Genomic DNA, 115,343 nt, shown 5'->3' with positions numbered 1-115,343 from the left:
CGACATGTTAGAGGTTGTCAATAGCGCTATTGAATCAGGAGCGCATGGGATTATTGCGACTAACACCACGATTGATAAAAGCCTAGTGTTCACTCCTAAAGAAATGGGGGGCTTGAGCGGGAAATGCTTGACTAAAAAAAGCCGTGAAATCTTTAAAGAATTGGCTAAAGCTTTTTTTAATAAAAGCGTTCTTGTTTCTGTGGGGGGGATTAGCGATGCCAAAGATGCTTATGAAAGGATTAAAATGGGAGCGAGTCTGTTACAAATTTATAGCGCTTTTATTTACAATGGGCCAAATTTATGCCAAAATATTCTTAAAGATTTGGTAAAATTACTCCAAAAAGATGGATTTTTGAGCGTTAAAGAGGCTATAGGAGCGGATTTAAGATGAAATATTTTTCTGTTAAAAGACTTTTGAGGCTTAGTTCTGTCTTGTTAGTCACTTTAGGAGCGAGCATGCACGCACAATCTTACTTACCCAAACATGAGAGCGTTACCTTAAAAAACGGGTTGCAAGTCGTAAGCGTCCCCCTAGAAAATAAAACCGGGGTTATAGAAGTGGATGTGCTTTATAAAGTCGGCTCTAGAAACGAAGTCATGGGCAAGAGCGGGATCGCTCACATGTTAGAGCATTTGAATTTTAAAAGCACTAAAAACCTTAAAGCCGGCGAATTTGACAAGATCGTTAAGCGTTTTGGGGGCGTGAGTAACGCTTCTACGAGCTTTGATATTACACGCTATTTCATTAAAACCAGTCAGGCTAACTTAGACAAGTCTTTAGAATTGTTCGCTGAAACCATGGGTTCTTTGAATTTAAAAGAAGATGAGTTTTCGCCTGAGCGTCAAGTGGTCGCTGAAGAAAGGCGATGGCGCACCGATAATTCCCCTATCGGCATGCTTTATTTCCGCTTTTTCAACACCGCTTATGTCTATCACCCCTACCATTGGACGCCCATTGGTTTTATGGACGATATTCAAAACTGGACTTTAAAAGACATTAAAAAATTCCATTCGCTCTACTATCAGCCTAAAAACGCTATCATTTTGGTGGTAGGCGATGTCAATTCTCAAAAGGTTTTTGAATTGAGTAAAAAGCATTTTGAATCCTTAAAAAACCTTGATGGAAAATCTATCCCCACCCCCTACATGAAAGAGCCTAAACAAGATGGAGCCAGAACGGCAGTCGTGCATAAAGATGGGGTCCATTTAGAATGGGTAGCGTTAGGGTATAAAGTGCCTGCTTTCAAGCATAAAGATCAAGTCGCCCTAGATGCGCTAAGCAGGCTTTTAGGCGAAGGTAAAAGCTCATGGTTACAAAGCGAATTGGTGGATAAAAAACGCCTGGCTTCTCAAGCCTTCTCGCATAACATGCAATTACAAGATGAAAGCGTGTTTTTATTCATTGCGGGGGGTAATCCTAATGTCAAAGCCGAAGCCTTACAAAAAGAAATCGTAGCACTTTTAGAAAAGCTTAAAAAAGGCGAAATCACTCAAGCTGAGTTAGACAAGCTCAAAATCAATCAAAAAGCTGACTTTATTTCTAATTTAGAAAGTTCTAGCGATGTTGCGGGGCTTTTTGCGGACTATTTAGTGCAAAACGATATTCAAGGCTTGACGGATTATCAGCAACAATTTTTGGATTTAAAAGTGAGCGATTTGGTGCGTGTGGCCAATGAATATTTTAAAGACACCCAATCAACCACCGTGTATTTGAAACCTTAAAAGAGCCTTACAACATGCAATTCCATTCATCTAGTGCGTTAATTACGCCTTTTAAAAAAGATTTGAGCGTTGATGAGGCTACTTATGAAGCCTTGATCAAGCGCCAAATTTTTCAGGGCATGGACGCATGCGTGCCTGTTGGCACGACAGGAGAATCCGCCACGCTCACCCATAAAGAGCATATGCGTTGCATTGAAATCGCCGTAGAGACTTGCAAAAGCACTAAAACGCCCTCAAATTCGCGCATGAAAGTGTTAGCCGGCGTGGGCAGTAACGCCACGAGCGAGTCCCTTTCTTTGGCAAAGTTCGCTCAAAAAATCGGCACGGATGCGATTTTATGCGTAAGCCCCTATTATAACCGCCCCACCCAACAAGGCTTGTTTGAACATTATAAAACTATCGCTCAATCGGTGGAAATCCCTGTCATGCTTTATGATGTGCCAAGTAGAACAGGTGTGTCTATTGAAGTTTCAACCGCTCTCAAACTCTTTAGAGAAATCCCTAACATTAAAGCCATTAAAGAAGCGTCTGGCTCTTTGAAAAGAGTAACGGAATTGCATTATTATGAAAAAGATTTTAAAATTTTTAGCGGGGAAGATTCACTCAACCACTCTATCATGTTTTCAGGGGGGTGGGGCGTGATTTCAGTGACCGGTAATTTAATGCCTAATTTGATTTCACAAATGGTCAATTGCGCGCTCAAACTTGAATACCAACAAGCCCTAGAAATCCAAAATAAGCTTTTTCCTTTGCACCAAGCCCTTTTTGTAGAAACAAATCCTATCCCTATTAAAATGGCTATGCATTTAGCCGGCTTGATTGAAAACCCAAGCTACAGACTGCCTTTAGTGGCCCCAAGCAAAGAAACGATTCAACTTTTAGAAAAAACTTTACAACAATATGAGGTCATTGCATGAATCATTCCAATCACATGAAAAATAAAACCCTAGTGATCAGCGGCGCGACTAGAGGGATTGGCAAGGCGATATTGTATCGCTTCGCTCAAAGCGGCGTGAATATCGCTTTCACTTACAATAAAAATGTTGAAGAAGCCAACAAAATTATAGAAGATGTGGAGCAAAAATATTCCATTAAAGCCAAAGCCTACTCTCTCAATGTTTTAGAGCCTGAGCAATACACAGAGCTTTTTAAGCAAATTGACGCTGATTTTGACAGAGTGGATTTTTTTATTTCTAACGCTATTATTTACGGGCGTTCTGTCGTGGGCGGATTCGCGCCGTTTATGCGATTAAAACCTAAGGGGTTAAACAATATTTACACAGCCACTGTGTTAGCGTTTGTGGTTGGGGCTCAAGAAGCGGCAAAACGCATGCAAAAAATAGGCGGTGGGGCGATTGTGAGCTTAAGCTCTACCGGGAATTTGGTCTATATGCCTAATTACGCCGGGCATGGCAATTCTAAAAACGCCGTAGAAACCATGGTCAAATACGCTGCTGTTGATTTAGGCGAGTTTAACATTAGAGTGAATGCGGTGAGTGGCGGGCCTATTGATACGGACGCTTTGAAAGCCTTCCCTGATTATGTGGAGATTAAAGAAAAAGTAGAAGAGCAATCGCCCCTAAAACGCATGGGCAATCCTAACGATCTGGCTGGAGCGGCTTATTTTTTATGCGATGAAACCCAAAGCGGTTGGCTTACAGGGCAAACGATCGTTGTAGATGGCGGGACTACTTTTAAATAAAGATATTTCTTGCAAAACATTATCCACATCCACCAAAACAAAGAGTTGCAATTCATTAAAAAATGCTTGTTGTGTTATTTTTTCGCCCCTTTGTGTGGGGCTATCTTGTTGGTGTTTTTTCTTATTTCAAGCGGGGCAAAATCGTTTCAAGTTTCTAACCTCTTTAATAATCAACTAGCTTATATCGTTTTATTGTCTCTTTTTTTGTGCGCGCTTGGGTTTATTGCCGGAGCCATTGGTTTTTACAGGCTTTCTAAAATCACACGCCATCTGAGTTTTTTTGAAAATTTTGCTTTCAGTTTTTTGGCGGTAATTTTATGCGCCCTTTTAAGCTATCTTATCCCTAACGCTAGTAACGCTCTTTCGCTAATCGGTAATGGCGTTTCTATTTTTTATTTGCACAAACTCTATAGAGAATTGAGCCTTTATACGCAAGAAAGGTTTTTTTTAAGCGGGTTTAGGTTATTGCTTTTTAGTTTCATGCTGGCTCTTTTAGGGATTTTAGCGCAAGCGTTAGTGATCATTTTTTTAACGATCGCTGTGGTTTTAATGTGTGTAGCGCTGAGATTTTTAGGGCGCGCGTTTTTGAATTTTTCACAAGTCTTTTTGAAAGCATGAAAGTTTTAAAACTCCTGCCTAATTTTTTAACGATTTTACGCATTGTCTTATCCTTGTTTCTATTATTTTTATTGTTAAACACGCACACTTATTTTAGTTTTTTAACCCCCTTTCACATCAACATGATCTCTTCATTGGTTTTTTTGTTTGCCGCGCTCACGGATTTATTGGACGGCTACATCGCTAGAAGCTATAAAGCCAAATCGCGCTTTGGGGAAATCTTTGATCCTTTAGCGGATAAAATCCTTATTTTGAGCGCGTTTTTAGGGTTAGTCCATTTGGATCGTGTGAATGCGTGGATCCCGTTTGTGATTTTAGGGCGTGAATTTTTTATTTCAGGGATTAGAGTCTTAGCCGCTAATGAAAAAAAGGATATTCCTGTCAATGCACTAGGCAAGTATAAAACCGTTTCTCAAGTCGTGGCGATTGGCGCTTTATTGGCTGATGTAACTTACTCTTATGCGCTTGTGGCTATAGCGGTTTTTTTAACCCTTTATTCGGGGATAGATTACACTATTAAATATTATAAATCTTAATGTTTTAGAAGAAGTTTTTAGCGTTCTTTAAAAAATACCTTAAAACTCCGTTCTCATCCAATATTGATAAACATTAATCTTAATTCTTTCGTTTTTTTTAAATTTTATTTTCAATATTCAATTAAAAAAAATCATTTTATTTTATTTTTGTTATAATTCAAGCTATTTTTATTTTCAATCTAAGGAGGTGTCGCATGGACAATCAAGAGATAACGCATCAAAATATCGCACAAAAACAAGGCGAGCTTAAAAGAGACATGAAAATGCGCCATCTCTTAATGATTGCATTTGGGGGAGCGATTGGCACAGGGCTTTTTGTAGGCACTGGAGGTAATATTGCGAGTGCTGGCCCTTTAGGGACTTTGATCGCTTATTGTTTTGGAGGGCTTGTGGTCTATTGTATCATGCTCTCTTTAGGCGAATTGGCTAGCGTTTATCCCACTACGGGAAGTTTTGGGGATTATGCGGCTAAATTCATAGGTCCTGGCACGGGCTATATGGTTTTTTGGATGTATTGGCTTGGCTGGGTGATCACGGTAGCGTTAGAATACATCGCTATAGGCATGCTCATGCAACGCTGGTTTGCTGGTATTCCTATCCATTATTGGGTTATTTTATGCATTGCGTTGGTTTTTTTATTGAACTTCTTTTCGGTTAAAATTTTTGCTGAAGGCGAATTTTTCTTCAGCCTGATTAAAGTTTTAGCGGTGATCGCTTTTATAGGCATTGGTGCAATTGGGATCATCTATCAAATCTATTTGCATGGGTTTAGTTCTATTTTTGATAATTTCCATTTTGGCGATAAGGGGTTTTTCCCTAACGGGAGCGCAGCGGTTTTTAGCGCGATGCTTGCGGTGATTTTCGCTTTCACTGGCACAGAGGTGATTGGGGTAGCTGTGGGAGAGACTAAAAACGCTAGCGAAGTGATGCCTAAAGCGATTAAAGCGACTTTGTGGCGGATTGTCTTTTTCTTTTTAGGCTCTGTGTTTGTCATTTCTGTTTTTTTACCCATGAACGATTCTTCTATCACGCAAAGCCCTTTTGTAAGCGTTTTAGAACGCATCAACTTGCCCTTTATTGGCATGGGTATCCCTTATGTGGCTGATATAATGAACGCTGTTATCATTACGGCGATGTTTTCTACCGCTAATTCAGGGCTTTATGGAGCGAGCCGCATGATTTATGGGCTGTCCAAACAAAAGATGTTTTTTAAGGTTTTTTCCAAACTCAACCGACAAGGCACGCCCACTTATGCGATGTTTTTTTCCCTTTCTTTTTCTCTCATAGGGCTTTTAGTCCAAATTTATGCCAAAGAAAATGTCGTGGAAGCTTTGATTAATGTGATCAGTTTCACGGTGATTATTGTGTGGGTTAGCGTGTCTGTTTCGCAATATTCTTTCCGCAAGCAATACTTAAAAGCCGGGCATTCTTTAGCGGATTTGCCTTATAAAGCCCCCTTTCTACCCTTTTTGCAACTCATAGGGATCACTGGGTGTGTTATCGGCGTGATTGGTTCGGCTATGGATAAAGATCAACGCATTGGGATGATTTTAACGATTGTTTTTGCCATTGTGTGTTACATTGGATACTATTTTACACAAAAAGCTAATGAAAATAACAAAAAAGATTTGATATAATCTTTTTTTAATTTTGAAGTTTAGCAAATTTTAAGGAAGTAACCATGATGAAAAAAACCCTTTTTATCTCTTTGGCTTTAGCGTTAAGCTTGAATGCGGGCAGTATCCAAATCCAAAGCATGCCCAAAGTTAAAGAGCGAGTGAGTGTCCCCTCTAAAGACAATACGATCTATTCTTACCACGATTCTATTAAGGATTCGATTAAAGCGGTGGTGAATATCTCTACTGAGAAAAAGATTAAAAACAATTTTATAGGTGGCGGTGTGTTTAATGACCCCTTTTTCCAACAATTTTTTGGGGATTTGGGCGGCATGATCCCTAAAGAAAGAATGGAAAGGGCTTTAGGTAGCGGCGTAATCATTTCTAAAGACGGCTATATTGTAACTAATAACCATGTGATTGATGGCGCAGATAAGATTAAAGTTACCATTCCAGGGAGCAATAAAGAATATTCCGCTACTTTAGTAGGCACGGACTCTGAAAGCGATTTAGCGGTGATTCGCATCACTAAAGACAATCTGCCCACGATCAAATTCTCTGATTCTAATGATATTTTAGTGGGCGATTTGGTTTTTGCGATTGGTAACCCTTTTGGCGTGGGTGAAAGCGTTACGCAAGGCATTGTTTCAGCGCTCAATAAAAGCGGGATTGGGATCAACAGCTATGAGAATTTCATTCAAACAGACGCTTCCATTAATCCTGGAAATTCCGGCGGTGCTTTGATTGATAGCCGTGGAGGGTTAGTGGGGATTAATACCGCTATTATCTCTAAAACCGGAGGCAACCACGGCATTGGCTTTGCCATCCCTTCTAACATGGTTAAAGATATTGTAACCCAACTCATTAAAACCGGTAAGATTGAAAGAGGTTACTTGGGCGTGGGCTTGCAAGATTTGAGTGGCGATTTGCAAAATTCTTATGACAATAAAGAAGGAGCGGTAGTCATTAGCGTAGAAAAAGACTCTCCGGCTAAAAAAGTAGGGATTTTGGTGTGGGATTTGATCACTGAAGTCAACGGGAAAAAGGTTAAAAACACGAACGAATTGAGAAATCTAATCGGCTCTATGCTACCCAATCAAAGAGTAACCTTAAAAGTCATTAGAGACAAAAAAGAACGCACCTTCACCCTCACTCTTGCTGAAAGGAAAAACCCTAACAAAAAAGAAACAATTTCCGCTCAAAACGGCGCACAAGGCCAATTGAACGGGCTTCAAGTAGAAGATTTAACTCAAAAAACCAAAAGGTCTATGCGTTTGAGCGATGATGTTCAAGGGGTTTTAGTTTCTCAAGTGAATGAAAATTCCCCAGCAGAACAAGCCGGATTTAGGCAAGGCAACATTATCACAAAAATTGAAGAGGTTGAAGTTAAGAGCGTTGCGGATTTTAACCATGCTTTAGAAAAGTATAAAGGCAAACCCAAACGATTCTTAGTTTTAGATTTGAATCAAGGTTATAGGATCATTTTGGTGAAATGATAGAGATGGGTTGTTAGTCGCATGTCTTTGATTAGAGTGAATGGGGAAGCTTTTAAACTCTCTTTAGAAAGTTTGGAAGAAGACCCTTTTGAAACTAAAGAAACGCTAGAAACGCTTGTTAAACAAACGAGCGTTGTTTTATTGGCTGCTGGGGAATCGAAACGATTTTCTCAAACCATCAAAAAACAATGGCTACGCTCTAATCATACCCCCTTATGGCTCAGCGTTTATGAAAGCTTTAAAGAAGCCCTAGACTTTAAAGAAATCCTTTTAGTTGTAAGCAAATTGGATTATATTTATATCAAACGCCATTACCCTGAAATCAAGCTTGTAAAAGGTGGGGCATCAAGGCAAGAATCCGTTCGTAACGCTTTAAAAATAATTGATAGCGCTTACACACTCACCAGCGATGTGGCTAGGGGTTTGGCCAATATTGAAGCGCTCAAAAGTTTGTTTTTAACCCTCCAACAAACCAGCCATTATTGCATCGCTCCTTACTTGCCTTGCTATGACACAGCGATCTATTATAACGAGGCTTTAGACAGAGAAGCGATCAAACTCATTCAAACCCCGCAATTAAGCCACACCAAAACGCTCCAATCAGCCCTAAATCAAGGGGATTTTAAAGATGAAAGCAGCGCAATTTTACAAGCTTTCCCTAATTTGGTGAGCTATATTGAAGGCAGTAAGGATTTGCACAAGCTCACCACGAGCGACGATTTGAAGTATTTCGCACTCTTTTTTAACCCAGCAAAAGACACTTTTATAGGCATGGGCTTTGATACGCATGCGTTCATTAAAGATAAGCCTATGGTTTTAGGGGGAGTTGTTTTGGATTGCGAGTTTGGGTTAAAGGCCCATAGCGACGGCGATGCTTTGTTGCATGCGGTTATTGATGCGATTTTAGGAGCGATTAAAGGGGGGGATATTGGCGAATGGTTCCCTGATAATGACCCCAAATACAAAAACGCCTCTTCTAAAGAGCTTTTAAAAATCGTGTTGGATTTTTCTCAAAGCATTGGGTTTGAATTGCTTGAAATGGGAGCGACCATCTTTAGCGAAATTCCCAAAATCACTCCTTACAAACCGGCGATTTTAGAGAATTTGAGCCAACTTTTGGGTTTAGAAAAATCTCAAATCAGCTTGAAAGCCACCACAATGGAAAAAATGGGGTTCATTGGCAAACAAGAAGGGCTGTTAGTCCAAGCGCATGTGAGCATGCGTTATAAACAAAAACTTTAAAGGTAAGGAAGAATTGATGAAAATCTTAATCATTGAAGACGATTTAGCACTAGCCAGGAGTATTTCGCATAATTTGCATGATTTAGGGCATTTTTGCGAGATCATCTCTAGCATTTCAGAAGAAAATAAAGAGCCTTATGATGTGATTTTGGTTTCTTCTAAAGTTTGCACTCAAGGGCGTTGCGAACACTTTGTGCGTTACAATTCCAAGCAAATCATTATCATGATGGCTTCGCATGTCAATGAAGATGGCGTGAATAAACCCATTCAAGCGGGAGCGAGAGATTATATTCTAAAACCTTTTAAAATGGATGAATTGTTGCGTAAGATCCAATACCACAAAGCCTACCAAGAAATGACCGCTCGCTTGGGATTTTATGAAAATTACTTAGACTTTATCCATGCGGAATTGCCCTTGCCTAAAGATTTTTCTTACCGGCCACCCTTTATCATCCACACGCCCTCTCAAGAGCTTGCGAACGCTTATTTATTGCAATACGCTAAAGAAAGGCAAATGGATTTTTCTTTTTTCTCTCTAAAGGATACCACTTGGAAAGAGCTATACAAAATTAAAGACAAACTAGAACGCCCTTTTTACATCATGCATTTAGAAGAGCTTAAAAAAGATAAGCAATTGAAATTGTTAGAATTGGCCCGTTCATGCCCTATTGTTTTGTCCTATACCCATAAAGAACCCCTAGAATTTCCTAAAATTGTGAGCATTGAATGCGGCAACAAACCCCTATCTTTGTTTAACAACCACACGACTTTCCTTTCCATTCAAGAATATGAAAGAGAAGCGATCAGGTATTTTTCTTCTACTTGCACCGATACAGAATTGGCTAACAAGCTTGGCATTAGCCGCAAAAGCCTTTGGGAAAAACGCCGTAAGTATAACTTACCGCGCAAATAAAAGAAAACCCTTAAGCTCTGTTTTCATTGGGCGTTTGATCATAAAATGTAAAAATGCCAAAAGCGTTTTTACAATCAAAAGAGCTAAAACAAGCGGTGATCTCTTAAAATTTAGCGTATTTAATGAGAATAGAGCTAATTATTATTAAAATAACTTATTATTTGCTATATATTTACTATAATAGTTTAACTTTTGAAAAGAGAAATTCAACTTAAGGATTAACCATTAGACAAGCGTTTAACAAAACAAGATTCATGCATTCAAGAACTCTTTTACTAGACATTGATTGCGTTATCCCTAATATTGTTAGGCGTTTGCTCTCTAATAAAACGCTCCCTAAAAGATTCGCCGCTTATAGCTTGCAAAAAGTGGGCATTATCTTCCTTACCACTCAAATTTTATCTATCATGCGCAAAACCCGTTGCTCTAAAACGCTCTTTTTTATCACTAGGGGCAGAGAGAGTTTCCGCTACCAGCTGTGCGATTATTACAAACAAAGACGCCACCAATTTGATGAAGATTTTAAAGCCCTTCTAAGAACCCTAAAAATCGCCATCGTGGAAAAATACCCCCTAAAAAAAGGGGCTAAAATCCAGGGCGAACATTGTTTTGAATATGAAGCCGATGATATTATCTCTTTTTACAAAAAGAAAGACCCCAACAATTATGTGATAGCCAGCATGGATAAGGATATTTTGTATTCCAATAGAGGCTCTCATTTCAACCTCAAAACAAACGCTTTTTTAAATGTGAGTCAAAAAGAGGCTCATTTTTTTGCTTATTACCAGTGCGTTGTGGGGGATAAGGGGGATAATATTAAAGGGGTTAAAGGGATTGGCGGCTTCAACTATAAAGATTTTTTAAACGAAGACGCTAAAGAGCATGAATTGTGGGAGCAAATCATTCAAGCGTTCAAAATTAAAGAAGATTTGAGCGACAGCGAAGCTAAAGAAAAGGCTCTTTTAAACATGCGTTTAGTCAATATGCACCAGATGACCCACCATGGCGTGATCAAACTATGGGAGCCTGAATTTAAAAAAACTTTTTTCCCTAAAAAACCCCAAAGACCTGATTTTAAAAGAATTTCTTAAAACATTTTTATTTTTGATTTTTTAAAACAAAAACTTCCCAAAAAAGACAAAAGAGCTATCTCCAAGACTTTTTCTCGTGGCTTTAGAATTGTAAGCATACACATACCCCCCACCCATATCAAAAGACAAACCCCTATAAGTCCAAACCCTAAAACTGCTCATTAAAGAATATTCTTGGTAATCCCCAAAAGCCACCATCGCGTCTAAACGCACCCTTTTAGTCTTAAGCCCTAAAAAAACATAGCCTGAAATGCTAGAGTTAGCAAAATAAATCGCTGGCACGCCGGGTGCGTTGATCCCACGGCCATAGAATTTAGTCCTGTCATTAAAAGTCCATAGATAGCCCTTATTGTTTCTTGCCGGAACGATATAAAAACCCGTTCCAAAATTAAAAATTTTGTATTTAAAAGTTTGATCGATCAAAAACAAGCCGGCATTTTTAGCGTTGGTGGCAGCGTCAGTGTTGCCGTATTGATACATGCCATGCACTAGAGTGTGCGAAGTGAAACCCTTAGCTAAAGAAGCCTCATACTCCAACTTACCCCCCACTTGCACTAAAACATTTTGAGTGGGCAAAGGCAAGCGGGTGTCCGTTAAAATAAAAGGAATCACCTTAAGATTTTCATGCCTGTATTCTGCGCCTAAAACAAACACTTCCCCCCCCACATACAAGCGTTTAGACACAGGATCATAAGACGCTAGAGCGTTTAGGGAAGTAGCGATCCGATTCCCTTGCTCTTTGTTGATTTGATGCCCATTATAAAGCATGCTATCCATAAAAATCCCAAAATAACGCATGGAATTTTGCTTAAAAGCCACAGAAACCCCTTGAATATTGCCCCCTATCCAATCAAAATCCACAAAATCGGTATTGAAACGCCCTAAAGCTATTTTAAAACGCTGGTTAGTGTATTGAACATACGCATCAGAAACATCGCCAGCACTCAAATAAGGTTTAACATTGTTAGGGTTACCAAAAAAATTCCCCAGACTGATGTAAAGGTTGGCCAAACGCTGTTTGTTATAAATATTCCAAGCTCCAATCGCTCCAATGCCAAAGGACCACCCGTTGCTATAAGAAAAATCCACCCCAAGGCGTGCTAAAGCCCCCACATAGCTGTGAGGGTTTTTTTGCGCCCCTTGATTATACAATAGCCCCAGATAGCCAAAAGGTTTGACTGCGATTTCTAAAGCTTTCAAAGACAGACCACTTAAAAAAAGGATCCATAACGCTAAATAATAATATCTTTTCTTATTTTTCTTGTATTGCATTAAAAACTCATCGTGGATTTAAACTCGATATTTTAGTTAAAATTCCTTTTAATTGCGCTGAAACGGGTTTAAAATCTCTATTACCTAAAAGCATTATCAATAAACTTGATTGACTAACACTAAAGATTTATGATAGCATTCTAATAAAACTATTTTAAAGGTGATCCATGAGCAAGAGTTTATACCAAACTTTAAATGTGAGCGAAAACGCCAATCAAGATGAAATCAAAAAATCCTACCGCCGTTTAGCCAGACAATACCACCCGGATTTGAATAAAACCAAAGAAGCCGAAGAAAAATTCAAAGAAATCAACGCCGCTTATGAAATTTTAAGCGACGAAGAAAAACGCCGCCAATACGATCAGTTTGGCGATAACATGTTTGGCGGGCAGAATTTCAGCGATTTTGCCAGAAGCCGTAGCGCTAGTGAAGATTTAGACGATATTTTAAGCTCTATTTTTGGGAGAGGAGGCTTTTCGCAAAGATTTTCTCAAAATTCGCAAGGCTTTTCTGGCTTTAATTTTTCCAATTTCGCCCATGAAGATTTAGACATGACCACCACTTTAAATGTCTCTGTTTTAGACATCCTTTTAGGCAATAAAAAACAAGTGAGCATCAATAATGAGACTTTCAGCCTTAAAATCCCTATCGGCGTGGAAGAGGGCGAAAAAATCAGGGTTCGCAACAAGGGGAAAATGGGGCGAACGGGCAGGGGCGATTTGCTCTTGCAAATCCATATTGAAGAAGATGAAATTTATAAGCGCGAGAAAGACGATATTATCCAAATCTTTGATTTACCCTTAAAAACGGCTCTTTTTGGAGGGAAAATTGAAATCGCTACTTGGCATAAAACCTTAACCCTAACCATTCCTCCTAACACAAAAGCGATGCAAAAATTCCGCATTAAAGACAAAGGGATCAAAAACAGAAAAACTTCGCATGTGGGGGATTTGTATTTGCAAGCTCGTTTGATTTTGCCTAAAACTGAAACGCTTTCTAACGAGTTAAAAGCGTTATTAGAAAAAGAATTGTAAGGAGGAATCGTGTGCGATTATGATGAACCGCTTTATTTGATAAGCGTTGTAGCTAAAATCTTAGGCGTGCACCCTCAAACCTTGCGCCAATATGAAAAAGAGGGTTTGATAGAGCCTAGCAGGACTGATGGGAAAATGCGCTTGTATTCCCAACGAGATATGGATAAAATCAAAACGATTTTACGCCTTACAAGGGATATGGGGGTTAATCTAGCGGGCGTGGATATTATTTTGCGTTTAAAAGAAAAGCTTGATGAATTAGACAGCCTGAATAAAGAATTGCAAGACGCTCTGCACAAACACTCTAAAAACACCAAAACCCCAACGAAAAATTTAAACACCCCTACTAATTTTTATGAATTGATTTTATTTAAAAAATGAGCCTGACTTCGCTTTTAAACCCAAAAAGCCTAGAAGATTTTTTAGGCCAAGAGCATCTAATAGGCAAAGACGCCCCCTTATTTAAAGCCCTACAATCCAAACACTTCCCCCATGCCTTTTTCTATGGCCCTCCTGGCGTGGGTAAAACAAGCCTGGCTCAAATCATCGCTCACGCACTAGAGCGCCCCATTCTTTTATTCAATGCGACAGATTTCAAATTAGAGGATTTACGCCTCAAGCTTAAAAATTACCAAAACACCCTTTTAAAACCGGTTGTTTTTATTGATGAAACCCACAGATTGAATAAAACCCAACAAGAATTTTTACTCCCCATTATGGAAAAAGATCACGCTTTAATCTTAGGGGCTAGCACGCAAGATCCTAATTACAGCCTAAGCCATGCGATCCGCTCAAGAAGTTTTATTTTTGAATTAACCCCCCTAAACAAGAGCGATTTAGACAAGCTTTGCGCTAAAGCTTTAACATTACTCAAAAAACAAATAGAGCCTAGCGCTAAAACCTATCTTTTAAACAACAGCGCTGGCGATGCTAGAGCGTTATTAAACCTTTTAGATTTGAGCGCTAAGATAGAAGATCCTATCACTTTAGAAACGCTGCAATCCTTACGGCCTCATAGCCTAAATGACGGATCTTATAGCGATGATACGCATTATAATCTTACCAGCGCTCTAATCAAGTCTTTAAGGGGGAGCGATGAAAACGCTTCCATCTATTATCTATCGCGCTTGATTGCTGGCGGGGAAAACCCAGAATTTATCGCTAGAAGGCTGGTGGTTTTTGCGAGCGAAGATATTGGTAACGCTAACCCAAACGCCCTTAATTTAGCCGCTTCTTGCTTGTTTTCAGTCAAACAAATCGGCTACCCTGAAGCGCGCATCATTTTAAGCCAATGCGTGATTTATCTGGCTTGTTCGCCCAAGTCTAACACGGCTTATAGAGCGATCAACCAGGCTTTGGATTGTATTCAAAAAGGCTCACTCTACCCCATTCCTAAACACCTGCTGCCTAACGCTAAAGACTACCTTTACCCGCATGATTATAACGGCTATGTCAAACAAGATTATTTGGAAAAACCCCTAGATTTGGTTTCTTCTCAAGGCATAGGGTTTGAAAAAACCCTTTTAGAATGGCTTGATAAGATAAGAAATTGATTTTATAAATTACATTAAAATGCGACAATGGTAATAAAAAATCAATATTTTTTGATTAAATTAAAATAATAATGAGTTTTATCTATGTTTCATCGCATTATTATTGTATAATAATATTCTAGTTATAAAAATCATTTTACGGATAAGGAAAATATTAGCATGAAAAGATTAGAAACTTTAGAATCTATTTTAGAGCGCTTGAGAATGTCTATCAAAAAAAACGGACTCAAAAATTCAAAACAAAGAGAAGAAGTGGTGAGCGTTTTGTATCGCAGCGGCACACACCTAAGCCCTGAAGAGATCACGCATTCTATCCGCCAAAAGGACAAAAACACCAGCATTTCTTCAGTCTATCGCATTTTGAATTTCTTAGAAAAAGAAAATTTTATCTGTGTTTTAGAGACTTCAAAAAGCGGCCGGCGCTATGAAATTGCGGCTAAAGAGCACCATGATCACATCATTTGTTTGCATTGCGGTAAGATCATTGAATTTGCAGACCCTGAAATTGAACACCGCCAGAATGAAGTCGTTAAAAAATATCAAGCCAAGCTGATTAGCCATGACATGAAAATGTTTGTGTGGTGTAAAGAATGCCAAGAGAACGCGTATTAAAAGATTTTAAAAAAGAAGCTTAAATAGGGCTATCTTTAATGGTTTTAAGGACTTCATTCAAGTTAAAACGCTTGAGTTTTAGATTTTTGATTTCTTCATCGCTCAAGCGTTTCCAAGTGAAAGTCTTGCCGACATACCCCCATTTATCATAGCTTGAAGTGAATTCTAAATCCCCGTTTGAATTTTGAGTGACTCTCACATAGTAGGTCTTGCCGTCGTAAAAATTATACGCTTTACCGCCTTTATAGGATCGTTCTCCAACCTTAACCAAATCGCTTAAAAACACCACGCCTTTATCGCTGCGATCCCTTAATTTTGGGTTAGGGTTAAACTTGTCTTTTCTGGCTTTAGAGCCATCCGCATCAGAAATACCATAGGCGTAAAACTTCCCATTATGCTCAAAAAACTCCACAAAAGAGCTTTTCATGTATAAAAATTCTTGAGTTTGGTAAATTCCAGGCAACTCTACAGCCCCTAAAAAACAACAAAAAACTATAACAAGACTCACCAATTTCATAATTTTAATTTGATCAATCCCTTAGGCACTTTAACGACCGCTTTAAAAATCGGCTCTGCCTTATATTTTTCAAAAGACTCCCCATAGAACCTCAACGCATGCGCATCGTTTTCAAAAAAAATAGCCATCATGCCCGCATCCAAACGCAAAAAAGAAGCTTCACTGACCGGCTCATAAACGATCAAATCTCTTTTTTCATCATAAGGGGTTTTAACGACAGCTTGATTGATGCCCACCACTTTAGCCCCCTCAACACCTTTGATAATCAGTTGGAAATCCACATATTGTTTGTGGCTTTCAAAAAAACCTTTCTCACTTTCTCTAGCATGCTCTAAACAATAACTCTGCTCTATGCTAAAAATGCCATGCCCTAAAGGCGTTTGAAATTCTGTATTAGAAGCGAGATTCAAAACTCTTTGATTCGCTCCACTACCCTTTTGCATGACATCTTTTAAATACGCATGCAAAATTTCTAATTCTTGCGTTTTTTTAAACAAATGCCCAAGCGAGCTTAATTCCCCAAAAATAGCCATATCCCTTTCCTTTTTATGATAAAAAATTTTAATGTTTCAATTGCTCTAATCGTTCCTTTTTAGTGCCAATATCCGTGATCTGAATGCCAAAATTCCCATCCACGATCACCACTTCGCCCTTAGCGATCACCTTGTCATCTACAAGAATTTCCAAAGGGTCATTCACCAATTGATCCAACTCTACCACGCTCCCTATATCCATAGAGACCACATCTTTTAAAATCATCTTTTTTTGCCCGATACGCACCTTAACGTTCAATTTCACGTCTAAAAGCATGCTGATATTGCGGATTTCTATGTTTTCTAAAGACGCATCGTGGGTTTTAGTCTCTTCAGCAGCGCTCTGTGTCGCTTCTTCTTTTTCTTTTTTATGCGTTTTTTCAAATTGGCCCTCAAAAGCCGCCGTAGTCAATAAAATGATTTGGCTTTCTTTGATGGCTTCCATTTTAAAAGAAAATACCATCGCTTTAGTGTAATCTTCTTTTTTAGGAAGCTCTTTAGCGATCTCAGCGTTCGTGGTAGTGAAATTGAGTTTAGGGAGCAATTCTTGAGACTTCAAGCTCGTAGCGATCGCGCCAAAAATATTAGAAGCCATTTCCTTAAAAGCGTCTAAATCGTCATTATCCATTTCTTCCTTACTCGCCCCCTCACCTCCTAACATCAAATCGCTCAAAGCGGTAACTAAATCCACCGGAGCCAATAATTCAACAAGGCTCTCTTCTTTTTCAATCGCGCTAATCTTAACTCTTGCATAAGGCGCGCTGATTAAACTCGCTTCTTCATTGTTAGAAACTTCTTTTTTTAATCCCACGCTCGGAGCCTTACCCACTAACCCTTCTAAAGTAGAGACAACCTCTTGAATAAAAATTTTAATAAAATCTTGCATTTCTCACTCTTCTTCTATTTTCATGATATCGCCCACTTTGCCTCTGCGCTGCTCTTCTAGCATTTCTAAAATTTCTTTAGTGCGTTCTTTTTCGCTATAGATCACTTCTTTAATTTGAATGGTTTTCCTATACCCTTGAAACCCCACGCTCGCTAAATAACGCTTTTTTTTATGCACATACACGCTCACTTCATCATTAGCGATTTTGTTCAACCGGATAGTATCCCCCACATCTAAATCCAACATTTCTTTCAAACTCAATTCCACCGCGCCCAAAAACACGATCATATCCACGCTCACCCCGCTCAATAGCGCTTGCAATTCCTTATTACGGCTCTTTTTAGAGTTCGTTTCTGAAAGCATCAAATCCCTACTCCCCATTTTAGAAAGAATGCTCTCAATGGAAATCACCGGGTAACAAATATTCATCATCCCACGACTATGCCCAATAATAATCTCTAAAACCACCATGATAGAAATTTCATTTTGAGCGACGATCTGAACCACATTCGCACTGGATTCTTTAGCGTCAATGGTAGGAAACATCTCCACCACGGGCGACCACACTTCTTTTAAAATTTGCATCACTTGGCGTAAAATCGTATCCAATAAATTCAATTCAATATCGCTAAACTCCCTACTTTGATCATACGCGCTCCCCTTACCCCCTAATAGTCTGTCAATCATGGGGAAAGCGATGCTGGGATTGATTTCTAAAACCCCTGTTCCTCCCATAGGCTTCATGGAAAAGACATTAAAACTCGTAGGGCTAGGCAAACTCATCAAAAACTCGCCATAAGTCATTTGATCCACGCTATGGAGCTGAATTTCCACAATAGAACGCATGATAGAAGAAACTTGACTGGAAAGATTCCTAGCCATTTTATCATGGATACTCCTAAAAGAGCGCAGTTGCTCCTTGCTCACACGATTAGGGCGTTTGAAATCATAGAGGGTTACGCTGCGCTGCGGGATAATATCTTTTTTTTGGACATTTTGAATATCCACATTTTCATCAACGACTTCTAAAAGCGCATCAATTTCTTCTTGGCTTAAAATATCAGCCATGATCCACTCCTAAGGATTTACGCACCTTTTTAATCACTTCTTTAATGATTTGAGAAATGCGCGATTCAGTAATGCCTAAAATCTCTTTAATCTCGCTCAAATTCAACTCTTCAAAGTAATAAAGCTGGATAAGGATTTGCTCTCTTTCGCTCATTTGATTCAGCGCTTTTTGGACATGCTCTAACAACTCTTCTGCTTCAATTTTTTTAGTGATTTCATCTTGCTCAATCGCATTGAATTGTTCGTCTATTGGCACTAACGCATAAATATCTGAAGCCGTTTTGGCTTCTTTAATTTTTTCAATATTTTCGCCTAAAACTTCCGCTAAATACGCATCGCTAGGCTCTTTCCCATGCTCATTAAGGTGTTTGGTGATTTCAATATCAATGCTTTTAATCAGCTTTCTGTTGGAGCGAGAAATCACATCTAAAGAGCGCAAATAATCTAGCATCGCCCCATTGACACGAGTTTTAGCATACCCCCAAAAAGAATCGTTTAACGCGCTCTCATAACGCCTAGCTAATTTAATCAATTCTTCAGTGCCAATAGAAACCAGATCGTTAAAATCAATAGAGCTAGGCAAGCGCTCTTTTAAACGAAACGCCATAGCGCGCACGGCCGGTAAATACTGGATAGCGAGTGCGTCTTGATGGTGGTGTTGCTGCTTATCATAGGCGTTCAAAACCTTTTCTATATTTTTTTCGCTTGTTTCGCTTGTTTCGCTTGTTTGAGTTTTTTGAATTTCTTTGGGCATTCTATTTTCCATCATCAAAATCATAACTTCTAATGTATTCTAAAATACTAGCCACTTCTTTTTCTCTGTTCTTAAATTCATGGTTGAAACGAAGCAAGCTCTCTTCAGTGCCTTTTTTGTCAAAAAGACAAATATCTAAATCCGTGCAAGCGATAAAAATAGACGCGAACAACAACGCAACCAAGTATCCTCCAAGCGTGGATAACACCGTCCATAATAAAATGCTCTCTGGCTCATTGAATTTCAACACCGAAAACACTAACCCCAAAAAAAACCCTACCACAACAGAAAAATGGATAAAATTTTGCACTTTCATCAGCCTACCCCAAATAACTCAAAAGCCTTTTAAAAAAGCTTTTAAAACCTTCTTTTGGTATTTCTAAAGCGCCGGTTTCTATTTTAGAAACCAAAAGGCCCGCTATCTGATCAATGGATTGCGAAAACAAATCATTAGGGGCTATTTTTCTCAAAATTTTGCGCTCTCTCACATAGCGTTTCAATAAGGAGCTGTTTTCAATCGCTCCTAAGTAATGCAATTCTAATGAAGCGATATTGTTTTTAGCCACTTTCAACAGCCTTTCATAAGTCGCCCTGCCCTCTTTAGGTTGGGCTACCATGTTAGTAATAAGAAACAATTCATCTTTATTTTTGGAGTTGATTTTAATGCATGCATACGCATCGGTGATCGCTGAAGGATCGGGGGTGGTAACAATCACCACGCAATCACTCGCATTCAAAAACGCTTGCGTAGTGGCTCCAATCCCAGCGCCTGTATCAATCACAATATAATCCAAAGAGCTTAAAACCCCCTCTTCATCTACGAATTGATCTAAAGCTTCTGCACCGCTAATGTATTTTAATATTTCTTCGCCGCTATCCCCAGGAATGAGGCAAAGCCCGGGCTCAATCTCGCAAATGATTTCTTGCAATTTGGCTTCACCTTTTAAGGCGTGCAAGATATTTTTATGAGTTTTCACCCCAAAAATAACATCTAAATTCGCTAAACCAATATCCGCATCAAACACCCCTACCTTATAACCTTTCTTGTATAAAGCATAAGCTAAATTAGCGCTAATATTGGATTTCCCCACGCCTCCCTTACCGCTTGTGATAGCGATGAATTTGGTATTCCCTTTATTGTCAAAGAAACTTTTGGGGTTTTTAATATTTATCAAATTATCTAAGCGACTCGCTTGATTGTTCATGCTTGTTCCTTATTGGGGTTACTAAAGCCATCTAGCATGCAATCCACTAAATATTCATTAGTAGCCACTTTCAAATCCATAGGCACTTCTTGCCCAACAGAAAGATAGCTGATAGGCTTTTGGCTTTCATGCACTAAAGAAAACAAATTCCCTAACCCCCTACTCTCATCTAATTTCGTAAAGATTAAAGTGTCAATCCCTAACACCCCAAAAGAATCATAAATATCTTTCATGTCTTCATACTTAGTGGTAACCGAAAGGACTAAGGACACATCAATATTATAACCCCCATCTATAAATTCCTTCAAACCGGCAATTTTTTCTTTATCGTATTGCGAATGCCCTGTCGTATCCACTAAAATAAAATCGCAGTATTCCAAAGCTTCAATTTCTTTAGCAAAATCCTTAGCGTCAATCACCGCTTCTATACTCATTTTCATTTTATTAGCATACCAGCTCAATTGCTCCAAAGCCCCAATGCGATAATTGTCTAAAGTGATAATGCCCACCTTGTATTTTTTCGCTAGCATTCTAGAATAGCGCGCGGCTAATTTGGCTAGAGTCGTCGTTTTCCCCACGCCTGTTGGCCCTACAAGCATTAAGATGCGTTTTTGCCTTAAATTCAAATCTTCAGGGCGGCACAAAATCATTTTACGCAACACTTCTCTGAAATAGCGCTTGATCGTTACGGAATTTTCCCGCATGCGTAAAGGCATCAATTCCAGGCTTAATTGCATGATTTCATCTAAATGGCTGGGTTTCATCCCGCTTTGTTTGGCCAGTTTGTAAATTTCGGCAAATTCTTGAGGGATATTGATGGAATTGGGGTTTTTCTCATCCCAAAACATGTTTTGAATGAGTTTCAAGCTGTCTCTGATTTTACTTAGTTGCAGATTAATATCTTTAATCTCTTCTTCTTGTTTGACTTCTCTTTTTTCTCTTTCTTTTTTATGGTTAGCTTCATCTTTTAAGGCTTGCAATAAAGCGTCCTGCTTATTAGCCTCTAAAGGCGCATCCTCTAACGGAGCGTCTTTTTCTAAAAGGGTCTTATTTTTTGAAAAACTATAGTTGCGCTGATTAGATGAAACCCCGGCGAGTTTGCGCATTTCTTCTACAGTGCTTGAAAGCTGCATGACCACATCTTCTTCATTCAATTCTTCATCATACAAACTTTCTGGAATAAGGGGGGCTTTAGGGGGTTTGTTTTCTTCTTCTTCAACCGCCACAACGATTTCATAAAGTCCAGAAGAAGTGAGCGTTTTTTTACGGATTTCTTGTGTTTTAAACACCAGCGTATCCACCCCATGGTGGCTTTGAGCGATCTTTAAAGCTTCAGCAGCTGTCTCCCCACTATAGGTATAGAATTTCACCACTCCCCTTTTTTAAAAAGAATTTGTTGTAAAGTTAAAGGCACTAACACCGAATCCCTTTCACTCCATTTAGGGTGAGGTAAAGTCAAATCATTCTGCCTTAAAATGACTTGGTTGAAAGCGATAATGTCAATATCTAAAGTTCTTGGAGCATCTTTAAAATCGCGCTTCCTTTGGCGCCCAAAACGCCTTTCTATATAAAACACTAGAGCAAAAAAATGGCGCAAACTTAAAGATGTTTTAAGGATAATCGTAGCGTTATAAAAGTTAGGTTGATTAGTGTAACCAAAAGGCGGATTGACATAAATGGGCGAAGAAAAAATTTTCCCGATCTTACTATGATTTTTAAAATATAAAAAACAATTTTTTAATATTTTTAAAGGATTTTTAAGATTAGATCCCAACCCTAAAACCACCCTGTTAGAAAAATCAAGCCTTTTTTTAAAAAGGCTGGGGAAAAAGCGGCTAGTAAGGATCTCTCGCATCACAAAAGCTCAGCCCTAGAATTTTTAATCACCACTAAATCTTCAATGCGCACCCCAAAAAATCCAGGGATATAAATCCCAGGCTCTACAGAAAACACCATGCCCTCTTCTAAAATGGTTCCACTGCGCGATGAAATATAGGGAAGCTCATGGATGTCTAAGCCAATGCCATGCCCGGTGCTGTGAGTGAAATATTGCCCATAACCATAACCGCTAATCACTCCCCTAGCCAAGCTGTCCGCTTCTTTACCGGTCATGCCCGCTCTAATGCCTGAAATAGCCTTTTCTTGTGCTTCTTTCACAATGTCATAAATCTTTTGACGCTCTTTATCCTTGAAACTCTGCTCTCTTGTGAAGACAAAATCTTTAGGGTCAAAAAAGGCGGTGCGAGTCCGATCAGAGCAATAGCGTTCGTATTTGATTCCCATATCCAAAAGAATGCTATGCTCCGCTTTTAAAAAATCCTTCGCACTAGGCAAAGCATGGGGCTTGCTCGCGTTCGCATTCAAGGCTAAAATAGGCTCAAAACTCAGATCATAAACCCCCTCTCTAGTCAAAAAGTCCTTAACCTTATGCTGCAAATACCGCTCGCTCAATGACTCTTTTCCATCAAAAACCTTTTTCACATACTCAGCAAAATTTTTAAAAGCTTCAACATTCAGCGCTTGAGATTTTTTGAGGAGTTGGATTTCATGATCGTTTTTAATGATGCGTTTTTGGCGGTGGTAACTAGGCACGCCCTCTAAAGTAACCTTATCCCCAAGCGCTGAATTCAAACGCTTGTAGGTTTGTAAATTCACTTGATTGGGGTCAAAAAAGAGCTTTTTAAGCGAACTTTTAGCAATCAAATCAATCGCACTTTGCACTAAATCGCTAGATTCTACCACTTCCGCTAAAACGCCATTTTTAGGCTGAATGCCTTCTTTAGCTTCTTGAGTGTAGCGAGAATCAGTGATAAAAAACGAGCGATCCTCTAATTGCAAAAACAAAGCGTTATCGCAACTATAAGTGCATTCAAAAAACATCGCGTTCTCATTGAGCGTGAAATGCGATTCTCTTTCTAATCCTTTCATGGGTAGCCCCCTTTTATTTTTGATTGTTAATGGGGTTATTAGGGTTGTTTTTTTGGGCTTCTTGGAACGCTTTCATTTCGGCTAAAATATTGACCATCGCCATTAAAGCCATGTTGTAACCAAGCGGGCCAAATCCCATGATCACGCCTCCACAAGCCGCTCCAGTGTAAGAATTTTTCCTGAATTCCTCTCTGGCTTGAATGTTAGTGAGATGCACTTCAATAACAGGTTTGCCCGCTAGCATGATCGCATCCGCAATCGCAATAGAAGTGTGCGAAAACGCTCCAGGGTTAATGATAATCCCTTCATAATCGCTGCCCACGCTCTCTTGGATCTTGTCAATGATTTCGCCCTCAAAATTGGTTTGAAAAAACTCTAATTCCACATCTAAATTGCCTTGCTTCACGAAAGTTTGCATGATTTCATGGATTTGGTCTAAGGTTACCATGCCATAAAGTCTTGGGTCTCTGTGTCCTAACATGTTTAAATTAGGCCCTTGAATCACTAAAATTTTCATTGTTGATTTCTCCTTGTTTAATATGGAATGAGATCGCATTATAGCATAAGTTTTTATCTTACCCCTTAAATCCTCCTAAGAACGCATCACAAGAAACTACCGCTTGACTAACATTAAACCCTTTGATACTAAAAAGCGCTTTTATCCTTTTTTAAAAAAACAGCCATCATGACCATTCCTACAAAAAAACTTCCCGTAATGAAGAAATCAAAGGGGTCAAACCCAATACCAAAAATAAGGTAAAAAGTGAGAGTCGTTAATATGAAGAGTGAGATTAAAGAATTTTGCTTTATCCCGCTCCAAAAAATCTTTACAATGACTAATAAAAAAAAGAGCCAGATTAAAAAGCCTATGATCCCCCTAGTGGCTAGAACATGAATGATTTGGTTGTCGTATCTTTCATAACAAAGAATCAAATCTTTGGCTCTGTAAGAATGCGATAAAGACAAAATCTCTTCTAATCTCTGGCATTTCTCGCTAGCGGCCATACCAAAAAAGGGCCTTAAACGCAAAACCGTTAGGGCTTCTTTCCAGCGCTCCAAACGCCACCCGATACTGCTATCAGCGTCCTTTTTAGCGTAGCGTTTCAAATCTTCTTCAAAGCTTTGGTTTTGAACCCTAGATTGCTCTATTGCCCCCTTTTTTTCTAAAGCGTTACTCCCCATATACAAAGCGCTCAAAATAAGACTCACAACCACCATATAACCCAATGGTTTGAGCGATTTTTTGGCGTATAAAATAAAGCAAGAAAGGATTAAAAAAGTAATAACAAAAGCGATTGTCGCGCTCCTTGTAGCGCTTAAAATAACGACTAAAAACCCCACAAAAACAGAAAGCGTGAAAAAAAGTTTCTCTTTTTGATTGCGCGAATAAAGCGCATAAATATAACAGCCTAAAATGGAAACGCTCACTAAAACCACATACTCTTTAACTGTGCTAAACCCTTGCGCTCTGGGCATGTTAAAATAAATTTTTTGCACCAATGAAAGCAAGCCGTTGATGAAATTGGCAACAGCCATGCTGTAAAAAAGGATTTTTTGATTCAATTTGATTCTTAAACAACTGGCAAAAAGCAAGCATAACGCCCCACAAGCATAAGTTAAGGACATGTTTAGAGCGAATAAATTGTAGCGGAAAGTTTGGCTATCATGCATGTTAAACATGTTAGGGAAGATGCTTAAAAACACGCCCCAAAAAGCCAAAGTAAGCCATTTGAAAGGCATTGTTTTTAGATGATTAATTCTAAAAGTCTCTTTCAAAGACGCTTGGAAATAACACCTAAGAAACAAAAAAACCATTAAAACAATCAATAGAACTTGAGTTAAAGGTTTTTTAAACGAAGTGAGAAAGAAAAGGGCAAAAATTAAAGTGAAGACAGAATCCGCACTAAAAAAGGCTTTCAAACGCTCTTTCAACACAAACTCGCCATGCCCTAAAACCGATAAGAATTATCTGTCTTTAATGCCTAACTTTTCAATCAAAACCACATAACGCGCATGATCGGTGCGTTTGATGTATTTCAACAAGTTGCGTCTTTGAGCGACTAATTTTAAAAGCCCTAAACGACTAGAATGATCCTTGGGGTTAGCCTTTAAATGCTCGGTTAAAAGCTTGATCCTTTCATTCAACAACGCCACTTGCACCTCACAAGAACCCGTATCGTTTTGCTTAGTGGCAAACGCCTTAATGATTTCTTGTTTTTTCTCCAGATTCAAAGCCATAACGACCTCCTAATTGGTAATTTAATAGAGACCGCATTATAGCGTAAAATAAGCTTTTTTGTGTCATACTTTTAAACTTTATATTATAATAAGAGACAAACACACCTACCAAAATTAAGGCATTGATTTTAGATTATGGCAAACGAACGCTCCAAATTAGCTTTTAAAAAGACTTTCCCTGTCTTTAAACGCTTCTTACAATCCAAAGACTTAGCCCTTGTGGTCTTTGTGATAGCTATTTTAGCGATCATTATCGTGCCGTTACCGCCTTTTGTGTTAGATTTTTTACTCACGATTTCTATTGCGCTATCGGTGTTGATTATTTTAATCGGGCTTTATATTGACAAGCCTACTGATTTTAGCGCTTTCCCCACTTTATTACTCATTGTAACCTTATACCGCTTGGCTTTAAATGTCGCCACCACTAGAATGATTTTAACCCAAGGCTATAAAGGGCCTAGCGCGGTGAGCGATATTATCACGGCGTTTGGGGAATTTAGCGTGAGCGGGAATTATGTGATTGGGGCGATTATCTTTAGTATTTTAGTGCTAGTGAATTTATTGGTGGTTACTAATGGCTCTACTAGGGTTACTGAAGTTAGGGCGCGATTTGCCCTAGACGCTATGCCAGGAAAGCAAATGGCGATTGATGCGGATTTAAACTCAGGGCTTATTGATGATAAGGAAGCCAAAAAACGGCGCGCCGCTCTAAGCCAAGAAGCGGATTTTTATGGCGCGATGGATGGCGCGTCTAAATTTGTCAAAGGCGATGCGATCGCTTCTATTATCATCACGCTTATCAATATCATTGGAGGGTTTTTAGTGGGCGTGTTTCAAAGGGATATGAGCTTGAGCTTTAGCGCTAGCACTTTCACTATCCTAACCATTGGCGATGGGCTTGTAGGGCAAATCCCTGCCTTAATCATTGCGACAGCGACCGGTATTGTCGCCACCCGCACCACGCAAAACGAAGAAGAGGACTTTGCTTCCAAACTCATCACACAGCTCACCAATAAAAGCAAAACTTTAGTGATTGTGGGAGCGATTTTATTGCTTTTTGCAACCATTCCTGGACTCCCTACCTTTTCTTTAGCGTTTGTAGGGACACTCTTTTTGTTCATTGCATGGCTGATTAGCAGGGAGGGAAAAGATGGGTTGCTCACTAAATTAGAAAATTATTTGAGTCAAAAATTCGGCTTGGACTTGAGCGAAAAACCCCACAGCTCCAAAATCAAACCCCACACCCAAACCACAAGGGCTAAAACCCAAGAAGAGCTTAAAAGAGAAGAAGAACAAGCGATTGATGAAGTGTTAAAGATTGAATTTTTAGAATTGGCTTTAGGCTATCAGCTCATCAGTCTTGCGGACATGAAACAAGGGGGCGACTTGTTAGAAAGGATTAGAGGTATTAGAAAAAAGATAGCGAGCGATTATGGTTTTTTGATGCCTCAAATCCGGATCAGGGATGATTTGCAACTCCCTCCAACGCATTATGAAATCAAGCTTAAAGGCATTGTGATTGGTGAGGGCATGGTGATGCCAGATAAGTTTTTAGCCATGAATACCGGTTTTGTGAATAAAGAAATTGAAGGCATTCCTACTAAAGAGCCGGCTTTTGGAATGGACGCTTTATGGATTGAAACTAAAAATAAAGAAGAAGCCATTATTCAAGGCTATACCATTATTGATCCAAGCACCGTTATTGCGACGCACACCAGCGAATTAGTGAAAAAATACGCTGAAGATTTTATCACTAAAGATGAAGTGAAATCCCTTTTAGAGCGCTTGGCTAAAGACTATCCTACGATTGTAGAAGAGAGTAAAAAAATCCCCACCGGTGCGATCCGATCAGTCTTGCAAGCCTTGTTGCATGAAAAAATCCCCATTAAAGACATGCTCACTATTTTAGAAACGATTACCGATATTGCCCCATTGGTTCAAAACGATGTGAATATCTTGACCGAACAAGTGAGAGCGAGGCTTTCTAGGGTGATCACTAACGCTTTTAAATCTGAAGACGGGCGTTTGAAATTTTTAACCTTTTCCACCGATAGCGAACAATTTTTGCTTAATAAATTGCGAGAAAATGGCACTTCTAAAAGCCTATTGCTCAATGTGGGCGAATTGCAAAAACTCATTGAAGTGGTCTCTGAAGAGGCTATGAAAGTCTTGCAAAAAGGGATCGCTCCGGTGATTTTGATCGTAGAGCCTAATTTAAGAAAAGCCCTTTCTAATCAAATGGAGCAGGCTAGGATTGATGTGATCGTGCTAAGCCATGCTGAATTGGATCCTAATTCTAATTTTGAAGCCTTAGGCACGATCCATATTAACTTTTAATGGATAAATAATTGATAAAAAAGGAGAATGATGCAAGTTTATCACCTTTCACACATTGATTTAGACGGCTATGCATGCCAGCTTGTTTCAAAACAATTTTTTAAAAATATCCAATGCTATAACGCTAATTACGGGCGTGAAGTCTCAGCGAGGATTTATGAGATTTTAAACGCAATCGCTCAATCTAAAGAGAGTGAATTCCTTATTTTGATTAGCGATTTGAATTTGAATTTAAACGAAGCGCAGTATTTGCAAGACAAAATCCAAGAACACCGCTTGCAAAATAAAAACATTCAAATCCAGCTTTTAGATCACCATATCAGCGGTAAGGAAGTGGCTGAGAGTTTCCATTGGTATTTTTTAGACACGAACCGCTGCGCGACTAAAATCGTGTATGAGTTTTTGAAAAAGCATTACGCTATTTTAGAGCCAAAAAATACAGCATGGCTAGAGCCTTTAGTGGAAATGGTCAATTCTGTGGATATTTGGGACACGCAAGGTTATGGCTTTGAATTAGGCAAGGTGTGTATGCGCATGATTAACCAAAGCTCTGAATTGAATCGCTTCATGTTTGATGATGAGAACCGCGATTATAAATTAAAGCTTTTAGAAGAAGTTAAAAACTATTTGTTTTTAGAAAATGCCCCTGTAGCCTATGATAATGATTTGTTCAAACTTAAAAAAATCGCTCTTGGGGGTGATCCTGATACAGAAACGATGGACAATATCTCTTCAAGCACGCAAACGCATTTGCTCTCTTTAAAAAAGCATGATTGTAGCGTTTATTACCAGGATAAAAAAGGGTTTTTAAGTTATTCTATGGGGGGTATTAGCGTGTTGGCTAACCTTTTTTTAACGCAAAATCCGGATTTTGATTTTTATATAGATGTGAACGCTAAAGGGAATGTGAGCTTAAGAGCGAATGGGAATTGCGATGTGTGCGAACTCAGTCAAATGTGTTTTAATGGGGGCGGGCATAGGAATGCGAGCGGAGGCAAGATTGATGGCTTTAGGGAGAGTTTCAATTACAGGGATATTAAAGAACAAATTGAAGAAATCTTCAATAACGCTTAAAACTAAGCCGTTTGCAAAAAGCCAACAAAAACTAAAAAGAGTTTAAAAACTCTTTTTGATAAGGTTTAAAAATTTTCATCCCATCGTTTTATAGCAAAAACTCATTTCTTTAATGGAGTAAGAGATATTTTAAAATAATTCTCTCCCCCTATTAAACCCCAACTAAAACTCCCTAACCCCTAAAAGGTCGCTTAAAAATTCATCGTTTACTTTTCGCAAGCTCTCTTAATAATTTGATTGCAAAAAATGCTTTTTTAGTATTTTTAGGTTTTTTAATCCGTAATCACAGCCAATAGTGGTTTAAGTTATCCCTCTATTTTATTGTTTTTTGTTACGGGTATTTGGAGCATGTTAGAGAGTTTGGGGTAATAGTGAGCGGTTATCTTAAAAAGGAGATGACCAACTATGAAACCACTATTAGCAATCATAGTTTTAATGGTTCTCACAACGCCACTACACTAAAATTTTAGTGCAAGCTAGAGTTTAGCTAGCGTTTTCTTTGTGTATTTTTCTTGTATCCCATAAAAATCCCACAAAAATAAGACTTTTTCAATATCCAATGAAAACAGAGTAAAAGTTTGTATTTTGTGTTTTGATAGATATATTTAAATCCATGAATTGATACGAATTTATTTGAGTGTTTTTTAACCAAAACACCCTACTGATCGCAGATAAAATGATCATGCTCCTAGCTAAACACTAACATGATATGAGTGTCTCTATTATCGCTATTAAAATATTTGATTTTACCCGCTCCACACCCTCATTCTAATCTATTTTTTAGCAAACCACGGAATTTACTCTTCACACGCCGGTTTGGGGTAGCAAAAACGATAGCCTCTGCGTCTTACGGTTTCAACCGTGGAAATCCCCAAGGGTTTATCCATTTTTTGGCGGATTTGATTGATAGCCACTTCAATGACATTAGGGGTAACCATTTCAGGCTCTTCCCAAATAGCGTCTAAAAGCTGTTCTTTGGAGACGATTTGATCCCTATGTCTGGCAAGATGGGTAAGCACTTCAAAAGGCTTCCCTTTCACTTCAACTTCACGCCCCTTGTAAATAATTTTTTCTTCATCAGGGCTAATGGTCAAATCCCCAATTTCAATCACATTAGAGCCCCAAAACCTCAAACGAGCCTCAATCCTTGCGACTAAAGCTTTAATGCTGCGGTAAGGCTTAGCGATATAATCGTCCGCACCCTGCTCAAACGCATGGACTTCTTCTTCGCTTGTAGGGTTATCAGAAGAAACTAAAACAACAATGGAAGAATGCTTTTCCTTGATTCTAGAAACAAAACTTAAAGCGTTCTTATCGCTAACCATAACCAAGTCGTAATTCCTAATATCCATAAGATATTCCCCATCCTCTAAACTCTCTGTTACATCAGCCATAAAGCCTTTAACATTTAAGCCTTTTTCAATTTCTCCACCCAAAACAGAATTTTTTTCAATCAGTAGAACGCGCATGGTGTATGACTCCTGCATTTAAGAGTAATTCAAGCACTGATTATATCATAATTTTAAATTAGTTTAAGAAAATATTAATAAAAGTTATCGCTTGATTAAAATCAAGCCCTTGGTTATTGGTTGTAAAAATGCCTTTGAGCGTTTTTATGGATAATTTTTAAAATCATTTGCTAAAAATCACCATTTTATTGTATAATTACAAATCCAACCATTCCTTATGGTTTGGTTGGCACCGCTTAAGATTGAAGGGTCACCTCCCCCTCCTTTCCCTTTGTCTTGGCGGTTGTTTTTTAACTCCTTGTTTTAATCCCTATTTTTAACCGCTTGATTAAGATTTTGTTTAACTAAGCTTGATTTTTAGGTAAAAGCCTAAGGTATGCGATCTCGCTAGGGGCTAAAAACCTTAAAGGAATCCCCCAATACCCTGCCCCACTGCTCACATAAATTTGAGTGGTATCGCTGTGCTTGTATAAACCATATAAATAGGTTTGCGCCAGCTTGACTAAAAGGCTAAAAGGAAAGATTTGCCCCGCATGGGTATGCCCTGAAAGCACTAAATCTACAGAATGGCTTTCTTTGAGACTTCTAATTTGTTTGGGCTGGTGGGCTAAAAGGATTGTGGGCTTACTCTCATTGCGCTTTTTTAAAGCTTTGTCAATATCAGGGGCAAAATTTTGATGCTTTCGTGCGAAATAATCATACACGCCGCACAAATTGATCCCCCCTAGATGCACGCACTCATTCCCTAAAATCGTTAAATTAAGCGTGTCAAGAAACGATAAAATCGGCTCTATGCCATGATAATACTCATGATTTCCTGGCACATAAAAAGTGCCATGCGCGCTTTTAAGGTTGTTTAAAGGCAGTAAAAAAGATTTGACTTTTTCAATGTTTTCATCCACTAAATCCCCCCCAATCAGCACCATATCCACTTCTTTTTGATTGACTTCTTCTACAATGTAATCAACAAAATCTTTTTGCAACAAACTCCCCACATGCATGTCTGTGAGTAAAATAATCTTTAATTCTTTATCCAGCTTGTCTAAATAAATAGGGGTTTCTTTGATTTTAGGGCGGGCCAACCCTTCATAAAACCCGCGCCAAAAATACCCCAATAACGCCAGATAAAACCCCAATTTTAAAAAATTTTTTAAACTTTTACGCCTTGAATGCAAAAAATCTATCTTTTCTATGGAGTAGGAAAACCCGTAAAAACTTAAAGAAAAAATAAACACAATAAAAGATACAAACGAACACGCCGAAGTCAAAACAAACAAATGGCTAGGCATGGTATTTCTATAAAAAGCAAAAGCCACCTCTCCCGCGCTCAAAAGGATAAAAAACCCTAAATAAGCGCACTGAGAGATTTTCTTTAAGGTTAGAAACGATTTTAACATCTTAAAAGAACTATAATTCAAAAGACACAAAACCAATAAAAACGCTATGGAGATCAGCATATCACCCTTTTGTAGTCATAATGTTTTGGCTATATTAGCATATTAACACTAATACGCCCTTTAGGTTTCATCGTGCTATTGTTTCCTTTTTTATCAGTCTCAATCCCCACAGAAAGAGAAAAGTATCCCTCCCCATAAAAGAGTGTGAGTTTGGATACAATAATAAAAAATGTGCTTAAAGCCATAGAAAGGAGATGCGATGCAATCAGACGATGATTTAGAATTCGCTAAAAAAATCTTTAACCCTAACAGAATGTTTGCTAAGCAAGCTAGGATTAAAAACATGTGCGAATATAAAGATTTAGTGCATGAAGCCAATGAAGATTATGAATATTTTTGGGGCGAGTTAGCCAAGCAAAAACTCACATGGTTTAAGCCCTTTGATAAGGTTTTAAACAGCGATAACGCCCCTTTTTTCAAATGGTTTGAAAACGGCAAAATCAATGTTTCTTACAATTGCATAGACAGGCATTTAAAAGACAAAAAAAATAAAGTGGCGATCATTTTTGAAGGGGAAATGGGGGATTATAATGTCATCACTTACAGAAAACTCCACTCTGAAGTCAATAAAACAGCCAACCTTTTAAAAAACGAATTCAATGTCAAAAAAGGCGATAGAATCATTGTCTATATGCCTATGATTGTAGAAAGCGTTTATATGATGCTCGCATGCGCTAGGATTGGAGCGATCCATAGCATCGTTTTTGCTGGGTTTAGCCCTGAAGCCTTGAGGGATAGGATCAACGACACTCAAGCCAAATTAGTTATCACAGCGGATGGGACTTTTAGAAAAGGCAAACCCTATATGCTCAAGCCAGCCCTTGACAAGGCTCTAGAAAATAACGCCTGCCCTAGTGTGGAAAAAGCGCTCATTGTGATACGAAACGCCAAAGAGATTGACTATGTGAGAGGGCGCGATTTTGTCTATAATGAAATGGTCAATTACCAATCCGATAAATGCGAACCTGAAATGATGGACTCTGAAGATCCTTTATTCTTGCTCTATACAAGCGGATCAACCGGAAAACCTAAAGGCGTTCAACACAGCAGTGCAGGGTATTTGCTATGGGCACAAATGACGATGGAGTGGGTTTTTGATATTAGAGATAACGATAATTTTTGGTGCACCGCTGATATTGGCTGGATCACAGGGCACACTTATGTGGTTTATGGGCCTTTAGCTTGTGGGGCGACAACCTTGATACTAGAAGGCACGATGTCTTATCCGGATTATGGGAGATGGTGGAGGATGATAGAAGAATACCGAGTGGATAAATTCTACACTTCCCCCACCGCTATAAGAATGCTGCATGCTAAAGGCGAAAACGAACCCTTAAAGTATAATTTAGACTCACTCAAAGTTTTAGGAACAGTGGGAGAGCCCATTAACCCTACGGCATGGAAATGGTTTTATGAAAAAATCGGTAATTCAAAATGCAGTATCGTGGATACTTGGTGGCAGACAGAAACAGGCGGGCATATCATCAGCCCTTTACCGGGAGCTACGCCTATAAGGGCTAGTTGCGCGACTTTACCTTTACCTGGCATCCATGCAGAAGTTTTAAACGAAGACGGCACTAAAACAAAGCCCGGAGAGCAAGGGTTTTTATGCATCACTAAGCCATGGCCTTCTATGATAAGAAACATTTGGGGCGATGAACAACGATACATTGACAGCTATTTTTCTCAAATCAAGTTGAATGGGGAATATGTCTACCTCTCTGGAGATGGCGCCATCGTGGATGAAAACGGATATATTACTATTATTGGGCGCACCGATGATATTGTGAATGTGAGCGGGCATAGGATTGGCACGGCTGAAGTGGAGAGTGCTATTTCTAAACATGAAATGGTGGCTGAATGCGCGGTAGTGGGTATCCCTGATGCGATTAAAGGAGAGGGCTTGTTTGCGTTTGTGGTGCTGTGCGATGGGGCTAAATGCAATCTTGGCGAGAGTTTAGAATTATTAAAAGAAATGAATCATATCTTATCCATTGAGATTGGAAAGATCGCTAAATTAGACAATGTCATGTATGTGCCGGGTTTGCCTAAAACCAGGAGCGGGAAAATCATGAGAAGGCTTTTGAAATCTATCGCTAAAAAAGAGCCCATCACTCAAGATTTAAGCACGCTAGAAGATGTGAATGTGGTCAAAGAAATAATGAGTATCGTTCAAATGGAAGAGTGAAATCTAAAAAATGCTTTTTAGCGTTTTTTAGCCAAATAATGAAAGTCTAATTTCAATCAAGCAATAATCTCTGGAAAGATCGCTAAATTAGACAATGTCATGTATGTGCCGGGTTTGCCTAAAACCAGGAGCGGGAAAATCATGAGAAGGCTTTTGAAATCTATCGCTAAAAAAGAGCCCATCACTCAAGATTTAAGCACGCTAGAAGATGTGAATGTGGTCAAAGAAATAATGAGTATCGTTCAAATGGAAGAGTGAAATCTAAAAAATGCTTTTTAGCGTTTTTTAGCCAAATAATGAAAGTCTAATTTCAATCAAGCAATAATCTCTCATAAAGTGTAAGGACGCTACCGCTTTGCGTTATTTCACCACTCAAAAAGCGTTTTAACTTTCTTTAAATCTTTATACTCCACGCTTTTGATAGCATGATCTTCTAATTCAAAATCCGCGCTCAAATCGTTAGCGTCTTTAAGGACAGCTTGAAAGCTTTCTTTATTTGTGAGTTTGACTTCCACTTTTTCGCCTAAAGAAAGCTTGAAGTGTTTGGGGGTCTTAAGCGTTCTTTCTAACCCCATGGAGCTCACTTCCAAAATATAAGCGTCTTGAATAAAATCGCACACATCTAATAAGGGCGAAATGATCTCGCTCACTTGCTGGCAAATATCCAAACTAACCGCTCCATTAGGGTTTTTAAGGCTCACTCTTAAAACATGCTGCTCATTTTCTTTAATCAAACTCACATCATAAAGCAAATAGCCCAAACTTTCAATCACGCCCTCTATTTTCTCTTCTATTTTTTTAGTCATTATCTTTCCCTTTAGCGATTTCATTAAATATGGCGTCTAATCGGAGCTGTTTTTCTAGGGTATTGTCTAAAACAAAACTGAGTTTTGGGCATTTAAACCACCCGCTCGCCTGCAAAACAAACTGCCTGATCAAGCCCTCAGCTTTTTTTAATTTAGAAAGGATTTTACGATCTTGTGAAAGCACAAACACAAAAGCGTGGTGCTTCCCTTTAGAGCATTCCACTTTAGTAACGCTTAAAGAATTCAACTCGCTGTCGTTCAAACTCGCTAAAGCCTCTTGCAATAATTCTAAAAGATTGGATTCTAAGCGTTCTTTATGAGCGTTCATTAGAGGGTTCTTTTTTTATGGATTTCTTTATAGGTTTCAAACACATCGCCCACTTTAATCTCATTATAATTATCTAGCATGATCCCACACTCATAACCCTTAGAAACTTCTTTCACATCATCTTTAAAGCGTTTTAAAGAAAGGATTTCGCCGGTATGAATCACCACGCCATCCCTAATCAAACGCACCTTAATGCCACGAGCGATCACCCCATCGCTCACCACACACCCAGCTATCGTGCCAACTTTAGGGATATTAAAGGTTTCTCTCACTTCCGCTTGTCCGGTATGCTCTTCTTCAATGATAGGGCTCATCAAGCCTAATAACAGCGATCGCATTTCTTCAATCAAGGCATAAATCACCGTGTAAGTTTTAATGCTCACATTGTATTCTTTAGCCTTATTTTTCACATTGCCGGTGGGGCGGATATTAAAGCCTAAAATCACCGCATGCTCACTGCTAGAAACTAGGCTCAAATCATTCTCAGTAATGCCCCCCACCCCTGAGTGGATCACTTGAATCGCCACTTCTTCGTTATTAAGCTCTAACAAGCTGTTTTTAATGGCTTCTAAGCTTCCTTGCGTATCCGCTTTAATGACTACAGGAATATTTTTTAATTCCTTATTAGCGACCATTTCTGAAAGCTCATCAAAAGACACTTTAGTGCTTTTACTCAACGCTTTTTGGCGTAAATAAGTCGCCCTCTTTTGAGCTTGCAAGCGCGCGATGGAATCGTTTTCTACCCCTATTAAAACAGATCCTGCAGGAGGCACTTCGCTTAAGCCTGTGATGAGAGCCACCATAGAGGGTTTTAAATTTTGAATGCTCTTGCCTTGATCGTCAGTCATCGTTCTTACTTTACCAAACGCCGTTTCGGCAAAAAAACTATCCCCCACGCTCAAAGTCCCGCTTTGGACAATCACAGTGGCTACTGCCCCACGCCCTTTTTCCACGCTCCCTTCTAAAACAACCGCTCTAGCACTGCCCTCTTCTATGGCTTTTAATTCCATAATATCCGCTTGGATAAGAATGGTTTCTAATAAATTGTCAATACCATCGCCCGTTTTAGCTGAAACAGGGATAAACTCATGCTCTCCGCCCCAATCCACAGGGTTATAACCAAGCTCAGCGCATTCGGCTTTGAGTTTGTCCGGATTCACATTAGGCTTATCCATTTTATTCATCGCAAAAATCACAGGCACATTAGCCGCTTTTGCATGTTCTAAAGCTTCAATAGTCTGTTGCTTCACGCCATCATCAGCCGCTATCACAATCACTGCAATATCTGTTACTTGAGCCCCACGATTACGCATCTGGCTAAAGGCTTCATGCCCTGGGGTGTCAATGAAAGACACCCATTTGTTATTTTTTTCTACCATGTAAGCGCCAATGTGCTGAGTGATCCCTCCAGCTTCAGTGTGCGCGACTCTTTTATCACGGATTTTATCTAATAGTGAAGTTTTACCATGATCCACATGCCCCATGATAGTCACCACAGGCGGGCGCTCTTTTTTCACCCCTTCTAGCACTTCTTCTACTTCAAATTCTTCTAAGGTGTTTTGAACAGAAATTTCTAAATGAAACTCTTCGGCTAAAATTTCTATGCTATCCTTATCCAAAAAGTCGTTTTTAGTTACCATAAGCCCTAAATTAAAGAGGGTTTTAATCACATCGGCCAGATTCAAATTCGCTTTTTGCGCGAATTCATAGACGCGCACTTCTTCAGGGATTGCAATCGCGCTTTGGATCACTTTTTGGCTGTTATCGTTACGGAATGCGCGCTTTTTCTTGGATTGTCGTTTGATCCCGCTTTCATTCATCCAAGGGTTTTTCCTTTGGACGCGCACCCTGTCGTTGATATTTTGGCGCGCTTCTTTTTCTTCTTCTTCCTTATTGAAATTATCTTGTTCATGCAAATCAAACAATAAGATTTCATCGGTTTCATCATCATAAATATCATTGCCCTTAAAATCCCTCGCATCGCTAAAATCAATTTTATGGGATTTGTTGTTTTTGGCTGTGGGGGTGGCTTTGGGCTTACTGGGTTTTTTGGCTTTTTTAGCCTCTTGTTTGTCTTTTTCTTGCCATTCTTTTTTAATGTCTTCAAAAATAGCCGCTGCGCTTTGAGTGGGTTTTTTGCTTTCTGTTACGCTGTTTTCAATTTCATTTTCTGTTTCATCGTTGCGTTTAATCACCCTAAAACCGGTGCGTCTTTTAATGTTTTCATGGCGTTTAATCTCTTGCTCTTGCTTTTTAACTTCGCTGATTTCTTTTTTAGCGTTATTAGCGTTATTAGCGTTATTAGCGTTATTGGTGCTGTTAGCGTTGTTAGCGTTGCTTTGGGTAAGCTTGTTTAGGGCTTCTCGGCTTTTTTGGATTTCTTGGAGCTTTTGCTTGGCTTTTTCTATTTGAGAGTGGCTAACCACTTTAGGGGTGTTTTCTACAGGGGGCGTTTGGTTTTCAAAAGTGTTGACAATCTCTATCCCTCCCTTCTTTTTAGCAATGGGTGTAGGAGCTTCTTTTTTCTTTTCTTTAGTTTTCTTGAGCTTTGGCTGGCTTTTTGTTTCTTCTTTTTTGGGCGTTTTGGAAACCTTTTTGTTAAGAGGTTTAGACGCTACGGCTGTATTCAAATCGTCTTTATTGTCTTGTTCAGGATTTTTAGTGGGTTGATTGGCTTGTATTTGTTCTTTAATGCCATCCACAATGTATTTGTATAGCTTGCCTGCTTGCTCTGGGGTCATTTTAGAATTTGTCTTAAGCTCTAAACCAATGTCTTTGGCTTGCTCGATCACATTTTTAAGCTCTTTTTGGGTCTTACCAAGCTCGGCTAAAAATTCTTTTAAATCAACCATACCACTCATGCTATGCTTCTCTCCTTAATCCAATTAATGATATTTTTGGTATCTTTTGGGGCATTCTTTATTTTTGAAACCGCTTTCAACAACTTTTTTTCTCCATTTTTCAAACAATTTCCACACACATAAAAACTACGGCCTGTGCCATCAAATTCCATGATTTGATTGTCAAAGCTTTTCAAACGCAACAAATCCTTTTGAGGTTGGCGCATTCTGCACGCCACACACATGCGGATTTTAATTTCAGTCTTTCTCAATAAGGACTCCATCATTGTCAAAATCTAAAACCGCTACCCTAAATTTAGGGAATTTCTTGCTCAAAACCTGCTTTAATTTAGGGGCGTCCTCTTCATAACACATGTTAAAAAACGACGAACCGCTCCCTGAAAGCGTGCTCATTAAGGCGTTATTTTCTAAAGCGAGCTTTTGGATCGCAAATAACACGGGATAAGTTTGCATGCGCTTATATTGGTGCATCCTGTCTTTAGAGCAACAACGCAACAAGTCCCACTTCCCTTGCGCAATCGCCATCGTCATCAAGCTCGCATGCGAAAGGTTAAACACGCTTTCTTGCACGCTGTAACGCTTGGGCAAGAGATGGCGCGATTGCTTGGTAGAAATGGCCCTATTAGGGATCACCATCACCGCTTTTAAAAAAGAAGGGATTTTGGTTTTTAAACTTATCACTTTCTTTTTTTCCACAAACGCTGCATTATACCCCCCAAACACCGCCGGGGTGATATTATCCGGGTGGTTTTCATAAATTAAAGCGGTATTGACAATGCTTTCTCTATCAAAAGCAAACCCTAAAAACGCAAACGCTGAAGCGACCGCCCCCACAATCATCGCTGAGCTAGACCCCATGCCCCTTGTAATAGGGACTTTATTATGCAATAAAAATTTAAATGAGCCGTCATTCCCATGCTTTTTTAAAATCTCATAAAACACTTTAGTGAAAATATTGTTGGTTAAAAACTTAGGGATCCCTTCACCCTCCCCAACCAATTTCACCGCATGGAAGCTGCTAGGCTCAATAAAAAACCGATTGCGTAAATTCAAACTCAAACCCAAGCAATCAAAACCGGGACCTAAATTCGCACTCGTTGCAGGAACACTCACTACCAAATTTTAAACCCCTATTTTTGATACCCTTTCATTATTTAAAACTAGCATTATACACTAAATAGGAGGCAAAATGTAAAACGGCGTGTTCAATTGGGTGAATTTGTCTTTCTCTAAAAAAGAGGGCAGCATGAAATCTTTTGGCGCAATTTTCAAATCCTTAAAATCGGTTAAGCTTTCCCTTTCTTTTGAAACAAAGTATTTATTGGCATACGCCAAAATGGGCGTGTTGTCGTTAAAATCAAAGCCTGTGGTTGAATAGAGTTCAAAGTCATGGATTAAAGCCAAAGTGTGTAAGAAAACATGCGTGAGCTTTAGGCTAGTGAAACTCCCTGGCCCTTTAGCGTAATAAACCCCTTTAATCGCCGGTAAATTAGAGTGGATCGTGGGGTAAATGGTGGGGTTTTTAAAATCTTTGAATAATTGTGAAAAAACTTCCACTAAAGCTTCACTCGTTTTTGATTTGGAAGTGTAAGAAGCGCATAAAAAATTGTTTTGATACACCCCAAGCAAAACCCCCTCGCCTAAAGAGATAAGCACTAAATCCAATTCCAAAAAATAAACCCTAATTCAGGATTAAGCGAAAGCCTTTTGCAACGCAAATTCTTTAGCCGGATCCGTAGCGATCAAAACTTCGTAATTTTTAGCGTCCGCTAAAATGGCTTTAACCAACATGGAATTGAGCTTATGACTCCCTGAAAAAGAAGTGTATTTGCCCATCACAGGCATGCCTAAAACCATTAGATCCCCCATAGCGTCTAAAATCTTGTGGCACACGAATTCCTTTTCGCACCTCAAGCCCTCTTTATTCAAAATGCTGTTTTCGTCCAGCACGATGCAATTATTCAAGCTTCCCCCTTTAGCCAAACCAATGGATCGCAAGTAATTCACTTCTTGCAAAAACCCAAAGGTGCGGGCTTTAGCGACTTGCTCTTTGTAAGCGGTTTTACTAAAGACAAAATGATGGGCTTGCTTAGCGATAACCGGATGGCTAAAATCAATCGTGAAATTCAAAGAAAGTTGGCTGTCTGGCTCAATTTTAACGAATTTATCGCCCTCTCTAACCTCAACGACTTGCTTGATTTCCATCACCTTTTTAGGAGCGTCTAATTCTTTAATCCCTGCTTCATCTAAAAGCATGCAATAAGTCAAAGCACTCCCATCCATGATAGGGATCTCTTCGTTATCCACAGAGATTTTAAGATTATCAATACCATACGCATGGATAGCTGAAAGCAAATGCTCAATCGTAGAAATTCTAGCATTATCCTTACCCAACACGGTTGCCATTTTGGTATCCACGATGTTTTCAGGTTTTAAGGGGAGCTTCACGCCCAAATCAGAGCGGTAAAAAACAATGCCTTGATTTTCTCCTAAAGGCTCTAAAACAAGCTTCACAGGAACGCCCTTGTGCAAGCCTATCCCTACTAATTCCACAGAGTGGTTAATGGTTGTTTGCTTCATAATACTTCCTTTATGTCTAGTATATCGTCATTTTTAGTGATTATTTTAATATTTTTATTTACCAAAAGCCGTTCAACCTCTTTTAAAGAGAAAATTTTATTTTGAAAAACGATTTGAGCGCTCTTGACTTCTTTCAAAATCAAGCACTCTCCAAAGCACACAATCGCCCCTTCGCAAACCCCATAAACCGACACACAGCCCTCTGAAATAATCTTTGCCCCATTGTGGATATTACCCAAAAAAATAAGATGATTAGCGCTATAAATCTCTTCCCCACTCCTGATGTGGCACTCATAAATCGTTGTTTTAGGTTCTGTTTTAGAATGATTGGGTTTTGAATGATTGTTTTCTTCTTTTAAAGACATGGTTTTGATATGGCGTCCGTTTAAAGCGCGATTCGTTTCTAAAAATAAAAGCTGGTGTTTGCGCAAAATGGCTTTGACTTCTGGTTCAATATCATATTTAAATATAATAAGAAAATACTGCAAAAGGGCGTGGTTTTTTTCTAAAAATTCCATGACCGCTTCAGGCTCTTGCTTTTCAATTTCAAACGCATGCACATTTTTTTGATTGGTTTTTAACATGACTATCCTTTCATTAAAAGCTGTTTGGCTTGCTCTATGGGGGTGATGATATTGGTTTTTATCCATTGCTCATTAAGCCATTCATTGGGCCGGACAAAAACCCCTTGCAAAAGCATCCCTAAATGCAACCCGATCCCTAATTTCAAACCGCTACTCCCCACGCTTTCATCATCTTTTAAATGCGCTAAAAAAACGCACAAACCCAGCCCATAGCAATTAATTAAACTATTACCATAAAAACCCAACTCCCCCTTAAAAACCCTCTTCATAATTGGATCAAACGCTAAAGATAAATCCTTGCTAGGTATCAAATCCACCCCTAAATGCAAGAATTTAAACAACACCTGATTGTCCTTTAAGATACGCCGATTTTCTAAAAAATTGCTTACCATTTTAAAAGGCCCATTCAAGGGTTTTAGCGCTTGAAAATGGGAAAAATCCTTATAAAAATCCCCTTGCTCTAAAGCGATCTTTTGGGCTTTTTCTAAATCTTTTGGACGCGCGTTGGAAAATATTTCTAATAAAGTTTGCTCAGTGTGATTTTGAAATTTTTCTTGCTGTACAATCTTGTCTTTTAAGGCGCTTAAGTCTATATCTTTTTCCCTCAAACGATGGGTTTTTCGCTTGAATAATAAAGGGGTGGTATTAGAGTTATAGGCTTTATCTTTAGCAACAATGAACGCTTTAAAATCCTTATTTTTATAAGACCAAGGCACTAGAGCGATAAAGACATTACGCTGTTTGAATTCTAAAAGCCTGAAAGCTTTAAAATCCTTTTTTTTAACGCGAACAAACGCTTGAGACAAATTCTTATCCAAAGCTTCAAAGACCACTACCGCGCTCCCCCCATAAGCGATGCTTGGGGAACGAGATAAAATCGTGATTGAGGGTTTTATCGTATCAATGCACACTTCTTGTTTGAAAGACGCCTTATTGCCATTGAAAAAATTAGCATAGCTCCAATCATTAGCTTGAATTTCATACAAAAGGCACTTGTCTTCTAACCCCATGATTTCAGGCCTAATTAAAGGCACCTCTAAAAACTTGGGTTTATCCAATACCAGATTTTCTTTTTCATATAAGATCAAATTATCTTGCGTGGTTACTTTTAAATCATAGCGTTTGATACCCTTTGGGGCTGCTATTTTAATCTTAATGGGTTTTTTTAAATCCCAAAAAAGCGCTTCATTATTGTCATTGAGTGCATCCTCTTTGCTGTTTAAACTAAAACTTAAAGCTTTGGGTTTTGTGATTAAAGCGTTAAAAATCAAATAACCCCCTAAAATCAAAACGACTAACGCTAAAATTTTAAACCTCAACTCCAAAATCAAGCCTTAAAAAATGAACGCATAATTCACTAATAAAAAACTGGATCGCTTGAACTGGTTGTTAGCTGAAATCAACAATCGTTCATCGTCTTCTTTATTTTGATAGAGCGCTCCCTCTTCCACTCCCATTCTCAAATAGCTAATCGGTAATTTGGTGCCAATCTCTAAGCGGTGTTTCCTATAAAGCGTTAAACTCACGCCCACATTAAAAGTGTAATCCACTTCAATCAAAGATTTCCATAAAAAATTAGGGCTTGAATAGCCCCCCACCACCAAATTCCTCCCGTTTTGATTAGGCTTGTCTTGATAAAGCATAAGCCCTATCCCAAAACCTGCATAAACGCCTAAAAAATGCTTTTTAGTCTTAAAATCTAAAGGCATATCAAACAACAAATCGGTATTGACAGCCCCTAAAACATAAAAAAACGAGCCTACAGATTGCTTGCTTGCATCCTCTTTTAACGCCCCTCCCCCAAGCAATAAATCCCCATAAAATCGTGTTCCAAAATAAGGCACGAAGTATTTTTGATACCCGAATTTAACGCTAATCATAGAAACAGGAGCGTTAATCTTGATATTGTTTTTAAACGCGCTAGGGGCATTCGCGCCATATTTGTCTAACATCTCCCCTTGATAAGAAAGATTAAATCCCCCATAAGCATACCCACCCCCTAAAAAAACCCCGCTCTTATCATCGGCTATGGAAAAAGATTTGAGTAATTTTTTTCTTTTCTTTGAAGAAATCTTTGGGTAAGTTCGCTCTAAATATTCTTCTTCAAACTTATCCTTATCCATCTCTTTGGGCGAAACCCCTTTTTCGGTGAGCTGTTGCTTTAAATTGTTTATTTTTTCGTCTAATTGTTGGTTTTCTTCTTCTAAATTGTCATAATCTGTCGCTTGAAGTCCCAGTATGAGTGCGATATAAATCAAACAATATTTAAATTTCAACATTTTAGCCTTTACAATAAATAGTTGTAACTAATATAATAAATATTAGTGCTTTTAAAATAATATAAAAAAGTTTGCGAAGTTTCTTTTAAGGGAGGCATTTTTAAGGCTAATTCAAAACGGTGTTTGAGATTAAGCGTCATGCTCACCCCTAAATTTAACACTAGCCCAAAGGCGTTAGGCTGTGAATACCCTTTAACCTCTTTTAAATTTTGATACATCCCATTCCACCCCACTCCAACGCCTCCAAATATCCCTAACGCAAACCTTTTTTCTTTGTCAATAGGCTTATCCATCAACAAATCAATATTCAAGCTTGCGGTTTGATAAGAGGCTAAAGAATCGCTTTTAAACCCTTTCATCGCCCCCCCTAAATACTCCCCATAAAAGCGTAAGGCGCTAATCCCGTTAGCAAAATACTTTTGATACCCGCTCCTTAAGCCATACAACAAAGGAGAAGCTTGAATATTGCTTAAAAGTTCAAACTTCTCATAAGAATGAGCGCTAACCCCTATATCGCCAAGGATTACGCCTATAAAAAAACCGCTCTTATTTTTAGCCATTTGCTGGAATAAGATGGATTCATTTTTTTCATGCAATTCCCCTTTGAGCATGTAAAGCTGGCGTTTTTTCTTATGGATTTCTTCAAGCAGGCTTTTTTCATCAATCTTTTTTGCAATCCCCTTTTCTTTTTTAAACTCTAGCGTTTGGGCGCGTTTTTCTTCCAAAAAAATGGGAGCGTCTTTAGGGGTATTTTCTTTAATCATGTTTTCTTCAGTCGTATTCTCTTCAGCGTGCAAGCTTAAAATAAAACTAAAGCATAAAATGAGATTTCTTATTTTTTTAGAACACATATTGATACCCAATGCTTGCTATAGCTCCCCACCAAGTCTCTTTTGAAGAATTGGATTGTAAAAAAGGGAAATTATTTAAAATTTTAAATTCAAATTCAATGCGGTTTTTTTCTAATACCGTTAGAGCCAAGCCTGCGTTAAAAGACATCCCCCATTCCGCCGTATAATTCACCCCATGCGCTACAACCCCCAAGCCTAAACCCATATACCCCCCCATATAAAGGTATTTCCCCACAAAAGGCAAAGGAAAATCCAATAAAAAATCCCCATTCAGCATAACCGATTGAAACCCCACGCTCCCAAAGCCCGCTTTTTTAGGAGCCCCTCCATAATATTGGATATAAATACGCCTGCCAATGATATTTGGCTTGACCAAGCGTGCAAAAAACGACGGCCTGAAAGTTTGATAGCCAAAACGCAAGCCATAAGCGAACAAATAATTTAAAATATTTCCGGTGATGCTAGAGCTATTGGTTCTAACCATGATTTCATGGTTGTAAAAAAACCCGGTATTGATCCCTAAAATAAGCCCGCTTTTAGCGTTCGCCCTTTTTAAGTCTCTGATCAATTCTTCAACTTCTTTATCTTCATAAGCTTTATAATACTTGATATATTTGTAGTATTTTGGGTCTAGGGTGTCATAATCAAGCGCACTCAATCCCGCATAAAACCCCATTAAAGACCATAAAATAACATGTTTTTTAAGACCCAAAATCGCTAAATCCCTTGAATTGTTTGTTAAAAGTTTCTTTCAATTATACTAAAATAATTAAAATGACCGGTTAAAATGGAGTAAAATTTTCACCCACCCCAATAAAGTCATGCTACAATGCCACTATATTTAACACTTAGGATTTTTAATGAGCATGCAAACCGCCCCAATTAAAAAAATCACTCTCAACCACCTCCAAGCTAAAAAAAATCAAGAAAAGATCATCGCTATTACCGCTTATGACGCGCTGTTCGCTCAAATATTTGATCCGCTAGTGGATGTGATTTTAGTGGGCGATAGTTTGAATATGAGTTTTTTCAACCAAAACGACACTTTAAGCGCGAGTGTAAAAATGATGCTCTATCACACTAAAGCCGTGTGCGCGGGCGCTAAGACTCCTTTTATCATCACAGACATGCCCTTTGGAAGCTATAAAGATGAAAAAACAGCCCTAAAAAACGCCATTAGAGTTTATAAAGAAACCCAAGCGAGCGCGATCAAACTAGAGGGGGGGAAAGAAAAAGCGAAACTGGTTAAAACGCTCACTAATGAGGGCGTTATCGTGGTAGGACACATTGGCTTAATGCCTCAATTCGTGCGTCTTGATGGAGGCTATAAGGTTAAGGGCAAAAATGAAGAGCAACAAAAAAAGCTTTTAGAAGACGCCTTGAGTTTAGAAGAAGCCGGGGCGGGTTTGTTGGTTTTAGAGGGTATAACCACCCCTATCGCTCAAGAAATCACGCAAAAAATCAAAATCCCCACGATCGGCATAGGGAGCGGCAAGGATTGCGACGGGCAGATTTTAGTGTGGAGCGATATGTTAGGCTTTTTTGATAGCTTTAAGCCTAAATTCGTGCGAGAGTACCTTAAAGGGAAAGAATTGGTTCAAAACGCGATTCAACAATACGCTGATGATGTGAAAAAGGGAATCTTCCCTAACGAATTAGAAAGTTACCATTAAATGAAAGAACGGATAGTCAATTTAGAAACTTTGGATTTTGAAACTTCTCAAGAAGTGAGTTTGCGCCCCAATCTTTGGGAAGATTTTATCGGTCAAGAAAAGATTAAAAGCAACTTGCAAATTTCTATTTGCGCGGCTAAAAAACGCCAAGAAAGTTTGGATCACATGCTCTTTTTTGGCCCGCCCGGTTTGGGTAAAACTTCAATCAGCCATATCATCGCTAAAGAAATGGAAACCAATATCAAAATCACCGCCGCTCCCATGATAGAAAAAAGCGGTGATTTAGCCGCCATTTTGACTAATTTGCAAGCTAAAGACATTCTTTTTATTGATGAAATCCACCGGCTCAGCCCAGCGATTGAAGAGGTTTTATACCCGGCTATGGAAGATTTTAGACTGGATATTATCATAGGCTCAGGCCCAGCCGCTCAAACCATTAAGATTGATTTACCCCCTTTCACCCTCATCGGCGCTACCACTAGAGCCGGAATGCTCTCTAACCCCTTAAGAGACAGATTTGGCATGAGTTTTAGAATGCAATTTTATAGCTCTAGCGAACTAGCCCTTATCATCAAAAAAGCCGCCGTTAAACTCAACCAAGACATCAAGGAAGAAAGCGCTGATGAAATCGCTAAAAGGAGCAGAGGCACGCCAAGGATTGCTTTAAGGCTTTTGAAAAGGGTACGCGATTTTGCGCTAGTCAAAAATTCAAGCTTGATGGATTTAAACATCACTTTGCATGCTTTGAATGAATTAGGCGTGAATGAATTGGGCTTTGATGAAGCGGATTTAGCGTATTTATCTTTGTTGGCTAACGCTCAAGGAAAGCCGGTGGGTTTGAATACGATTGCAGCGTCTATGAGAGAAGATGAAGGCACGATTGAAGATGTGATTGAGCCTTTTTTACTCGCTAATGGTTATTTAGAGCGCACCGCTAAAGGCAGAATCGCCACGCCTAAAACCCATGCGCTTTTAAAAATCCCCACTTTAAAGTCTCAAACTTTATTTTAACCTTGTTTAGAAAGAAAATTACACTACAATAACGATAAAATTTTAAAGGGTGTGAAAGTAGATTATTATGTTTGGCATGGGCTTTTTTGAAATCCTTGTGGTGTTGATTGTAGCGATTATTTTTTTAGGGCCAGAAAAATTCCCCCAGGCTGTCGTGGATATAGTGAAATTTTTTCGTGCGGTTAAAAAAACGCTCAATGACGCTAAGGACACTTTAGATAAAGAAATCAATATTGAAGAAATCAAAAAAGAAACTCTAGAGTATCAAAAACTCTTTGAAAACAAAGTGGAGAGTCTTAAGGGCGTTAAGATTGAAGAATTAGAAGACGCTAAAATAACTGCAGAAAAGGAGATTAAAAGCATTCAGGATTTGATGCAAGATTACCAAAAAAGACTAGAAAACAACGCACCCCCTAACCACTCCAATGAAGAAGTTTCCAATGAAGAAGCCTTAAATGAAGAAGTTTCAAGCGATGAACCTCCTAAAGAAGTCCAATTAGCAACCGATAACAACACCAAAGAACACGACAAAGAAAAAGAGCATGTTTGAAGATTTAAAACCGCATTTACAGGAATTAAGAAAGCGTTTGATGGTTTCTGTAGGAACGATTTTAGTGGCGTTTTTGGGGTGCTTTCATTTTTGGAAAAATATTTTTGAATTTGTTAAAAATTCTTATAAAGGCACGCTCATTCAGCTCTCCCCTATTGAAGGGGTTATGGTAGCGGTGAAAATCAGTTTTTCAGCCGCTATCGTCATTTCCATGCCCATTATTTTTTGGCAATTGTGGCTCTTTATCGCTCCAGGGCTTTATAAGAATGAAAAAAAAGTGATTTTGCCTTTTGTGTTTTTTGGGAGCGGCATGTTTTTGATTGGGGCGGCGTTTTCTTATTATGTGGTGTTCCCTTTCATTATTGAATACTTGGCCACTTTTGGGAGCGATGTGTTTGCGGCCAATATTTCTGCGTCCAGTTACGTGAGCTTTTTCACACGCTTGATTTTAGGCTTTGGCGTGGCGTTTGAATTGCCTGTTTTGGCGTATTTTTTAGCTAAAGTGGGCTTGATCACCGATGCAAGTTTGAAAGCGTATTTTAAATACGCTATTGTAGTGATTTTTATTGTAGCAGCCATTATCACTCCCCCTGATGTGGTGAGTCAAATCTTTATGGCGTTGCCTTTAGTGGGGCTTTATGGGCTTTCTATTTTAATCGCCAAAATGGTCAATCCGGCTCCTAAAGATAACGAAAATAACAACGAAAATGACACCAAAGAAAATGAAAAGAGCGAGTCGTAGTTGAAAGAATTTGATTTAGAAAGCTATGATTATCATTTGCCTAAGGAATTGATCGCAAGCTATCCCGTTTTGCCCAAAGAAAAGGCTAAATTGCTCGTCTATGAAAGGCGTTCGCAAACAATCACGCACACCACTTTTGAGCATGTTTTAGATTTTTTCCCTAAAAACGCCCTTGTGGTGTTGAACGACACTAAAGTGATGAAGGCCAGGCTTTTTGGATCTAAGCATGCCTTTTTGCCATCAAAAACGACCGAAGTGTTTTTCCACCGCTTTTTTAAAGGCAATACCGCTTTAACTCAAATTAAGGGTAAGATCAAAGTGGGGGACAAAATCTTTTTTAATGAAAATTATTACGCTGAAGTTTTGGAATTACTCCATAACGGCCAACGCTTGATCGCTTTTTATGACCATAAAACCCCCTTAAATCAAGAAAATATCTTAAAGCTTTTAGAGCAATACGGGCATATGCCCTTACCCCCTTATATTAAAAGAGCCGATGAAAGTTTGGATGCGCATGAATACCAGAGCATGTTCGCTAAACACATCGGTGCGGTGGCTGCCCCTACGGCGTCATTGCATTTTTCTCAACACTGCTTAGAAAAATTATTGAAAGATTTCAAGCACGCTTTTTTAACCTTGCATGTGGGGGCTGGGACTTTTCTTGGCGTAGAAACTAAGGATATTAGAGAGCATCAAATCCATACAGAAGTTTTGCATATTCCTAAAAAGAGCCAAGAAATTTTGCAAGAATCCCAAGAGATTTTATGCATCGGCACGACCGCTTTAAGGAGCGTGGAATACTTCAAGCGTTTAAAAAACCCTAATCAAGAGGCGTTTGAATGCGATATATTCTTGCATCTTGCTAATCCTATTCGGCATGTTAATTATTTGCTCACTAATTTCCATTTGCCCAAATCTAGCCTTTTAATGCTTGTGAGCGCGATGATAGGCTTAGAAAAAACCAAAGAAATCTACAAAATAGCCATAGAAAAGAAGTATCGTTTTTATTCTTATGGCGATGGGATGCTGATTTTATGAACCCCTTATTGCAAGATTACGCGCGCATCCTTTTAGAATGGAATCAAACGCACAACTTGAGCGGCGCAAAAAATTTAAGCGAGTTAGAACCACAGATCACAGACGCTCTAAAGCCTTTAGAATTTGTCAAAGATTTTAAAAGCTGCTTGGATATTGGGAGCGGGGCGGGACTTCCTGCTATCCCTTTAGCCCTTGAAAAACCGGAAACAAAATTCATTCTTTTAGAGCCAAGAATAAAAAGAGCGGCTTTTTTAAACTACCTTAAAAGCGTTTTGCCTTTAAAAAACATTGAAATCATTAAAAAGCGTTTAGAAGATTATCAAGATCTTTTACAAGTGGATTTAATCACTTCTAGAGCGGTCGCTAGCTCTTCTTTTTTGATAGAAAAAAGCCGACGCTTCCTAAAAGATAAGGGGTATTTTTTATTCTATAAAGGCGAGCAGCTAAAAGATGAAATCGCTTGTAAAGACACTGAATGCTTTATGCATCAAAAGCGTGTTTATTTTTACAAATCAAAGGAAAGTTTATGTTAAGAATTTTAATCCCCCTACTCATTATCGTGTGGGTTTTATGGCGTTTGTTTTTGAGGCAAAAACCCCACAAAGACAACCACAAAGACAACCACTCTTATGCGCAACAAACCCCCAAAGAATTAGAAGATCACATGATTGTATGCTCTAAATGCCAAACCTATGTCTCTAGCAAAGACGCTATTTACAGCGGAGCGGTAGCCTATTGCAGTGAAACCTGTTTGAAGGATAAGAGATAAATATGCTTATTTTAGGACACCCTTTAATCCCTAGTGCTCGTTTTGTTTTCATTAAAAACACCGATGCTATTCATTCCAGCACCAATAACGATATAGTGTGTTTTGAAGCAAACCCAAAAAATTTGGAATTAGCTAAGTATTGCTGTGAAAATGGCGTCCATTTTAGCGTGATCTTTTTATCGCACAAGATAGAAACGGACGCCTTTTTTTTATTCAACGCTTTCAAACCGCTCTATTGTATTTTTAAGGATATTAAGCAAGCCATACTCGCCCAACAACACGCCACTAATTACTTATTAGATAGCAAAATCTTGTTTTCTATGGATTTAAACGATACAGAGTTGTGGGAAATTTGCACTAAAAATCAAATAGATGGCGTGATTTCTAAAGATTCACTCCTTTTAAAATAAGCCCTTTTTAAACAAATCTTAGTTATAATAAGCCCTTTTTAAGGGGAGATGTCCGAGTGGTTGAAGGAGCACGCCTGGAACGCGTGTAAGGTGCAAGCCTTCGAGGGTTCGAATCCCTCTCTCTCCGCCATTTTCTAAAAATGCCACGAATGCGAAACAAAAAACAAAAAGCTCCTTTCAAACAAGCTGCGCCTTTCAGGGGTTAGAAAGATTTTCATGCCAATTTCCACATCCACCTTATGATACAAAACGATCGTGCGAAACTGCACCCCAAATTTCCCGATAGCCCTGAAATAAGTGTTACGAAAATTGAAATCTTTTAATGAATCCCAAGTATTCACCACCAAATCTTTGACTTTATTATTGAGTATCCATGTGTTGGCGGCCAGTTGCAAGCCAAAGAAAAAAGCCCAACGGTTGATAGGGTTTTTAGCGTAGGCGACCATAAAATCCCCTCCCACCCCATAAGTGAACATGTTCGCTTGTAAAGTAGAGTCATTATTAAAAAGCACATTACCATAATCTATAAAGAAATAATACCTAGAATAAGCCCAATCGTTTTTAGGATTCACTTCATAGCCTTGAAGGATTGAAGCCCCTTGTAAAAGCTTGTTAGTGTTTAAAGGGCGCATAAACACCGTGCCTATTTGATAAGAAGAAGACATGTAACTCAAATTTTCAGCATTTAAAATATTTAAAAAACTTATAACCAGTATTAAAATTCTTAAATAACACACTTACTTGTAAAATCCTCATCTTTCTTTTTTCAAACCATCCAATACCCTTTATCGCACTCAAAAGTTATTTTATTACTTTTAAACTATTATGATAGCAAACAAACTGAATTTTTTTACAAATGAGAACGCTCATTAAACGCTCCATTTAGCCAATGATTATTGTTGGTCAAGGTAATTTTAATCAAAACATGCTATTATTTGGAATGATTTATTATTATAAGGCGTTAGAGACGCTTTGGCTGTTTAAAAAGAGCCTAATTTAAATGCAATCTTAAAAGGAGAAGTGCTTTGAAACTACTAGTAGTAGATGATAGCTCAACTATGAGAAGAATTATTAAAAATACACTTTCACGCTTAGGCTATGAAGATGTTTTAGAAGCTGAGCATGGGGTGGAAGCTTGGGAGAAACTAGACGCTAATGCGGACACTAAGGTGCTTATTACAGATTGGAACATGCCTGAAATGAACGGCTTGGATCTCGTTAAAAAGGTGCGCTCTGATAGCCGTTTTAAAGAAATCCCTATTATTATGATCACCACAGAGGGCGGTAAGGCCGAAGTCATTACCGCTTTGAAAGCGGGCGTGAACAACTACATTGTGAAACCTTTTACCCCCCAAGTTTTGAAAGAAAAATTAGAGGTTGTTTTAGGGACAAACGATTGAGTGTTAAAGCCAATGTATTATGAGTTTTTCTTTATCTTCCCTAAGAAGCGAGAACTTTTTGAGAGCTTTCTTTTAGACGCCACACACCTAGCCCTAGAAGAATCAAGCTTAGAGAATTTAAAAGCGTTTGACGATAAAGAAACCATTGAATTTATAAGCCAATCCAATTGGCATTATTTCGCCACTCATGACCCCCTAAAAAAAGATTTAAAAGAAAAACCCCCACATCTCAAAAATTTCGTTATTTTACGCTCTGAAGAGAATTTGAATAACTCGCTCATTCCAGCATTAGAAGCGTTTTGTTTGAATTTAAAACAAAACCTGCAAAACGAGTTTGATTTTTTCTATCTTTCACGCAATCTGGCTTCAAAAAACTGGCTAGAAGCCTACAAACAAGCTATTTTACCGGTGCAATGCGCCAAATTTTACATACACCCTAGTTGGCATCAAAAGCCAAGCCATGTTGCTGCAAATGATTGCATAATGATCGATCCGGCTTTGGCCTTTGGATCAGGCCATCATGAAAGCACTTCTATGTGTTTGGAACTGCTCTCTAATCTTGATTTAAAACGCAAAAACGCTTTAGATGTGGGCTGTGGGAGCGGGATTTTAAGCATCGCTTTAAAAAGACAAGGCGTTAGCGCTTTAGTAGCTTGCGATACAGATAGTTTAGCCGTTGAAGAAACCCTAAAAAATTTTAGCTTGAATCAAATACCCCTATTAGCGCAAGATAAAGTCGTTTATGGCTCTACGCAAAAAATTGAAGGGCGTTTTGATATTATTGTGGCGAACCTTGTCGCTGATGTGATTAAGAGTTTGTATAGTGAATTTGTGCGGCTTTGTAACCACACTCTTATTTTATCAGGGATTTTAGAAACCCATTTAAACTCTGTTTTACAGATCTATTATAATGGATTTGAGGTTTTAGAACAGCGACAGCGTAACGAATGGGTCGCTCTAAAATTGCTTAAAAAACAACCAATAAATTAAGGATTATAATGAAACCAACGAACGAACCTAAAAAACCTTTTTTTCAAAGTCCCATTATCCTTGCGGTTCTTGGAGGGATTTTACTCATTTTTTTTCTGCGTTCTTTCAATTCTGATGGCAGTTTTTCGGACAATTTCTTAGCTTCTAGCACTAAAAATGTGAGCTACCATGAAATCAAACAGCTCATCAGCAATAATGAAGTGGAAAATGTGAGCATCGGTCAAACTTTGATCAAAGCCAGCCATAAAGAGGGCAACAATCGTGTGATTTATATCGCTAAACGAGTGCCTGATTTGACCTTAGTGCCTTTGTTAGACGAGAAAAAAATCAATTATTCTGGTTTTAGCGAGTCTAACTTTTTTACCGACATGCTAGGGTGGCTCATGCCTATTTTAGTGATTTTAGGGCTATGGATGTTTATGGCAAACCGCATGCAAAAAAATATGGGTGGGGGTATTTTTGGTATGGGGAGCGCGAAAAAACTCATTAACGCTGAAAAACCCAATGTGCGTTTTAATGACATGGCGGGCAATGAAGAAGCCAAAGAAGAGGTGGTAGAAATCGTAGATTTCTTAAAATACCCTGATCGCTACGCTAATTTAGGGGCTAAAATCCCTAAAGGCGTGTTATTAGTAGGGCCTCCAGGAACCGGTAAAACCCTTTTAGCAAAAGCGGTGGCCGGCGAAGCACATGTGCCGTTTTTCTCTATGGGAGGGAGCAGTTTCATTGAAATGTTTGTGGGCTTAGGGGCAAGCAGGGTTAGAGATTTGTTTGAAACCGCTAAAAAACAAGCCCCTAGCATCATTTTTATTGATGAAATTGATGCCATAGGTAAAAGCAGAGCGGCTGGAGGCGTGGTGAGCGGAAACGATGAAAGAGAGCAAACCTTAAACCAACTCTTAGCCGAAATGGATGGTTTTGGGAGCGAGAACGCGCCTGTGATTGTCTTAGCCGCAACGAACCGCCCCGAAATCTTAGATCCGGCGTTAATGCGTCCAGGGCGCTTTGACAGGCAGGTTTTAGTGGATAAGCCTGATTTTAATGGCAGGGTAGAAATCTTAAAAGTGCATATTAAAGGCGTGAAACTCGCTAACGATGTGAATTTGCAAGAAGTCGCCAAACTCACCGCAGGGCTTGCAGGAGCGGATTTAGCGAATATCATCAATGAAGCCGCGCTTTTAGCAGGAAGAAACAACCAAAAAGAAGTCAGGCAACAGCATTTAAAAGAAGCGGTTGAAAGAGGGATTGCAGGGCTAGAAAAGAAAAGCAGGCGCATCAGTCCTAAGGAAAAGAAAATCGTCGCCTACCATGAAAGTGGGCATGCCGTGATTTCTGAAATGACTAAAGGGAGTGCTAGGGTGAATAAAGTCTCTATCATTCCAAGGGGAATGGCGGCTTTAGGCTACACCCTTAACACGCCTGAAGAAAACAAATACTTGATGCAAAAACACGAACTCATCGCTGAAATTGATGTGCTTTTAGGCGGGAGAGCGGCTGAAGAAGTCTTTTTGGAAGAAATTTCTACCGGTGCGAGCAACGATTTAGAAAGAGCGACTGATATTATTAAAGGCATGGTGAGTTACTACGGCATGAGCAGTGTCAGTGGGCTTATGGTGTTAGAAAAGCAACGGAACGCCTTTTTAGGAGGCGGTTATGGAAGCAGTAGGGAATTTAGCGAAAAAACCGCAGAAGAAATGGATCTTTTCATTAAAAACTTGCTAGAAGAGCGCTATGAGCATGTCAAACAAACCTTGAGCGACTACAGAGAAGCGATTGAAATCATGGTCAAAGAATTGTTTGACAAAGAAGTCATTACAGGCGAGAGAGTGCGTGAAATCATCAGCGAATACGAGACCGCCAATAATTTAGAAAGCCGTTTGATCCCTTTAGAAGAGCAAGCGAGTTAAAAGTGCGAGCTTACAAACAGATTTTTGATAAGGGTTTAAAGCCTTATGATAAACATTCTGTTTGTTTAAAGCTTTTTTTTAGATCTTGTTTTCTAAAAACCCGTGCTTATCAACAACGTTATAAAGCGTTTGCTTTAACGCTCTTTTCTTGTGAGTTTTTTAGCGCTTGTAAAATTTTTATTCCCATAATTGATTTTAAAATCGTTTTTATTCCCATTCTAAAAGCCAAGTTAAAAAGAATCTCTAATGCCTATTAACCCTCTCTACCTTTTCCCCAATCTTTTCACTGCTAGCAGTATTTTTTTAGGCATGATGAGTATTTTTTACGCTTCCAGTTACCAATTTGTCATGGCATGCTGGTTAGTGGTAGCGAGCCTTATTTTAGACGGACTTGATGGGCGTGTCGCAAGGCTTACCAACACCACTAGCAAGTTTGGTATTGAATTTGACTCCCTAGCTGATGTAGTCGCTTTTGGGGTGGCCCCAAGCTTAATCACTTACTTTTATGTGGGGTATAACTTTGGGCGCATAGGCATGGCGGTGAGCGCGTTGTTTGTGATTTTTGGAGCGATACGATTAGCGCGATTCAACATCAGCACGAACACAAGCGACCCCTATTCTTTCATCGGTATCCCCATTCCTGCGGCGGCGGTATTGGTGGTGCTTTGCGTGTTATTGGATAACAAATACCATTTTTTAGAAGGCAATACCGAAAAGTTATTTTTAAGCTTTATTGTCTTATTAGGGGTGCTTATGGTGAGCAATATCCGCTACCCTAATTTTAAAAAAGTCAAATGGAATCTCAAGCTTTTCATCTTAGTGTTGATTTTTTTATCGTTAGTGTTTGTGCGCCCTTTAGAGGCTTTAAGCGTGTTTATGGGGTTGTATTTGATTTATGGCATCATTCGGTGGCTCTTTTTAATGGTAAAAATTATTTTTAATAAAAATAAAAGCGCATGAAAGAATCTTTTTATATAGAGGGAATGACTTGCACGGCGTGTTCTAGTGGGATTGAACGCTCTTTAGGGCGTAAAAGTTTTGTGAAAAAAATAGAAGTGAACCTTTTGAATAAGAGCGCTAACATTGAATTTAACGAAAATGAAACCAATTTAGACGAAATTTTTAAACTCATTGAAAAACTGGGCTATAGCCCTAAAAAAACTCTAGCGGAAGAAAAAAAAGAATTTTTTAGCCCTAATGTTAAATTAGCGTTGGCGGTTATTTTCACGCTTTTTGTGGTGTATCTTTCTATGGGAGCGATGCTTAGCCCTAGTCTTTTACCTGAAAGCTTGCTTACGATTGACAATCATAGTAATTTTTTAAACGCTTGCTTACAGCTTATAGGCGCGCTCATTGTCATGCATTGGGGGAGGGATTTTTACATTCAAGGGTTTAAAGCTTTATGGCACAGACAGCCTAACATGAGTAGCCTTATCGCCATAGGCACAAGCGCTGCCTTAGCTTCAAGCCTGTGGCCATTGTATTTGGTTTATACAAACCAGTGGTCTTATGGGCATTATTATTTTGAGAGCGTGTGCGTGATTTTAATGTTTGTGATGGTGGGCAAACGCATTGAAAATGTTTCTAAAGACAAAGCTTTAGACGCTATGCAAGCCTTGATGAAAAACGCCCCCAAAACCGCCCTTAAAATGCACAATAACCAACAAATTGAAGTTTTAGTGGATAGCATTGTGGTGGGGGATATTTTGAAAGTCCTCCCTGGAAGCGCGATTGCGGTGGATGGTGAAATCATAGAGGGCGAAGGGGAATTAGATGAGAGCATGTTAAGCGGCGAAGCGTTACCGGTTTATAAAAAAGTCGGCGATAAAGTCTTTTCAGGGACGCTCAATAGCAACACGAGTTTTTTAATGAAAGCCACGCAAAATAACAAAAACAGCACCTTGTCTCAAATTGTAGAAATGATCCATAACGCTCAAAGCTCAAAGGCAGAGATTTCTCGCTTAGCGGATAAGGTTTCAAGCGTGTTTGTGCCAAGCGTGATCGCTATCGCTATTTTAGCGTTTGTGGTGTGGCTCATCATCGCGCCTAAGCCTGATTTTTGGTGGAATTTTGGAATCGCTTTAGAAGTGTTTGTATCGGTTTTAGTGATTTCTTGCCCTTGCGCTTTGGGGTTGGCTACGCCTATGAGTATTTTAGTGGCGAACCAAAAAGCGAGTTCTTTAGGCTTATTTTTTAAAGACGCTAAAAGTTTGGAAAAAGCAAGGCTAGTTAATACGATCGTTTTTGATAAAACCGGCACGCTCACTAACGGCAAGCCTGTCGTTAAAAGCGTTCATTCTAGCATAGAATTATTAGAGCTATTAAGTTTAGCGAGCAGCATTGAAAAGAGCAGCGAACATGTCATTGCTAAAGGGATTGTAGAATACGCCAAAGAGCATAACGCTCCCTTAAAAGAAATGAGTGAAGTTAAAGTGAAAACAGGCTTTGGCATCAGCGCTAAAACAGATTATCAAGGCGCTAAAGAGGTTATCAAAGTCGGTAATAGCGAGTTTTTTAACCCTATTAACACGCTAGAAATTCAAGAAAACGGGATTTTAGTGTTTGTGGGTAGAATGATTAATGAAAAAGAAGACGAACTTTTAGGGGCGTTTGTTTTAGAAGATTTGCCCAAAAAAGGCGTGAAAGAGCATATCGCTCAAATCAAAAAATTAGGCATTAACACCTTTCTTTTAAGCGGAGACAATAGAGAGAATGTCCAAAAATGCGCGCTTGAATTAGGGATTGATGGCTATATCAGTAACGCTAAACCACAAGACAAGCTCAATAAGATCAAAGAGCTTAAGGAAAAAGGGCAGATCGTTATGATGGTGGGCGATGGCTTGAATGACGCTCCTAGCCTTGCTATGAGCGATGTGGCGGTGGTGATGGCTAAAGGGAGCGATGTGAGCGTGCAAGCAGCGGATATTGTGAGCTTTAATAACGATATTAAATCGGTTTATAGCGCGATTAAATTAAGCCAGGCGACCATTAAAAATATCAAAGAAAATTTGTTTTGGGCTTTTTGTTATAATAGCGTGTTTATCCCTTTAGCTTGTGGGGTTCTTTATAAGGCTAATATCATGTTAAGCCCGGCGATTGCGGGTTTAGCGATGAGTTTAAGCTCTGTGAGTGTGGTTTTAAACTCCCAAAGGCTAAGGAATTTTAAAATTAAGGATCATTGAATGAAAGTAACTTTTCAAGTGCCAAGCATTACTTGCAACCATTGCGTGGATAAAATTGAAAAATTTGTGGGCGAAATTGAAGGCGTGAGCTTTATTGATGCGAGCGTGGAAAAAAAGAGCGTGGTTGTAGAATTTGACGCTCCAGCGACACAGGATTTGATTAAGGAAGCTTTATTGGATGCGGGGCAAGAAGTAATATAATAAAGGTAGTGCGATATAAGTAGCGGGTTAAAAACCGCAATATTCAAAAGGGTTGTTATCTTTTAGTGCTTGGGTTTGTTTGGGTGTTTTTACGCCCTTCAATGGTGATTTATCATAACAATAAGAGAAAAAAATTATCGTATTTCCCCCTTTTCTTACTCCAATTTTTTATACATTACGGATCTGCTTTTTCAAGCCGCTGATTACACCACCAATAAAAGAAAGAGAGCTGCGAGATAAATGGCTTTTGAATGATGAGTGAATAAGTTCAAAGATTTTAATAAACAATATGCATAGCTCGTCAGGTTTCATGTTGCCAACAAGGCTTAAGCCCCGTATGCATTCAATAGGGACAAGAATACGAGAATCATCATCTTTTAAGTCATTGTCTAATCGCTGTGTTAAGCCATCCATACCCTTTTGGATTATCTCATGCATTCTTTCTAAAATACGATGTTCCCTTGCTAAAAAAGAATAAGATGAACACATGGTATAAAGTCTTCTGCTTACACAGCCTCTCTGTTAAGTTAGGTAATGGTAAATAAAGATTTCTAATGTCTAACATAACTATCCTTTACTTGCGGTTATCATATTATATCAGGCGTTGCCTTAAAACGCTATGAACTCTTTTGGTAAGGTTTATCCATTCTACACAAATTTCACTAAGATCATGCCACTAAACGCGTTGTTTTTATAAAATTCTATGCGATAGATCCTTTCTTGCTTGTCCAGTGAAAAGCGTTTTTGAAAATCTTTAAATTTAATCGTATAACCCGCTTCATTAGGCTTGCTTTCATTAGAAACGCTAAAGCCAATCACATTCGCGCGGATATTATCCATGCCATGGATATAAAAACTCTCTTTCACTTCAACCACGCTCCCTATTTTAACCATTTGATCCTTATTGTCAATTTGCATTTTCACTTCTTCTAAAGAATGATCAAACTCTATGTAAAAGGGCGATAATCGTGTCATGAGCTTGTTGCCGTATTTTAAAAACACTTCTTGTTTATTTTTGACTAGCCCCACAATGTAAGCGTTGCTCTCTATGGGGATTTGTGGGATTTTAGTGTTGTGGGGTAAAGGGAAATGATTGAGTTTGGGGCGTAAGTTAAAAAGGAGCATTTTAGGCAGAGAGCTGATTTTTGCCCATAAATTTTTATCGTTGATTAGGGCATGCACGCTGTTAGGGTTAAGCTCAAAATCGCGCTTAAAAGGGATATTGAGTTGATTGAGTAAGCCCTCAATGGCTTGCAAATGGTAAAACACCCTTGATGCTAAAGGGAGTTCTTTGCTGGCTTCATTGGCAAAAGCGCTCTTTTTTTGGTTGATCGCATAAAAAGTTAGGGCTTTTTGCATTTCTGTATCGCCTTGTGCGGTGTGCGTGTTTTTTAAATGATACTCCTCAATGGGGTGCAATAAATGGGCGTTGATGCTCTCAATCGTATTGTTTGCAAAAGCAAGCAAATTAGGGAATTTCGCCCCTTTAACTTCATCTTGATCAATAATAAAGCAATTCCCCCAACGCTTAGGATTGAGCGTCGCATCAATATAAATAGGGCGATAATACCCACCACCATCATGCAAATGCAAGACAGCATCTATATTGGGTTTTGCAATCAAGGATTTGATTTCTTGGATAGTGGGGTATTCAGGGTCATTCTTGTCTAAAGCGGCAAATTTGCGGTTCATATCCCCATACAAGCCCCTATGATTTCTTAACATGGAAGGCTTATTCAATACAGGAACCACTTCAACTAAGCCTTTTAAAACGCTATAATGCATTAAAAACAAATTAGTCGCATTAAACCCTCCAGGCTCATCGCCTTGAATCCCTGCTAAAAGCAACAAATGGGGGGCTTTGTCCTTATCCTCTACATTTGTAGGGGCTTTTTCTATCGTTTCTATCGCATGCAAAAACACCCAAGAATACAAGCCCCACACCAAAAGCCATATTTTTTTCATCCAATCTCTCTACTATTTAAAACTAAAAGATCGCTAATTATACCTAAAAACCTTTTTAAGGGTGTTTTTTTTAAGGGTGTTTTTTAAAGTTTTCATAAAAAAGGAACGAAAAATGCTTGTGAATGATCAATTCTATTTAAAAGGTTTTTTATGGATATTTTAAAAACTCTTCAAAAGCATTTGGGCGATGTTGAAACAAGCGATTTTAAAACCAATGCGATAGAAAAATCCCAACAAATCGCTAAATTCAGTAGGGACATGAAAAATATAAACGAGAGCGTTGGGGCGTTACAAGTCTTGCAAATCGCTTGCAAAAAGCTTTTCAATAAGAGCATGGGCTTAGAAGATAAAGACGCTTTACAAGCTTCTATCGTTAAACAGGAATTGCGAGAAATTGTAGAAAATTGCCAGTTTTTAGCCTCCCCTTTGTTTGACACCCAGCTCAACATTGCCATTAACGATGAAGTTTTTTCCATGATTGTGGACAATCCTTTGAATTTATTGGAAAATGTGGGCGGGTTTCAAGCTTATTTGGAAGAAAAATTAAACGAAATTAAGGAATTATTAAGTTATTTGAGCGAAAGCCTTTCAAACCCTAAAGCCTTTATGCCAGGTTTTTCAAATAAAAGCCTTAAAGATTTGTTGAGCGATAACTTGAGAGCTTAAAATCTAGCCCTCTAATTTAGAAAATTTGATTTTCCATAAGAAGAACGAGCCTAAAAACGCTATTACGAATAAGCCCACCAAGTAATAGCCCAAGTCTGTAAATTCCAGGCTTTGTAGGGCGCTTAAAAGGCGGTTTTCAAATTTTAAATGGAGTTTCTCGCTAAACACTTGAAAAAGCTCAATCAACCCGATAAAAAGTGCGATGAACACGCTTAAGGCTGTAATAGAAATATTGTAATAGATTTTTCTTAAAGGGGTTTTGAACGCCCAGTCATACGCCTTGAGCATGAACGCCCCATCTAATGTGTCAAACAAACTCATGCCAGCGGCAAAAAGAATGGGTAAAGAAAGCATGCCCACCACACTCACTTTAATCGCGCTGCTAGAAAGGGCCAAAAGCGCGATTTCACTGGCGGTATCAAAGCCTAGCCCAAAAAGAAAACCCACAGGATAAATATGCCACGACTTGGAAACAAAATTAAACAAGGGCTTAAAAAAGCGGTTGAGTAAGCCCCTACTCGTTAAAAGCCGTTCAATCTCTTCATTTTGTTGCTGGCTCAAGCTTTCGTTAGAGTGCGATTTTTTGAATATTTTTAATAAATCCACTAAAATAATCGCATTCAATAGCCCTATAATGAGCAAAAAAAGCCCAGAAACTAAAGTCCCCACTACCCCCCCTATTTCTTCTAGCATCGGCGTATGCTCTTTAGCCCAAGCGATCGCAAACGCGCTGATGATAGTCATTAAAATCACCACGCTTGAATGCCCCATAGAAAAGTAAAATCCCACACCATAGGCGTTTTTGCCTTGTTGGGTGAGCTTTCTGATGGTGTTGTCTATGCAAGCGATGTGATCCGCATCAAACGCATGCTTTGCCCCTAACATGTAGGCCATAGACGCCGCCGCATAAAACGAAGCGTTATTAGCCATAAAAAGTAACGCTAAACCCAATGCATGCAAGAACACAATCGCTAAAAAATAAGGAAACCACAATTTCACAACGCGCCTTTTTGTAAAAATAATATTTTTTAGATAATTGTAATATATTTTGTTAAATTAGAAAATCTTAAAATTTGTTTTTTGATTATTTTCTGCGAATTGTCCTAGAAAATTTTTAAGGGGAATGAGAGATTTTGAGTTAAAATCAATCACTTCTTTTAGTTTTTCATATTCTTCTTTGTGTTTTTCCTTTATTTTACCTTTACTATCAATAATAATGTATTTTTCATTCTTGTTACTTGTATCCCACTTGTATTGGAAAAATTTCTGTAGTTCAAACACTTCTAAATAGGCATACAGCATATTTTTTCTTATGTTTTTAATCGGTTTATAATGTTCTTTACTTTTAATACATTCTAAGTATTCTTCAAAACATTTAAGAAATTCATCGTGTTTAGCAATTTCTAATAATAGGGTTTCTAAATCGCCATCATCTTGATTGTTAGGGAATAAAAAGATTTGTTCTTTTGGAAAATCAGTCCCTTTTTCTTTGAATTTTTCACGAATATGCTTAAGCTTGTTATCAAAACCTGCATCGCTTTCTTGGTTCTCTTTTTTTATGTCTGCATCAAAAATAATGCACACTTGTCTATATTCTTGGTTTTTATTCTTTAAAATATTCTCGATTCTTTTACAAAATTCATCTGAGAATAATTTATCTTTACCTTCTACATGGATTATATCAAAATGAGCTTGAACAAAATGATCTTCATTTTTCCAAACATCAAGACACCAACTTAGAAATTTTTTATCACTTTCTCCTTCTGTATAAATGAGTGTCTTTTTACTCATAATTATTTTCCTTAAACCTTTCTTTACCTCCAAAAAGATTGGCACCATTCTTGAAATAAAGAGATAAATTTTCTCCATAATAAGGCTCTGCAACGATTGAACCATTGTATTGTTCTAAGCAAAACAACTTAGTTTGATGCGCAAAATCCTTTTCTTTGATAACTTGATCTAAAATTTCTATAAATTCTTGGTTGTGGGTAGTCATAAACACTTGCAAATTACCATCTTTGTTGTCGTTGATAAAATCAATAACACACCTTAATAATAATTTCATGCGAGAAAAGTGTAAGCCATTCTCCACTTCATCAATATAAATCGTTTTTGCGTTATTGGCAATAAAAGTGCTTACAATATACAAATACTTAATCAAACCATCACCAAATACAGATAATGGGATTTTTTCTTTTATACCTTTCACTTTTAATTTGAGTTGGTTGTTGGCACTAAACCTGATGGCTTGAATACTTTTATCAAATTGATTAAGCCTTTCATTTAATTCTTTTTCTAATTGGTTTTCATCAAGAATCTTACGCATTGCTTGAATGATATTAGGATCCATAATATGGATAGCATTAGGGTTTATAATATCTCGCTTTCGTGCAACATCGCTAGGCGTTATGATAGCAGTGCTTTCAAAGGGTAGAAGTTCTTGCAATTGACTGGGTTCAAAATTCTTAAATTGCCTGTTGTAGCCTGACTGATTAGGAATTGGTGGAAAATTAGGAATTTTAGTAATATCCAAGTGATCGTTATAGATTTCTTCATTATTTTTTTTAAGAGTGAAATTGAGCTGAGAGGACATTTGAGTTTGTTCTGCTGTAGGTATTATTTGCGACTCTATTACCTTTTGGTTTTCACTGGCTATGAATTTTATTTGCAAGTCCAAGGTCTGATTGTTGTCTAAAGTTGTAACAATTTGTATTTCTTTCTCGGTGTCTAAACCATAAAACATTAAGTTTTTTGATTCTGATGTTAAAGGCTCTTTGCGTATATTGTCATAAATTTCTAATACATTAGTGCATGGGTGCATGGATTTTCCCACTAAACAATACAACGCTTCTAACAAATTAGATTTACCCACATTGTTCCCACCAGTAATAATGTTGAGTTTGGTAAAACCATCAATTTGAGTGTCCTTAAAAGTCTTAAAATTTTTAATGCGAACAGACTGGATCATTGAACCCCTTTATCCAAACAAAAATTGATGCTAAATTTTCATATTATAACGCATGCGATTACGAAAAAATTTAATAGGAAATAAATAAAAATCATAAGAATAAAAGCATTATATAAATTATCCTATTTGGATTAGTTTTTCCCACCCAAAAATTTGATCCATTCGTCTCTATCAATCAAAAGCACTCCGTTAGCTTGAGCCAGTTTTTGAGCGGCTTGCGTGAAGTAGCTGTTAGTGATCACGCAAGCTTTTTCGCAAGCGTAGTAAGCTTTAGAAGAGACCACCTCTTGAATGGCTTTGGGCGAAACTTTATGCGAGTAGCGTTTGGCCTGAACCGCCCACTTGATGCCGTCTTTTTCTATAATCAAATCCGCTCCATAATCGCCGCTTTTTTGCGTAATGCTCACTTCAAAACCCTTTGAAGTGAAAAAGATTTTGGCGTATTCTTCAAATTCAAAGCCGTTCATGGCGTCTATTTTTTGTAAAGCGCGTTTGAGTTGGCGCTTCTTATACGAAGAAATAACGCCTTGAAAAAGCACTAACATTGAAAAAACGCCAAGAATTGCTAACAATTTTAAAAGCAAATCATTAGCTGAGGTTACTAATTTCAATTCTAGGGCTTTTTCCAATAAAACATGCCACGCTAAATAAATCCCTACCGAAAACAAAATGACAAAAATAAAAAATACAATCTTTTTCATGCCTTAAAGCCATTTTGCATTTTCTATAGCGTTCAAACGCTTTTCTAAACCCTCCATAAGAGAATAGTAAGCCTTATTAAGGGCTTTGATTAAAGCGTTATGATAGGTTTTGTCTTCTTGGGAAAAAAGAGAGGGGTTATCGCCCAAACGATTAGCGTAATAAACAGGCACGCTGAAAGCGGTGGGGATTAAAAGGGTGTCAAACGGGCAAGCGGTTTGCGGGACGCATTCTAAAATCAAGCTCGCTTGAAGGTTTAAAAAACGCATGACACTTTTTGGGTCAGCGTTAGGCTCAATCGTCTTTTTAAGCCTTTCTTTAATGGCTTTTAAATCTTTAGGACTCTCTTCAAAAGAAAAAAAAACATTGCCTGAAACATTGAAAGTGAAAGCACTTTTATCTTTTAAAAAATAAGCGATTTGTTGGGCGATCGCTTTTTTAAATTCTTTTTGGTAAAAGGGCGGCACAAAATGGGCGTTAAAAAAGATTTTAGGGGGGGTTAAAGTGGAAGCGGTTTTTAAAGGGCTGTTTTTTGGGTAATCTTTATATTTTAAGTGGAGTGTGGTTTTGTTGAAAAACTGACACCCTAGTAAAATAAAAACAACACCAACGCTTAAAACCCTTAGCATTCTATCAAACGCCCATGCTCTAATTTCACATGCTTAGTGGCTAATTTAAGCGTGCTTGGGTTGTGCGAGATGAGAATGATCAAGCGGTTTTGTTTCAATTTTAAAATGCTTTGCTTAACGCTCTCTTCTGTGTGATTATCCAAAGCGGAAGTGGCTTCATCAAAGATTAAAACTTGAGCGTCTTTATACAAAGCTCTTGCAATGGCGATTCTTTGGCGTTGACCGCCGCTAAGGTTAGCGCCAAATTCATCTAAAACACTCTCTATCCCATGAGGCATTTTTTCTACAAAATCTAAGGCTTGAGCTTTTTTCAGGCATTCTTTGATTTTTATCTCATCAATTTCTAAACCATACGCCACATTTTCAGCCACGCTCCCATTAAAAATAAACACCCTTTGAGTGACAACGCTAATCTTTTCTCTTAAGGATTTTTGAGTGATGCTCTCTATTTTTTGATTGTTGATGAAAATTTCGCCCTTGCTTGGCTCATAAAGGCGTAAGATCAGATTCACTAATGAGCTTTTGCCGCTCCCGCTTTCGCCTTTTAAAGCGATGATTTCATTTTGTTGGAATTTCAAACTAATATCGCTTAAAACATAACACTCTTGATTATCTAGCACATAAGCCAGCCATACCTTTTTAAATTCTATGGTGTGTATAGCGTCATCTAGCGTTAATTCCCCATCAACAATAGCCGGCTCTCTTTCTAAAATCTCATGAATCCTGTCGCTAGCGACAAAGGCTTCTTGAAAATTAGAAACGATCCTAGTTAGGCGTTTGATCGGCGTATAGAGCATAAAAAGGGCCGTGATGAAAGAAAAAAACGCCCCCACGCTAATATGACCCCTAATCACTTCATTCCCCCCTAAATAAATCACTAGTGCTATAGCGATAGAGCCTAAAAACTCCATTAAAGGCGAAGAAATTTCAGCCACGGCGATGTTTTTGATACCGATTTTAAAAAACGCTTCATTTTCTTTCACAAAAGCCTTATGCTCTAATTTTTCGCCATTAGAGATTTTAATCGCTTCCACATTGTTAAAGACTTCACTCAAACGAGCGGTGATTTTGGCGTTACTCTCTTGATGGGATTTAGCGAGTTTTTTAACCTTACGAATGATTTTACTGATAGGAATGGCGGCTAACGGCATGATCACTAACCCCACTAACGCTAATTTAGGGCTTTGATAGATCACCACCCCCACTAACCCAACAATCGTTAGCCCCTCTCTTAGGCTCTCTGAAAGGTAATTGGACAAACTCGCTCTAATCAAACCTATATCATTAGTAATCCTTGCGATCAATTCGCCCTTTTTCGTCCTATTAAAAAAATCCATTTCCATTTTTAGAAGGCTTTCTAACATGGTGTTGCGTATTTTTTTGACAATATCAAGCCCGATAAAGTTAGTGAAATAAGTGCCTAAATACATGCCCCCACTCTTGCCCAAATACGCCAAAATCACTAAAAAAGGCAAGATTTTAAGCATTTGAGTGTCTTTATTAATAAAAATTTCATCTAAAGTGGGCTTGACTAAATAAGTCCCCCAAGCCGTGCTTAAAGCCACCACTAAAGAAGAAAATAAAACCACTATAAAACTTTTATAATGCTCTTTAAGATATTTAGAATAACGCCTGAAAAAGAGTTTCAAATGTTTAACCTTATGGATTTGATTAAACTTGTATTATAGTGTTTTTATTAAGGGATTTTTAACGCTTTAATAAACAGCTTAAAGCGATTAATTAGAATTTAGCACTAAGAGTTGTCATCAAATGACTCCTGTCTGAATAAAGCGCTTTAGAGCCGGGCGTGGGCCTGTAACTCCCTACCATAAAGCCTGCATGCGTCATCACGCCCAAATATTCTAATTTCACGCTCGCTGTCAAACTCTTACTGATCTTATAGCCCACATTAACAGCCGCACTCGCTTCATTGGCTAAAGTGCCGCTAGTCCAACGCCATAAAGTCCCCCACAGCCATTTTTTATGCACGCCCCCACCAAAAACCCAACCAGAGATGGCATCAGCGGTTACCACATGGCTTAAGGCTTGCCCTATATCATAAACGCTATTGGTCCAAAAATCAATGCCTAAAGGGTTTCCTGTCGTGCCGATGTAAGCGTTTGCGTTTTTCCATACTTTATAAAACGCTCCCCCAAAATTAAATTCATTGTAGTCAAATCGTTGCCTAATGAGCAAGCTTTGCCCGGCGGTGCCTGCTTTTATAGCGTAACGATAAGTATCCCTTTTTAAGGGGTCATGAACAGGGAGCAAAATATAAGCTTTTGTTTCGGATCTAAAGCCCACGCCATCAAAATTAGGGTTACTATCATAGCCTACAACTACCCCAGGGCTATAATAAGTCCCGGGCGAAAATTGGAAAAAAGGGCTGATACTAATCCCTTTTCTTTCATAAGTGTAATCCACTAAATGGATACCATAATTTAAAGTGCGCCCGTTTTTAATCACGGTTCTTGGAGAGTAAAAATCATAAATCCATTGCCCATAAGCGAACGCCCTACCCCATGAGCTAAACCACCATAATTTATGAATCCCTTCACTTTTATCCTTGAGCTTAACGCTGATTTCAAAACCTTGCGTGTAAGAGCTCATGTAAGGAGCGCTAGATTGGTAACGCCCTCCTTTAGCTAAAAAAATATCCTTATAGCGGTATTCTAAAAAAGCGTTATTCATCACATAATTACGGCGGATTTTATTAGCCCTAGCGTTCCCGCACGCTATAGAATCAATCACCTTGCCATCAGACCCAAGCGCGCACTCATGGATACTTGTGCCATCTAGCAAGGCTCTTTTACCCCCTAAATAGCCATCCCAATAACCGATATAGTTATAAATAACCGATCCGCCTTGATTGAATTTCGTGCTATCATAAGCGACCCCACCGATTGTTCCGCCAACCTTTCCCTCTAAAACATGCCCTTGATCTTTAAGACCTTTAGATAAAAAATCCGCATAGATATTGCCTTGCCCTACAGCGGTTACAAAAGTCTCTGTAGGATAAATCCCCCTAGAAATATCAATCTTTTTTTTATTAAAGCCAACTTTAGAAAAGGACTCCGCTAAAACTTCAATTTTATAATCAAACGCTTGCAAAGAAGCGCTCAAACTTAAAACATATAACCCACAAAAAACTTGATTCTTTAAAGGCACGCTATTTTTCATTTTTTTCCTTTTAATAGCAAATACATCTTAAAGATTATGACTTAAAGACTATACGATTCTTAACTGATCTAAAAATAAAGAAGCGTAATCAAGCTATTTATTTATTTTTAATTAACTCAACTATTTTAGATTATAACGAATTTTTTTAGTTTCATAATAAAATGAGATAAAGCAAATTAAAATTTAATCAAAGTGGGATTTCTGTGCTGTTTTATAACCAAACCCCTTTTCTTCATATAAAAATTCTCATATTGATTTTAAAAAATGCCAAAAAGCATTTTTTAAGTTTGACAATCAGTCTAATAGCAAAAACTCCAACACCGCCATGCGCATCGCCACGCCGTTTTTGACTTGCTCTAAAACTTTAGATCGCTTATCTTCTAACACCGCGCTTTCTATATCAATGTCCCTATGCACCGGGCCTGGGTGTAAAATAATGATCTCTTTATTTTTAGCATGAGCCTCTAGGCGTTTTTGGGTGATGCAATAAGCGTTGCCATAATCTTTCAAGCTCGCAAAAATGGGCGCGTTGTGCCGTTCGGTTTGAGTCCTCAAACTCATTAAAATGTCTGCAAATTCTATCGCTTCTTCAATGTTATGCGTCGTTTTTAAAGAAACGCTAGGGAGCATGGAACTTGGGGCGCACAGCATGATCTCAAGCCCTAGCCTTTGGAGTAATTTAATGTTGCTATTAGCCACTCTGGAATTTTTCACATCGCCTATGAAAGCGATTTTTTTCCCTTTTAAATTTTCTAAACTGCCAAAATGCTGATAAAGGGTGAGCAAGTCCAATAACGCTTGGGTAGGGTGAGCGCTCACGCCACTTCCTGCGTTAATCAAGGGGCATTGTGAAAATTCGGCTAATTTAAAAGGCGCGCTTGAAAAAGCATGCCGTGTGATGATAGCGTCAGGCTGCATGGCATGGATATTTTTAAAAGTGTCTGTTAGGGTTTCACCCTTTGAAGCGGAGCTTGTTTGCATGTTTAATTTCACGATTTTTGCCCCCAATCTCAAGCTTGCGATTTCAAAACTAGACACCGTTCTGGTGGAATTTTCAAAAAATAAAGCCACGATGATTTTATTTTGCATTTTTTCTTTTATTTCTAAAGATACGGCGTTAAAATCGTTCGCATAAACGCTCGCTTTTTTTAATAAAAGCTTGATTTCATCTAGGCTTAAATCGCTAGTTTGGAGCAAGTGTCGGCATTTTTTTGGCATAAAACCCCCTTTTAGTTATAATATAGGTTTTATTTTAGCTAAAAATGGCATGGGTTTTAGCAAGGAATGGGCTTGAAAAATCTCTCAACGCTTCTGGTGTTTTTATTCTTTTGTTTAGGGTGTGTGAGCAATTTTAATGAAGACACTTACACGCCGGATCTCATTTTAGAAAAAAAGATCCAAGCCAGCAGAAAAGGCGAAATCACCCAAAATAATGTGCCTATCATCACGGCTATCGCTACGCATTTAAACGATGTGGATAGCGGTGCTTACTATGACCATGAGTATTTTTTAGTGGAGATTTTCACGCAAAATAACGACTGGATTGATGATGGCTATATTTCGTATGAACTTTTTGGCACAAAACCTATAGGAAAAGAGCCTTTATGGGTGCGAGAAATCACAAAAGATGAATTTGATGGCATTTTAGAAACCACGAATCGCTGGAGCAGAGCCTTTTTACTCGCTTTTGACAAATTGGATTATTTAGCGGTGCAAGAAGCCAAACTAGAGCTTGATGCCTATAGTTTAGGCAAGATTGTTTTTAATTTCGCTTATCAAGTCCCCTTACCTCAATTTTAATGCGCTTAGATTACGCTTTATTCAACCAGCATTTAGCAAATAGCAGAGAAAAAGCTAAAGCGTTGGTTTTAAAAAATCAGGTTTTAGTCAATAAAATGGTGGTTTCTAAACCCTCTTTTATGGTGAGGGAGGGCGATAAGATTGAACTCATTGCTACAAATCTATTTGTTAGCAGGGCTGGGGAAAAATTAGCGGCTTTTTTAGAAGATCACTTTATAGATTTTAAAGAAAAAGTGGTTTTAGATGTGGGAGCGAGTAAGGGGGGCTTTAGTCAAGTGGCTCTTTTAAAAGGGGCTAAAAAGGTGCTTTGCGTGGATGTGGGGAAAATGCAATTAGATGAAAATTTAAGGAACGATACACGCATAGAATGTTATGAAAAATGCGATATTAGAGGGTTTAAAACGCCAGAAACAATTGATTTAGTGCTTTGCGATGTGAGCTTTATTTCTTTATATTGTATTTTAGAAGCGATTTTGCCTTTAAGCGGTGAATTTTTAGCGCTTTTCAAACCGCAATTTGAAGTGGGCAGAGCCACAAAACGCAATAAAAAGGGGGTGGTAATGGATAAAGAAGCCATTTTAAACGCTTTAGAAAACTTTAAAAACCATTTAAAAACAAAAGACTTTCAAATCTTAAAAATCCAAGAAAGCTTAGTGAAAGGGAAAAACGGGAATGTTGAATTTTTTATCCATTTCAAGCGAGCCTGAGATTAAAAGCCTAGCTATCGGTAAATTTGATGGCTTGCATCTAGGGCATCAAGCCCTTTTTAAGGAATTAAAAGACCCTAAAGCCCTTTTAATCATAGAAAAAAAATATTACACTAAAGGCTATTTAACCCCCCTAAAATACCGCGCTAAACTCGTGGGCATGCCTTTATTTTTTGTGTATTTAGAAGAAATTTCACAATTAAACGCCCTAGAATTTTTAGATCTTTTAAAAAAGAAATTCCCTAATTTAGAACGCCTAGTGGTGGGCTATGATTTCAGGTTTGGGCATGAAAGACAAAATGACGCTTTATTCTTAAAAGAGCGTTTTGAAAAAACCATCATTGTGCCTGAAGTGAAAATCCAAGAAATTAGCGTGCATTCTAAAATCATCAAACTAGCCCTAAGTCATGGCGACTTACTTTTAGCTAACAAGCTCTTAGGCAGGCCTTATGAAGTGTGCGGGGAAGTCATTAGCGATCAAGGCTTAGGGCATAAAGAATTAGTGCCTACTTTAAATATCAAAACTAAAGATTTTATCCTCCCTAGTTTTGGGGTGTATGCGAGTTTAGTGAAAATAAAAGATCAGGTTTATCAAAAAAGCGTGAGTTTTATAGGCAATCGCTTAAGTGCGGATCAACATTTCGCCATAGAATGCCATGTTCTTGATACTATCATAGAAAACCCGCCTAAAGAAATCGCTTTGCGTTGGGTTCAAAAAATACGAGACAACATGCGTTTTTCTTCTTTAAAAGAGCTTAAAAATCAGATCCAACAAGACATCTTAATGGCCAAAGAGATTTTGAGATAATTTGTGTTAAAATGGCTTCTAAAAACCTTAAAAATGGAAAAATTTGATGCGATTGAGTAACGCTGACTTAGAACGATTAAAAAGCATGGCCAACACGCTTCGCTTTTTGTGTGCGGATATGATAGATAAGGCTAATAGCGGGCATCCGGGCGTGTGCTTAGGGCTGGCTGATGTGATGGTGGTTTTAAGCTTGCACCTTAATCTAAACCCCATTAACCCTAAATGGCTCAATAGGGACAGGTTGGTTTTTAGCGGAGGGCATGCGAGCGCGTTAGCGTATAGTTTGTTGCATTTGTGGGGCTTTGATTTGAGTTTAGAAGATTTAAAGCGTTTCAGGCAATTACACTCTAAAACCCCAGGACACCCCGAATTGCACCACACCGAAGGCATTGAAATCACCACAGGCCCTTTAGGGCAAGGTTTTGCTAACGCTGTGGGCTTTAGCATGGCGAGCCAATACGCTCAAAATCTTTTAGATAAAGAAGCCATTTCTCATAAAGTCTATTGCTTGTGTGGGGATGGGGATTTGCAAGAAGGCATTAGCTATGAGAGCGCTTCTTTAGCCGGGCACCTTCGCCTTGATAACCTCATCGTGATTTATGATAGTAATCAGATAAGCATTGAAGGTGCTATTAATATTAGTTTTAGCGAACAGGTTAAAATGCGTTTTTTAGCACAAAATTGGGAAGTGCTAGAATGCGATGGGCATGACTATCAAGCGATTAATGATGCTTTAGAAGAAGCCAAAAAATCCCATAAACCCACGCTTGTAATCGCTCATACGATTATTGGTAAGGGGGCTATTGGCTTAGAGGGGAGTGAAAAAACGCATGGCTCGCCTTTAAATAAAGAAGTGTTAAAACAATCCAAAGAAAACGCTCAAATCAATCCTAATGAAAGCTTTATCATTAGCCCAAAAAACAAAATGCATTTTGAAGAAGTGAAAGTTAGGGGTATTAGTTTAGAAGCTTTATGGGAAAAATCCTTAAGCCCTAAAACAAAAGAAAAAATCCATGCGTTGAAGAATTTTGATTTTAACACCATCCATTACCCCACTTTTAAAAAAGGCGAATCTCTAGCCACGAGAGTGAGTAACGGCATGATTTTAAACGCTATCGCTAAAGAATGCGAAGGCTTTTTGGGAGGGAGCGCGGATTTAGCCCCGTCTAATAACACGCAGTTAAAACATTCTGGCGATTTTCCTTTAGGGCAAAACTTGCATTTTGGGATCAGAGAGCATGCCATGGGGGCTATCACTAACGCTTTAGCGGCGTATGGCTTGTTGGTGCCTTTTTGCGCGACCTTTTTTGTGTTTAGCGATTATTTAATGCCTAGCATTCGTTTGAGCGCTTTAATGAAATTAAAAGCCCTTTTTATATTCACGCATGACAGCATTGGCGTGGGCGAAGACGGGGCGACGCACCAGCCCATAGAGCAATTGAGCCATTTACGTGCTTTGCCTAATTTTTATGCTTTCAGGCCTAGCGATGCTTTTGAAAATAAGGCTTGCATGCAAATAGCGTTAAGTTTAAACGCTCCTAGTGCTCTTATTTTATCGCGCCAGAATTTGCCCGTGCTAGATGAAGTTTCTAAAGAGCAGGTTTTAAAAGGGGCATATGTTAAACACCACTCTAAAGATCCCATTATCACGCTTGTTGCGAGCGGGAGCGAGGTCTCTTTGGCTTTAGAGAGCGCTAAAATTTTAGAGCGAGAAAATATTCCCACTCAAGTGGTGAGCACGCCATGCTTTGATTTATTGATAGAGCAAGATGAAAGCTATCTTAAAGAACTCTTTAAGGGTAAAATCTTAGTGATTGAAGCGAGCCGTGCGATAGAGTGGTATCGTTTTGCGGATAAAATCATTGGCATGGATTCTTTTGGGAGCTCAGCAAAGGGCGATAAACTCTTTGAAAAATTTGGCTTTAGCGTTGAAAACATTACCATTCAAGCGAAAAGGTTACTCAACGCATGAACTTAGAAAAACTTTTTTTAGAAAAAACCCCCCTATTTGTTTTTAGCTCCACCAGGCGTTTAAAACATTTCTATTTAGAGCAAGGCGAAGGGTTTTTGCCTAGTACGATGAGCATGGGGAATTTTTTTGAACAGGCTTTTTACATCCCCAATAAAAAGAAAATCCCTAAAAACGCGCGCCAAATTTTAATGATAGACACCATTAAAGCCATCGCTAAAGAAAAAAAATCCATTCTTGAAGGGCTTTTGCTTTTTGAAAACAGCTTTTTAGGGTATTTGGAAAGCACCTCTTTTTTGTTTGATTTGTTTGATGAGTTAAGCTCTGCTTGTATCAAACTCAATGAACTTTCTTCTAAAGACATTTACTTGGATTATGAAAAGCATTTAGAAGTTTTAGAAATGATTTATAATCGTTACATTAAAAAGCTAGAAGAATTAGGCTTTTATGACAAAATCATGCAAGAAAAGCCCACGATTTTAAAAGAATTTTTTGAGCATTTTTCCTCCATTGAATGGTATTTAGACGGCTTTATGAGCGTTTTTGAAAGGCAATGCCTATTAGAAGTGGCGGAGTTAGTGCCTATCACTTTACATTTGTCATGCGATAAATACAACCAAAAATTCTTGGAATTTCTCAATCTCAAATTAGAAACAGATTGCGATTATTCCATTGATTTTAAAACCCAAAAGATCCTTTCTCAAACTTTTAATGATCAAAAAATAGAGCCAAAGCTTTATGCTAACTCCAGTTATTTAAAACAAGGCGCTTTAGTTTTACAAACCATAGAAGAATATTTGCAAAAAGATAACGACCCTAATAAAATGGCGATCATCACGCCTAATGCGGATTTTTTACCTTTTTTAAAACTCTTAGACAAAAACAACAATTTGAATTTTGCGATGGGATTAGGGGCTAAAAACAGCCCTTATTATACAGAGCTTGTAAAAATCTTAGAAGATTTACAAACAAGCGATTGTAATTCAAGTGAGTCTGCTCTATTGGATTTGGAAAGCCTTACGCTCCCGCTTTTAGAACAACAAAGCTCTAAAGAAAAAGCGCCCTTAAAAGAAGTGCATTCTCAAATCATGCACCAGTATCATCTTCTAAAAGACACGCTTAAAAACTACAGCCTTAAAGATTTATTGCATTTGTATTTGCAAGAATTTGAAGCCAACTTCCGCTTAGACGATTCTAGTGGGGGCAAAATACGAGTCATGGACACTTTAGAGACAAGGGGCATGCAATTTGATAAAATCGTTATTGTGGATTTCAATGAAACTTGTGTGCCAAGCCTTAAAGATTGCGATTTGTTTTTAAACTCTGCCTTAAGAAAATCGCTCAACCTCCCCACTTTATTGGATAAGAAAAATTTGCAAAAACACTATTACTACCAGCTCTTTAAAAACTCTAAAGAAATAACACTTTCTTATGTAGAGAGCGAAACTTCAAAAGCCTCTAACATGCTTTTGGAATTAAATTTGCACATAGAGCCTATCAAAGACGCTTACACGCTTTTTGCAACAGCCCCTTTAAAAGGCTACCAAGAAGAAGAAATCAAAGCCGCTATCCCTAAAGATTTTAGCTTTAGCGCTAGCTCATTAAACGCTTTTTTAACTTGCAAGCGCCGTTTTTACTACCACTACATGAAGCGCTTCAAAGAAAGCCCTAAAGACGAAAATAATAGCGCTGTGGGCAGTTTGCTCCATGAGTTATTGAAAGAAGCTTATGAAAAAGACAAAAACCCTTATGTATTAGAAGAGAGACTCATTCAGTTCTTAGAAACAAGAGAAAACATTACCCCTAAAGAGCGTTTAGACACTCTTGTAGCACTCAAAAAAATCCAGGCTTTTTATCTTAAAGAAAAAGAACGCTTTAATACAAAAATCAAAATCCTTGATCTTGAAAAAAGCTTTGAAACGGCCATTCAAGGCGTTATTTTTAAGGGGCGTATAGACAGGATTGACAAAACGGCTGACAATGAGATTATTTTATTGGATTACAAATTCAAAAACGATTTGAAATTAGACAACATGAGCGAAAAACAACGAAAAAGCTTAAGCCCCATAGAAATCGCTCAAATCAGCACCGATTACCAAATGGCTATCTATGCGTTTGCCCTTAAAAATCTGGGCTACAAAGGGCCTATAAAAGCCTTTTTTTATGATTTGAGAAAGGGCGAGTTACTAGAAGAAGACGAGCTTGTTTTACAGGCTAAAATGGATCATTTGGAATTTTCTCTTATCCCCAAACTCAAGCAAGAAATTGATTTTGAAAAAACTTTAGAGGTTAAAGATTGTGAATATTGCTCTTTTAAAGACATGTGCAACCGATGAAATCTAAAAAACTTTATTTGGCTTTAATCATAGGGGTTTTATTAGCGTTTTTAACCCTATCTTCATGGCTGGGTAATAGCGGTTTAGTGGGGCGTTTTGGGGTGTGGTTTGCCGCAATCAATAAAAAATATTTTGGGTATCTTTCATTCATTAATTTACCCTATTTAGCGTGGGTTTTATTCCTTTTATACAAGACTAAAAACCCTTTTACAGAAATCGTTTTAGAAAAAACTTTAGGGCATCTATTAGGCATTTTATCTTTGCTTTTTTTACAATCTAGCCTGTTGAATCAAGGGGAAATCGGCAACAGCGTGCGTTTGTTTTTACGCCCTTTTATAGGGGACTTTGGGCTTTATGCACTGATAACGCTCATGCTAGTCATCTCTTATTTGATTTTATTCAAACTACCCCCTAAAAGCGTTTTTTATCCTTATATGAACAAAACACAAAACCTTTTAAAAGAGATTTACAAACAATGCTTACAGGCTTTTAGCCCTAATTTTAGCCTGAAAAAAGAAGGTTTTGAAAACACCCCATCAGATTCTCAAAAAAAAGAAACTAAAAATGAGAAAGAAAAAGAAAACCTCAAAGAAAACCCCATTGATGAAAACCACAAAGCCCCCAACGAAGAATCGTTTTTAGCGATCCCTACCCCCTATCACACGACTTTAAATGATTCAGAACCGCAAGAAGGCTTGGTTCAAATTTCCCCACACCCCCCTACCCATTACACCATTTACCCTAAAAGAAACCGATTTGATGATTTGACTAACCCCACTAACCCCCCTTTAAAAGAACCTAAGCAAGAAACCAAAGAAAGAGAACCCACGCTTACAAAAGAAACTCTTACGCCCACCACGCCCAAACCTGCCACACTCAAACCTATCATGCCCACACCCATCATGCCCGCATCTGCACCCAACCTAGAAAATGATAACAAAACAGAAAACCACAACACCCCCAACCACCCTAAAAAAGAAGAAAGCCCACAAGAAAACGCGCAAGAAGAAATGATAGAAGAAACGATAAAAGAAAATCTCAAAGAAGAAGAAAAAGAAACGCAAAACGCTCCAAGCTTTAGCCCACTAACCCCCACAAGCACTAAAAAACCCGTTATGGTTAAAGAATTGAGCGAAAATAAAGAGATATTAGACGGATTGGATTATGGTGAAGTGCAAAAACCCAAAGATTATGAGCTTCCCACCACGCAATTATTGAATGCGGTTTGTTTGAAAGAAACTTCTTTAGACGAAAACGAGATTGATCAAAAAATTCAGGATTTATTGAGCAAACTGCGTACCTTTAAAATTGATGGCGATATTATCCGCACTTATTCAGGCCCTATTGTAACCACTTTTGAATTCCGCCCAGCTCCCAATGTTAAGGTGAGCCGTATTTTAGGCTTGAGCGATGATTTAGCGATGACTTTATGCGCTGAATCCATTCGCATTCAAGCCCCTATTAAAGGTAAAGATGTCGTTGGCATTGAAATCCCTAACAGCCAAAGCCAAATTATTTATTTAAGAGAAATTCTAGAAAGCGAATTGTTTCAAAAATCCAGCTCGCCTCTAACTCTAGCTTTAGGCAAAGACATTGTGGGTAACCCTTTCATCACGGATTTAAAAAAGCTCCCTCACTTGCTCATTGCCGGCACGACAGGAAGCGGTAAGAGCGTGGGCGTGAATGCGATGATTTTATCCTTACTTTATAAAAACCCCCCTGATCAACTCAAATTAGTGATGATCGATCCCAAAATGGTAGAATTTAGCATTTATGCGGACATCCCTCATTTACTCACGCCCATTATCACAGACCCTAAAAAAGCTATTGGGGCTTTACAAAGCGTGGCTAAAGAAATGGAGCGCCGGTATTCTTTAATGAGCGAATACAAGGTTAAAACCATTGATTCTTATAATGAACAAGCCCCAAATAACGGCGTTGAAGCGTTCCCTTATTTGATTGTGGTGATTGATGAATTAGCGGATTTGATGATGACAGGGGGCAAAGAAGCGGAGTTTCCTATCGCTAGAATCGCTCAAATGGGGCGAGCGAGCGGCTTGCACCTCATTGTAGCGACCCAACGCCCAAGCGTGGATGTCGTAACCGGCTTGATTAAAACCAACTTGCCTTCAAGGGTGAGTTTTAGGGTAGGCACTAAGATTGATTCTAAAGTGATTTTAGACACCGATGGGGCGCAAAGCTTGCTAGGAAGGGGCGATATGCTCTTTACCCCTCCAGGAACAAACGGGTTAGTGCGCTTGCATGCCCCCTTTGCCACTGAAGATGAAATCAAAAAAATCGTGGATTTTATTAAAGCCCAAAAAGAAGTGGAATATGATAAAGATTTCTTGCTAGAAGAATCGCGCATGCCTTTAGACACCCCTAACTATCAAGGCGATGACATTCTAGAAAGGGCTAAAGCGGTGATTTTAGAAAAAAAGATCACTTCTACGAGTTTTTTACAACGCCAATTAAAAATCGGCTACAACCAAGCCGCCACCATTACTGACGAATTAGAAGCTCAAGGCTTTTTATCCCCAAGAAACGCCAAAGGCAACAGAGAGATTTTGCAAAATTTTTAGGTTTTGTTTTCATTGAATATTGGCAATAAAAACATTATTTTTAATTTTTAAAATTCATTTTCTTTAAAAAACTTTTCTCAATGATACAAACGGCACCAACCTTTAACCTATTAATCAAATATTATCTGTGGTTTCCCTAACTCCTAGTAAAATTACCTAAAAATTTTATTCAAGGATAGCCATGAACCCCCAGATTCAACCCGCCACCAAAAAACCCTTAAAATCCCTTTTAGCCGCTAGTTCAGGTAATTTAGTGGAATGGTATGACTTTTACGCTTATGCGTTCCTTGCCCCTTATTTTGCTAAGGAATTTACCCACACCAATGACCCCACTCTAGCACTCATCTCAGCTTTTTTGGTTTTCATGCTAGGGTTTTTCATGCGCCCTTTGGGGAGTTTGTTTTTTGGTAAATTGGGGGATAAAAAGGGGCGTAAAACTTCTATGGTGTATTCTATTATCCTTATGGCGCTAGGCTCTTTCATGCTCGCATTGCTCCCCACTAAAGAAATCGTAGGGGAATGGGCGTTCTTGTTTTTATTATTAGCCAGGCTTTTACAGGGCTTTAGCGTGGGAGGAGAATATGGCGTGGTCGCTACTTACCTCTCTGAATTGGGCAAGAATGGCAAAAAAGGTTTTTATGGCTCTTTCCAATATGTAACTTTAGTTGGAGGGCAACTCTTAGCTATTTTTTCGCTCTTTATCGTTGAAAATATTTACACGCATGAGCAAATCAGTGCGTTTGCTTGGCGTTATTTGTTCGCTTTAGGGGGTATATTAGCCCTACTTTCGCTCTTTTTAAGAAATATCATGGAAGAAACTATGGATAGCAAAACAACTTCCAAAACCACTATTAAAGAAGAAACCCAAAGAGGCAGTTTAAAGGAATTGCTCAACCATAAAAAAGCCTTAATGATAGTCTTTGGGCTAACTATGGGAGGGAGTTTGTGTTTTTATACTTTTACGGTGTATTTAAAAATCTTTTTAACCAACAGCTCATCATTCAGCCCTAAAGAAAGCAGTTTCATCATGCTTTTAGCGCTCTCTTATTTCATCTTCTTACAGCCCTTATGCGGGATGCTTGCGGATAAAATCAAACGCACCCAAATGCTGATGGTTTTTGCTATCACAGGGCTTATTGTAACGCCTGTTGTCTTTTATGGTATCAAGCATGCCACTAGTGTGTATGAAGCCCTATTTTATGAAATACTCGCATTGAGCAGCATGAGTTTTTACACTTGCATTGCTGGGGTCATTAAGGCGGAATTATTCCCTGAACATGTGCGAGCGCTTGGCGTGGGTTTGGCTTATGCGATCGCCAATGCGCTTTTTGGAGGGAGCGCGAGTTATGTAGCGTTACAATTCAAACAGCATGGTTTTGAAGCGGGGTTTGTGGGCTATGTCATGTTGAGTATTATTATCTTTATGGTTATGGTTATCATATTCCCTAAAAAAACCTATTTAGAATAAATCATGGTTTTTATTTAATTTTTGCTATAATTTTTCCTTTTAAAAGGATGATTGCATGCAAAATGGGTATTATGCGGCCACAGGTGCTATGGCGACACAATTTAACCGCTTGGATTTGACCTCTAACAATTTAGCTAATTTAAACACCAACGGCTTTAAAAGAGACGATGCGATTACAAGCGATTTTTTAAGGCTTTACCAACAATACCGAGAGCAACTGCCTTTAGAAGATCAAACCAAAGCGAGCGCGAAATATCTAAACCGCAACCTCAATCGTGTGCCTATCCTATCAGAAATCTATACCGATAGGAGTCTTGGCGCGTTTGAAGGAACGCATAACCCCCTAGATTTTGCCCTAACAAGCCCTAACCTCTATTTTGCGATACAAACTAATGAGGGAGTCGCTTATACCAGAGACGGGCATTTTAGCGTGGATAAAGACGGCTTTTTAGTTACTCTTAATGGCTTTAGGGTGCTTTCACGCTCTGGCTTGAACGAAAAAGGAGGGATCATGCTCATGCCTGACGCTGAAATTGAAGTGGATCAAAATGGCGGAATCACTTTTAGGGATAATGAAGCCCAAATTCAAGCGGGCGCGTTAGCTTTAGTGAGTTTTAGCGAACCTAAAAACCTTAAAAAAATAGGGCAAAACCTTTACACTTATCATGGCGAAGGCGTCCATCAAGTCTCTGACTCTGGCGCGTTAAGACAATACATGCTAGAAAAAAGCAATGTCAATGCGGTGCGTGAGATGAGCGCTTTGATTGAAATCAACCGCTTTTTGGACATGTATTCTAAAGTGCTAAAAACCCATCAAGATGACATGAACGCTGAAGCGATCAACAAACTCGCTACAAAAACTTAAACTTTTGGCGATTTTAAAATTCATAGGAGGGTTTTTGCGATACCCTAACTCCCTAATAACGCTTTTTTAAAAGCCTTGTTAATCTTTTTTGTGTAGCATTAGTTTTAAAAGAGTTTAAAGAATTAAATGTCTTTTCTTTTGTAATCGCTTGCAAAGTAGACGGTAACGCAAGCTTCTCTTTATAGCCGCTAACTATTCAACAATGATTCAATTTTTAATTAATTTCGTTTGTTGTTTAAAACGCTCTTTATTGTAGTATTCTGTAAGCAAACACCCCCATTTTTCTTGTTATGGCTCTTGTGTTTTAAACTCGTTTGTGGTAGGATATTCCCATTAAGGTTTGAGACACTATAGTTGATGCCGTCTCTGTAATGATTAGAGAGTGTCCCATTGGTTTCTAATTCCCTTAATGTTTTTATCGCCCCAATCAAGCTTTTTGATTACCCACTTGATTATCAGTATCCATTTTAAGATAGAGCCATTCCAAAAGCTTGTAAAAATTTTCTTTAGTTTCTGTTTCCACTAAATTAGGGTTTAAGAGCAAGTCATTCTTTAAAGCGTTTGTATAGGCGGTGTGTGAGCGAGAGCTTTTATTTTTTAAGTCCAATTTGATTTTATCCTTTTGGCTGAAACAATCTTCAATGTTTTTGAAATTTTTAAAACTATCATCGCAATCATTGAGTTTTAGAATATTGAGCTTATTGCCTAATTCCTTATTCAACTCTTCGCATGCCTTACCCCTTGTATCCCCATCCACTAATAGCGTAGCGTTTGTCTCTTCTTCAGCCAAGGTTTCTAAAATTTGTTTCATTTGTGGCTTTTTTGATTCTTTTAAATCATCATTCCCTAGTCCGTTAACGGGTAAAAACACGATGTTTAAAAACGCCATGTCTAAGGAGACCTTTTTTTCTTGTTCATAGAGCAATTTAAACGCACTCAAATAATTGTAATCGCTAATGCCTTCTACAAACAAAAGGCGATCGTTTTCATTAAGAGTCTTATGGCTCACGCCTAAAGATTTTTTAATGGTTTTCAATGCCCCATTATCGCCCAAATCCACAGATGAAAAATGACGAATGCTAACGCTTTGCAAAGACTCTTCATCATGGCGTAAGACTCTCAATTCATTTAAATGATTCATATCCACCAAAAAGGGATCATGGGTTACCAAAACAAAAGTAACTCCCACTCTTTGCCCAAACTCTTTTAAAAATTTCCTACACTCTTTGCGAGTTGGCACAGAAAGGTTTGAACCCATTTCATCCATCAAAACAATGGCATCTTTTTTTAAGGAATTACCAAATAAAAGACCAAAAAATAAATTGAAAAACCATTTAAACCCATCGCTTTGATCGTCTAAATGCAACACTTCTTTTTGTTTGTTGGAATCTTTTTTAAAAAGCGATAGAGAAATATTGTGTAAGTCCAATCTAAAATCAAATAAATACGACCATTTTCTGTTTTGATCTTTTTGAAAATAAAGCCTGTTAAATCTATTGGTAATTTTAGAAATAACTTTTTCTTTGATCTCATCTTGCAATTGTGTCAAATAACCAATGTTTCCGCTCGCCTTTGAATAACTTTTCTTAACGCTTGATAAATTCACACCAATAGCTTTAAAAAACGCCCTAAAAAAGACACTTTTTTCCAATTCTTCTGGCTTGACAATCAAATCCTTATGTTTGAAACGCTTTTTGTTATCGTAGTAAATCACTTGAGGGAAGCGAGAGATTTTAGACACATCTATGGGTTCGCTATCCAATAAATCATCTACGCTTGTGTAAATTGCAGGTTGGTTATTAGAAACTTGTTCTAATTCATTGGTGGGTTCATCAGATTCTATTTTGAGAAAATCATCATCGTTGATAAAACGCCAGATAGTGATTTGAGAAAGTTTTAAATCAGACAAACTTCTGTGGTTGTGGTCGTCATTTTCAAACCACCCTTGAGCGAGTGGGAGCAATTTTTCTTTGAAATTTTTAAGGATTTCATTTTTATCTTCTAGGGTTGTCTTTGCAGTTAGATCTTGAATCATTTTTTCTAACCAAGCGCTTCTAAACTTGGTTTTAAGATTATCGCAAAAATCACTCCTAAAATTTTGCGTATTTTCTTCCCACAATGCCTCGCATAAATCTCTCATGTTAGAAATGACTTGAGAAGGCAATTCATTTTGAATGTTACTAGGGATGCAAGAGATGGTTTTATTATAGCTATTGTATAAGTCTAACAATTTGCTCTCCCTTCTGTATGGATCTAAACTTCGGCACTCTTCAATAGCCTTTTCATAAGATAACTTGTCTTCTTCGCTTAACAAATCATTGTTAAGGGCTTTATAGCAAACACCTTCAAGCAAATCAACCTTTGCAATACTCTCATTAAAAGTGATTTTTGAAGAACTATCTATGGTTAAGGTTATTTCATTTTGAGGTTTTTTATCTTTAAGGGTGCTTAATTTTAAAGAACTTATCGATTCTTCATAGCCCACATAATTAGGGGTGCAGTTTTTCTTAAATTCATTTACATGCTCGCTAAAACACCCTAAAGCTTTCAATAAATTGCTTTTACCGGTATTATTCTCACCAATAATGATGATCAATCCCCCTAACTTATCTGTGAAAGTGTGGTTTAAAAAAAGTTTGAACGCTTTAAACTCAATTTGTTGCTTAGGCTTATTGTCTAGATCAAAACTATCCAAATCTTCAACAAAAGCGTTTTTCTCTAAGCCAATATTTTTATAATTCTTAACCTCTAAATAGCGCGTGGTTACCTTTAAAGGCTCTGTAACTCCATCGTTACTATTATTGGGGGGGGGGGGGGTAGCTTGCACCTTGTTTGTATTCTCTTCTTTTTTGTTGTTATGATGATTGCTCATGTGGATTTTTCCTTTCTTGGCTCGTTTTTAAGATAATTCAAGCGGATTTTCTCATCCGTCTCTCAAGCTTGGTATAAAATTTCTTCATTATATCTAAATTTCCAACCACTGCTACTAATTAGATTAAATGAACCCCACTTTTAATATAGTTATTTTATTTTATTTGCCCTATTAAGTGGTATTCTAAAATGCTTTTTTGTTTTCTTTCGCATGCCTTAAACTCTAAATGCTTTAAGGGGTTAGCGACAGATAAAAGATAGGGTTTTTCACTCAAATTCAATACCACTACAAGCGCATAATCGTGGCTATAAGTTTGTGCTTGATCGTATTCTTTTTGGGTCAATCTCAATGCCCCTTGCTTTTCTCTAATGCCCTTAACTTCCACTAAAAACGCCTGCTTGTTGGTTTGAATATAGAAGTCATACCCATCGCCAAAAAGACGCATGTCTTTTAAATGCCCACAAGAGAATATTTTGATGTTTTTATAGTGGTTTAAAAAATACAATTCGGCTTCTAAACCCGTTTCTTGCATGCTTTTATAGCGGGTTTTAAGGTAAGCGTTAGGGGTAATGTCTAAATCTTTGATTCCGTATTGTTCTTGCAAAAACCATTTCACAATATGGCTAAAACCCTTAACGCTTTCATTTCCAAACAAACTATCAATCCATAATTTTCTATGGATATAGGCATCGCCTTTTTGCCACCAACCTTTGCGTTTGTTAGGAAAAAAATAATCAAATAAATCCATGCGATTTTTGATAACACCGATCGTGTCAGCCAAGCCGATTTGGACGCAATATTCAAAAAAGGCGTTTTTAGTAGAAAAACCAAATTCTTTAATAAAATCATTATCAAATTTCGCCAAAGCATAGCCTATGAGATTTAAAATTTCATAATTTCTATGTTTTGCCATAGAACCTAAACGCCCTAATCAATCTTTAATATCGCTAAAAACGCTTCTTGGGGAAGTTCCACCTTACCGATAGCTTTCATGCGTTTCTTACCCTCTTTTTGCTTTTCTAAGAGCTTTCTTTTTCGTGTAATATCGCCCCCATAGCACTTAGCCGTTACATTCTTACCGACAGATTTAATCGTCTCCCTGGCGATGATTTTATTCCCCACGCTCGCTTGGATAGCGACTTCAAAAAGCTGTCTTGGGATAAGCTCTTTCATCGTTTCCACCAAAGCACGCCCCTTTTCATACGCCTTATTTTTATCTATAATGATAGAAAGCGCATCCACCACATCGCCTGCCACCCTCACATCTAATTTCACCAAGTTAGCCTCTCTGTTTTCTATAGGCTCATAATCAAAGCTCGCATACCCTTTCGTGCAAGATTTGAGTTTGTCATAAAAATCCATCACAATTTCGTTGCTCGGCAAGGAATAAGTGAGCATGACACGAGATTGGTTCAAATATTCCATTTTTTCTTGAATGCCTCTTTTATTATTCAACAACTGCATTAAATTACCCAAAAATTCACTCGGCGTGATGATCGTCGCCCTCACAAAAGGCTCTTTGATGCAAACGATATGGTTTTCAGGGGGCAATTCGCTAGGGTTTTGGACATATTTGATGCTATTATCCGTCAAATGCACTTCATACACCACCGTGGGAGCGGTAGCGATGAGGTTAAGGCCAAATTCTCTCTCCAACCTTTCCTTAATCACTTCCATGTGCAATAGCCCTAAAAAGCCCACCCTAAAGCCAAAGCCAAGCGCCACAGAGCTTTCAGGCTCAAAATTTAAAGCGCAATCGTTAAGCTGGAGTTTCAATAACGCTTCCCTTAAATCTTCAAACTTGTCCGTTTCTATAGGGTAAAGCCCCGCAAAAACAAAGGGTTTAGCCGGCATAAAGCCTTCAATGGGTTTAGGGGTAGGGTTTTTAGCGTCTGTGAGCGTATCACCCACCGCAATATCCGTAACGCTTTTTAGCCCTAAACTCACAATGCCAATCTCACCGCATTCTAAACTTTTAGTAGGGATTTTTTTCAAAGGGTTAGGGTAGTATAGCCCTAAAACGCCATGTTTTTTACCCGTTCCCATCACTAAAATTTCTTGCTCTGTATTAATGCTCCCATCCATGATACGCACCAACGCTAGCGCCCCTAAATAATTGTCAAACCATGAATCATAAATGAGCGCTTTTAAGGGAGCGTTAAAATCACCGCTAGGGGCAGGAATAATCGTAATGATTTTTTCTAACAAATCTTTAATGCCAAGCCTGGCTTTAGCGCTCACTTCATTAGCACTAGAGCAGTCAATCCCTATCGTGTCTTCTATATCCTGTTTGACTTCTACAACATTCGCATTAGGCAAATCAATTTTATTGATCACCGGTAAAATTTCTAAATGGTTATCTAAAGCGATATAAGTGTTGGCGATGGTTTGCGCTTCCACGCCTTGAGTGGCATCTACTACCAATAACGCCCCTTCGCACGAACACAAAGAGCGCGACACTTCATAGCTGAAATCCACATGCCCTGGGGTGTCAATGAGGTTTAAAACATAATCTTCCCCCTTAAGCGTGTAATTTAAGCGCACGCTTTGAGCCTTAATCGTAATGCCCCTTTCTTTTTCAATATCCATAGTGTCCATCACTTGGCTGGTCATTTCTCTGTTACTGATAGCGTTGCATTCAGCGATCAAACAATCCGCTAAAGTGCTTTTACCATGGTCAATGTGAGCGATAATGGAAAAATTGCGGATATTTTTCATTGGCACTTTTGATTTCATCTCTCTTGTCCTAAATCTTTTAAAATAGCGTCAGTCAAACTCTCTGTGTCTAAGCCTAAGGATTTTTCCACTAAAGCGGTGTTCCCATGCATGATAAATTCATCAACGATTTCAAAGCTTTTAACAGGCTTTAAAATATTTTGTTCGCTCAAAAACTCTAAAATCGCGCTAGCCACCCCCCCAAGCTTGTAATTATCGCTAAAAACATAGAGCTTTTGATAAGGGGCAATAATGGCGCTTAAATTTTGATCTAAGGGCTTTAAAAACCTGAGATCCAACAGCGCACACTCTATGTTTTTTTCCTTTAAAGCCAGTTGGACCAAATGTGCCCGCCCCACGCCATTACCATATCCTATGAGTAAAATTTCGCCCTCTTTTTTTAACAATTCGCTTCGCCCCAAAACAAAACCGCTAGGCTCAAAAACCCCCTCTTTTAATACAAACGACCCCCTAGGGTAGCGGAACGCGCAAGGGCTTGAATCATGCCCATTAGCAAAACGCACGGCGTTTTTTAAAGTCTCATTGTCTCGTGGGGCAAAAATAACCATGTTAGGGATAGAGCGCAAATACGACACGTCTAAAAGCCCTTGGTGCGTCTCGCCATCTTCGCCCACAATCCCGGCCCTGTCAATGGCTAATTTAATCGGCAAACTAGAAATGCAAGCGTCATGCACGATGGAATCATAAGCCCTCTGCAAAAAAGTAGAATAGATGCTCACAAAAGGTTTAAACCCCTCTTTAGCCATAGCACTGCTAGAAGTTAAAGCGTGTTGTTCAGCGATAGCGACATCAAAAAAACGCAAAGGGTAAGCGTCAATGAGTTTGTCTAATCCTGTGCCGCTAGGCATCGCCGCGGTTACGCCTACGATTTTTTCATCTTTTTTAGCTAATTCTAAAAGGGTGTTAGAATACGCTTCAGTGGGCGACAAAATCGCGCTTTTGGATTTTTTAGACAAACCGGTATCCAAATCAAAAGGCCCCACCCCATGCCATTTTTCATAGCGCCCTTCAGCGATTTTATAGCCTTTGCCTTTTAAGGTTTGCGCATGGATTAGCACCGGTTCTTTAAGCTCTTTGGCTAATTTCAAGGTTTCAATAATCGCGCTCAAATCATGCCCGTTAATAGGCCCTATATAGTTAATGCCCAATTCTTCAAAAAACACGCCCGGGGTGATGAGTTTAAAAGATTCTTCAAAACGGCTCGCTAAGTAATTCACGCTTTCAGGTAAGGTGCTTAAGATTTTTTTAACTTTAGAGCGGAAAGACTGATAAAACGGGCCTTTCATCAGCTGGCTAAGGGCTTTAGACAAAGCTCCAATAGGCGTGCTGATACTCATTTCATTATCGTTCAAAATCATGATCATGGGGTATTTCCTATCGCCCAGTTCGTTTAAGGCTTCATAAAAAATCCCCGCGCTAATACTGCCATCGCCTAATAAAGCGATAGGCATGCCTAGCGCTTGTTTCAAACGAAAGGCTTTAGCCACCCCCACGCCTATGGACACAGAAGTGGAGCTATGCCCGGCGATGAAATAATCGTATGCGCTCTCGCTGGGTTTAGTAAAACCGCTCAAACCTTGAAATTGCCTTAAAGTGCTAAAGCTTTCAAAGCGCCCGGTTAAGAGCTTGTGAGCGTAAGCCTGGTGTGAAGTGTCAAAGATGAAAGGGTTTTTTTGGCAATCAAATAAGGCATGCATGCTTACAATCAACTCCACAGCCCCTAAAGAAGAGCTTAAATGCCCCCCATTAGCGCTCACCACTTCTAAAATGCGACTCCGCAGCGTTTGGCACACCAACTCCAAGCCTGCAATATCATTAGGGTTTAAATCAAAAGTTTTATTTTGCAAAATCACACCTTAAAATTTTCCAACACGCTTTCTTTGAGCGTTTTAAAGCGCTCCATTAAATTCCCATCAAGACTCCCGTTAGAGCTAGTGATCATAACGCCTCCCTTAGAAATAGCCTCATTGCTCTCTAATTTGATTTTAGAAGCGTTTTGCAAACGCTCGTTTAAATAAGGGTAATCCAAGGGATTGACTTTTAAATGAATATCCGTTGCGTCTAAAACATTTTTTAAAAGCTCTTCAGCCAAAGCAAGGGCTACTTTTTGGCTGTTGTCTTCCACTTCTTTAAGGATCACTTCTTTAGCTATATCTATCGCAATCGCGCTCAGTTCCTTTTCTAAAGCCATTAAATGATCTTCTGATTTTTTCATTTTTTCATCTAAAGCCGTGATCGCATGCAAAAGCTGGTTTTTTTCTTCATTCACGCTATGAGTGAGTTCGTTACGCATTTTTTCTTCGCCCTCTTTAAAACCGATTTTATAGCCATCGTTTTTAGCGTTTTCAATCAAAGCCTTGCTCTCTTCTTGGGCTTTTTCAAATTGCATTTGCAATTTCACTAAATGGCTTGAAAGCTCATCGGTTTTTTTCAATAAGCAATCAATCAAATCGTTTTCTATCGCTTTTTTTTCCAAAGGCTCTTCTGGGTTAGGCGTTTCTAAAGACGCGCCATTAGGATTAGTTTTAGGGGGCAAGTTTGCCATGCTCTTAAATTCGTATTTTTGAATGTCATGCTTATTTAGATGGTCTTTTTGGATCAAGTTTTTACGGCTATTCAATGACATCTTCCTCTTCACCGGTTTGGATCACGCCTTTTTCTTGCAAGCTCTGCACGATTTCAATGATTTTCCTTTGGGCCACATCCACATCTTTGATTTTGACTGCCCCAAGATATTGCATTTCTTCTACAAACTGCTCTGCTGCCCGACTGCTCATGTTGTTTAAGAATTTATCGGTTAAATCTTGGGTAGAAGTTTTTAAAGCTAAAGACAAGTCTTTTTTATCCGCTACTTTTAAAATCTCTCTGATAGCGAAATTGTCTAGTTTGGATATGTCTTCAAAAGTGAACATCATTTCTTTAATCGCACCGGCGAGCTTGTTATCCACGCTTTCAATGCGAGCGAGCGTGGTTTTAGCGCTCTTTTGGCCTAAGCGGTTAAAGATTTCAGCCACCGCTCTTAAACCACCCACTTCAATTTTATAGCTAGTGAGCGATTCTAGTTTGTTTTCTAACACCGTGGAAACCCTTTTAACCACTTGGGGCGATATTTCGCCTAAATTCGCCATTCTAATAGAAATCTCCGCTTTCATTTCATCAGGGAAATAGCTCAAAGTCTCAGCCGCATTAGGGGCTTCCATGTGGGCTAAAATCAAGGCAATGGTTTGAGGGTGTTCGTTAATGATGAAATCAGCGAGTTGTTGGGGCTTGATTTTGCCTAAATAAGCGAAGTTTTTTTGCGTTTGCAAGCTTTTAGTGAGTTTATCCATCACTTTTCTGGCTTCTTCGCTCCCTAAAGTCCTGGTTAAAAGCTCTCTGGCGTATTCTAAACCGCCGGTATTGATGTATTGGTTAGACTGAAAAATCGCAAAAAATTCCTCTAAAACCGCCGCGCCGATTTGCTTGTCTGTGCCGTTTAATTGCACGATTTGCTTAGAAATCTCTGTAATGGAGTCAATGTCTAAATGCCTTAAAATCTCGCCTGTGGCGTCTTCGCCCACTTGAATGAGTAAAATAGCGATTTTTTCACTCATGGAGAGTTCGTCTAATTGGGCCTTTTGTTTGGGGGTAAGCTTGGTCGCCATTTTTAACCTTTTATCTTTTTAGCCTTTCGCGCTGTCTGAAGAGATTTCATCTTTGATTAGGAGCTTAAAGAGCATTGCGATTTCATCAGGGCGCTCTTTAAGGGTCCCTCTAATCTTTTCTAAAACAATTTCATATCTTACTTCTTCTTCGCTAAAGGTTGCATTAAGCCCTAATTGATCTTCTACTTTTTTCCTCAAATCGCCGAGTTTGTTCAATTCATCTTCTTCTTCATCCATTTCTTCAAACATGGATTTCACTTCCTTATCTTCATCAGGCACCACTTCCAGCATGCGTTCGCTGAAAGGCACAATCACTTTTTTATAGAAAATAAATAGCACTATAAACACCAAAACATACTTGATTAAAGGCGTGAATGAGCCTAAGATTTTTTGAGTTTTGTGCATGATTTTTTCGCTCAAAGTAGCGTTATCAATCATGGGTGCCATAGGGTTAAACTCAAAATTACTCACCGCCACATCATCGCCTCTATTTTGATTATAGCCAATGGCTTGTTTCACTAGAGCGTTGATTTTTTTAAGCGATTCATCGCTCAAAGGCTCGTATTCTAAAGTATTCGCCCCATCTTTAAGCGCGATTTTATACTTGCCATCCACCACAACCGCCGCATTCAAACGCACTAAAGTGCCAAACTCGCCCTTGATCTCGCTAATGGTTTTACCCACTTCATAATTGGTCGTGTTTTGAGATTTTTCGTATTTTTCTGGCTCTTTATTGTCTTTCAATCCTTGCACAGGCCCGATATTGCTCACAACCCCAGGCACACCGCCGACTTGTTTTTTAGGAGCGCCTTCTTTTTTTTCTTCTAAATTCTGCTCGCTCCTTACGACATTATTGGGATCAAAAGTCTCTTTAGTGCTTTTCTTTTGGCTGAAATCAAACTCCGCATTAACCCTTGCGACCACCTTGTTTTTACCCCCCACAATAGGGGCTAAGATATTGACAATCTTATTTTCTAAAATGTTTTCAAAATTTTGTTTGTAACGCAATTGCTCTAGGGCTAATTCTTTGGAGTTTTCTAATATATCGCCTTCGCCTATTGATTCGCCGTTTTCATTCACGATTTTCACATTTTCTGTCGTGAGTTTAGGCACAGCTGCAGCGATTAAATTTTTAATCCCTAAAATTTGAGTGGGTGAAAGCTTCATGTCAGGCTTGAGTTTGAGCATCACTGAAGCACTAGGAGGCACTTCTTTAGCCACAAACACGCTGTCTTTAGGGATTGCAATATGCACATTGGCTTTCAAAATGGGGTTTAAACTTTCAATCGTGCGCGACAATTCCCCCTCAATGGCACGAATGAGTTTGATATTTTGATCAAAATCAGTCGCTCCAAAGTCTTTAGTGTCAAAGATTTCAAAGCCCACTTTACTCGTTTTAGGGATCCCTTGAGAAGCCAGCGTGATCCTTTCTTCATACACTTTATCTTTAGGGATGAGAATGGTGTCGTCTTTTAAGATTTTATAAGGGATTTGGTTTTGCTGGAGGTGCTGTAAGATTAAAGCGTTATCGCTAGAGTCCAATCTTTCAAATAAAACCCCATAGCCCCCTTGCGCGTAGTCTTTTTCTTTAAAAGGATAGAGCAACAAAAACACAAGCAAAGCGGTGATCAAAACCCCCGCTGCGATCAGGGCGATTTTTTGCTTTTTATTGAGCTTGATGAAAAAATCAACAATCCGTTGCAATAATACCTTTAAATCCAATATTAAAACCTTGATAAAATTTTCATTCTTTTAAGCCGTTCACTTAGATCTTTTGGAACACGCTCAAATAAATCCCTATGGAAAAACAAGCCCCCAACGCTCCTAAACAAAACCCTCCTAAAACACTGCTAAAAGACACCCCTAAAACAATCAGCGCTAAGCTTATTAAAAGAATCAAACCCAATAAGCCATAAACAAGAATATTTTGGAGCGTTTTATGAGCGATGAAATGGGGTATCAATAAAACAAGCAACCCATAAAAGAGCGTCAAAGAGAGTGCAGTAGCACTAGGGAAATTAGTGCTGTGCGAAAGCCATTGAACAAAATGCGTAAAAAGGTGTTTTAAAGATTCTAAAAGGGCTTCAAATATAACCACGCTTAACACAAACCACACCCCAAGCGCTAAATTTCTGCGATAAAGGCTTAAAAACACCCCCACTAACAAACTCAAAGGCAACACGAATTGAGAAGAGCCTAAAAAAACAATGCGTTGGAGCGTTTGATCTAAAATAGGGTTAGAAGAATTTGAACGCATCAAGTTAAAAATGGCGTTATCCATTGAATTAGCGTAATCAAAAAAAACTAAGCCAGCAATAAGGATAAAAAACGCACTAAAAACGCCTCCTAAAAGAAATAGGGTTTTAACTTGTAATAAGAAAAATATTTTGGGTTGTGTAGAAACATTTTTGAAAGAATTTTCAGCCATTATTTAAAACCCTTTTAGTTAGTTCATTAAAACTTGATACTATACGCCAACGAACTTTAAAATTGCTCTTAAAAGTTTTAAGACAATGAAGTTTAAACACATAAAAGCTTTTTATTCTAATCAAACCTAGCTAATAAGAAACTGAAATTGTTTTTTTTTTTTTTGAAATCGCTTTAATTTTTGCTCTCTTTTAAAGCTTTTTAACCCTTTTTAGACTACAATTTTAAGAAGTAAAAATCAAAGGAACGCAATAACTTATGGATAGAGCCAAATTTATATTCGTTACAGGGGGTGTGTTAAGCTCTCTAGGGAAAGGGATTTCATCTTCTTCAATCGCTACGCTTTTGCAGCATTGCAATTACCAGGTTTCTATTTTGAAGATTGATCCTTATATTAATATTGATCCAGGCACCATGAGCCCTTTAGAGCATGGGGAAGTGTTTGTAACTAGCGATGGCGCTGAAACGGATTTAGACATCGGGCATTATGAACGCTTTTTGAATAGGAATTTAACGAGGTTGAACAATTTCACTACCGGGCAGATTTTTTCAAGCGTGATAGAAAATGAAAGGAAAGGGGAATATTTAGGCAAAACCATTCAAATCGTCCCCCATGTAACCGATGAAATTAAAAGGCGCATTAAAAGCGCGGCTAAGGGGTTGGATTTTTTAATCGTGGAAGTGGGCGGAACCGTGGGCGATATGGAGGGCATGTTTTATTTGGAAGCGATCCGCCAGCTTAAATTGGAATTAGGGAATGAAAAAGTCATTAATGTGCATGTAACCTTGATCCCCTATATCCAAACCACTAACGAATTAAAAACCAAACCCACGCAACATTCCGTCCAGGAATTAAGGCGCCTTGGCGTAACCCCTCAAATCATTTTGGCCAGATCGCCTAAGCCTTTGGATAAAGAATTGAAAAAAAAGATCGCTTTGAGTTGCGATGTGGAGCAAGACAGCGTGATTGTGGCCACAGACACTAAAAGCATTTACGCATGCCCCATTCTTTTCTTGCAAGAAGGCATTTTGACCCCCATTGCCAGACGCTTTAATTTGAATAAATTACACCCCAAAATGGCGGCTTGGAACACTTTAGTAGAAAAGATTATCGCTCCTAAACACAAAGTCAAAATTGGTTTTGTGGGCAAGTATCTAAGCTTAAAAGAATCTTATAAATCCTTGATTGAAGCCCTAATCCACGCGGGGGTGCATTTGGATACGCAAGTCAATATTGAATGGCTAGATAGCGAGAATTTTAATGAAAAGACGGATTTAGAGGGCGTTGATGCGATTTTAGTGCCGGGGGGCTTTGGAGAAAGAGGGATTGAGGGCAAAATTTGCGCCATTCAAAGGGCTAGATTAGAAAAACTCCCCTTTTTAGGGATTTGTTTGGGCATGCAATTAGCGATCGTGGAGTTTTGCCGCAATGTTTTGGGTTTAAAAGGGGCTAACTCTACGGAATTTAACCAACGCTGCGAATACCCTGTGGTGTATTTGATTGAAGATTTTATGGATCAAAACCACCAAAAACAGGTGCGCACCTATAATTCGCCATTGGGTGGCACCATGCGATTAGGCGAATACGAATGCGAAATCATGCCTAACAGCTTGCTAGAAAAAGCTTATAAAAAGCCTAGCATTAAAGAAAGGCACCGCCATCGTTATGAAATCAACCCCAAATACCGCCAAGAGTGGGAAAATAAGGGCTTGAAAGTGGTGGGTCTTGGAGCGAATCATTTGATTGAAGCGATTGAATTAGAAGATCACCCATTCTTTGTGGGGGTGCAATTCCACCCGGAATTTACCTCCAGGTTGCAAAGCCCTAACCCTATTATTTTGGATTTCATTAAGAGCGCTCTTTCTAAATCCTAATCTAAAAGATGAAACAAAAGCTTAAAGCTCAAATCAAAGAGCGATTGGCTTCTATCGCTTATAATGAAAAAGGGTTTCCTAGCCCCTTTTTATTTAAAGACTTGAAAAAAGCCGCACTCAAGATTATAGAAGCGATGGAAAAGCGCACAGAGATTTTAGTGGTGGGCGATTATGACGCTGACGGCGTGATTAGCTCTACTATCATGGCAAAATTCTTTGAAAGCCTGAACTATAAGCATGTCCGCATTGCAATCCCTAATCGCTTCATGGATGGCTATGGGATTTCTAAAAAATTTTTAGAAAAACACCACGCCCCTTTGATTATCACCGTGGATAACGGAATTAGCGCCTTTGAAGCCGCGCGATTTTGTAAAGAAAAAAACTACACCCTAATCATCACCGATCACCATTGCTTAAATAATGATGAAGTCCCAGACGCTTATGCAATAATCAACCCCAAGCAACCGGATTGTGATTTTATCCAAAAGGAAGTGTGCGGGGCGTTAGTGGCGTTTTATTTGTGCTATGGAATCCACCAACTTTTAGGCAAAGAAAAAAGCCATTCTAGTGAGTTGTTGTGCTTAGCGGGCGTGGCGACTATTGCTGATATGATGCCTTTGACTTTTTTTAACCGCTTTTTAGTTTCTAAAGCCTTGTATTTTTTGCAAAAAGAATCCTTAGGGGCGATGGGGTTTTTGCGCCAAAGAGAAGTTTTTAGAAAACGCTCTTTGAAAGCGAGCGATATTTCTTTTAATATCGCCCCCTTAATCAACTCCGCAGGGCGCATGCAAGACGCAAAAATAGCCCTGGATTTTTTAAGCGCGAATAATTTTCAAGATGGCTATTCTTTGTATGAACGCTTGAAAGCATGCAATTTGAAGCGTAAAATGATCCAACAGCAGGTTTTTGAAGAAGCCTTTAAGCATGCGATGGTTGGAGAAAAAATCATCATCGCTTTTAAGGATAATTGGCATGAGGGCGTGCTTGGGATTGTGGCTTCAAAATTAGTGGAAGCCACTCAAAAGCCAAGCTTGGTTTTTACTTTTAAAGAAGGGGTGTATAAAGGGAGCGCTCGTAGCTCTCCAAATATTGACTTGATTGACGCTTTGAATGGGGTTTCTTCTTTATTACTCGGCTATGGAGGGCATAGGCAAGCGTGCGGTTTGAGCGTTGGAAAAAACAACATCGTCTCGCTCTTTGAAACTTTAGAAAATTTTGATTTTAAAGTCTTGCCTTTTTGTGAAGAAGAACCCCCTTTAACGCTCAAATTAAAAGACATTGACAGAGAGCTTTTAGAGATTATAGAGATGGGCGAACCTTATGGGCAAGAAAACCCTGAACCCCTATTCCAAGCAAAAAATTTAGAAGTCATAGAAGAAAAAATCATTAAAGAAAGCCACCAGGTTTTGCGTTTTAAAGATAAAGATTGCGTCAAAGAGGCGATTTATTTTAACGCTGAGCGGTTTGTGAAAGCGGGCGAAAAGGTGAGCGTGCTTTTTAGCGTGGAATTAGATGAGTGTTCTAATGAGCCTAAAATGTTTGTTAAAAGTTTGTTGTAGTGCCTTTTGTTGAAGAAGAATTTGAAATTTTAAAACCCACTAAAGCCTTGTTTTTGGTGCGCGACATTTTAAAATGCTCTTTAAAAGAAGCCCAACGGCACCTTGACAAACAACGCTTAAAACAAAACCAACAAGCCGTGCGTAAATCTCAAATCATTCAAGGGGCCGTTCGCTTGATTTATTTCAAGCCTAATGAAAAACAAGAAAAGCTTGTTTTTGAGGCTAAGGATTTTGGCGTGTTTGACAAACCCGCTCAAGTCTATACCCACCCTAAAGGCTATTTTTACCATGAAAGCTTATTGGATTGCATCCAATCGCATTTGGGCAAAAACGCCCACCCAGCCCACAGGCTAGACTATGAAACGAGCGGGTTAGTTTTAGCGGGTAAGACCTTACAGAGTGCTAAGGATTTAAAAGCGCTTTTCATGCAAAAAAAAGTAAAAAAAACTTATTTAGCGCTCGTGCATGGGTTGGTGGATAAAAGTATCATTATAGACAAACCCATTCTAACGCCACAAAACATTCAAAAAGATTTGCGCATTCGATCTCAAATTTCTCCTTTAGGCAAGCCCTCAATTACCCTTGTTGAGCCTTTAAGCTATAACCCTTTTTTGGATATAAGCTTGCTTAAAATAACCCCACTCACCGGTCGCACGCACCAGATCCGCTTGCATTTAAGCAGTATAAATCACAGGATCGTGGGCGAAGGGCTTTATGGGGTGGCCGATGAAAACGCTAGAGAATACCTTCAATTGAAGTGCGAAAATAACACCCCATCACTCATGCTCCATGCCACTAGTTTAGAGTTTGAATTTAAAGGGGCGATCTACAAAATCGCTTCCCCAATGCCTGAACGCTTCATGCCTTTTTTAAAAGATTGACCCCCTTTTTTATTGATTATCCCCTGATTGCTTTTATTGATTATTTTTTGATTATTTTTACTGGAGGGTTTTTTTGATTAAGGTTTTCTATACGCCTTTTTTTAATCCCCCTTATCCTTTCTAGTTTTCAATTCCTCTTGTTTTTTAAGAATCATTTCTTCAGTAATGTTAGAAAGCTTGTCTTTATGGTTTTCGCTATTAGAATCTTCTTTGTGGCGGGACTCTTCTTGTTTTTTTGAAATGATTTCTTCAGCGATATTAGAGAGTTTTTCCGCATTTTTGGTGTCTTTGTAGTTGGAGCGGTTTTTTAAATTCTCTCTGATTTGCCTTTTTCTTTGAATGAGTGCAAACATTTTTTGGCTGAATTGGTAGCATTTACGCACGCTTATGACAATCACGCCCCACTTGATTAATAAAGCGATCAAAAGCCAAATAAAAGAGCTAGAAGTGTCCAATAAAAACTGGCGCACATCGCTATAAACCCAAATATCCACTAAAATAATTAACAGAGTGATCAAAATAGAAAACGCAATGCTTTTAAACCTAAAAAGCCACGCCACTATCACAAACCCCCTCGTGTGCCTGTGGGCTAACAGCCAGCGTTCATTCTTTTCGCTAAAAAAATTCATCAAACCAGAAATTACGCTATTTTTCTTGCTCATTCTCGCCCTTTTCCCAAACTTCTTTAAAATGCTTGGTGGTTTTTTCTTGTTTTTCTTTCAATTCTTTAGCGTGGATTTGTTCTAACAACCTTTTTTCTTCAGCTTCAAACATGATTTTTAATTCTTCTTCATTAAAATCGCTCAGTTGCATGCTCTCTTTTATCAAGCGTTTTTCTACGATTTTAACCGCTTGCTCCCTGATTTTTTGAGATTTTTCTTTAAAAAGCACTCGTTTGGTTTTTTGAAACGCTTCATTAGAATTTTTGTGGATCGTTTGCTTGCAAAAATCTAAAAAATCCTTGACTTGATGCATAATTTTCATGGTTATCCGTTTTTAAAGAGTTTTTAAGACTAATGACCCCTAAAAGAATACCAAAAAAAGATTAAAACTCCCTAGTAAAAATATTTTCTTAAAAGAATAAGGGGCATTTTGGCGATGTTCTAACCCCCTAAAATAGGGCTTTTGCGGAATAGTTTCTAGGTGAGGCTATCGCATGCTTTTTGTCCCTTATTTTTCTTTGAGCACCTCGCATGCCTTTTGATCTCCTAACTTGCAAGCTTTAGAGATATATTGAGCGGCTTTTATTAAGTCTTTTTCCACTCCTTGACCATTATAATATAGAACCCCTAAAGCACCACACCCCCTACTAATATTCAAATCGCAAGATTTTTCAAACAGAGCGACAGCTTTTTTTGAGTCTTTTTCAAAATATAGCTCCCCTAAATTAAAACACCCCGAACCATCTTTTAAATCACACGCTTTAGTGTAAAAATAAGCGACTTTTATTAAGTCTTTTTCTACTCCCTGACCATTTTGATACAACGCCCCTAAATTAAAACACCCCTTATTATTATTCAGATCACACGCTTTAGAATAAAATTGAGCGGCTTTTTCAGAGTTATTCTCTACTCCCTGACCATATCCATAAGATATTCCTGCATTAAAACACCCCAAACCATTATTCAAATCGCAAGATTTTTCATACAGAGCGACAGCTTTTTTTGAGTCCTGTTTCACCCCCTCCCCACTTCCATATAAAAAACCTAAAGTACCACACCCACTACCATTATTCAAATCGCATGCTTTAGAGGCGTATTGAGCGGCTTTTATTAAGTTTTTTTCTACGCCTCGACCATAATAATATAATGACCATAATCTCTTACACCCCAAACCTTCTTTTAACTCACACGCTTTAGTGTAAAGTTGATCGGCTTTTATTAAGTTTTTTTCTACATTATCATACAGATCCCCTAAAGCACCACACCCCCCACCATATTTCAAATCGCATGCTTTTTCAAAATATTTTTTAGCTTGAATGTAATCTTTCGTTTCAATACTCTTTACACCCAAATTGAAAAGCTCCTCAGGGGTTGGCTCTGCCATTAACCCCCCCCCAATAAACCCAAGCACAAAACCCTAAAAATAGCTTTTTTGAAACTTTCTAGCATGACGCTCTCCCTTTTATTAAAAAATTTGGACTTTATTATAATCAAATATTGATAACTAAAACCTTTTAATTTCACAAATGGGGTTTTAGTTGTTTTGTTTTACAATAAAAATCATAAGGAGATAGGAATATTTTGCGTTTAATCCCCCTAACCCAAAAAGAGCGCTTGTAAAAAATACCTTTGAGTATTTTTTAATATTAGAACTTTATCCCTAATGATTTTTTAAAACCTGCTGGCAATAGCGCTCTAAAATCCTACAAGCGCTCAAAGAATCTAGCCGGCCGTCTTTGGTAGCGAGCCTCTTATTTTTCCTACCCAAATGCTCTAAATTTTCATAAGCTTCTATGCTGGAATTATCTTCATTAATAAAAACGATTTCGCCCTTAAAATCTACAAGCTTGATAAAATGCTCAATGCGGGCGTGGGTGTCCGCATAGCTTTCACTAGGCTTGCCCACCACCAGCACCTGAATGTTTTTTTCCCTCAATAAATCGCTCAAATCCCTAGAGGCCTGATTCCTGTTGTGGCGCAAAATCGCTTCTAAAGGCAAAATAACGCCGTTTAAAAGTGCAGCGATCCCAATGCGCTTCAGTCCCACATCGCATGCCAAAATCACGCTAACACCACGATATGATTGATGCGTTTAATCTTACCCAACAGCTCGTATTCTAAAAGCTTGTCCCCAAATTTGAGATACGCCTCTTCATAGCTCGGGTTTTTGGCGCAATATTCCAAAAATTCGTCTTTGATTTCAGGCATTTCTTTTAAATGGTGGTCTTTTAAAAGGGTGTTTATAAAATTTTGAATATTAAATATCCCTTGAGCCTGCCCTTTTTCTAAAAGCTCATTAGTGCCATCGCTCTCATTCAGGCGCTGGGGTAAAACAAATAAGGGTTTTTGGTATTTCTGGGCTAATCTCGCACTGCTCATAGAGCCGCTTTTCAAATCCGCTTGGGGGATAATTACCGCATCGCTTAAAGCGATCACCAGGCGGTTTCTCGCTAAAAAAGAGCCTTTAACGGGCATGAAATCCTTTTCATATTCGCTTAAAATCAAGCCCTTTTGCGCGATTTCTTGGATCACTTTATGGTTATTCGTAGGATAGATCAAATCCAAACTGCAAGGCGAAAGCATGATCGTTTTTGGTAAGGCGTTTTCTTGAGCGATAATATCCACGCCTAACGCTCCCCCGCTCACAATAACCGCACCATTTTTAGCAAGCTCTCTAGCTAGAGTGATCGTGTGTTGCTTGCTGTAAGGGGTGGGTCTTCTTGTGCCTATGATAGCCACTTTTAAAGGCGCTTCTAAAAGCTTGGTATCGCCCACACAATAGAGCTTTTTAGGGGGGTCTTTGAGAATGTCAAAGGCTTTAGGGGTATTTTCTAGTGCGCTGTATTGGAAATTACTTTTCATTTCAAACTATTTAGGCAGTATAATTTCCACTTCAATCGTTTCCACGCTCTGGTTGCTATCAAGGGTTTTGAAATGGATGTCTGAAGATTTAGTGTATTTTTGAATCACAGCAATGATTTCTTTACGCATTTCTTCCATGTAGGGTAAATTTAAGGTGCGCTCTTTGGCTAAGATCAATTTTAATCGGTCGGTTGCAGTAGCCGCACTCCCTTTGTTTTTAAAAAAATCAAACAAACTCATGAAAATATCCCTTTTAACGCGCTAAAAAAGCCTTTTTTAGCCTTAAATTCCACATATTCCACTTCTTCGCCTAAAATCCGTCTGGTGATGCGTTGGTAAGCTTTCGCGCTCTCGCAGTCTGTGCGGATCACCGGCTCGCCCTTGTTGGTCGCTGAAATAATATGGCTGTCTTCAGGAATGATCCCAATTAAAGGCAAGCACAAAATCTTAAGCACTTCTTCTATGGAAATCATTTCGCCATTTGCCACTAATTCAGGTTTTAAGCGATTGATTATCAAATGCTTGTGCACCTCCATGCCCTTTTTAGCCCGATTAGACTTCGCATCAATAATGCCAATCACTCTATCGCTATCTCTTAAAGAACTTACCTCCGGCGTTACCACCACTAACGCCATGTCCGCATGCAAAATCGCATGCTCAAAACCGCTTTCAATCCCAGCCGGTGAGTCAATCAAAATATAGTCAAAATCCGCCCTTAAAGCGTTGATTAAAATCGCTACTTTTTCCTTATCTAAAACATTTTTATCCTTGCTTTGTGAAGCCGCTAAAAAAGAAAGGTTTTTCGTCTTTTTATCCGTGATTAAAGCCTGCGAAAGGTTGCAATTTTTTTCCATCACATCCACCACATCATAAACAATGCGGTTTTCTAAGCCTAAAATCATATCCAAGTTCCTAAGGCCTATGTCAAAATCAACCGCTACGACTTTTTTACCGCTCTCAGCCAAGCCAATCGCTAAATTAGCCGTGGTGGTGCTTTTACCCACGCCCCCCTTACCTGAAGTGATAGTAATTACTATTGCCATATGATTCCTTTTAATTTAATGATTTATTTTTTATGATTGAATGGGGCACGTAAAATTTCTCCAATTTGTTCTATTTTAGTCTCTTTAAGGGCTTTTCTCTCTGTGTTTAACCTGGGGTAATTCAAGCTCTTTTCTAGTAAAAAATCTTTAGCGAATGCGCCGTTTTGAATCTTTTTTAAGATTTTTTGCATGCGTTTTTCTAACAGATTTCCCATAGGCTCTCTAGCTTTAATCGCCCCAAATTCAGCGGTGTTAGAAATGTGTTTCCTTAAGCCCTCTACCCCCTTATAGTGCAATAAATCCGCCACCAATTTCACTTCATGCACGCATTCAAAATAGGCTAATTCTTCAGGGTATCCTGCCTTGATCAAGGTTTCAAACCCCATTCTCACAATCGCTTCTAACCCCCCGCACAAAACCGCTTGCTCGCCGAATAAATCGCTCTCGCATTCTTCTTTAAAGCTCGTTTCTAAAACCCCCATTCTCCCCCCACCCATCGCTTTGGCATAGCTTAAAGCCACCGCTTTAGCGTTATTTTTTGAATTTTCTTGCTCTATGGCGATTAGATGGTATAAGCCCTTATTTTTAAGGTATTCTTCTCTTAAAGCACTCCCTGGCCCTTTTGGTGCGACTAAAATCGCGCCCACGCCTTTTGGAATAACAACCTGATTGAAATGCACGCTAAAACCATGAGCAAAGCCTATAATTTGCCCCTCTTTTAAAAAAGGGATCACTTCTTTTTCTAACACTTCCTTATGCAATTCATCCGGGAGTAATACCATGATCACATCAGATTGTTGGACTAATTCCTTGACTTCTAGCACCTCAAAGCCCTCTTTTTTTGCCTTTGAAACGCTCAAACTCCCTTGATACAAGCCAATACGCACCTTTACTTTAGAGTCCCTCAAATTGAGCGCTTGGGCCTCTCCTTGCGCGCCATAGCCAATAACGCCCACTTGTAAGGATTGGATAACGCCTAAATCAATGTCTTTATCATAATAAATGGGTAATGCCAAAATCAAATCTCCTAGCGTGTTTAAGCAAGTATTTATTTTACCATAATGGGAGCGATAATGTTTAAAAACATGCAGAATATTAAGAAATGGTGTGCTCGGAGGGATTCAAACCCCCGACCTACAGGACCGCAACCTGTTGCTCTATTCAGCTGAGCTACGAGCACTTTTAAAGAAGTGAAACGAGAATTATAGCAATAAAAGCTAATTTTTCACTTAAACGATGCGTTTTTTCTATTATAATTTAAAGCATGCAAAAAGATTACCAAAAACTCATCGCTTATTTATGCGATTTTTTAGAAAAAGAAGTTCAAAAAAAAGGCTTTAAAAAAGTCGTTTACGGGCTGAGCGGGGGGCTAGATAGCGCGGTCGTTGGGGTGCTGTGTCAAAAGGTTTTTAAAGAAAACGCCCATGCCCTTTTAATGCCATCTTCAGTCTCTATGCCAGAAAGTAAAACAGACGCTTTAAATTTGTGCGAAACCTTTTCTATCCCTTATACAGAATATTCTATCGCTCCCTATGATGCCATCTTTGGCTCTCATTTTAAAGACGCAAGCCTTACTAGAAAGGGGAATTTTTGTGCAAGATTGCGCATGGCTTTTTTATACGATTATTCTTTAAAAAGCGATTCTTTAGTCGTTGGCACGAGCAATAAAAGCGAAAGAATGCTAGGTTATGGCACTTTATTTGGGGATTTGGCGTGCGCGATCAACCCGATTGGGGAATTATTTAAAACCGAAGTTTATGAACTCGCTTATTATTTAAATATCCCTAAAAAGATTTTAAACAAGCCCCCTAGTGCGGATTTATTTGTAGGGCAAAGCGATGAAAAAGATTTAGGCTATCCTTATAGCATGATTGACCCTTTATTGAAGGATATTGAAGCGTTGTTTCAAACAAAGCCCATCCATTTAGAAACGCTCACCCAACTAGGCCATGATGAAATTTTAGTAAAAAACATCATAAGCCGTATCCAAAAAAACGCTTTTAAATTAGAATTACCCACCATCGCCAAACGATTTAACCCTGAATGAAAAGCGATAAACCCTTTTTAGAGCGCTATTTTTATGACCCCACTCTTTTGCAAAAGGGGTTGATTTTCGCACTCTATCCTTTTTCTTTAATCTATCAATTTATTGCCACAATTAAACGAAAAACCGCTAAAAAGCATGATTTTAAAATCCCCATTATCAGCATAGGCAACCTCATCGCTGGGGGAAGCGGTAAAACGCCCTTTATTTTAGAAACCGCTCCAAGATACCAAGAAGTGGCAGTTGTCTCTAGGGGGTACCAACGAGATTCTAAAGGCTTAGTGGTGGTAAGCGTTAAAGGAAACATTTTAGCTTCCCAACAAACAGCGGGCGATGAAGCCTATCTTTTAGCCTTAAATTTAAAACAAGCGAGCGTGATTGTGAGCGAAAAAAGAGAGCTAGGCATTTTGAAAGCCCTTGAATTAGGATCAAAGATCGTGTTTTTAGACGATGGTTTCAGGTTTAATTTCAACCAATTCAATTTGCTTTTAAAGCCTAAAGTCCCCCCCTACTACCCCTTTTGTTTGCCCAGCGGGTTGTATAGAGAAAGCATCAAAAGCTATAAAGAAGCCCATTTAGTCGTTACAGAAGATAGGGATTATAAAAGAATCACCTCAATTTCTCACCCCACCAAACGCATGCTTTTAGTAACGGCTATCGCTAATCCTAGCAGGCTTGATGAATTTTTACCTAAAGAAGTGGTTAAAAAATTGTATTTTAGAGATCATGCCCCTTTTGATTTGAAGCTTTTAGAAAAAGAGTTTTATCAAAATAACGCCACTTCCTTATTGGTTACTTCAAAAGATCTCGTCAAATTACAAGATTGCAACTTGCCTTTAAGCGTGCTGGATTTAAAACTAGAAATTTGCCCTAAAGTTTTAGAAGAGATTGATCGTTATATCCTTTCTTATCCTTATAATACAAAAGAACGTCTATAAACTCCTTATCTTTAAAAATAAAGCCTTTCAAACGCCCCTCTAACTCATAGTGGTTTTTTTCATAAAAAGCGATCGCTTTGAAATTGTTTTCCATCACTTCTAAGTGCAAAGAATTTAATTGGAACTCTTCAAAAGCGATGCGTTCTAAGGCTTTTAAAATAGTTTCTCCCCTATTTTTCAAAAAAGGGTTTTTATAAATCCCCAAATACCCATGCTTATGAAAAAAATTGATTTTAGTGATAGAGCCAACCCCTAAATAAACGCCCTCTTCTTTAAACAAAAAATAGCGGTGGTTTGGCGAGTTTTTTAAATCTTCTATGAATTGCAAATGCGTTTTTAAAGAAATAAAAGCGCTATACATCCATAAGGCAGTGTTTGGGTGGTTACGAAACTCTAAAACCAACAACTTTTCTTCATCGTTTAAATGCGCAAAATCAATCGCTTGGATATTTTTATAAGAATAATTTTTTTTCAAATCTCTAAAAACTCCCTTAATGCGCCCTCTAATTCACTCCCAAAGGTCAGGGTTTTTGCCCAGGCTTGATTTTTTTGAACTTGTAAATTTTCAAAATCTTTAGCTAGAGTTTTTAAACTCGTTTGTTTGAAAATGCCCAAGCTTTCAAACTCCTTGCTTTGAAGGATTTGATTAGAAGCGATGGGAATGATAAGAGAGGGCGTTTGAGAAAGGGCTAATTCATAGAGGGTTTGACCCGAAGCGCTAATAGCACAAGCGCAAGATTTCATCAAAGAACTGAACTCTAAGGGGTTTAAAGGGCTGTAATAATGCGTGTTTTTGGGAGGATTTTTAGGCGTATAAGGTGAAATGATATGCAAATTCACATTCTTATTTTCTAAAATTTTGACTATCTCTTTGAGCATTTTTTGCTCGCTCCCCCCTAGAGTGATCAGCACTTCTTTGTTTTCTGTATTGATAGGGCGCTCATAGACAAAACGCATATCAACAGGGTAAAACCCCACCCCCAAATAATACTGATAATCTTTTGATAAATAATGGTAGTGTTTTAAAGCATTCAGCGTGAAATTTAGGATCTTGGTGTTTTTAGGGTAAAACCCCTTAGCATGCTCTTTATCTTCTATGACCATAAGGCTTTTAGCTTTTTCTTTTAAAAGATAAAAATCCTTTGAATTTAAACAATAGCTATCTATAATCAAAAAATCATCATTGCCAACGCCCTCTAAAAACATGCTTATATTATTGTGCTTATATAAATAAAGATCCGTTTTAACCCCTAATTTTTCTATACAAGAAAGGATTTTTTCACAACGCCTCACATGCCCTAAACCGCTTGTTAAAAAGCAATCGCACAAAATTTTTACTGGCATGCGTTTTTCAAACGGCTGTATTTGAGCTTGGCTAATTCTAAATCTTCTAAAGTGTCAATATCTTGGACTTCTAAGGGCGATAATTCTAAAGCGATAGAATTTTGACTAAAAATAGGCCGCATTTCTTTAAAGGCTTGAGCCTTCCCCATATAAAGCAATCCTGCGTCATGATAGAGCGTTTTTAAATCTTGCGTGCACGTGTTTAAATGCTCTTTAAAAGCCATTTGAACGCCGTTTTCAAGGCTAAAAGAACGATAGGGCGAAGCGCTGAATGGAGAGCATGTGAAAACATAATCCGTATTTTCTTTTAACATTTCAAAAGCGTTTTTTAAATGTTTTTCTTGTAAAAGCGCTGAAGTGCCATACAAGCAACACGCAATATCTTCATCTTTTAATTCTAATTCTTTCATGTGATAGGCCATCACCTCTAAAGTCGTGGCTCTATCGTCTGCTAAAACTTTAGGGCGCAAATTCAAAAAACTCGCCCCATAATTTTTAGCTAAATGAACATACTCCATGCTATCGCTAGAGATAAACACCTTTTCAAAGAGCTTGGAATTTAGTGCCGTTTCAATAGGGTAAGCGAACATGGGTTTATTGAAAAAATCAATAATATTTTTATTTTTGATTCTTTTACTGGAACTTCTGGCTAAAACAATAGCGATCGCTCTCATGCTAGGCTTTGCTCTTTTTAATAAGGCATTTGGGTTTCCATCGCATCAGCAGCGAATTTCTTTTTATTGGAATCGCTCAAATGCCCTAAATTCGTGTATTCAATCTTAGCGTCAGCCAAAAACTTGGATTGGATGGTGTTATTCCTTTCAATATCATAAGGGCGGATCACCCCACTCACCTTAAGGATTTGCTTTTCCCCATCCACTAGCACTTCCTTATTCCCATAGATGAAATAATTCCCGTTTTCTAGCACTTTAATGATTCGAGCGCTCAACACGATCTCTAAATCTTCGCTCTTTTTTTGCGAGCCACCGCCTTTAAAATTCGTGTTATTGCTGGATTTGGTGAAATTATAATTATTCTTATCGTCTAAATACTGCACTTCTTGTTTCTTTCTTTCATCTAGCCCGTTATAAGTGAGTCTTGGGGGCGTGGAATTACCCCCTGAAGCGCTTTTATAATCTTTAGAGCTGGAATAATTCGCGCTCGCTTTTTCAGAAACAATGATTGTGATCAAATCGTTAGGCTTCATCGCCCTCCTGTCCGCAAATAAAGGACGCTCACCCTGCCCAAACAAACTCCCCAACTTGTTCAATTCAGGGATAAATTCTTTAGAGGGGGTTTCTTCTACATAATTAGGAGGGTTAAAATCAATTTTTGGCTCATTGGCTGATGCCATGCTGAATGCAACGCTAAACGCAACAGCCCCTAAATAAAGTGCTTTTTTCATCCATTAGCCTTACTTGAGTTATTTTAAGCCTTAAATTATACTCTCTTATAAAGAATAAATGCTTAATTTTGAGTAAGTTGTTGTAAAATTTAGATCTTTATAATGAAACTTAACTTGCAGGAGATAAAATTGAGAACCTTGTTAAAAATGTTAGTTGGTGTGAGCTTGCTGACACACGCCTTAGTAGCTAAAGAAGAAAGCGCAGCACCTTCTTGGACAAAAAATTTGTATATGGGAGTCAATTACCAAACAGGTTCTATCAATTTAATGACTAATATCCATGAAGTTAGAGAAATTACTAACTATCAAACCGGTTACACCAATATCATAACTAGCGTTAATAGCGTTAGAAAACTCACCAACATGGGATCTAATGGGATTGGATTAGTCATGGGCTATAACCACTTTTTCCATCCGGATAAAATCTTGGGCTTGCGCTATTTTGCTTTTTTAGACTGGCAAGGCTATGGCATGAGATACCCTAAAGGCTATTATGGCGGCAATAACATGATCACTTATGGCGTGGGCGTGGATGCGATGTGGAATTTCTTCCAAGGGAGTTTCTATCAAGATGATATTAGCGTGGATATTGGCGTTTTTGGGGGGATTGCGATTGCGGGGAATAGCTGGTATATTGGCAGTAAAGGGCAGGAATTATTAGGCATCACTAACAGCAGTGCGGTTGATAACACCTCTTTTCAATTCCTCTTTAACTTTGGTTTCAAGGCTTTATTTGTAGATGAACATGAATTTGAAATCGGTTTTAAATTCCCCACCATTAATAACAAATACTACACCACTGATGCACTCAAGGTTCAAATGCGTAGGGTCTTTGCCTTTTATGTGGGGTATAATTACCACTTCTAAAGGGCTTTAAAACCCAACGCAACTTCCTAACATCTTTTGGTAGTAACTCTTGGCTTTGAGGATTGTTTCTGTGTCATCGGTTTTTAAAAGCACTTCGTAATTGTTTTCAAAAGCGTTTTTGCTCCAATTCGCTGAGCCTAAAAACACGATCTTATCATCAATGATCGCTACTTTTTGGTGCATGATGCCATGATAATTCCCGTTTTTAGCCTTAAGCCCTTTTAATAAGCACACTTTCGTGTTAGGGTATTTGTCCAAATAGCCGATAGTGGATTGATTATTGCTATGATTGCTCCCGTAATCATAAATGATTTGCACCTTAATCCCCTTACTCGCTACGCTTTTAATCGCTCTTGCAATATCTCTGTGCGTGAAACTATAGATAGCGATTTTCACGCTCTCTCTGGCACTGCTAATCCCAGAAATTAAAGCGTTTAAAGCCTCTCTTTGCTCATAAGGTAAGACAAATAAGCTGTTTTTAGCTTGCAAAACCCCTAAACAGCCCACCAACACACCCACGCCAACGATTTTTTTAAATTTGTTTAACATCAAATGATCCTTAATTTTAAATTACACTCATGATAAAAACAACCAACCAAGTGGATTTTTGATTATAATAAAAGATCTAAAAAAAGCGATAAAAATTGATAGGCTTAAAGAAGCGTTTCTTAATAAAATAAGGAGTCCCTAAAATGAAAATGATTCTATTCAACCAAAACCCCATGATCGCAAAGCTGCTTGAGAGTGTCTCTAAGAAATTAGAATTGCCTATGGAAAATTTTAACCACTATCAAGAGCTATCCGCACGCCTTAAAAAAGATCCAGAATGGCTTTTGATAGCCGATGATGAATGTTTGGAAAAACTAGACCAAGTGGATTGGCTAGAATTAAAAGAAACCATCTCTCAAAATAAAAACAGCGTGTGCATGTATAAAAAGGGCAATGAAGCGCAACCCTTCTTAGAGGGCTTTGAGGTGAAAATGAAAAAACCTTTTTTACCCACTGAAGTTTTAAAAATCCTTCAAAAAAAGCTTGGCTCTAACATAAGCGAGCCAGAGCCTAGCCAGAATTTAGACCCAACTCAAGAAGTTTTAGAAACCAATTGGGACGAGTTAGAAAATTTAGGCGATTTAGAAGCCCTAGCCAAAGAAGAGCCTAACAATGAAGAGCAACTACTCCCCACTTTAGATGCGCAAGAAGAAAAAGAAGAGGTTAAAGAAACGCCCCAAGAAGAAAAAGAAGAGGTTAAAGAAACGCCCCAAGAAGAAAAGCCTAAAGATAATGAAACACAAGAGAGTGAAATCCCCAAAGATGAAGAAGTTTCTAAAGAGTTGGAAACGCAAGAAGAAGTTAAGGAAGAGATCAAAGAAAAAACGCAAGAACAAGAGCCAATCAAAGAAGAAACGCAAGAAAATAAGGAAGAAAAACAAGAAAAAACACAAGATTCCCCAAGCACGCAAGAATTAGAGGCCATGCAAGAATTAGTCAAAGAAATCCAAGAAAACTCTAACAAGGATAAAAAAGAAACGCAAGAAAACGCAGAAATTCCACAAGATAAAGAAATCCAAGAAGTTGTTACCGAAAAAACCCAAGCACAAGAATTAGAAGTTCCTAAAGAAAAAACGCAAGAAAGCACAGAAGCTCTCCAAGAAACCCAAGCGAACGAGTTAGAAAAACAAGAAATCGCAGAAACTCCGCAAGATGTAGAAATCCCCCAAGTGCAAGAAAAAGAAACCCCACAAGAAGAAACCCAAGAAATCGCAGAAACTCCGCAAGAAAAAGAAACGCCACAAACCCAAGATGAAAAACCCCAAGAAGACCATTACGAAAGCATTGAAGACATTCCTGAGCCGGTGATGGCTCAAGCGATGGGGGAAGAATTGCCCTTTTTAAATGAAGCCGTTGCAAAAACCCCTAATAATGAAAACGCCACAGAAACCCCTAAAGAGAGCGTTACAGAAACCCCACAAGAAAACGCAAAAAACCCCCAAAAAAGCGATAAAACTTCCAGCCCTTTAGAATTGCGCTTGAATTTGCAGGATTTATTAAAAAGCCTGAATCAAGAGTCCTTAAAAAGCCTTTTAGAAAACAAAACCTTAAGCATTAAAATCGCTTTAGAGGATAAAAAACCTGATGCATAATGATTTTAATTTACTCATCCTTTCAGGCCCTAGCGGAGCGGGTAAAAGCACCCTTACAAAGTATTTGCAAGAAAAAATCCCAAAAACCCATTTTTCCCTTTCCACCACCACACGAAAGCCCAGAGAGGGCGAAGTTGATGGCTTGCATTACAATTTTGTCAGCGAAGAAGAATTCAAACAAGGCATAGAAAAAGGGCAGTTTTTAGAATGGGCGATCGTGCATAACCACTACTATGGCACTTCTAAAATCCCTGTAGAAAAAGCCTTAAAAGAGGGCAAAATCGTCATTTTTGATATTGATGTGCAAGGGCATGAGATCCTTAAAAAGCATTACCCTAACGCATGCTCAGTCTTTATTAGCACCAAAAACCAAGAGATTTTAAAAGAGCGCTTGCTTTTAAGGGGGACGGATTCTAAAGAGACGATAGAAAAACGCTTGATCAACGCTTATAAAGAAATGCAGTGCTTGGAAAGCTTTGATTACCTCATCATCAATGAAGATTTAGAAAAATCCAAAGAAATCATCTTGAGCATCGCAAAAACTTTAGTCTATCGCTTAAAAGCGTTTAATTTTGAAAAAATATGCAAGGCTTGGAAAAACGAATCCTTATAAAACCTATCAATTATTTTTTAAAAAAGCTATAATTCAAACAAAAACCAACCAATAGATTAAGGAGTAAAATATGGGCGGATTCACAAGCATATGGCATTGGGTCATTGTTTTATTAGTGATTGTGTTGTTGTTTGGAGCTAAAAAGATCCCCGAATTGGCTAAAGGTTTAGGCAGTGGGATTAAGAATTTCAAAAAAGCCGTGAAAGACGATGAAGAAGAGGCTAAAAACGAGCCAAAAACCCTAGACGCTCAAGCAACGCAAACCAAAGCGCATGAAACTAGCGAGATTAAAAGCAAACAAGAAAGTTGAACATGCACACTCTCATTAAGGGCGTTTTAGAAGAGATTTTAGAAGCTGAAGTCATTATTGAATACCCTAAAGACAAAGAGCATGGGCATTACGCTACGCCCATTGCTTTCAATCTCGCCAAAGTTTTTAAAAAATCGCCCTTAGTTATCGCTGAAGAGTTAGCCCTTAAAATCAGCACGCACAAAAAAACTCAAGGGTTTTTTGACAGCGTAGTGGCTTGTAAGGGTTATATCAATTTGACGCTTTCTTTAGATTTTTTAGAGCGTTTCACCCAAAAGGCTTTGGAATTAAAAGAAAAATTTGGCTCTCAACCCAAAAGCGAGCGTTCTCAAAAAATCTTTTTAGAATTTGTGAGCGCTAACCCTACAGGGCCTTTACACATAGGGCATGCTAGAGGGGCGGTGTTTGGCGATAGTTTGGCTAAAATCGCTCGCTTTTTAGGGCATGAAGTTTTATGCGAATATTATGTCAATGACATGGGTTCTCAAATCCGCTTGTTAGGGCTTTCTGTATGGCTCGCTTACAGAGAGCATGTTTTACAAGAAAGCGTAACTTACCCAGAAGTCTTTTACAAAGGCGAATACATCATTGAAATCGCTAAAAAGGCGAACAACGATTTAAAGCCAAGCCTTTTTAAAGAAAACGAAGAGACTATTATTGAAGTTTTAAGCGGCTATGCTAAAGATTTAATGCTTTTAGAAATTAAAGATAATTTAGATGCTTTAGGCATTCATTTTGATTCTTATGCGAGCGAAAGAGAAACTTTTAAACATAAAGATGCGGTGTTTGAACGATTAGAAAAAGCGAACGCCCTTTATGAAAGGGATTCTAAAATCTGGCTCAAATCTTCACTCTACCAAGATGAAAGCGATCGGGTGCTCATTAAAGAAGATAAGAGCTACACTTATTTAGCCGGCGATATTGTCTATCATGATGAAAAATTCAAGCAAAATTACACCAAATATATCAACATTTGGGGGGCAGACCACCACGGCTATATCGCTAGAGTGAAAGCCAGCCTTGAGTTTTTGGGCTATGATTCCAACAATCTTGAAGTCTTGCTCGCTCAAATGGTGCGCTTGCTCAAAAATAACGAGCCTTACAAGATGAGTAAAAGAGCGGGTAATTTCATTTTGATTAAAGATGTGATTGATGATGTGGGTAAAGACGCTTTAAGGTTTATTTTTTTAAGCAAACGGCTTGACACGCATTTAGAATTTGATGTCAATACTTTAAAAAAGCAAGACAGCTCAAACCCTATTTACTATATCCATTACGCTAATTCGCGCATCCACACCATGCTAGAAAAATCGCCCTTTTCTAAAGAAGAAATTTTACAAACCCCTTTAACCAATTTAAATGCTGAAGAAAAATACCTGCTTTTTAGTGCTTTAAGCTTGCCTAAAATCATTGAATCTTCTTTTGAAGAATACGGCTTGCAAAAAATGTGCGAATACGCAAAAACTCTCGCCTCAGAATTCCACCGCTTCTATAACGCTGGCAAGATTTTAAACACCCCTAAAGCTAAAGAGCTTTTAAAGATTTGTTTAATGGTGAGCTTGAGTTTAAGCAACGCTTTCAAACTTTTAGGCATAGAGATAAAAACCAAAATCTCCGCTAAAGATTAAGCTAATATTTAATTTTTTGTTATAACATTCCCCTTATTTTTTGAAACTAAGGAGAATATTTTGCTTAATCGTATTATAGAGCACATGAACGCTCACCATGTAGAAGACATGAAAGGTTTGTTGAAAAAATTCGGGCAAGTCCATCACGCTGAAAATGTCGCCTTTAAAAGCGTGGATTCTCAAGGCGTTGTGATTGGTTATAACAACAATCAAACCTTAAGGATTGAATTTAACCACGAAGTCAAAGACCCTAAAGACTACAAAAACGCTATCATTGAATTGTGTCAAAGCGTAGAAAAAACCCATGATTTAAAAGGCGTGGAAGAAGAAGTTAAAGCCTTTAAAGAGAGCTTTGATTCTGTTTGTTTAGCGACCTTACACCCTAATGGGCATGTGGTATGCTCTTATGCGCCTTTAATGAGCGATGGCAAACAATACTACATTTATGTGAGCGAAGTGGCGGAGCATTTTGCTGGCCTTAAACACAACCCCCACAATGTGGAAGTGATGTTTTTAGAAGACGAGAGCAAGGCTAAATCAGCTATTTTGAGAAAACGCTTGCGTTATAAAACCAACGCTCGTTTTATTGAAAGAGGGGCAGAGTTTGACAAAGCGTTTGATTCTTTCATTGAAAAAACCGGCGGATCTGGGGGCATTAAAACCATTCGCACCATGCAAGATTTCCATTTGATCGCATTGGATTTCAAAGAAGGGCGTTTTGTGAAAGGCTTTGGCCAAGCTTATGACATTTTAGGCGACAAAATCGCTTATGTTGGGGGTAAAGGCAACCCACACGATTTCGCTCACAAGAAATAAACTTTCTCACTCATAAGGGGCGAACGCCCCAAAAAGACTGCTTTTTAGAGGGGTTATGGCAAAATCAAGCCCTTTACTATTTACTCTTAAAAAATGCTAAAAGCCTTTTTATTAGGCTAACACCAAACAAAAAGCACCACAAAAAGCACCAAAAAGTAAAAAAATGACAAAATTTTTAAGAAAATGACAAAAAAAAAAAAAACGCTTTTATGCTATAATGCTACAAATACATTCCAAATGTCCAATGAATGTATGAAATCCCTAATATCAAATTCAATCTAAAAAGGAGAAAACATGAAAAAACACATCCTTTCATTAGCTTTAGGCTCGCTTTTAGTTTCCACTTTGAGCGCTGAAGACGACGGCTTTTACACAAGCGTTGGCTATCAGATCGGTGAAGCCGCTCAAATGGTGAAAAACACCAAAGGCATTCAACAGCTTTCAGAAAACTACGAAAAATTGAACAACCTTTTAACTAAATACAGCACCTTAAACAACCTTATCCAATTATCCTCTAGCCCGAGCGCGATTAACGAAGTAAGGGATAATTTAGGCTCAAGTAGTAGGAATTTGCTGGATGTCAAAACCAACTCCCCCGCTTATCAAGCCGTGCTTTTAGCGTTGAATGCGGCGGTGGGGTTGTGGCAAGTTACAAGCTACGCTTTTACTGCTTGTGGTCCTGGCAGTAACGAGAGCGCGAATGGAGGGATTCAAACTTTTAATAATGTGCCAGGACAAAATACGACAACCATCACTTGCAATTCGTATTACCAGCCAGGACATGGCGGGCCTATATCCACTGAAAATTATGCGAAAATCAATCAAGCCTATCAAATCATTCAAAAGGCTTTGACAGCCAATGGATCTAATGGAGATGGGGTCCCCGTTTTAAGCAACACCACTACAAAACTTGATTTCACTATCAATGGAGACAAAAGAACGAATGCCACACCAAATGAAAAATTAGTATACTCATGGAGTCATGGGAAAGCTATTTCAACCTCGTGGAATGGAGGAACACAAACAAGCACCTCAGAAAGTATCAACACAGAAAATAACGCTCAAGAGCTTTTAAAACAAGCGAGCATCATTATCACTACCCTAAATGAGGCATGCCCAAACTTCCAGAATGGTGGTAGGGATTATTGGCAAGGGATAAGCGGCAATGGGACAATGTGCGGGATGTTTGCCAATGAAATCAGCGCTATCCAAGGCATGATCGCTAACGCGCAAGAAGCTGTCGCGCAAGCCAAAATCGTTAGTGAAAATGCGCAAAATCAGAGCAGCCTAGACACCACAAAACCATTCAACCCCTACACAAACGCTAGCTTTGCGCAAAGCATGCTCGCTAACGCTCAAGCTCAAGCGGAGATTTTAAACCGAGTCGAACAAGTGGTGAAAAACTTTGAAAAAATCCCTACAGCCTTTGTAAATGACTCTTTAGGGGTGTGTTATGAAATACAAGGGGGTGAGCGTAGGGGCACCAATCCAGGTCAGACAACTTCTAACACTTGGGGGGCAGGCTGTGCGTATGTAAAAGAAACCATAACAAATTTAAACAACTCCATCGCTCATTTTGGCACTCAAGAGCAACAAATAGAGCAAGCAGAAAATATCGCTGACACTCTGGTGCATTTCAAATCCCGATACAGCGAATTGGGCAACACTTATAACAGCATCACCACCGCGCTCTCCAAAGTCCCTAACGCGCAAAGCTTGCAAAATGTGGTGAGCAAAAAGAACAACCCCTATAGCCCGCAAGGCATAGAAACCAATTACTACCTAAATCCTAACTCTTATAACCAAATCCA

The 115,343-nt window shown here is 38.6% G+C and carries 113 protein-coding genes, 2 tRNA genes and 1 pseudogene (1 of these 116 running past the window's edge); 56 read left to right on the top strand and 60 right to left on the bottom strand.

Annotated features, from left to right (window positions below):
* The 11 genes from DBU79_RS04375 to DBU79_RS04320 all read left to right on the top strand — a co-directional run.
* Window positions 1–391, top strand: partial view of a quinone-dependent dihydroorotate dehydrogenase gene (locus DBU79_RS04375; protein ID WP_154411654.1) — the 3' end only. The gene continues 665 nt to the left of window position 1, outside the view; only the last 391 of its 1,056 coding nucleotides appear in the window; the start codon falls outside the window, past its left edge; the stop codon is at window positions 389–391.
* Complete coding sequence (gene pqqE / locus DBU79_RS04370; RefSeq protein WP_154411653.1) at window positions 388–1,722, top strand: zinc protease PqqE; 1,335 nt, start codon at window positions 388–390, stop codon at window positions 1,720–1,722. Before DBU79_RS04375 ends, pqqE begins: the two co-directional genes overlap by 4 nt.
* A gap of 14 nt (window positions 1,723–1,736) precedes the next feature.
* Entirely contained in the window at window positions 1,737–2,639 is a 903-nt protein-coding gene (gene dapA, locus DBU79_RS04365; protein WP_154411652.1) for a 4-hydroxy-tetrahydrodipicolinate synthase, read from the top strand.
* The gene (locus DBU79_RS04360) at window positions 2,636–3,424 is read left to right on the top strand and encodes an enoyl-ACP reductase (protein ID WP_120859074.1); all 789 of its coding nucleotides are present in this window, start codon (window positions 2,636–2,638) and stop codon (window positions 3,422–3,424) included. The genes dapA and DBU79_RS04360 overlap by 4 nt, the downstream gene beginning before the upstream one ends.
* A gap of 9 nt (window positions 3,425–3,433) precedes the next feature.
* On the top strand, window positions 3,434–4,042 hold the full coding sequence (locus tag DBU79_RS04355; protein WP_154411651.1) for a hypothetical protein: 609 nt from the start codon (window positions 3,434–3,436) through the stop codon (window positions 4,040–4,042).
* Window positions 4,039–4,578, top strand: a complete 540-nt coding sequence (gene pgsA / locus DBU79_RS04350) for a CDP-diacylglycerol--glycerol-3-phosphate 3-phosphatidyltransferase (protein WP_195834228.1) — start codon at window positions 4,039–4,041, stop codon at window positions 4,576–4,578. The genes DBU79_RS04355 and pgsA overlap by 4 nt, the downstream gene beginning before the upstream one ends.
* Window positions 4,579–4,772: 194 nt before the next feature.
* Window positions 4,773–6,215, top strand: coding sequence for an amino acid permease (locus DBU79_RS04345; RefSeq protein ID WP_154411649.1), 1,443 nt, complete (start codon window positions 4,773–4,775; stop codon window positions 6,213–6,215).
* A gap of 44 nt (window positions 6,216–6,259) precedes the next feature.
* Complete coding sequence (locus tag DBU79_RS04340) at window positions 6,260–7,690, top strand: Do family serine endopeptidase (protein WP_154411648.1); 1,431 nt, start codon at window positions 6,260–6,262, stop codon at window positions 7,688–7,690.
* 21 nt (window positions 7,691–7,711) lie between these two features.
* A complete protein-coding gene (locus DBU79_RS04335) occupies window positions 7,712–8,932 on the top strand; it encodes a bifunctional 2-C-methyl-D-erythritol 4-phosphate cytidylyltransferase/2-C-methyl-D-erythritol 2,4-cyclodiphosphate synthase (RefSeq protein WP_154411647.1) in 1,221 nt (406 codons plus the stop codon).
* Between the two features lie 16 nt (window positions 8,933–8,948).
* Window positions 8,949–9,845, top strand: coding sequence for an OriC activity response regulator (locus DBU79_RS04330; RefSeq protein WP_154411646.1), 897 nt, complete (start codon window positions 8,949–8,951; stop codon window positions 9,843–9,845).
* Window positions 9,846–10,099: 254 nt separating this feature from the next.
* The gene (locus DBU79_RS04320; protein WP_154411645.1) at window positions 10,100–10,936 is read left to right on the top strand and encodes a 5'-3' exonuclease; all 837 of its coding nucleotides are present in this window, start codon (window positions 10,100–10,102) and stop codon (window positions 10,934–10,936) included.
* A gap of 21 nt (window positions 10,937–10,957) precedes the next feature.
* Here DBU79_RS04320 and DBU79_RS04315 read toward each other — a convergent pair whose 3' ends face one another.
* Window positions 10,958–12,208 carry a hypothetical protein gene (locus DBU79_RS04315; RefSeq protein ID WP_154411644.1) on the bottom strand — a complete coding sequence of 417 codons (1,251 nt, stop codon included), beginning with the start codon at window positions 12,206–12,208 and terminating at the stop codon, window positions 10,958–10,960.
* A 167-nt stretch (window positions 12,209–12,375) separates the two neighbouring features.
* Here DBU79_RS04315 and DBU79_RS04310 point away from each other — a divergent pair, with 167 nt between their 5' ends.
* The 4 genes from DBU79_RS04310 (at window position 12,376) to fur (ending at window position 15,407) form a co-directional block, all read left to right on the top strand.
* A complete protein-coding gene (locus DBU79_RS04310; RefSeq protein ID WP_154411643.1) occupies window positions 12,376–13,242 on the top strand; it encodes a DnaJ C-terminal domain-containing protein in 867 nt (288 codons plus the stop codon).
* Window positions 13,243–13,251: 9 nt separating this feature from the next.
* Window positions 13,252–13,623 (top strand): heat shock protein transcriptional repressor HspR, encoded by a 372-nt coding sequence (locus DBU79_RS04305; RefSeq protein ID WP_000333001.1) that lies wholly within the window; start codon window positions 13,252–13,254, stop codon window positions 13,621–13,623.
* Entirely contained in the window at window positions 13,620–14,795 is a 1,176-nt protein-coding gene (locus DBU79_RS04300; protein WP_154411642.1) for a replication-associated recombination protein A, read from the top strand. Before DBU79_RS04305 ends, DBU79_RS04300 begins: the two co-directional genes overlap by 4 nt.
* 159 nt (window positions 14,796–14,954) lie before the next feature.
* Window positions 14,955–15,407: a ferric iron uptake transcriptional regulator gene (gene fur, locus DBU79_RS04295; RefSeq protein WP_000824985.1), complete on the top strand. Its 453-nt coding sequence runs from the start codon at window positions 14,955–14,957 to the stop codon at window positions 15,405–15,407.
* 19 nt (window positions 15,408–15,426) lie between these two features.
* On the opposite strand, the gene DBU79_RS04290 is transcribed toward fur, so the two are convergent.
* From DBU79_RS04290 to rpsO, 13 genes are all read right to left on the bottom strand, one after another.
* Complete coding sequence (locus DBU79_RS04290) at window positions 15,427–15,924, bottom strand: DUF2147 domain-containing protein (protein ID WP_000780273.1); 498 nt, start codon at window positions 15,922–15,924, stop codon at window positions 15,427–15,429.
* Complete coding sequence (locus DBU79_RS04285) at window positions 15,921–16,457, bottom strand: YhcH/YjgK/YiaL family protein (protein ID WP_154411641.1); 537 nt, start codon at window positions 16,455–16,457, stop codon at window positions 15,921–15,923. Before DBU79_RS04285 ends, DBU79_RS04290 begins: the two co-directional genes overlap by 4 nt.
* A gap of 28 nt (window positions 16,458–16,485) precedes the next feature.
* Window positions 16,486–17,343, bottom strand: coding sequence for a flagellar motor switch protein FliY (fliY, locus tag DBU79_RS04280; protein ID WP_154411640.1), 858 nt, complete (start codon window positions 17,341–17,343; stop codon window positions 16,486–16,488).
* A gap of 3 nt (window positions 17,344–17,346) precedes the next feature.
* Complete coding sequence (fliM, locus tag DBU79_RS04275) at window positions 17,347–18,411, bottom strand: flagellar motor switch protein FliM (protein ID WP_025275746.1); 1,065 nt, start codon at window positions 18,409–18,411, stop codon at window positions 17,347–17,349.
* The gene (locus DBU79_RS04270; protein WP_121025172.1) at window positions 18,404–19,189 is read right to left on the bottom strand and encodes an RNA polymerase sigma factor FliA; all 786 of its coding nucleotides are present in this window, start codon (window positions 19,187–19,189) and stop codon (window positions 18,404–18,406) included. The genes fliM and DBU79_RS04270 overlap by 8 nt, the downstream gene beginning before the upstream one ends.
* Window positions 19,167–19,481 carry a hypothetical protein gene (locus tag DBU79_RS04265; protein ID WP_154411639.1) on the bottom strand — a complete coding sequence of 105 codons (315 nt, stop codon included), beginning with the start codon at window positions 19,479–19,481 and terminating at the stop codon, window positions 19,167–19,169. Before DBU79_RS04265 ends, DBU79_RS04270 begins: the two co-directional genes overlap by 23 nt.
* 4 nt (window positions 19,482–19,485) lie before the next feature.
* A complete protein-coding gene (gene ylxH / locus DBU79_RS04260; protein ID WP_001064443.1) occupies window positions 19,486–20,370 on the bottom strand; it encodes a flagellum site-determining protein YlxH in 885 nt (294 codons plus the stop codon).
* Complete coding sequence (gene flhF / locus DBU79_RS04255) at window positions 20,367–21,740, bottom strand: flagellar biosynthesis protein FlhF (RefSeq protein WP_181370111.1); 1,374 nt, start codon at window positions 21,738–21,740, stop codon at window positions 20,367–20,369. Before flhF ends, ylxH begins: the two co-directional genes overlap by 4 nt.
* Window positions 21,737–22,225 carry a 2-amino-4-hydroxy-6-hydroxymethyldihydropteridine diphosphokinase gene (folK, locus tag DBU79_RS04250; RefSeq protein ID WP_180394995.1) on the bottom strand — a complete coding sequence of 163 codons (489 nt, stop codon included), beginning with the start codon at window positions 22,223–22,225 and terminating at the stop codon, window positions 21,737–21,739. Before folK ends, flhF begins: the two co-directional genes overlap by 4 nt.
* Window positions 22,225–23,298, bottom strand: coding sequence for an aminopeptidase (locus DBU79_RS04245; RefSeq protein WP_154411638.1), 1,074 nt, complete (start codon window positions 23,296–23,298; stop codon window positions 22,225–22,227). The genes folK and DBU79_RS04245 overlap by 1 nt, the downstream gene beginning before the upstream one ends.
* A 13-nt stretch (window positions 23,299–23,311) precedes the next feature.
* Entirely contained in the window at window positions 23,312–23,815 is a 504-nt protein-coding gene (gene aroQ, locus DBU79_RS04240) for a type II 3-dehydroquinate dehydratase (RefSeq protein ID WP_000699284.1), read from the bottom strand.
* A gap of 128 nt (window positions 23,816–23,943) precedes the next feature.
* The gene (locus tag DBU79_RS04235; RefSeq protein WP_154411637.1) at window positions 23,944–25,233 is read right to left on the bottom strand and encodes an O-antigen ligase family protein; all 1,290 of its coding nucleotides are present in this window, start codon (window positions 25,231–25,233) and stop codon (window positions 23,944–23,946) included.
* 30 nt (window positions 25,234–25,263) lie between these two features.
* On the bottom strand, window positions 25,264–25,536 hold the full coding sequence (gene rpsO, locus DBU79_RS04230; RefSeq protein ID WP_001207132.1) for a 30S ribosomal protein S15: 273 nt from the start codon (window positions 25,534–25,536) through the stop codon (window positions 25,264–25,266).
* Between the two features lie 135 nt (window positions 25,537–25,671).
* Here rpsO and flhA point away from each other — a divergent pair, with 135 nt between their 5' ends.
* Window positions 25,672–27,873 (top strand): flagellar biosynthesis protein FlhA, encoded by a 2,202-nt coding sequence (gene flhA / locus DBU79_RS04225; RefSeq protein ID WP_154411636.1) that lies wholly within the window; start codon window positions 25,672–25,674, stop codon window positions 27,871–27,873.
* A 30-nt stretch (window positions 27,874–27,903) separates the two neighbouring features.
* Window positions 27,904–28,947 carry a 3',5'-cyclic-nucleotide phosphodiesterase gene (locus DBU79_RS04220; protein WP_195834227.1) on the top strand — a complete coding sequence of 348 codons (1,044 nt, stop codon included), beginning with the start codon at window positions 27,904–27,906 and terminating at the stop codon, window positions 28,945–28,947.
* A 797-nt stretch (window positions 28,948–29,744) separates the two neighbouring features.
* On the opposite strand, the gene hsrA is transcribed toward DBU79_RS04220, so the two are convergent.
* On the bottom strand, window positions 29,745–30,416 hold the full coding sequence (gene hsrA / locus DBU79_RS04215; protein ID WP_001264984.1) for a response regulator-like transcription factor HsrA: 672 nt from the start codon (window positions 30,414–30,416) through the stop codon (window positions 29,745–29,747).
* Window positions 30,417–30,760: 344 nt separating this feature from the next.
* A complete protein-coding gene (locus DBU79_RS04210; RefSeq protein ID WP_154411634.1) occupies window positions 30,761–31,873 on the bottom strand; it encodes a metallophosphoesterase in 1,113 nt (370 codons plus the stop codon).
* Window positions 31,874–32,072: 199 nt separating this feature from the next.
* Between DBU79_RS04210 and acs the strand changes: the two genes are divergently transcribed.
* On the top strand, window positions 32,073–34,061 hold the full coding sequence (gene acs, locus DBU79_RS04205; RefSeq protein WP_154411633.1) for an acetate--CoA ligase: 1,989 nt from the start codon (window positions 32,073–32,075) through the stop codon (window positions 34,059–34,061).
* A 72-nt stretch (window positions 34,062–34,133) separates the two neighbouring features.
* A pseudogene (locus tag DBU79_RS04200) lies at window positions 34,134–34,319 on the top strand (hypothetical protein); the annotation flags it as partial.
* A 107-nt stretch (window positions 34,320–34,426) separates the two neighbouring features.
* On the opposite strand, the gene DBU79_RS04195 reads toward DBU79_RS04200, so the two are convergent.
* The 12 genes from DBU79_RS04195 to DBU79_RS04140 are packed head-to-tail and all read right to left on the bottom strand — an operon-like array spanning window position 34,427 to window position 45,062.
* Window positions 34,427–34,867 carry a ribosome maturation factor RimP gene (locus DBU79_RS04195; RefSeq protein ID WP_000162226.1) on the bottom strand — a complete coding sequence of 147 codons (441 nt, stop codon included), beginning with the start codon at window positions 34,865–34,867 and terminating at the stop codon, window positions 34,427–34,429.
* On the bottom strand, window positions 34,860–35,195 hold the full coding sequence (rbfA, locus tag DBU79_RS04190; RefSeq protein WP_154411631.1) for a 30S ribosome-binding factor RbfA: 336 nt from the start codon (window positions 35,193–35,195) through the stop codon (window positions 34,860–34,862). The genes DBU79_RS04195 and rbfA overlap by 8 nt, the downstream gene beginning before the upstream one ends.
* Complete coding sequence (infB, locus tag DBU79_RS04185; RefSeq protein WP_154411630.1) at window positions 35,195–38,056, bottom strand: translation initiation factor IF-2; 2,862 nt, start codon at window positions 38,054–38,056, stop codon at window positions 35,195–35,197. Before infB ends, rbfA begins: the two co-directional genes overlap by 1 nt.
* Entirely contained in the window at window positions 38,053–38,307 is a 255-nt protein-coding gene (locus DBU79_RS04180; protein WP_001232486.1) for a DUF448 domain-containing protein, read from the bottom strand. The genes infB and DBU79_RS04180 overlap by 4 nt, the downstream gene beginning before the upstream one ends.
* Window positions 38,294–39,175 (bottom strand): homoserine kinase, encoded by an 882-nt coding sequence (gene thrB / locus DBU79_RS04175; protein WP_154411629.1) that lies wholly within the window; start codon window positions 39,173–39,175, stop codon window positions 38,294–38,296. The genes DBU79_RS04180 and thrB overlap by 14 nt, the downstream gene beginning before the upstream one ends.
* A gap of 54 nt (window positions 39,176–39,229) precedes the next feature.
* Complete coding sequence (locus DBU79_RS04170; RefSeq protein WP_167599636.1) at window positions 39,230–39,727, bottom strand: tRNA (adenosine(37)-N6)-threonylcarbamoyltransferase complex dimerization subunit type 1 TsaB; 498 nt, start codon at window positions 39,725–39,727, stop codon at window positions 39,230–39,232.
* Between the two features lie 21 nt (window positions 39,728–39,748).
* Window positions 39,749–40,636 carry a UDP-3-O-acyl-N-acetylglucosamine deacetylase gene (gene lpxC / locus DBU79_RS04165; protein ID WP_134890541.1) on the bottom strand — a complete coding sequence of 296 codons (888 nt, stop codon included), beginning with the start codon at window positions 40,634–40,636 and terminating at the stop codon, window positions 39,749–39,751.
* Window positions 40,633–41,220, bottom strand: coding sequence for a septum site-determining protein MinC (gene minC, locus DBU79_RS04160; protein WP_195834226.1), 588 nt, complete (start codon window positions 41,218–41,220; stop codon window positions 40,633–40,635). The genes lpxC and minC overlap by 4 nt, the downstream gene beginning before the upstream one ends.
* Before the next feature lie 2 nt (window positions 41,221–41,222).
* On the bottom strand, window positions 41,223–42,545 hold the full coding sequence (locus tag DBU79_RS04155; protein ID WP_195834225.1) for a M23 family metallopeptidase: 1,323 nt from the start codon (window positions 42,543–42,545) through the stop codon (window positions 41,223–41,225).
* 9 nt (window positions 42,546–42,554) lie between these two features.
* Complete coding sequence (locus tag DBU79_RS04150) at window positions 42,555–43,499, bottom strand: outer membrane beta-barrel protein (protein WP_154411627.1); 945 nt, start codon at window positions 43,497–43,499, stop codon at window positions 42,555–42,557.
* Between the two features lie 8 nt (window positions 43,500–43,507).
* Window positions 43,508–44,350 (bottom strand): outer membrane beta-barrel protein, encoded by an 843-nt coding sequence (locus DBU79_RS04145; RefSeq protein WP_154411626.1) that lies wholly within the window; start codon window positions 44,348–44,350, stop codon window positions 43,508–43,510.
* Complete coding sequence (locus tag DBU79_RS04140) at window positions 44,340–45,062, bottom strand: hypothetical protein (protein WP_000523303.1); 723 nt, start codon at window positions 45,060–45,062, stop codon at window positions 44,340–44,342. Before DBU79_RS04140 ends, DBU79_RS04145 begins: the two co-directional genes overlap by 11 nt.
* 148 nt (window positions 45,063–45,210) lie before the next feature.
* Between DBU79_RS04140 and panB the strand changes: the two genes are divergently transcribed.
* The 9 genes from panB (at window position 45,211) to DBU79_RS04095 (ending at window position 50,673) form a co-directional block, all read left to right on the top strand.
* On the top strand, window positions 45,211–46,023 hold the full coding sequence (panB, locus tag DBU79_RS04135) for a 3-methyl-2-oxobutanoate hydroxymethyltransferase (RefSeq protein ID WP_154411625.1): 813 nt from the start codon (window positions 45,211–45,213) through the stop codon (window positions 46,021–46,023).
* On the top strand, window positions 46,024–47,034 hold the full coding sequence (gene ruvB, locus DBU79_RS04130; protein ID WP_154411624.1) for a Holliday junction branch migration DNA helicase RuvB: 1,011 nt from the start codon (window positions 46,024–46,026) through the stop codon (window positions 47,032–47,034).
* A 67-nt stretch (window positions 47,035–47,101) separates the two neighbouring features.
* Complete coding sequence (gene tatB, locus DBU79_RS04125; RefSeq protein WP_154411623.1) at window positions 47,102–47,584, top strand: Sec-independent protein translocase protein TatB; 483 nt, start codon at window positions 47,102–47,104, stop codon at window positions 47,582–47,584.
* Entirely contained in the window at window positions 47,577–48,326 is a 750-nt protein-coding gene (gene tatC / locus DBU79_RS04120) for a twin-arginine translocase subunit TatC (protein WP_154411622.1), read from the top strand. The genes tatB and tatC overlap by 8 nt, the downstream gene beginning before the upstream one ends.
* Window positions 48,327–49,364, top strand: a complete 1,038-nt coding sequence (gene queA / locus DBU79_RS04115; protein WP_154411621.1) for a tRNA preQ1(34) S-adenosylmethionine ribosyltransferase-isomerase QueA — start codon at window positions 48,327–48,329, stop codon at window positions 49,362–49,364. It abuts the gene before it with no gap.
* Window positions 49,361–49,897, top strand: a complete 537-nt coding sequence (gene rsmG / locus DBU79_RS04110; protein WP_154411620.1) for a 16S rRNA (guanine(527)-N(7))-methyltransferase RsmG — start codon at window positions 49,361–49,363, stop codon at window positions 49,895–49,897. Before queA ends, rsmG begins: the two co-directional genes overlap by 4 nt.
* Window positions 49,891–50,133, top strand: a complete 243-nt coding sequence (locus DBU79_RS04105; protein WP_180481504.1) for a PP0621 family protein — start codon at window positions 49,891–49,893, stop codon at window positions 50,131–50,133. Before rsmG ends, DBU79_RS04105 begins: the two co-directional genes overlap by 7 nt.
* A gap of 2 nt (window positions 50,134–50,135) precedes the next feature.
* A complete protein-coding gene (locus tag DBU79_RS04100) occupies window positions 50,136–50,543 on the top strand; it encodes a hypothetical protein (RefSeq protein ID WP_134890547.1) in 408 nt (135 codons plus the stop codon).
* A 42-nt stretch (window positions 50,544–50,585) separates the two neighbouring features.
* Window positions 50,586–50,673 (top strand) — tRNA-Ser (locus DBU79_RS04095).
* Window positions 50,674–50,677: 4 nt separating this feature from the next.
* Here the strand turns inward: DBU79_RS04095 and DBU79_RS04090 are convergent.
* Window positions 50,678–51,280, bottom strand: a complete 603-nt coding sequence (locus DBU79_RS04090; protein ID WP_154411618.1) for an outer membrane protein — start codon at window positions 51,278–51,280, stop codon at window positions 50,678–50,680.
* Between the two features lie 288 nt (window positions 51,281–51,568).
* Here DBU79_RS04090 and DBU79_RS04085 point away from each other — a divergent pair, with 288 nt between their 5' ends.
* Genes DBU79_RS04085 through copP form a run of 7 tightly spaced genes read left to right on the top strand, consistent with a single transcriptional unit; the run spans window position 51,569 to window position 58,223 of the window.
* On the top strand, window positions 51,569–51,943 hold the full coding sequence (locus tag DBU79_RS04085; RefSeq protein WP_000772151.1) for a chemotaxis response regulator CheY: 375 nt from the start codon (window positions 51,569–51,571) through the stop codon (window positions 51,941–51,943).
* A gap of 12 nt (window positions 51,944–51,955) precedes the next feature.
* The gene (gene prmA / locus DBU79_RS04080; protein WP_180395038.1) at window positions 51,956–52,933 is read left to right on the top strand and encodes a 50S ribosomal protein L11 methyltransferase; all 978 of its coding nucleotides are present in this window, start codon (window positions 51,956–51,958) and stop codon (window positions 52,931–52,933) included.
* An 8-nt stretch (window positions 52,934–52,941) separates the two neighbouring features.
* Window positions 52,942–54,840, top strand: coding sequence for an ATP-dependent zinc metalloprotease FtsH (gene ftsH / locus DBU79_RS04075; RefSeq protein WP_121288483.1), 1,899 nt, complete (start codon window positions 52,942–52,944; stop codon window positions 54,838–54,840).
* Window positions 54,841–54,842: 2 nt separating this feature from the next.
* A complete protein-coding gene (locus DBU79_RS04070) occupies window positions 54,843–55,097 on the top strand; it encodes a hypothetical protein (protein WP_154411616.1) in 255 nt (84 codons plus the stop codon).
* Entirely contained in the window at window positions 55,087–55,800 is a 714-nt protein-coding gene (gene pssA, locus DBU79_RS04065) for a CDP-diacylglycerol--serine O-phosphatidyltransferase (protein WP_001122219.1), read from the top strand. The genes DBU79_RS04070 and pssA overlap by 11 nt, the downstream gene beginning before the upstream one ends.
* On the top strand, window positions 55,797–58,022 hold the full coding sequence (gene copA / locus DBU79_RS04060; protein ID WP_154411615.1) for a copper-translocating P-type ATPase CopA: 2,226 nt from the start codon (window positions 55,797–55,799) through the stop codon (window positions 58,020–58,022). Before pssA ends, copA begins: the two co-directional genes overlap by 4 nt.
* Window positions 58,023–58,223 (top strand): copper-binding metallochaperone CopP, encoded by a 201-nt coding sequence (gene copP, locus DBU79_RS04055; RefSeq protein ID WP_000869068.1) that lies wholly within the window; start codon window positions 58,023–58,025, stop codon window positions 58,221–58,223. It begins immediately after the preceding gene.
* Window positions 58,224–58,871: 648 nt separating this feature from the next.
* Here the strand turns inward: copP and csd4 are convergent.
* Window positions 58,872–60,188, bottom strand: coding sequence for a DL-carboxypeptidase Csd4 (gene csd4, locus DBU79_RS04050; RefSeq protein ID WP_154411614.1), 1,317 nt, complete (start codon window positions 60,186–60,188; stop codon window positions 58,872–58,874).
* Window positions 60,189–60,338: 150 nt separating this feature from the next.
* Between csd4 and DBU79_RS04045 the strand changes: the two genes are divergently transcribed.
* A complete protein-coding gene (locus DBU79_RS04045) occupies window positions 60,339–60,854 on the top strand; it encodes a flagellar FLiS export co-chaperone (protein WP_154411613.1) in 516 nt (171 codons plus the stop codon).
* Window positions 60,855–60,857: 3 nt separating this feature from the next.
* Here the strand turns inward: DBU79_RS04045 and DBU79_RS04040 are convergent, their stop codons facing one another.
* From DBU79_RS04040 to pyrB, 8 genes are all read right to left on the bottom strand, one after another.
* Entirely contained in the window at window positions 60,858–61,853 is a 996-nt protein-coding gene (locus DBU79_RS04040; RefSeq protein WP_101019084.1) for a HoxN/HupN/NixA family nickel/cobalt transporter, read from the bottom strand.
* A gap of 57 nt (window positions 61,854–61,910) precedes the next feature.
* Window positions 61,911–62,645: a DUF3226 domain-containing protein gene (locus tag DBU79_RS04035; protein ID WP_154411612.1), complete on the bottom strand. Its 735-nt coding sequence runs from the start codon at window positions 62,643–62,645 to the stop codon at window positions 61,911–61,913.
* Window positions 62,638–63,822, bottom strand: a complete 1,185-nt coding sequence (locus DBU79_RS04030; protein ID WP_154411611.1) for an AAA family ATPase — start codon at window positions 63,820–63,822, stop codon at window positions 62,638–62,640. The genes DBU79_RS04035 and DBU79_RS04030 overlap by 8 nt, the downstream gene beginning before the upstream one ends.
* A gap of 131 nt (window positions 63,823–63,953) precedes the next feature.
* The gene (locus DBU79_RS04025) at window positions 63,954–64,523 is read right to left on the bottom strand and encodes a restriction endonuclease (protein ID WP_154411610.1); all 570 of its coding nucleotides are present in this window, start codon (window positions 64,521–64,523) and stop codon (window positions 63,954–63,956) included.
* Window positions 64,524–64,526: 3 nt separating this feature from the next.
* Window positions 64,527–65,150, bottom strand: a complete 624-nt coding sequence (locus DBU79_RS04020) for a neuraminyllactose-binding hemagglutinin family protein (protein ID WP_154411609.1) — start codon at window positions 65,148–65,150, stop codon at window positions 64,527–64,529.
* A complete protein-coding gene (locus tag DBU79_RS04015) occupies window positions 65,144–66,799 on the bottom strand; it encodes an ABC transporter ATP-binding protein (protein ID WP_154411608.1) in 1,656 nt (551 codons plus the stop codon). Before DBU79_RS04015 ends, DBU79_RS04020 begins: the two co-directional genes overlap by 7 nt.
* Window positions 66,800–66,890: 91 nt before the next feature.
* On the bottom strand, window positions 66,891–68,330 hold the full coding sequence (hofB, locus tag DBU79_RS04010; protein WP_154411607.1) for an outer membrane beta-barrel protein HofB: 1,440 nt from the start codon (window positions 68,328–68,330) through the stop codon (window positions 66,891–66,893).
* Between the two features lie 294 nt (window positions 68,331–68,624).
* Window positions 68,625–69,548, bottom strand: a complete 924-nt coding sequence (pyrB, locus tag DBU79_RS04005) for an aspartate carbamoyltransferase (RefSeq protein WP_001124571.1) — start codon at window positions 69,546–69,548, stop codon at window positions 68,625–68,627.
* Between the two features lie 66 nt (window positions 69,549–69,614).
* On the opposite strand from pyrB, the gene DBU79_RS04000 reads away from it, so the two are divergent.
* The 8 genes from DBU79_RS04000 to DBU79_RS03965 all read left to right on the top strand — a co-directional run bounded on the left by DBU79_RS04000 (window position 69,615) and on the right by DBU79_RS03965 (window position 80,865).
* Window positions 69,615–70,130, top strand: coding sequence for a hypothetical protein (locus tag DBU79_RS04000; protein WP_000523557.1), 516 nt, complete (start codon window positions 69,615–69,617; stop codon window positions 70,128–70,130).
* Entirely contained in the window at window positions 70,130–70,837 is a 708-nt protein-coding gene (gene tlyA, locus DBU79_RS03995; protein WP_154411606.1) for a 23S rRNA (cytidine-2'-O)-methyltransferase TlyA, read from the top strand. The genes DBU79_RS04000 and tlyA overlap by 1 nt, the downstream gene beginning before the upstream one ends.
* A complete protein-coding gene (locus tag DBU79_RS03990) occupies window positions 70,803–71,645 on the top strand; it encodes a bifunctional riboflavin kinase/FAD synthetase (RefSeq protein WP_154411605.1) in 843 nt (280 codons plus the stop codon). Before tlyA ends, DBU79_RS03990 begins: the two co-directional genes overlap by 35 nt.
* 46 nt (window positions 71,646–71,691) lie before the next feature.
* Window positions 71,692–73,617, top strand: a complete 1,926-nt coding sequence (gene tkt, locus DBU79_RS03985; RefSeq protein ID WP_154411604.1) for a transketolase — start codon at window positions 71,692–71,694, stop codon at window positions 73,615–73,617.
* On the top strand, window positions 73,614–75,950 hold the full coding sequence (gene addB / locus DBU79_RS03980; protein ID WP_154411603.1) for an ATP-dependent deoxyribonuclease AddB: 2,337 nt from the start codon (window positions 73,614–73,616) through the stop codon (window positions 75,948–75,950). Before tkt ends, addB begins: the two co-directional genes overlap by 4 nt.
* Entirely contained in the window at window positions 75,947–78,532 is a 2,586-nt protein-coding gene (locus DBU79_RS03975) for a DNA translocase FtsK (protein ID WP_195834224.1), read from the top strand. The genes addB and DBU79_RS03975 overlap by 4 nt, the downstream gene beginning before the upstream one ends.
* A gap of 181 nt (window positions 78,533–78,713) precedes the next feature.
* Window positions 78,714–80,000: an MFS transporter gene (locus DBU79_RS03970; RefSeq protein ID WP_128002079.1), complete on the top strand. Its 1,287-nt coding sequence runs from the start codon at window positions 78,714–78,716 to the stop codon at window positions 79,998–80,000.
* 55 nt (window positions 80,001–80,055) lie between these two features.
* Window positions 80,056–80,865 (top strand): flagellar hook-basal body protein, encoded by an 810-nt coding sequence (locus tag DBU79_RS03965; RefSeq protein WP_154411601.1) that lies wholly within the window; start codon window positions 80,056–80,058, stop codon window positions 80,863–80,865.
* A 427-nt stretch (window positions 80,866–81,292) separates the two neighbouring features.
* Here the strand turns inward: DBU79_RS03965 and DBU79_RS03960 are convergent, their stop codons facing one another.
* From DBU79_RS03960 to DBU79_RS03925, 8 genes are all read right to left on the bottom strand, one after another.
* Window positions 81,293–83,560 (bottom strand): AAA family ATPase, encoded by a 2,268-nt coding sequence (locus DBU79_RS03960; protein WP_154411677.1) that lies wholly within the window; start codon window positions 83,558–83,560, stop codon window positions 81,293–81,295.
* A 331-nt stretch (window positions 83,561–83,891) separates the two neighbouring features.
* Window positions 83,892–84,650, bottom strand: a complete 759-nt coding sequence (locus DBU79_RS03955; protein ID WP_134889680.1) for a protein NO VEIN domain-containing protein — start codon at window positions 84,648–84,650, stop codon at window positions 83,892–83,894.
* Between the two features lie 14 nt (window positions 84,651–84,664).
* Window positions 84,665–86,455 (bottom strand): translation elongation factor 4, encoded by a 1,791-nt coding sequence (lepA, locus tag DBU79_RS03950; protein WP_195834230.1) that lies wholly within the window; start codon window positions 86,453–86,455, stop codon window positions 84,665–84,667.
* 14 nt (window positions 86,456–86,469) lie between these two features.
* Complete coding sequence (dxs, locus tag DBU79_RS03945) at window positions 86,470–88,320, bottom strand: 1-deoxy-D-xylulose-5-phosphate synthase (protein ID WP_195834223.1); 1,851 nt, start codon at window positions 88,318–88,320, stop codon at window positions 86,470–86,472.
* 2 nt (window positions 88,321–88,322) lie between these two features.
* Window positions 88,323–89,099, bottom strand: coding sequence for a flagellar assembly protein FliH (gene fliH / locus DBU79_RS03940; RefSeq protein WP_000056250.1), 777 nt, complete (start codon window positions 89,097–89,099; stop codon window positions 88,323–88,325).
* Window positions 89,086–90,117 (bottom strand): flagellar motor switch protein FliG, encoded by a 1,032-nt coding sequence (fliG, locus tag DBU79_RS03935; protein WP_000201844.1) that lies wholly within the window; start codon window positions 90,115–90,117, stop codon window positions 89,086–89,088. Before fliG ends, fliH begins: the two co-directional genes overlap by 14 nt.
* 18 nt (window positions 90,118–90,135) lie before the next feature.
* A complete protein-coding gene (fliF, locus tag DBU79_RS03930) occupies window positions 90,136–91,839 on the bottom strand; it encodes a flagellar basal-body MS-ring/collar protein FliF (RefSeq protein ID WP_154411598.1) in 1,704 nt (567 codons plus the stop codon).
* A gap of 43 nt (window positions 91,840–91,882) precedes the next feature.
* Window positions 91,883–92,545: a phosphatase PAP2 family protein gene (locus DBU79_RS03925; protein ID WP_154411597.1), complete on the bottom strand. Its 663-nt coding sequence runs from the start codon at window positions 92,543–92,545 to the stop codon at window positions 91,883–91,885.
* A gap of 257 nt (window positions 92,546–92,802) precedes the next feature.
* On the opposite strand from DBU79_RS03925, the gene pyrG reads away from it, so the two are divergent.
* Genes pyrG through DBU79_RS03910 form a run of 3 tightly spaced genes read left to right on the top strand, consistent with a single transcriptional unit; the run spans window position 92,803 to window position 96,859 of the window.
* The gene (gene pyrG, locus DBU79_RS03920) at window positions 92,803–94,419 is read left to right on the top strand and encodes a glutamine hydrolyzing CTP synthase (RefSeq protein ID WP_154411596.1); all 1,617 of its coding nucleotides are present in this window, start codon (window positions 92,803–92,805) and stop codon (window positions 94,417–94,419) included.
* An 8-nt stretch (window positions 94,420–94,427) separates the two neighbouring features.
* The gene (gene recJ, locus DBU79_RS03915; protein ID WP_154411595.1) at window positions 94,428–95,978 is read left to right on the top strand and encodes a single-stranded-DNA-specific exonuclease RecJ; all 1,551 of its coding nucleotides are present in this window, start codon (window positions 94,428–94,430) and stop codon (window positions 95,976–95,978) included.
* Complete coding sequence (locus DBU79_RS03910; protein WP_154411594.1) at window positions 95,978–96,859, top strand: RluA family pseudouridine synthase; 882 nt, start codon at window positions 95,978–95,980, stop codon at window positions 96,857–96,859. Before recJ ends, DBU79_RS03910 begins: the two co-directional genes overlap by 1 nt.
* 101 nt (window positions 96,860–96,960) lie before the next feature.
* Here DBU79_RS03910 and DBU79_RS03905 read toward each other — a convergent pair whose 3' ends face one another.
* From DBU79_RS03905 to DBU79_RS03865, 9 genes are all read right to left on the bottom strand, one after another.
* A complete protein-coding gene (locus DBU79_RS03905) occupies window positions 96,961–97,521 on the bottom strand; it encodes a hypothetical protein (RefSeq protein WP_134890400.1) in 561 nt (186 codons plus the stop codon).
* Complete coding sequence (locus DBU79_RS03900) at window positions 97,505–97,843, bottom strand: hypothetical protein (protein WP_134890399.1); 339 nt, start codon at window positions 97,841–97,843, stop codon at window positions 97,505–97,507. The genes DBU79_RS03905 and DBU79_RS03900 overlap by 17 nt, the downstream gene beginning before the upstream one ends.
* 186 nt (window positions 97,844–98,029) lie before the next feature.
* Complete coding sequence (locus tag DBU79_RS03895; RefSeq protein WP_134890398.1) at window positions 98,030–98,905, bottom strand: tetratricopeptide repeat protein; 876 nt, start codon at window positions 98,903–98,905, stop codon at window positions 98,030–98,032.
* Window positions 98,906–99,181: 276 nt separating this feature from the next.
* The gene (gene ruvX / locus DBU79_RS03890; RefSeq protein WP_134890397.1) at window positions 99,182–99,586 is read right to left on the bottom strand and encodes a Holliday junction resolvase RuvX; all 405 of its coding nucleotides are present in this window, start codon (window positions 99,584–99,586) and stop codon (window positions 99,182–99,184) included.
* Complete coding sequence (gene dprA / locus DBU79_RS03885) at window positions 99,583–100,383, bottom strand: DNA-processing protein DprA (RefSeq protein ID WP_154411593.1); 801 nt, start codon at window positions 100,381–100,383, stop codon at window positions 99,583–99,585. The genes ruvX and dprA overlap by 4 nt, the downstream gene beginning before the upstream one ends.
* Before the next feature lie 6 nt (window positions 100,384–100,389).
* Window positions 100,390–100,623: a cell division topological specificity factor MinE gene (minE, locus tag DBU79_RS03880; RefSeq protein ID WP_000051414.1), complete on the bottom strand. Its 234-nt coding sequence runs from the start codon at window positions 100,621–100,623 to the stop codon at window positions 100,390–100,392.
* Window positions 100,620–101,426 (bottom strand): septum site-determining protein MinD, encoded by an 807-nt coding sequence (minD, locus tag DBU79_RS03875; RefSeq protein ID WP_154411592.1) that lies wholly within the window; start codon window positions 101,424–101,426, stop codon window positions 100,620–100,622. The genes minE and minD overlap by 4 nt, the downstream gene beginning before the upstream one ends.
* A 23-nt stretch (window positions 101,427–101,449) precedes the next feature.
* A complete protein-coding gene (gene ilvC / locus DBU79_RS03870; protein WP_134890395.1) occupies window positions 101,450–102,442 on the bottom strand; it encodes a ketol-acid reductoisomerase in 993 nt (330 codons plus the stop codon).
* Window positions 102,443–102,529: 87 nt separating this feature from the next.
* Window positions 102,530–102,606: transfer RNA gene (locus DBU79_RS03865), tRNA-Arg, on the bottom strand.
* Between the two features lie 84 nt (window positions 102,607–102,690).
* On the opposite strand from DBU79_RS03865, the gene DBU79_RS03860 reads away from it, so the two are divergent.
* Together DBU79_RS03860 and DBU79_RS03855 are read left to right on the top strand one after the other, a co-directional pair.
* Window positions 102,691–103,473: an NAD+ synthase gene (locus DBU79_RS03860; protein WP_134890394.1), complete on the top strand. Its 783-nt coding sequence runs from the start codon at window positions 102,691–102,693 to the stop codon at window positions 103,471–103,473.
* Window positions 103,470–104,408, top strand: a complete 939-nt coding sequence (locus tag DBU79_RS03855; protein ID WP_154411591.1) for a tetraacyldisaccharide 4'-kinase — start codon at window positions 103,470–103,472, stop codon at window positions 104,406–104,408. The genes DBU79_RS03860 and DBU79_RS03855 overlap by 4 nt, the downstream gene beginning before the upstream one ends.
* Here DBU79_RS03855 and pseH read toward each other — a convergent pair.
* From pseH to flgH, 4 genes are read right to left on the bottom strand one after another with little or no spacing between them, the layout of a single operon-like run.
* The gene (pseH, locus tag DBU79_RS03850; protein WP_154411590.1) at window positions 104,341–104,883 is read right to left on the bottom strand and encodes a UDP-4-amino-4,6-dideoxy-N-acetyl-beta-L-altrosamine N-acetyltransferase; all 543 of its coding nucleotides are present in this window, start codon (window positions 104,881–104,883) and stop codon (window positions 104,341–104,343) included. The genes DBU79_RS03855 and pseH overlap by 68 nt on opposite strands.
* A complete protein-coding gene (locus tag DBU79_RS08010; RefSeq protein ID WP_268221424.1) occupies window positions 104,880–105,752 on the bottom strand; it encodes a CMP-N-acetylneuraminic acid synthetase in 873 nt (290 codons plus the stop codon). Before DBU79_RS08010 ends, pseH begins: the two co-directional genes overlap by 4 nt.
* The gene (pseF, locus tag DBU79_RS08005; RefSeq protein ID WP_154411588.1) at window positions 105,743–106,426 is read right to left on the bottom strand and encodes a pseudaminic acid cytidylyltransferase; all 684 of its coding nucleotides are present in this window, start codon (window positions 106,424–106,426) and stop codon (window positions 105,743–105,745) included. The genes DBU79_RS08010 and pseF overlap by 10 nt, the downstream gene beginning before the upstream one ends.
* A gap of 17 nt (window positions 106,427–106,443) precedes the next feature.
* Window positions 106,444–107,157: a flagellar basal body L-ring protein FlgH gene (gene flgH, locus DBU79_RS03835; RefSeq protein WP_000709993.1), complete on the bottom strand. Its 714-nt coding sequence runs from the start codon at window positions 107,155–107,157 to the stop codon at window positions 106,444–106,446.
* 129 nt (window positions 107,158–107,286) lie between these two features.
* Between flgH and DBU79_RS03830 the strand changes: the two genes are divergently transcribed.
* A complete protein-coding gene (locus tag DBU79_RS03830) occupies window positions 107,287–108,024 on the top strand; it encodes an outer membrane protein (protein WP_180394968.1) in 738 nt (245 codons plus the stop codon).
* 6 nt (window positions 108,025–108,030) lie between these two features.
* Here DBU79_RS03830 and DBU79_RS03825 read toward each other — a convergent pair whose 3' ends face one another.
* On the bottom strand, window positions 108,031–108,573 hold the full coding sequence (locus tag DBU79_RS03825; RefSeq protein WP_015643085.1) for a phospholipase D-like domain-containing protein: 543 nt from the start codon (window positions 108,571–108,573) through the stop codon (window positions 108,031–108,033).
* A 143-nt stretch (window positions 108,574–108,716) separates the two neighbouring features.
* Here DBU79_RS03825 and chePep point away from each other — a divergent pair, with 143 nt between their 5' ends.
* The 6 genes from chePep to DBU79_RS03795 form a co-directional block, all read left to right on the top strand.
* Complete coding sequence (gene chePep, locus DBU79_RS03820) at window positions 108,717–110,165, top strand: chemotaxis regulatory protein ChePep (RefSeq protein WP_154411587.1); 1,449 nt, start codon at window positions 108,717–108,719, stop codon at window positions 110,163–110,165.
* Window positions 110,158–110,778 (top strand): guanylate kinase, encoded by a 621-nt coding sequence (gmk, locus tag DBU79_RS03815; RefSeq protein WP_000551231.1) that lies wholly within the window; start codon window positions 110,158–110,160, stop codon window positions 110,776–110,778. Before chePep ends, gmk begins: the two co-directional genes overlap by 8 nt.
* 70 nt (window positions 110,779–110,848) lie before the next feature.
* Window positions 110,849–111,088: a twin-arginine translocase TatA/TatE family subunit gene (gene tatA / locus DBU79_RS03810; RefSeq protein WP_001939279.1), complete on the top strand. Its 240-nt coding sequence runs from the start codon at window positions 110,849–110,851 to the stop codon at window positions 111,086–111,088.
* Between the two features lie 2 nt (window positions 111,089–111,090).
* The gene (gene argS / locus DBU79_RS03805; RefSeq protein ID WP_154411586.1) at window positions 111,091–112,716 is read left to right on the top strand and encodes an arginine--tRNA ligase; all 1,626 of its coding nucleotides are present in this window, start codon (window positions 111,091–111,093) and stop codon (window positions 112,714–112,716) included.
* Window positions 112,717–112,776: 60 nt separating this feature from the next.
* The gene (locus DBU79_RS03800) at window positions 112,777–113,532 is read left to right on the top strand and encodes a HugZ family heme oxygenase (protein ID WP_154411585.1); all 756 of its coding nucleotides are present in this window, start codon (window positions 112,777–112,779) and stop codon (window positions 113,530–113,532) included.
* Between the two features lie 294 nt (window positions 113,533–113,826).
* A partial coding sequence (locus DBU79_RS03795) for a SabA family sialic acid-binding adhesin (RefSeq protein ID WP_154411584.1) occupies window positions 113,827–115,343 on the top strand: 1,517 nt, incomplete at its 3' end.

The organism is Helicobacter pylori, from assembly GCF_009689985.1.
In the GTDB taxonomy this organism is placed as follows: domain Bacteria; phylum Campylobacterota; class Campylobacteria; order Campylobacterales; family Helicobacteraceae; genus Helicobacter; species Helicobacter pylori_CG.
The sequence above is the reverse complement of the archived record's forward strand: the minus strand, read 5'-3'. Positions and strand labels throughout refer to the sequence as shown.

Excerpts from the sequence above, each read along its gene's own strand:
- DBU79_RS04025 (WP_154411610.1), bottom strand. The coding sequence starts at position 64,523 with ATGAAAAAGATTGTATTTTTTATTTTTGTCATTTTGTTTTCGGTAGGG.
- lpxC (WP_134890541.1), bottom strand. The coding sequence starts at position 40,636 with ATGAAGCAAACAACCATTAACCACTCTGTGGAATTAGTAGGGATAGGC.
- DBU79_RS03860 (WP_134890394.1), top strand. The coding sequence starts at position 102,691 with ATGCAAAAAGATTACCAAAAACTCATCGCTTATTTATGCGATTTTTTA.
- fliH (WP_000056250.1), bottom strand. The coding sequence starts at position 89,099 with ATGTCATTGAATAGCCGTAAAAACTTGATCCAAAAAGACCATCTAAAT.
- tlyA (WP_154411606.1), top strand. The coding sequence starts at position 70,130 with ATGCGCTTAGATTACGCTTTATTCAACCAGCATTTAGCAAATAGCAGA.
- argS (WP_154411586.1), top strand. The coding sequence starts at position 111,091 with ATGCACACTCTCATTAAGGGCGTTTTAGAAGAGATTTTAGAAGCTGAA.
- pyrG (WP_154411596.1), top strand. The coding sequence starts at position 92,803 with ATGGATAGAGCCAAATTTATATTCGTTACAGGGGGTGTGTTAAGCTCT.
- DBU79_RS03925 (WP_154411597.1), bottom strand. The coding sequence starts at position 92,545 with ATGGCTGAAAATTCTTTCAAAAATGTTTCTACACAACCCAAAATATTT.
- DBU79_RS03855 (WP_154411591.1), top strand. The coding sequence starts at position 103,470 with ATGAAAAGCGATAAACCCTTTTTAGAGCGCTATTTTTATGACCCCACT.
- DBU79_RS04145 (WP_154411626.1), bottom strand. The coding sequence starts at position 44,350 with ATGTGTTCTAAAAAAATAAGAAATCTCATTTTATGCTTTAGTTTTATT.
- copP (WP_000869068.1), top strand. The coding sequence starts at position 58,023 with ATGAAAGTAACTTTTCAAGTGCCAAGCATTACTTGCAACCATTGCGTG.
- DBU79_RS04035 (WP_154411612.1), bottom strand. The coding sequence starts at position 62,645 with ATGAGTAAAAAGACACTCATTTATACAGAAGGAGAAAGTGATAAAAAA.
- DBU79_RS04265 (WP_154411639.1), bottom strand. The coding sequence starts at position 19,481 with ATGAAAGTGCAAAATTTTATCCATTTTTCTGTTGTGGTAGGGTTTTTT.
- pqqE (WP_154411653.1), top strand. The coding sequence starts at position 388 with ATGAAATATTTTTCTGTTAAAAGACTTTTGAGGCTTAGTTCTGTCTTG.
- pssA (WP_001122219.1), top strand. The coding sequence starts at position 55,087 with ATGCCTATTAACCCTCTCTACCTTTTCCCCAATCTTTTCACTGCTAGC.
- DBU79_RS04330 (WP_154411646.1), top strand. The coding sequence starts at position 8,949 with ATGAAAATCTTAATCATTGAAGACGATTTAGCACTAGCCAGGAGTATT.
- DBU79_RS04320 (WP_154411645.1), top strand. The coding sequence starts at position 10,100 with ATGCATTCAAGAACTCTTTTACTAGACATTGATTGCGTTATCCCTAAT.
- DBU79_RS04270 (WP_121025172.1), bottom strand. The coding sequence starts at position 19,189 with ATGATTTTGATGATGGAAAATAGAATGCCCAAAGAAATTCAAAAAACT.
- tatC (WP_154411622.1), top strand. The coding sequence starts at position 47,577 with ATGTTTGAAGATTTAAAACCGCATTTACAGGAATTAAGAAAGCGTTTG.
- DBU79_RS04315 (WP_154411644.1), bottom strand. The coding sequence starts at position 12,208 with ATGCAATACAAGAAAAATAAGAAAAGATATTATTATTTAGCGTTATGG.
- DBU79_RS03990 (WP_154411605.1), top strand. The coding sequence starts at position 70,803 with ATGTTGAATTTTTTATCCATTTCAAGCGAGCCTGAGATTAAAAGCCTA.
- tatB (WP_154411623.1), top strand. The coding sequence starts at position 47,102 with ATGTTTGGCATGGGCTTTTTTGAAATCCTTGTGGTGTTGATTGTAGCG.
- DBU79_RS04045 (WP_154411613.1), top strand. The coding sequence starts at position 60,339 with ATGGATATTTTAAAAACTCTTCAAAAGCATTTGGGCGATGTTGAAACA.
- minD (WP_154411592.1), bottom strand. The coding sequence starts at position 101,426 with ATGGCAATAGTAATTACTATCACTTCAGGTAAGGGGGGCGTGGGTAAA.
- dapA (WP_154411652.1), top strand. The coding sequence starts at position 1,737 with ATGCAATTCCATTCATCTAGTGCGTTAATTACGCCTTTTAAAAAAGAT.
- aroQ (WP_000699284.1), bottom strand. The coding sequence starts at position 23,815 with ATGAAAATTTTAGTGATTCAAGGGCCTAATTTAAACATGTTAGGACAC.
- minE (WP_000051414.1), bottom strand. The coding sequence starts at position 100,623 with ATGAGTTTGTTTGATTTTTTTAAAAACAAAGGGAGTGCGGCTACTGCA.
- fliM (WP_025275746.1), bottom strand. The coding sequence starts at position 18,411 with ATGGCTGATATTTTAAGCCAAGAAGAAATTGATGCGCTTTTAGAAGTC.
- infB (WP_154411630.1), bottom strand. The coding sequence starts at position 38,056 with ATGAGTGGTATGGTTGATTTAAAAGAATTTTTAGCCGAGCTTGGTAAG.
- DBU79_RS04290 (WP_000780273.1), bottom strand. The coding sequence starts at position 15,924 with ATGAAATTGGTGAGTCTTGTTATAGTTTTTTGTTGTTTTTTAGGGGCT.
- rsmG (WP_154411620.1), top strand. The coding sequence starts at position 49,361 with ATGAACCCCTTATTGCAAGATTACGCGCGCATCCTTTTAGAATGGAAT.
- DBU79_RS03825 (WP_015643085.1), bottom strand. The coding sequence starts at position 108,573 with ATGTTAAACAAATTTAAAAAAATCGTTGGCGTGGGTGTGTTGGTGGGC.
- DBU79_RS04335 (WP_154411647.1), top strand. The coding sequence starts at position 7,712 with ATGTCTTTGATTAGAGTGAATGGGGAAGCTTTTAAACTCTCTTTAGAA.
- DBU79_RS08010 (WP_268221424.1), bottom strand. The coding sequence starts at position 105,752 with ATGCCAGTAAAAATTTTGTGCGATTGCTTTTTAACAAGCGGTTTAGGG.
- DBU79_RS04100 (WP_134890547.1), top strand. The coding sequence starts at position 50,136 with ATGCTTATTTTAGGACACCCTTTAATCCCTAGTGCTCGTTTTGTTTTC.
- DBU79_RS03975 (WP_195834224.1), top strand. The coding sequence starts at position 75,947 with ATGAAATCTAAAAAACTTTATTTGGCTTTAATCATAGGGGTTTTATTA.
- DBU79_RS04105 (WP_180481504.1), top strand. The coding sequence starts at position 49,891 with ATGTTAAGAATTTTAATCCCCCTACTCATTATCGTGTGGGTTTTATGG.
- DBU79_RS04310 (WP_154411643.1), top strand. The coding sequence starts at position 12,376 with ATGAGCAAGAGTTTATACCAAACTTTAAATGTGAGCGAAAACGCCAAT.
- prmA (WP_180395038.1), top strand. The coding sequence starts at position 51,956 with ATGTATTATGAGTTTTTCTTTATCTTCCCTAAGAAGCGAGAACTTTTT.
- DBU79_RS03955 (WP_134889680.1), bottom strand. The coding sequence starts at position 84,650 with ATGGCAAAACATAGAAATTATGAAATTTTAAATCTCATAGGCTATGCT.
- DBU79_RS04195 (WP_000162226.1), bottom strand. The coding sequence starts at position 34,867 with ATGACTAAAAAAATAGAAGAGAAAATAGAGGGCGTGATTGAAAGTTTG.
- pgsA (WP_195834228.1), top strand. The coding sequence starts at position 4,039 with ATGAAAGTTTTAAAACTCCTGCCTAATTTTTTAACGATTTTACGCATT.
- flgH (WP_000709993.1), bottom strand. The coding sequence starts at position 107,157 with ATGAAAAAAGCACTTTATTTAGGGGCTGTTGCGTTTAGCGTTGCATTC.
- DBU79_RS03900 (WP_134890399.1), bottom strand. The coding sequence starts at position 97,843 with ATGAAAATTATGCATCAAGTCAAGGATTTTTTAGATTTTTGCAAGCAA.
- fliY (WP_154411640.1), bottom strand. The coding sequence starts at position 17,343 with ATGCAAGATTTTATTAAAATTTTTATTCAAGAGGTTGTCTCTACTTTA.
- acs (WP_154411633.1), top strand. The coding sequence starts at position 32,073 with ATGCAATCAGACGATGATTTAGAATTCGCTAAAAAAATCTTTAACCCT.
- DBU79_RS04300 (WP_154411642.1), top strand. The coding sequence starts at position 13,620 with ATGAGCCTGACTTCGCTTTTAAACCCAAAAAGCCTAGAAGATTTTTTA.
- folK (WP_180394995.1), bottom strand. The coding sequence starts at position 22,225 with ATGCGAGAGATCCTTACTAGCCGCTTTTTCCCCAGCCTTTTTAAAAAA.
- gmk (WP_000551231.1), top strand. The coding sequence starts at position 110,158 with ATGCATAATGATTTTAATTTACTCATCCTTTCAGGCCCTAGCGGAGCG.
- DBU79_RS04245 (WP_154411638.1), bottom strand. The coding sequence starts at position 23,298 with ATGAAAGGATTAGAAAGAGAATCGCATTTCACGCTCAATGAGAACGCG.
- DBU79_RS03895 (WP_134890398.1), bottom strand. The coding sequence starts at position 98,905 with ATGGCAGAGCCAACCCCTGAGGAGCTTTTCAATTTGGGTGTAAAGAGT.
- hsrA (WP_001264984.1), bottom strand. The coding sequence starts at position 30,416 with ATGCGCGTTCTACTGATTGAAAAAAATTCTGTTTTGGGTGGAGAAATT.
- DBU79_RS04220 (WP_195834227.1), top strand. The coding sequence starts at position 27,904 with ATGCAAGTTTATCACCTTTCACACATTGATTTAGACGGCTATGCATGC.
- DBU79_RS04345 (WP_154411649.1), top strand. The coding sequence starts at position 4,773 with ATGGACAATCAAGAGATAACGCATCAAAATATCGCACAAAAACAAGGC.
- DBU79_RS04020 (WP_154411609.1), bottom strand. The coding sequence starts at position 65,150 with ATGCTAAGGGTTTTAAGCGTTGGTGTTGTTTTTATTTTACTAGGGTGT.
- DBU79_RS04210 (WP_154411634.1), bottom strand. The coding sequence starts at position 31,873 with ATGCTGATCTCCATAGCGTTTTTATTGGTTTTGTGTCTTTTGAATTAT.
- flhA (WP_154411636.1), top strand. The coding sequence starts at position 25,672 with ATGGCAAACGAACGCTCCAAATTAGCTTTTAAAAAGACTTTCCCTGTC.
- recJ (WP_154411595.1), top strand. The coding sequence starts at position 94,428 with ATGAAACAAAAGCTTAAAGCTCAAATCAAAGAGCGATTGGCTTCTATC.
- lepA (WP_195834230.1), bottom strand. The coding sequence starts at position 86,455 with ATGAAAAATATCCGCAATTTTTCCATTATCGCTCACATTGACCATGGT.
- rbfA (WP_154411631.1), bottom strand. The coding sequence starts at position 35,195 with ATGAACGCTCATAAAGAACGCTTAGAATCCAATCTTTTAGAATTATTG.
- DBU79_RS04000 (WP_000523557.1), top strand. The coding sequence starts at position 69,615 with ATGGGCTTGAAAAATCTCTCAACGCTTCTGGTGTTTTTATTCTTTTGT.
- copA (WP_154411615.1), top strand. The coding sequence starts at position 55,797 with ATGAAAGAATCTTTTTATATAGAGGGAATGACTTGCACGGCGTGTTCT.
- fliG (WP_000201844.1), bottom strand. The coding sequence starts at position 90,117 with ATGGCGACCAAGCTTACCCCCAAACAAAAGGCCCAATTAGACGAACTC.
- DBU79_RS04360 (WP_120859074.1), top strand. The coding sequence starts at position 2,636 with ATGAATCATTCCAATCACATGAAAAATAAAACCCTAGTGATCAGCGGC.
- tkt (WP_154411604.1), top strand. The coding sequence starts at position 71,692 with ATGCGATTGAGTAACGCTGACTTAGAACGATTAAAAAGCATGGCCAAC.
- panB (WP_154411625.1), top strand. The coding sequence starts at position 45,211 with ATGAGCATGCAAACCGCCCCAATTAAAAAAATCACTCTCAACCACCTC.
- DBU79_RS04150 (WP_154411627.1), bottom strand. The coding sequence starts at position 43,499 with ATGTTGAAATTTAAATATTGTTTGATTTATATCGCACTCATACTGGGA.
- hofB (WP_154411607.1), bottom strand. The coding sequence starts at position 68,330 with ATGAAAAATAGCGTGCCTTTAAAGAATCAAGTTTTTTGTGGGTTATAT.
- dprA (WP_154411593.1), bottom strand. The coding sequence starts at position 100,383 with ATGAAAAGTAATTTCCAATACAGCGCACTAGAAAATACCCCTAAAGCC.
- ruvB (WP_154411624.1), top strand. The coding sequence starts at position 46,024 with ATGAAAGAACGGATAGTCAATTTAGAAACTTTGGATTTTGAAACTTCT.
- DBU79_RS04030 (WP_154411611.1), bottom strand. The coding sequence starts at position 63,822 with ATGATCCAGTCTGTTCGCATTAAAAATTTTAAGACTTTTAAGGACACT.
- DBU79_RS03905 (WP_134890400.1), bottom strand. The coding sequence starts at position 97,521 with ATGAGCAAGAAAAATAGCGTAATTTCTGGTTTGATGAATTTTTTTAGC.
- pyrB (WP_001124571.1), bottom strand. The coding sequence starts at position 69,548 with ATGCCAAAAAAATGCCGACACTTGCTCCAAACTAGCGATTTAAGCCTA.
- pseF (WP_154411588.1), bottom strand. The coding sequence starts at position 106,426 with ATGAGAGCGATCGCTATTGTTTTAGCCAGAAGTTCCAGTAAAAGAATC.
- DBU79_RS03965 (WP_154411601.1), top strand. The coding sequence starts at position 80,056 with ATGCAAAATGGGTATTATGCGGCCACAGGTGCTATGGCGACACAATTT.
- csd4 (WP_154411614.1), bottom strand. The coding sequence starts at position 60,188 with ATGAAAAAAATATGGCTTTTGGTGTGGGGCTTGTATTCTTGGGTGTTT.
- DBU79_RS04285 (WP_154411641.1), bottom strand. The coding sequence starts at position 16,457 with ATGGCTATTTTTGGGGAATTAAGCTCGCTTGGGCATTTGTTTAAAAAA.
- chePep (WP_154411587.1), top strand. The coding sequence starts at position 108,717 with ATGAAAATGATTCTATTCAACCAAAACCCCATGATCGCAAAGCTGCTT.
- addB (WP_154411603.1), top strand. The coding sequence starts at position 73,614 with ATGAACTTAGAAAAACTTTTTTTAGAAAAAACCCCCCTATTTGTTTTT.
- fur (WP_000824985.1), top strand. The coding sequence starts at position 14,955 with ATGAAAAGATTAGAAACTTTAGAATCTATTTTAGAGCGCTTGAGAATG.
- tatA (WP_001939279.1), top strand. The coding sequence starts at position 110,849 with ATGGGCGGATTCACAAGCATATGGCATTGGGTCATTGTTTTATTAGTG.
- rpsO (WP_001207132.1), bottom strand. The coding sequence starts at position 25,536 with ATGGCTTTGAATCTGGAGAAAAAACAAGAAATCATTAAGGCGTTTGCC.
- ftsH (WP_121288483.1), top strand. The coding sequence starts at position 52,942 with ATGAAACCAACGAACGAACCTAAAAAACCTTTTTTTCAAAGTCCCATT.
- minC (WP_195834226.1), bottom strand. The coding sequence starts at position 41,220 with ATGTTAAAAACCAATCAAAAAAATGTGCATGCGTTTGAAATTGAAAAG.
- DBU79_RS04340 (WP_154411648.1), top strand. The coding sequence starts at position 6,260 with ATGATGAAAAAAACCCTTTTTATCTCTTTGGCTTTAGCGTTAAGCTTG.
- ylxH (WP_001064443.1), bottom strand. The coding sequence starts at position 20,370 with ATGAACAATCAAGCGAGTCGCTTAGATAATTTGATAAATATTAAAAAC.
- DBU79_RS03970 (WP_128002079.1), top strand. The coding sequence starts at position 78,714 with ATGAACCCCCAGATTCAACCCGCCACCAAAAAACCCTTAAAATCCCTT.